This is a genomic window from Nocardia sp. XZ_19_231 (assembly GCF_015355705.1).
GTDB lineage: Bacteria > Actinomycetota > Actinomycetes > Mycobacteriales > Mycobacteriaceae > Nocardia > Nocardia salmonicida.
Window position 1 is genome coordinate 1 of record NZ_JACUZI010000006.1, and the last position, 114,171, is coordinate 114,171.

General features: G+C 66.0%; 107 protein-coding genes, 2 tRNA genes and 1 other RNA gene (1 of these 110 only partly in view). 61 read left to right on the forward strand and 49 right to left on the reverse strand.

Annotated elements, in window-relative coordinates; translation table 11 throughout:
* Positions 1 to 443 precede the first annotated feature (443 nt).
* The 4 genes from IBJ82_RS25125 (at position 444) to IBJ82_RS25140 (ending at position 5,352) form a co-directional block, all read left to right on the forward strand.
* Positions 444 to 1,079, forward strand: coding sequence for a vancomycin high temperature exclusion protein (locus tag IBJ82_RS25125; RefSeq protein WP_228537668.1), 636 nt, complete (start codon positions 444 to 446; stop codon positions 1,077 to 1,079).
* Between the two features lie 328 nt (positions 1,080 to 1,407).
* A complete protein-coding gene (locus IBJ82_RS25130) occupies positions 1,408 to 1,650 on the forward strand; it encodes a hypothetical protein (protein ID WP_194828470.1) in 243 nt (80 codons plus the stop codon).
* Positions 1,651 to 1,786: 136 nt separating this feature from the next.
* The gene (locus IBJ82_RS25135; protein WP_194828471.1) at positions 1,787 to 1,939 is read left to right on the forward strand and encodes a hypothetical protein; all 153 of its coding nucleotides are present in this window, start codon (positions 1,787 to 1,789) and stop codon (positions 1,937 to 1,939) included.
* 122 nt (positions 1,940 to 2,061) lie between these two features.
* The gene (locus tag IBJ82_RS25140) at positions 2,062 to 5,352 is read left to right on the forward strand and encodes a DEAD/DEAH box helicase (protein WP_194828472.1); all 3,291 of its coding nucleotides are present in this window, start codon (positions 2,062 to 2,064) and stop codon (positions 5,350 to 5,352) included.
* Here IBJ82_RS25140 and IBJ82_RS25145 read toward each other — a convergent pair.
* The 3 genes from IBJ82_RS25145 to IBJ82_RS25155 all read right to left on the reverse strand — a co-directional run bounded on the left by IBJ82_RS25145 (position 5,334) and on the right by IBJ82_RS25155 (position 7,571).
* Positions 5,334 to 6,392, reverse strand: a complete 1,059-nt coding sequence (locus IBJ82_RS25145) for a class I SAM-dependent methyltransferase (protein ID WP_370585474.1) — start codon at positions 6,390 to 6,392, stop codon at positions 5,334 to 5,336. The two genes, IBJ82_RS25140 and IBJ82_RS25145, sit on opposite strands and share 19 nt — an antisense overlap.
* Before the next feature lie 496 nt (positions 6,393 to 6,888).
* Entirely contained in the window at positions 6,889 to 7,344 is a 456-nt protein-coding gene (locus IBJ82_RS25150; RefSeq protein ID WP_194828474.1) for a PTS glucose transporter subunit IIA, read from the reverse strand.
* A complete protein-coding gene (locus IBJ82_RS25155) occupies positions 7,341 to 7,571 on the reverse strand; it encodes a glucose PTS transporter subunit EIIB (RefSeq protein WP_056821036.1) in 231 nt (76 codons plus the stop codon). Before IBJ82_RS25155 ends, IBJ82_RS25150 begins: the two co-directional genes overlap by 4 nt.
* A gap of 228 nt (positions 7,572 to 7,799) precedes the next feature.
* Here IBJ82_RS25155 and IBJ82_RS25160 point away from each other — a divergent pair, with 228 nt between their 5' ends.
* From IBJ82_RS25160 to IBJ82_RS25185, 6 genes are all read left to right on the forward strand, one after another.
* The gene (locus tag IBJ82_RS25160) at positions 7,800 to 9,146 is read left to right on the forward strand and encodes a PTS transporter subunit EIIC (protein ID WP_194828475.1); all 1,347 of its coding nucleotides are present in this window, start codon (positions 7,800 to 7,802) and stop codon (positions 9,144 to 9,146) included.
* A gap of 4 nt (positions 9,147 to 9,150) precedes the next feature.
* Entirely contained in the window at positions 9,151 to 9,414 is a 264-nt protein-coding gene (locus IBJ82_RS25165; protein WP_194828476.1) for an HPr family phosphocarrier protein, read from the forward strand.
* Positions 9,414 to 11,078: a phosphoenolpyruvate--protein phosphotransferase gene (gene ptsP / locus IBJ82_RS25170; RefSeq protein ID WP_194828477.1), complete on the forward strand. Its 1,665-nt coding sequence runs from the start codon at positions 9,414 to 9,416 to the stop codon at positions 11,076 to 11,078. The genes IBJ82_RS25165 and ptsP overlap by 1 nt, the downstream gene beginning before the upstream one ends.
* A 181-nt stretch (positions 11,079 to 11,259) precedes the next feature.
* Positions 11,260 to 12,426: an N-acetylglucosamine-6-phosphate deacetylase gene (locus IBJ82_RS25175; RefSeq protein ID WP_194828478.1), complete on the forward strand. Its 1,167-nt coding sequence runs from the start codon at positions 11,260 to 11,262 to the stop codon at positions 12,424 to 12,426.
* Positions 12,426 to 13,205: a glucosamine-6-phosphate deaminase gene (nagB, locus tag IBJ82_RS25180; protein WP_194828479.1), complete on the forward strand. Its 780-nt coding sequence runs from the start codon at positions 12,426 to 12,428 to the stop codon at positions 13,203 to 13,205. The genes IBJ82_RS25175 and nagB overlap by 1 nt, the downstream gene beginning before the upstream one ends.
* A gap of 1 nt (position 13,206) precedes the next feature.
* Positions 13,207 to 13,965 carry a copper homeostasis protein CutC gene (locus tag IBJ82_RS25185; RefSeq protein ID WP_194828480.1) on the forward strand — a complete coding sequence of 253 codons (759 nt, stop codon included), beginning with the start codon at positions 13,207 to 13,209 and terminating at the stop codon, positions 13,963 to 13,965.
* A 132-nt stretch (positions 13,966 to 14,097) separates the two neighbouring features.
* Here IBJ82_RS25185 and IBJ82_RS25190 read toward each other — a convergent pair whose 3' ends face one another.
* Positions 14,098 to 14,739, reverse strand: coding sequence for an HD domain-containing protein (locus IBJ82_RS25190; RefSeq protein ID WP_194828481.1), 642 nt, complete (start codon positions 14,737 to 14,739; stop codon positions 14,098 to 14,100).
* Positions 14,740 to 14,812: 73 nt separating this feature from the next.
* Positions 14,813 to 15,481, reverse strand: a complete 669-nt coding sequence (locus IBJ82_RS25195; RefSeq protein WP_228537669.1) for a class I SAM-dependent methyltransferase — start codon at positions 15,479 to 15,481, stop codon at positions 14,813 to 14,815.
* A gap of 99 nt (positions 15,482 to 15,580) precedes the next feature.
* On the opposite strand from IBJ82_RS25195, the gene IBJ82_RS25200 reads away from it, so the two are divergent.
* Positions 15,581 to 16,159, forward strand: coding sequence for a TetR/AcrR family transcriptional regulator (locus IBJ82_RS25200; RefSeq protein ID WP_194828482.1), 579 nt, complete (start codon positions 15,581 to 15,583; stop codon positions 16,157 to 16,159).
* On the opposite strand, the gene IBJ82_RS25205 is transcribed toward IBJ82_RS25200, so the two are convergent.
* A complete protein-coding gene (locus IBJ82_RS25205; RefSeq protein WP_194828483.1) occupies positions 16,095 to 16,397 on the reverse strand; it encodes a hypothetical protein in 303 nt (100 codons plus the stop codon). The genes IBJ82_RS25200 and IBJ82_RS25205 overlap by 65 nt on opposite strands.
* A 108-nt stretch (positions 16,398 to 16,505) precedes the next feature.
* Between IBJ82_RS25205 and IBJ82_RS25210 the strand changes: the two genes are divergently transcribed.
* From IBJ82_RS25210 to IBJ82_RS25220, 3 genes are all read left to right on the forward strand, one after another.
* Entirely contained in the window at positions 16,506 to 17,456 is a 951-nt protein-coding gene (locus IBJ82_RS25210; protein WP_194828484.1) for a nitronate monooxygenase family protein, read from the forward strand.
* Between the two features lie 79 nt (positions 17,457 to 17,535).
* A complete protein-coding gene (locus tag IBJ82_RS25215) occupies positions 17,536 to 18,090 on the forward strand; it encodes a TetR/AcrR family transcriptional regulator (protein ID WP_194828485.1) in 555 nt (184 codons plus the stop codon).
* A 71-nt stretch (positions 18,091 to 18,161) separates the two neighbouring features.
* On the forward strand, positions 18,162 to 19,898 hold the full coding sequence (locus tag IBJ82_RS25220) for an alpha/beta fold hydrolase (RefSeq protein WP_194828486.1): 1,737 nt from the start codon (positions 18,162 to 18,164) through the stop codon (positions 19,896 to 19,898).
* Between the two features lie 51 nt (positions 19,899 to 19,949).
* On the opposite strand, the gene IBJ82_RS25225 is transcribed toward IBJ82_RS25220, so the two are convergent.
* Positions 19,950 to 21,596 (reverse strand): CocE/NonD family hydrolase, encoded by a 1,647-nt coding sequence (locus IBJ82_RS25225; protein WP_370585475.1) that lies wholly within the window; start codon positions 21,594 to 21,596, stop codon positions 19,950 to 19,952.
* A 7-nt stretch (positions 21,597 to 21,603) separates the two neighbouring features.
* Complete coding sequence (locus IBJ82_RS25230) at positions 21,604 to 22,560, reverse strand: SDR family NAD(P)-dependent oxidoreductase (protein WP_194828487.1); 957 nt, start codon at positions 22,558 to 22,560, stop codon at positions 21,604 to 21,606.
* Between the two features lie 44 nt (positions 22,561 to 22,604).
* Between IBJ82_RS25230 and IBJ82_RS35205 the strand changes: the two genes are divergently transcribed.
* Positions 22,605 to 23,192: a TetR family transcriptional regulator gene (locus IBJ82_RS35205; RefSeq protein WP_194828488.1), complete on the forward strand. Its 588-nt coding sequence runs from the start codon at positions 22,605 to 22,607 to the stop codon at positions 23,190 to 23,192.
* A 303-nt stretch (positions 23,193 to 23,495) separates the two neighbouring features.
* A complete protein-coding gene (locus tag IBJ82_RS25240; protein WP_228537670.1) occupies positions 23,496 to 24,683 on the forward strand; it encodes a lipase family protein in 1,188 nt (395 codons plus the stop codon).
* Positions 24,684 to 24,810: 127 nt separating this feature from the next.
* Here the strand turns inward: IBJ82_RS25240 and glnA (IBJ82_RS25245) are convergent, their stop codons facing one another.
* Positions 24,811 to 26,247, reverse strand: a complete 1,437-nt coding sequence (glnA, locus tag IBJ82_RS25245; RefSeq protein ID WP_056821065.1) for a type I glutamate--ammonia ligase — start codon at positions 26,245 to 26,247, stop codon at positions 24,811 to 24,813.
* Between the two features lie 287 nt (positions 26,248 to 26,534).
* Between glnA (IBJ82_RS25245) and IBJ82_RS25250 the strand changes: the two genes are divergently transcribed.
* Together IBJ82_RS25250 and IBJ82_RS25255 are read left to right on the forward strand one after the other, a co-directional pair.
* A complete protein-coding gene (locus IBJ82_RS25250; protein WP_194828490.1) occupies positions 26,535 to 26,990 on the forward strand; it encodes an RDD family protein in 456 nt (151 codons plus the stop codon).
* A gap of 45 nt (positions 26,991 to 27,035) precedes the next feature.
* Positions 27,036 to 27,419 (forward strand): YrdB family protein, encoded by a 384-nt coding sequence (locus IBJ82_RS25255; RefSeq protein WP_194828491.1) that lies wholly within the window; start codon positions 27,036 to 27,038, stop codon positions 27,417 to 27,419.
* Between the two features lie 55 nt (positions 27,420 to 27,474).
* Here IBJ82_RS25255 and IBJ82_RS25260 read toward each other — a convergent pair whose 3' ends face one another.
* Positions 27,475 to 28,218 carry a DUF4191 domain-containing protein gene (locus IBJ82_RS25260; protein WP_194828492.1) on the reverse strand — a complete coding sequence of 248 codons (744 nt, stop codon included), beginning with the start codon at positions 28,216 to 28,218 and terminating at the stop codon, positions 27,475 to 27,477.
* Positions 28,219 to 28,337: 119 nt separating this feature from the next.
* Between IBJ82_RS25260 and IBJ82_RS25265 the strand changes: the two genes are divergently transcribed.
* The 3 genes from IBJ82_RS25265 to IBJ82_RS25275 are packed head-to-tail and all read left to right on the forward strand — an operon-like array spanning position 28,338 to position 31,084.
* On the forward strand, positions 28,338 to 29,756 hold the full coding sequence (locus tag IBJ82_RS25265; RefSeq protein WP_194828493.1) for a M20/M25/M40 family metallo-hydrolase: 1,419 nt from the start codon (positions 28,338 to 28,340) through the stop codon (positions 29,754 to 29,756).
* Positions 29,753 to 30,589 carry an alpha/beta hydrolase gene (locus IBJ82_RS25270; RefSeq protein WP_194828494.1) on the forward strand — a complete coding sequence of 279 codons (837 nt, stop codon included), beginning with the start codon at positions 29,753 to 29,755 and terminating at the stop codon, positions 30,587 to 30,589. Before IBJ82_RS25265 ends, IBJ82_RS25270 begins: the two co-directional genes overlap by 4 nt.
* Before the next feature lie 33 nt (positions 30,590 to 30,622).
* Positions 30,623 to 31,084, forward strand: a complete 462-nt coding sequence (locus IBJ82_RS25275; RefSeq protein ID WP_194828495.1) for a 6,7-dimethyl-8-ribityllumazine synthase — start codon at positions 30,623 to 30,625, stop codon at positions 31,082 to 31,084.
* Position 31,085: 1 nt separating this feature from the next.
* On the opposite strand, the gene IBJ82_RS25280 is transcribed toward IBJ82_RS25275, so the two are convergent.
* Positions 31,086 to 32,531: a metallopeptidase gene (locus IBJ82_RS25280; RefSeq protein ID WP_194828496.1), complete on the reverse strand. Its 1,446-nt coding sequence runs from the start codon at positions 32,529 to 32,531 to the stop codon at positions 31,086 to 31,088.
* A 74-nt stretch (positions 32,532 to 32,605) separates the two neighbouring features.
* Positions 32,606 to 33,556 carry an endonuclease/exonuclease/phosphatase family protein gene (locus IBJ82_RS25285; RefSeq protein ID WP_194828497.1) on the reverse strand — a complete coding sequence of 317 codons (951 nt, stop codon included), beginning with the start codon at positions 33,554 to 33,556 and terminating at the stop codon, positions 32,606 to 32,608.
* Positions 33,557 to 33,617: 61 nt separating this feature from the next.
* Between IBJ82_RS25285 and IBJ82_RS25290 the strand changes: the two genes are divergently transcribed.
* Positions 33,618 to 33,899, forward strand: coding sequence for a hypothetical protein (locus tag IBJ82_RS25290; protein WP_194828498.1), 282 nt, complete (start codon positions 33,618 to 33,620; stop codon positions 33,897 to 33,899).
* On the opposite strand, the gene IBJ82_RS25295 is transcribed toward IBJ82_RS25290, so the two are convergent.
* Entirely contained in the window at positions 33,896 to 36,406 is a 2,511-nt protein-coding gene (locus IBJ82_RS25295; protein WP_194828499.1) for a DUF262 domain-containing protein, read from the reverse strand. The two genes, IBJ82_RS25290 and IBJ82_RS25295, sit on opposite strands and share 4 nt — an antisense overlap.
* Positions 36,407 to 36,509: 103 nt before the next feature.
* Positions 36,510 to 37,532 carry a hypothetical protein gene (locus IBJ82_RS25300; protein WP_194828500.1) on the reverse strand — a complete coding sequence of 341 codons (1,023 nt, stop codon included), beginning with the start codon at positions 37,530 to 37,532 and terminating at the stop codon, positions 36,510 to 36,512.
* Between the two features lie 221 nt (positions 37,533 to 37,753).
* Between IBJ82_RS25300 and IBJ82_RS25305 the strand changes: the two genes are divergently transcribed.
* Complete coding sequence (locus IBJ82_RS25305) at positions 37,754 to 37,957, forward strand: cold-shock protein (RefSeq protein ID WP_056821080.1); 204 nt, start codon at positions 37,754 to 37,756, stop codon at positions 37,955 to 37,957.
* A 58-nt stretch (positions 37,958 to 38,015) separates the two neighbouring features.
* Here the strand turns inward: IBJ82_RS25305 and IBJ82_RS25310 are convergent, their stop codons facing one another.
* The 3 genes from IBJ82_RS25310 to IBJ82_RS25320 form a co-directional block, all read right to left on the reverse strand.
* Entirely contained in the window at positions 38,016 to 41,027 is a 3,012-nt protein-coding gene (locus IBJ82_RS25310; protein WP_194828501.1) for a bifunctional [glutamine synthetase] adenylyltransferase/[glutamine synthetase]-adenylyl-L-tyrosine phosphorylase, read from the reverse strand.
* A 132-nt stretch (positions 41,028 to 41,159) separates the two neighbouring features.
* On the reverse strand, positions 41,160 to 42,500 hold the full coding sequence (gene glnA, locus IBJ82_RS25315) for a type I glutamate--ammonia ligase (RefSeq protein ID WP_194828502.1): 1,341 nt from the start codon (positions 42,498 to 42,500) through the stop codon (positions 41,160 to 41,162).
* A gap of 121 nt (positions 42,501 to 42,621) precedes the next feature.
* Positions 42,622 to 44,154 (reverse strand): alpha/beta hydrolase, encoded by a 1,533-nt coding sequence (locus IBJ82_RS25320; RefSeq protein ID WP_228537671.1) that lies wholly within the window; start codon positions 44,152 to 44,154, stop codon positions 42,622 to 42,624.
* Between the two features lie 199 nt (positions 44,155 to 44,353).
* Here IBJ82_RS25320 and panB point away from each other — a divergent pair, with 199 nt between their 5' ends.
* The 4 genes from panB (at position 44,354) to IBJ82_RS25340 (ending at position 47,587) form a co-directional block, all read left to right on the forward strand.
* Positions 44,354 to 45,220: a 3-methyl-2-oxobutanoate hydroxymethyltransferase gene (panB, locus tag IBJ82_RS25325; RefSeq protein ID WP_194828504.1), complete on the forward strand. Its 867-nt coding sequence runs from the start codon at positions 44,354 to 44,356 to the stop codon at positions 45,218 to 45,220.
* 142 nt (positions 45,221 to 45,362) lie between these two features.
* Positions 45,363 to 45,764: a hypothetical protein gene (locus IBJ82_RS25330; RefSeq protein WP_370585476.1), complete on the forward strand. Its 402-nt coding sequence runs from the start codon at positions 45,363 to 45,365 to the stop codon at positions 45,762 to 45,764.
* Entirely contained in the window at positions 45,764 to 46,726 is a 963-nt protein-coding gene (gene pip / locus IBJ82_RS25335; RefSeq protein WP_194828506.1) for a prolyl aminopeptidase, read from the forward strand. Before IBJ82_RS25330 ends, pip begins: the two co-directional genes overlap by 1 nt.
* A gap of 3 nt (positions 46,727 to 46,729) precedes the next feature.
* The gene (locus IBJ82_RS25340) at positions 46,730 to 47,587 is read left to right on the forward strand and encodes a CHAD domain-containing protein (protein ID WP_194828507.1); all 858 of its coding nucleotides are present in this window, start codon (positions 46,730 to 46,732) and stop codon (positions 47,585 to 47,587) included.
* 13 nt (positions 47,588 to 47,600) lie between these two features.
* Here the strand turns inward: IBJ82_RS25340 and IBJ82_RS25345 are convergent, their stop codons facing one another.
* Both IBJ82_RS25345 and IBJ82_RS25350 read right to left on the reverse strand, forming a co-directional pair.
* Positions 47,601 to 49,037 carry an RNB domain-containing ribonuclease gene (locus tag IBJ82_RS25345; protein ID WP_194828508.1) on the reverse strand — a complete coding sequence of 479 codons (1,437 nt, stop codon included), beginning with the start codon at positions 49,035 to 49,037 and terminating at the stop codon, positions 47,601 to 47,603.
* Positions 49,038 to 49,105: 68 nt separating this feature from the next.
* On the reverse strand, positions 49,106 to 49,438 hold the full coding sequence (locus IBJ82_RS25350) for a hypothetical protein (protein WP_194828509.1): 333 nt from the start codon (positions 49,436 to 49,438) through the stop codon (positions 49,106 to 49,108).
* A 414-nt stretch (positions 49,439 to 49,852) separates the two neighbouring features.
* On the opposite strand from IBJ82_RS25350, the gene IBJ82_RS25355 reads away from it, so the two are divergent.
* Positions 49,853 to 50,224 (forward strand): hypothetical protein, encoded by a 372-nt coding sequence (locus IBJ82_RS25355; protein ID WP_194828510.1) that lies wholly within the window; start codon positions 49,853 to 49,855, stop codon positions 50,222 to 50,224.
* 63 nt (positions 50,225 to 50,287) lie between these two features.
* On the opposite strand, the gene rnpB is transcribed toward IBJ82_RS25355, so the two are convergent.
* Positions 50,288 to 50,695: RNase P RNA component class A (gene rnpB, locus IBJ82_RS25360), an RNA gene on the reverse strand.
* A gap of 36 nt (positions 50,696 to 50,731) precedes the next feature.
* On the opposite strand from rnpB, the gene IBJ82_RS25365 reads away from it, so the two are divergent.
* Positions 50,732 to 51,619 carry an alpha/beta hydrolase gene (locus tag IBJ82_RS25365; RefSeq protein ID WP_194828511.1) on the forward strand — a complete coding sequence of 296 codons (888 nt, stop codon included), beginning with the start codon at positions 50,732 to 50,734 and terminating at the stop codon, positions 51,617 to 51,619.
* A gap of 41 nt (positions 51,620 to 51,660) precedes the next feature.
* Positions 51,661 to 52,197, forward strand: coding sequence for an NUDIX hydrolase (locus tag IBJ82_RS25370; RefSeq protein ID WP_194828512.1), 537 nt, complete (start codon positions 51,661 to 51,663; stop codon positions 52,195 to 52,197).
* A gap of 74 nt (positions 52,198 to 52,271) precedes the next feature.
* Here the strand turns inward: IBJ82_RS25370 and IBJ82_RS25375 are convergent, their stop codons facing one another.
* The 5 genes from IBJ82_RS25375 to cobC all read right to left on the reverse strand — a co-directional run bounded on the left by IBJ82_RS25375 (position 52,272) and on the right by cobC (position 57,372).
* Positions 52,272 to 52,976 (reverse strand): S1 family peptidase, encoded by a 705-nt coding sequence (locus IBJ82_RS25375; protein WP_228537672.1) that lies wholly within the window; start codon positions 52,974 to 52,976, stop codon positions 52,272 to 52,274.
* Positions 52,977 to 53,101: 125 nt separating this feature from the next.
* A complete protein-coding gene (locus tag IBJ82_RS25380; protein ID WP_194828513.1) occupies positions 53,102 to 54,232 on the reverse strand; it encodes a bifunctional RNase H/acid phosphatase in 1,131 nt (376 codons plus the stop codon).
* 16 nt (positions 54,233 to 54,248) lie between these two features.
* On the reverse strand, positions 54,249 to 54,986 hold the full coding sequence (locus IBJ82_RS25385; RefSeq protein ID WP_062991542.1) for a zinc ribbon domain-containing protein: 738 nt from the start codon (positions 54,984 to 54,986) through the stop codon (positions 54,249 to 54,251).
* 145 nt (positions 54,987 to 55,131) lie between these two features.
* On the reverse strand, positions 55,132 to 56,247 hold the full coding sequence (locus IBJ82_RS25390; RefSeq protein WP_194828514.1) for a Nif3-like dinuclear metal center hexameric protein: 1,116 nt from the start codon (positions 56,245 to 56,247) through the stop codon (positions 55,132 to 55,134).
* Positions 56,248 to 56,292: 45 nt separating this feature from the next.
* A complete protein-coding gene (gene cobC / locus IBJ82_RS25395; RefSeq protein WP_194828515.1) occupies positions 56,293 to 57,372 on the reverse strand; it encodes an Rv2231c family pyridoxal phosphate-dependent protein CobC in 1,080 nt (359 codons plus the stop codon).
* Between the two features lie 44 nt (positions 57,373 to 57,416).
* On the opposite strand from cobC, the gene IBJ82_RS25400 reads away from it, so the two are divergent.
* Complete coding sequence (locus IBJ82_RS25400; RefSeq protein WP_194828516.1) at positions 57,417 to 57,920, forward strand: low molecular weight protein-tyrosine-phosphatase; 504 nt, start codon at positions 57,417 to 57,419, stop codon at positions 57,918 to 57,920.
* Complete coding sequence (locus IBJ82_RS25405) at positions 57,920 to 58,786, forward strand: SURF1 family protein (RefSeq protein WP_194828517.1); 867 nt, start codon at positions 57,920 to 57,922, stop codon at positions 58,784 to 58,786. The genes IBJ82_RS25400 and IBJ82_RS25405 overlap by 1 nt, the downstream gene beginning before the upstream one ends.
* A gap of 540 nt (positions 58,787 to 59,326) precedes the next feature.
* On the opposite strand, the gene IBJ82_RS25410 is transcribed toward IBJ82_RS25405, so the two are convergent.
* Positions 59,327 to 60,268, reverse strand: coding sequence for a cobalamin biosynthesis protein (locus IBJ82_RS25410; protein ID WP_194828518.1), 942 nt, complete (start codon positions 60,266 to 60,268; stop codon positions 59,327 to 59,329).
* A 118-nt stretch (positions 60,269 to 60,386) separates the two neighbouring features.
* Here IBJ82_RS25410 and sigJ point away from each other — a divergent pair, with 118 nt between their 5' ends.
* Positions 60,387 to 61,313, forward strand: coding sequence for an RNA polymerase sigma factor SigJ (sigJ, locus tag IBJ82_RS25415; protein ID WP_194828519.1), 927 nt, complete (start codon positions 60,387 to 60,389; stop codon positions 61,311 to 61,313).
* Positions 61,314 to 61,323: 10 nt separating this feature from the next.
* Here sigJ and ald read toward each other — a convergent pair whose 3' ends face one another.
* A complete protein-coding gene (ald, locus tag IBJ82_RS25420) occupies positions 61,324 to 62,436 on the reverse strand; it encodes an alanine dehydrogenase (protein ID WP_194828520.1) in 1,113 nt (370 codons plus the stop codon).
* A 746-nt stretch (positions 62,437 to 63,182) separates the two neighbouring features.
* Positions 63,183 to 63,953 (reverse strand): MBL fold metallo-hydrolase, encoded by a 771-nt coding sequence (locus tag IBJ82_RS25425; protein WP_194828521.1) that lies wholly within the window; start codon positions 63,951 to 63,953, stop codon positions 63,183 to 63,185.
* A 71-nt stretch (positions 63,954 to 64,024) separates the two neighbouring features.
* Between IBJ82_RS25425 and IBJ82_RS25430 the strand changes: the two genes are divergently transcribed.
* From IBJ82_RS25430 to IBJ82_RS25445, 4 genes are all read left to right on the forward strand, one after another.
* Positions 64,025 to 64,981, forward strand: a complete 957-nt coding sequence (locus tag IBJ82_RS25430; RefSeq protein ID WP_194828522.1) for a GlxA family transcriptional regulator — start codon at positions 64,025 to 64,027, stop codon at positions 64,979 to 64,981.
* 8 nt (positions 64,982 to 64,989) lie between these two features.
* The gene (locus IBJ82_RS25435; RefSeq protein WP_056821791.1) at positions 64,990 to 65,505 is read left to right on the forward strand and encodes a gamma carbonic anhydrase family protein; all 516 of its coding nucleotides are present in this window, start codon (positions 64,990 to 64,992) and stop codon (positions 65,503 to 65,505) included.
* A 117-nt stretch (positions 65,506 to 65,622) separates the two neighbouring features.
* Positions 65,623 to 65,805 carry a hypothetical protein gene (locus IBJ82_RS25440; protein ID WP_194828523.1) on the forward strand — a complete coding sequence of 61 codons (183 nt, stop codon included), beginning with the start codon at positions 65,623 to 65,625 and terminating at the stop codon, positions 65,803 to 65,805.
* 13 nt (positions 65,806 to 65,818) lie between these two features.
* A complete protein-coding gene (locus tag IBJ82_RS25445; RefSeq protein WP_056821144.1) occupies positions 65,819 to 66,430 on the forward strand; it encodes a TetR/AcrR family transcriptional regulator in 612 nt (203 codons plus the stop codon).
* On the opposite strand, the gene IBJ82_RS25450 is transcribed toward IBJ82_RS25445, so the two are convergent.
* Complete coding sequence (locus tag IBJ82_RS25450; protein WP_194828524.1) at positions 66,398 to 68,155, reverse strand: N-6 DNA methylase; 1,758 nt, start codon at positions 68,153 to 68,155, stop codon at positions 66,398 to 66,400. The genes IBJ82_RS25445 and IBJ82_RS25450 overlap by 33 nt on opposite strands.
* Before the next feature lie 194 nt (positions 68,156 to 68,349).
* Between IBJ82_RS25450 and IBJ82_RS25455 the strand changes: the two genes are divergently transcribed.
* Positions 68,350 to 70,185: a VWA domain-containing protein gene (locus IBJ82_RS25455; RefSeq protein ID WP_194828525.1), complete on the forward strand. Its 1,836-nt coding sequence runs from the start codon at positions 68,350 to 68,352 to the stop codon at positions 70,183 to 70,185.
* A gap of 115 nt (positions 70,186 to 70,300) precedes the next feature.
* The gene (locus tag IBJ82_RS25460; RefSeq protein WP_194828526.1) at positions 70,301 to 70,993 is read left to right on the forward strand and encodes a nitroreductase; all 693 of its coding nucleotides are present in this window, start codon (positions 70,301 to 70,303) and stop codon (positions 70,991 to 70,993) included.
* Between the two features lies 1 nt (position 70,994).
* Here IBJ82_RS25460 and IBJ82_RS25465 read toward each other — a convergent pair whose 3' ends face one another.
* The 8 genes from IBJ82_RS25465 to aceE form a co-directional block, all read right to left on the reverse strand.
* Positions 70,995 to 71,459: a helix-turn-helix domain-containing protein gene (locus tag IBJ82_RS25465; RefSeq protein WP_194828527.1), complete on the reverse strand. Its 465-nt coding sequence runs from the start codon at positions 71,457 to 71,459 to the stop codon at positions 70,995 to 70,997.
* Between the two features lie 248 nt (positions 71,460 to 71,707).
* Positions 71,708 to 71,914, reverse strand: a complete 207-nt coding sequence (locus IBJ82_RS25470) for a hypothetical protein (RefSeq protein WP_194828528.1) — start codon at positions 71,912 to 71,914, stop codon at positions 71,708 to 71,710.
* A gap of 124 nt (positions 71,915 to 72,038) precedes the next feature.
* Positions 72,039 to 73,469: an acyl-CoA carboxylase subunit beta gene (locus IBJ82_RS25475; protein WP_194828529.1), complete on the reverse strand. Its 1,431-nt coding sequence runs from the start codon at positions 73,467 to 73,469 to the stop codon at positions 72,039 to 72,041.
* A 118-nt stretch (positions 73,470 to 73,587) separates the two neighbouring features.
* Complete coding sequence (locus IBJ82_RS25480; RefSeq protein WP_062992022.1) at positions 73,588 to 74,844, reverse strand: KasA/KasB family beta-ketoacyl-ACP synthase; 1,257 nt, start codon at positions 74,842 to 74,844, stop codon at positions 73,588 to 73,590.
* 9 nt (positions 74,845 to 74,853) lie between these two features.
* Entirely contained in the window at positions 74,854 to 75,159 is a 306-nt protein-coding gene (gene acpM, locus IBJ82_RS25485; protein WP_062992023.1) for a meromycolate extension acyl carrier protein AcpM, read from the reverse strand.
* Positions 75,160 to 75,240: 81 nt separating this feature from the next.
* The gene (locus IBJ82_RS25490) at positions 75,241 to 76,155 is read right to left on the reverse strand and encodes an ACP S-malonyltransferase (RefSeq protein WP_194828530.1); all 915 of its coding nucleotides are present in this window, start codon (positions 76,153 to 76,155) and stop codon (positions 75,241 to 75,243) included.
* 127 nt (positions 76,156 to 76,282) lie between these two features.
* On the reverse strand, positions 76,283 to 77,584 hold the full coding sequence (locus IBJ82_RS25495) for a helix-turn-helix domain-containing protein (protein WP_194828763.1): 1,302 nt from the start codon (positions 77,582 to 77,584) through the stop codon (positions 76,283 to 76,285).
* Positions 77,585 to 77,628: 44 nt separating this feature from the next.
* On the reverse strand, positions 77,629 to 80,511 hold the full coding sequence (aceE, locus tag IBJ82_RS25500) for a pyruvate dehydrogenase (acetyl-transferring), homodimeric type (protein WP_194828531.1): 2,883 nt from the start codon (positions 80,509 to 80,511) through the stop codon (positions 77,629 to 77,631).
* Positions 80,512 to 80,725: 214 nt separating this feature from the next.
* On the opposite strand from aceE, the gene IBJ82_RS25505 reads away from it, so the two are divergent.
* From IBJ82_RS25505 to IBJ82_RS25525, 5 genes are all read left to right on the forward strand, one after another.
* Positions 80,726 to 81,274 carry a hypothetical protein gene (locus IBJ82_RS25505; RefSeq protein WP_194828532.1) on the forward strand — a complete coding sequence of 183 codons (549 nt, stop codon included), beginning with the start codon at positions 80,726 to 80,728 and terminating at the stop codon, positions 81,272 to 81,274.
* A gap of 127 nt (positions 81,275 to 81,401) precedes the next feature.
* Positions 81,402 to 81,824, forward strand: coding sequence for a DUF3052 domain-containing protein (locus IBJ82_RS25510; RefSeq protein ID WP_056821168.1), 423 nt, complete (start codon positions 81,402 to 81,404; stop codon positions 81,822 to 81,824).
* A gap of 73 nt (positions 81,825 to 81,897) precedes the next feature.
* On the forward strand, positions 81,898 to 82,362 hold the full coding sequence (locus IBJ82_RS25515; RefSeq protein ID WP_056821170.1) for a peroxiredoxin: 465 nt from the start codon (positions 81,898 to 81,900) through the stop codon (positions 82,360 to 82,362).
* 32 nt (positions 82,363 to 82,394) lie between these two features.
* Positions 82,395 to 82,466: transfer RNA gene (locus IBJ82_RS25520), tRNA-Val, on the forward strand.
* 153 nt (positions 82,467 to 82,619) lie between these two features.
* Entirely contained in the window at positions 82,620 to 83,930 is a 1,311-nt protein-coding gene (locus IBJ82_RS25525; protein WP_194828533.1) for a hypothetical protein, read from the forward strand.
* 133 nt (positions 83,931 to 84,063) lie between these two features.
* On the opposite strand, the gene IBJ82_RS25530 is transcribed toward IBJ82_RS25525, so the two are convergent.
* Positions 84,064 to 84,339, reverse strand: coding sequence for a hypothetical protein (locus IBJ82_RS25530; protein ID WP_194828534.1), 276 nt, complete (start codon positions 84,337 to 84,339; stop codon positions 84,064 to 84,066).
* A gap of 423 nt (positions 84,340 to 84,762) precedes the next feature.
* Between IBJ82_RS25530 and IBJ82_RS25535 the strand changes: the two genes are divergently transcribed.
* Complete coding sequence (locus tag IBJ82_RS25535; RefSeq protein ID WP_194828535.1) at positions 84,763 to 85,983, forward strand: hypothetical protein; 1,221 nt, start codon at positions 84,763 to 84,765, stop codon at positions 85,981 to 85,983.
* Positions 85,980 to 86,603, forward strand: coding sequence for a 2'-5' RNA ligase family protein (locus IBJ82_RS25540; protein ID WP_194828536.1), 624 nt, complete (start codon positions 85,980 to 85,982; stop codon positions 86,601 to 86,603). The genes IBJ82_RS25535 and IBJ82_RS25540 overlap by 4 nt, the downstream gene beginning before the upstream one ends.
* Positions 86,604 to 86,694: 91 nt before the next feature.
* Here IBJ82_RS25540 and IBJ82_RS25545 read toward each other — a convergent pair whose 3' ends face one another.
* From IBJ82_RS25545 to IBJ82_RS35110, 5 genes are all read right to left on the reverse strand, one after another.
* Positions 86,695 to 91,593, reverse strand: coding sequence for an ATP-binding protein (locus IBJ82_RS25545; protein ID WP_194828537.1), 4,899 nt, complete (start codon positions 91,591 to 91,593; stop codon positions 86,695 to 86,697).
* Positions 91,594 to 91,658: 65 nt separating this feature from the next.
* The gene (locus tag IBJ82_RS25550; protein WP_194828538.1) at positions 91,659 to 92,384 is read right to left on the reverse strand and encodes a TIGR02391 family protein; all 726 of its coding nucleotides are present in this window, start codon (positions 92,382 to 92,384) and stop codon (positions 91,659 to 91,661) included.
* 577 nt (positions 92,385 to 92,961) lie between these two features.
* The gene (locus IBJ82_RS25555) at positions 92,962 to 93,390 is read right to left on the reverse strand and encodes a hypothetical protein (protein ID WP_194828539.1); all 429 of its coding nucleotides are present in this window, start codon (positions 93,388 to 93,390) and stop codon (positions 92,962 to 92,964) included.
* 257 nt (positions 93,391 to 93,647) lie between these two features.
* Positions 93,648 to 93,878, reverse strand: a complete 231-nt coding sequence (locus IBJ82_RS25560) for a hypothetical protein (protein ID WP_194828540.1) — start codon at positions 93,876 to 93,878, stop codon at positions 93,648 to 93,650.
* The gene (locus IBJ82_RS35110) at positions 93,875 to 94,006 is read right to left on the reverse strand and encodes a hypothetical protein (RefSeq protein WP_255533054.1); all 132 of its coding nucleotides are present in this window, start codon (positions 94,004 to 94,006) and stop codon (positions 93,875 to 93,877) included. Before IBJ82_RS35110 ends, IBJ82_RS25560 begins: the two co-directional genes overlap by 4 nt.
* Before the next feature lie 221 nt (positions 94,007 to 94,227).
* Between IBJ82_RS35110 and IBJ82_RS25565 the strand changes: the two genes are divergently transcribed.
* The 4 genes from IBJ82_RS25565 (at position 94,228) to ligD (ending at position 97,872) form a co-directional block, all read left to right on the forward strand.
* On the forward strand, positions 94,228 to 95,433 hold the full coding sequence (locus IBJ82_RS25565; protein ID WP_194828541.1) for a helix-turn-helix domain-containing protein: 1,206 nt from the start codon (positions 94,228 to 94,230) through the stop codon (positions 95,431 to 95,433).
* 160 nt (positions 95,434 to 95,593) lie between these two features.
* Positions 95,594 to 95,657: transfer RNA gene (locus tag IBJ82_RS25570), tRNA-Ser, on the forward strand.
* Positions 95,658 to 95,919: 262 nt separating this feature from the next.
* Positions 95,920 to 96,825, forward strand: a complete 906-nt coding sequence (locus IBJ82_RS25575; protein WP_194828542.1) for an HAD family phosphatase — start codon at positions 95,920 to 95,922, stop codon at positions 96,823 to 96,825.
* A 63-nt stretch (positions 96,826 to 96,888) separates the two neighbouring features.
* Positions 96,889 to 97,872 (forward strand): non-homologous end-joining DNA ligase, encoded by a 984-nt coding sequence (ligD, locus tag IBJ82_RS25580; protein ID WP_370585477.1) that lies wholly within the window; start codon positions 96,889 to 96,891, stop codon positions 97,870 to 97,872.
* A 184-nt stretch (positions 97,873 to 98,056) separates the two neighbouring features.
* On the opposite strand, the gene IBJ82_RS25585 is transcribed toward ligD, so the two are convergent.
* The gene (locus IBJ82_RS25585) at positions 98,057 to 99,199 is read right to left on the reverse strand and encodes a serine hydrolase (protein ID WP_194828543.1); all 1,143 of its coding nucleotides are present in this window, start codon (positions 99,197 to 99,199) and stop codon (positions 98,057 to 98,059) included.
* Positions 99,200 to 100,035: 836 nt separating this feature from the next.
* Between IBJ82_RS25585 and IBJ82_RS25590 the strand changes: the two genes are divergently transcribed.
* Positions 100,036 to 100,581: a hypothetical protein gene (locus IBJ82_RS25590; protein ID WP_194828544.1), complete on the forward strand. Its 546-nt coding sequence runs from the start codon at positions 100,036 to 100,038 to the stop codon at positions 100,579 to 100,581.
* A gap of 469 nt (positions 100,582 to 101,050) precedes the next feature.
* Here IBJ82_RS25590 and IBJ82_RS25595 read toward each other — a convergent pair whose 3' ends face one another.
* Positions 101,051 to 101,791, reverse strand: a complete 741-nt coding sequence (locus IBJ82_RS25595; RefSeq protein ID WP_194828545.1) for a GTP-binding protein — start codon at positions 101,789 to 101,791, stop codon at positions 101,051 to 101,053.
* Positions 101,792 to 101,910: 119 nt separating this feature from the next.
* Between IBJ82_RS25595 and IBJ82_RS25600 the strand changes: the two genes are divergently transcribed.
* On the forward strand, positions 101,911 to 102,357 hold the full coding sequence (locus IBJ82_RS25600) for a Zn-ribbon domain-containing OB-fold protein (protein ID WP_370585478.1): 447 nt from the start codon (positions 101,911 to 101,913) through the stop codon (positions 102,355 to 102,357).
* Positions 102,350 to 103,552, forward strand: coding sequence for a lipid-transfer protein (locus IBJ82_RS25605; protein WP_194828546.1), 1,203 nt, complete (start codon positions 102,350 to 102,352; stop codon positions 103,550 to 103,552). Before IBJ82_RS25600 ends, IBJ82_RS25605 begins: the two co-directional genes overlap by 8 nt.
* An 89-nt stretch (positions 103,553 to 103,641) precedes the next feature.
* On the opposite strand, the gene IBJ82_RS25610 is transcribed toward IBJ82_RS25605, so the two are convergent.
* Complete coding sequence (locus tag IBJ82_RS25610; protein WP_194828547.1) at positions 103,642 to 104,295, reverse strand: FMN-dependent NADH-azoreductase; 654 nt, start codon at positions 104,293 to 104,295, stop codon at positions 103,642 to 103,644.
* A gap of 134 nt (positions 104,296 to 104,429) precedes the next feature.
* Between IBJ82_RS25610 and IBJ82_RS25615 the strand changes: the two genes are divergently transcribed.
* The 5 genes from IBJ82_RS25615 (at position 104,430) to IBJ82_RS25635 (ending at position 108,640) form a co-directional block, all read left to right on the forward strand.
* Positions 104,430 to 104,771, forward strand: coding sequence for a winged helix-turn-helix transcriptional regulator (locus IBJ82_RS25615; protein WP_370585479.1), 342 nt, complete (start codon positions 104,430 to 104,432; stop codon positions 104,769 to 104,771).
* 146 nt (positions 104,772 to 104,917) lie between these two features.
* Positions 104,918 to 106,765 carry a hypothetical protein gene (locus tag IBJ82_RS25620; protein WP_194828767.1) on the forward strand — a complete coding sequence of 616 codons (1,848 nt, stop codon included), beginning with the start codon at positions 104,918 to 104,920 and terminating at the stop codon, positions 106,763 to 106,765.
* Complete coding sequence (locus IBJ82_RS25625) at positions 106,762 to 106,950, forward strand: hypothetical protein (RefSeq protein WP_228537676.1); 189 nt, start codon at positions 106,762 to 106,764, stop codon at positions 106,948 to 106,950. The genes IBJ82_RS25620 and IBJ82_RS25625 overlap by 4 nt, the downstream gene beginning before the upstream one ends.
* A 2-nt stretch (positions 106,951 to 106,952) precedes the next feature.
* The gene (locus IBJ82_RS25630) at positions 106,953 to 107,315 is read left to right on the forward strand and encodes a hypothetical protein (RefSeq protein WP_194828768.1); all 363 of its coding nucleotides are present in this window, start codon (positions 106,953 to 106,955) and stop codon (positions 107,313 to 107,315) included.
* Positions 107,312 to 108,640 (forward strand): hypothetical protein, encoded by a 1,329-nt coding sequence (locus IBJ82_RS25635; protein ID WP_194828549.1) that lies wholly within the window; start codon positions 107,312 to 107,314, stop codon positions 108,638 to 108,640. The genes IBJ82_RS25630 and IBJ82_RS25635 overlap by 4 nt, the downstream gene beginning before the upstream one ends.
* 57 nt (positions 108,641 to 108,697) lie before the next feature.
* Here IBJ82_RS25635 and IBJ82_RS25640 read toward each other — a convergent pair whose 3' ends face one another.
* A complete protein-coding gene (locus IBJ82_RS25640; protein ID WP_194828550.1) occupies positions 108,698 to 109,912 on the reverse strand; it encodes a CdaR family transcriptional regulator in 1,215 nt (404 codons plus the stop codon).
* A gap of 280 nt (positions 109,913 to 110,192) precedes the next feature.
* Here IBJ82_RS25640 and IBJ82_RS25645 point away from each other — a divergent pair, with 280 nt between their 5' ends.
* The gene (locus IBJ82_RS25645) at positions 110,193 to 111,374 is read left to right on the forward strand and encodes a PHB depolymerase family esterase (RefSeq protein WP_194828551.1); all 1,182 of its coding nucleotides are present in this window, start codon (positions 110,193 to 110,195) and stop codon (positions 111,372 to 111,374) included.
* Between the two features lie 81 nt (positions 111,375 to 111,455).
* Here IBJ82_RS25645 and IBJ82_RS25650 read toward each other — a convergent pair whose 3' ends face one another.
* Positions 111,456 to 112,217 (reverse strand): class I SAM-dependent methyltransferase, encoded by a 762-nt coding sequence (locus tag IBJ82_RS25650; protein ID WP_194828552.1) that lies wholly within the window; start codon positions 112,215 to 112,217, stop codon positions 111,456 to 111,458.
* A gap of 126 nt (positions 112,218 to 112,343) precedes the next feature.
* Between IBJ82_RS25650 and IBJ82_RS25655 the strand changes: the two genes are divergently transcribed.
* Entirely contained in the window at positions 112,344 to 113,234 is an 891-nt protein-coding gene (locus IBJ82_RS25655; RefSeq protein WP_194828553.1) for a ribonuclease Z, read from the forward strand.
* A 37-nt stretch (positions 113,235 to 113,271) separates the two neighbouring features.
* Here the strand turns inward: IBJ82_RS25655 and IBJ82_RS25660 are convergent, their stop codons facing one another.
* Entirely contained in the window at positions 113,272 to 113,925 is a 654-nt protein-coding gene (locus IBJ82_RS25660) for a TetR/AcrR family transcriptional regulator C-terminal domain-containing protein (protein ID WP_194828554.1), read from the reverse strand.
* Between the two features lie 93 nt (positions 113,926 to 114,018).
* On the opposite strand from IBJ82_RS25660, the gene IBJ82_RS25665 reads away from it, so the two are divergent.
* Positions 114,019 to 114,171, forward strand: the beginning of a protein-coding gene (locus IBJ82_RS25665) for a nitroreductase family deazaflavin-dependent oxidoreductase (RefSeq protein ID WP_194828555.1). Its footprint extends 219 nt past the window's final position; only the first 153 of its 372 coding nucleotides appear in the window; it begins with the start codon at positions 114,019 to 114,021; the stop codon falls past the right edge of the window.

A 114,171-nucleotide genomic window follows, 5' to 3' on the forward strand; every position in this document is an offset into this window, starting at 1 on the left:
AGCGAATCAAAATTATCTAACTAGAGTCCGAAAACCTAGCAAATCCGAACACCAGCAAAAAAGATTCGCTGTTGTTCAATGTCCAACCTCCCACGACCGGGGGGTACATGAAAGATTGGAACCAATAAATTATTATTGGCACTGACATTCATCGACACACTATTGAGTTCTCAAAGAACACACGCACACACTTCTACCAACAACATGTCGTCGGGGTTTCGGTGAGGCAAGGGTTCAAACTTAGCTCAACCAACCGGCCGGAAGCAAATCCGATCCGAGTTCTGCTGAACACGCAATCAGTCAGGCGCTCATCGTACTACCTCGTGTCCCGGCCGCTGGGCGGCTGAGTCGGTGTCCGTGTCGCTCTGACTCGAATAAAGTTACGTGCCGACAATTGCAATGTCAAATCCCCTAGTCAGGGGATATTTTCGCAGTGTTCATGTATGAAAGGCCGCATGACGGAGGAACATAGCGTGAAGCGACGGCGGTTGCGTCGCATCGCGAAGACCGGACTTGTCGCGGCGGGTGGGCTGATGTTGGTGACGGCTGGGGCGAACATCGCTATGTGGACTTTGTCGTCCGGCCATAGAAGTGATGTGGCGGCCGCGCCCAGTGCACCTGTCGTGATCGTCCCGGGTGCCAAAGTGGGGCCGGACGGAACTCCGATGGCCTACCTGAGGGGACGTCTCGATGTGGCGATCGAGTTGGTCGAGGCGGGCAAGGCTGAGGAGATTCTGCTGTCCGGGGATGCCGGCGGCACGTCGGGCGACGAGATCGCGTCGATGACGCGCTATCTACTCGACCACGGTATCGATCCGGCCATTGTCCGGTCGGATCGTGCTGGGCTTTCCACACGGGAGACCTGTGAGCGGGCGAGGTCGATGTTCGGCATCGAGCGGGCGATCATCGTGAGCCAGTATCAGCATCTCCCCCGTGCGGTGGCGCTGTGCCGGGCAGCGGGGATCGAGGCCGACGGGGTGGTTGCCTATTGCGAGTGCAGGCAGATCACCGAGGTACGCAACAACGTTCGTGAATGGCTGGCAGCACCGAAGGCCGTGGCGGAGATGATTCTGCGCTGATCGCGCGCCTGGACCGCAGCGAGGCTACGAATCGGCGCCATCTCGGAGGTCGTGCCGGCTGCCGCTCGGGAGGCCGAGGGCTTATGTGCGCGTTCACCAGCGCGTAAGGCGGGCCCGCCAGTAGGTTGCGGCACCCCTGTCGAATCTGCTCTCGGATCGTCGCCGGGTCGACGAACTCCAGGTACTCGGACAGCACCTCGAACTCTCTGGCGAGGTCTTCCAATTCCGGTGCGGGCGGATCCGGGTATCCAGCGAGCTCCAGGAGTTGCACTGTGATCCCACCGAGGTGAGAGGCCAACGCGCCCTCGTCGGCTAGCAGAGCTGTCGCGTGATCTCGGGCCAGCCGGAGCCGGACATCTACTTCCCTCGCCCGCCAGTCGGTCACGACGTCCAGTTCGGCCATGGCGACGCGGAACAGTTCGGCGGCTCCACCACAATCCGTTCGGTGCAGGCACGCGAGCTCGACCAGTGCCGGACTCTCGAGTCCACGCGCGAGTGCCTCGGCAGCGGCCATGGACAGGTCTGCACCGTTGAGCTCACCGAGCACGAACAGGTCTGCGGCGTGGGCTAAGTCGTCCATTATTCCAGCGTGCGCGGCCGAAGGTACACGGGTCAAAGGGTTTTCCGAGCGGGCGGTGGAAGCTTCCGGGCGCTCAGGGCGGTCAACCTTGTTCGTCGGCGTGTACGGCGCTGATCGAGGAGAACGGGTGGGAATCGTCAAGGCAGCTGCGATCACGGTGGCCGTGGTGGCCGGGACGGTTGTTGGGGCGGGTTCTGCTGTGGCGGAATCGGAACCGAAGGAGAACATCTTCATCGACATCACCGTGCTGCGGGCGGCGGGGTGCTTGCCGCGACGGTAGGACCAGCGCCGATGGTCTCGCCACGGCCGACGCGACCGTCGGGGTGGCGTGCCAGAGGAATCCTGATCGCGTACCGTGATCGGGGTTGTCTGCAATGATCGCCGACCGGATTGGGGTGCATCGTGGGCGGTTCCGAGCACGCGGCGCGGCTCGTGCGTTTCTGGCAGACCGTGGAGTTGTTCGGTCCACAGCTTGTACCGGACGTCGAGACCGACGGACTGGTGGTCGATCTCGCGGCGGATGAACGCGCGCCGTGGGAAAATCTTGCCGCGCTGCCCCCGTTGAAGACCGGGCGGGTGTGGCAGTTCGTCGTGTACGGCGGGTTGTTCCAGCTGGGGCGCGCGCGGGAATCGCTGGTGCGAACTTTCGGCGAGGATCAGCTCGAGGCCGACGCTCGACGAGCCGGGACCACAGCGGCTTTCGCGGTGACGCTGACCGACAGCGGAGTGGTTGTCGGGGGCTCGGCGACCTTGTCGGGGTTGGCGTGGGCCGTGAATCGGTTGCGAGCGCCGGGGCCCGACGATGTCGGCTGGGCCGACGGGTTCGACCACGACTCGGCGGCATTCACTGCCGCGCTCGACACGCTCACGCGAGACACGCAGTCCGACAACGAACAGATGGGTCCGGCGCCGCGGTGGCGTGCGCTGGATGTGGCAGGCCGTGGGGTGGCGGCTTCGGTGATGGCGGCGGGGGCGGATGGGGTCATCTCGCCCGGGCTTGCCGGGATGTCGGCGTTGGCCTTCGCCGAACGGTTCGACACCGCCGACGACGAGGATATCGCCGAGGCTCCCCGGTTGACCGGGCGCGACCTCCAAATATTCACCGGCGAACTGTGTGCCGCGTTGGGCATTCGATCGGAATTGCGGGCCGGTGGCGTGCGGGTGGCGTGCGTCCAGGTCGCGGCGCGTGACGCCGACAGCGATGCCGCCGAGGATCGGCTGAACAGCGGGCTGGGTCCCGACCTGGCCGAACTCGCGAAGGCGGTGGAACGCGGCGATATCGGCGCTGCGCTGCGGAGCTACCTCATGGCGGCGGAAGGGCTGGCTGTCGACGACCGGATCGATGTGCGTCGACGACAGGACGCAGTGGTCGAAGGACTGCTTCCCCAACTCGTGCCGGACGGTCGCTGGCCCGGCGACCCGCTGGTGTCGGGTCAGCAGTTCGCGGTCGACCGCGCGCTGTCCGAATTGCGTGATGGTGCCGGGATTTTCGCAGTGCACGGCGCGCCCGGAACCGGGACGACGACGATGCTGCGAGACCTGCTGGCCGGGATTCTGGTCGAGCGGGCCGCGCAGCTGGCGGCATTCGACGATCCGATGGCGGTGTTCGCGGGGATCACCGAGCAGGTCCAGGTGGCGAAGAACTACACGGTGGGCGCGCACCGGTTGGCGAACAGCGTGACCGGGTTCGAAGTGGTGCTCGCGACGGGCAGCGATGCCACCGCGGCCGACGTGGTCGCCGAGGTCCAGCATCGTGGCGCGATCGACGGCGAGCTCAATCACTTCACCGACCTGGCCGAACTCGTCGGCGGTGCACCCGCGTGGGGGTTGATCGCCGCGGCACTGGGCGGAACGCGACGAACATTCGCCGAACAGTTCTGGTTCGGGGATCGGTTCGCCGCCGAGCGGAAGACCGGGGCACCCAACGGTGGGATGCTCGACATCCTCAAACAGGCCGAGGCCGATCCGGATTCGATTCCGGATTGGCCGACCGCGGTGCGCGACTTCACCACTCGTCGCGCCGAAGTGCGCAGGCTCGCGCAAGACCGGCAGAACGTCGCCGATGCGGTTGCCGACCTGCCCACGATGAACGCGGGGTTGCAGTCGACGGCGGTCGAGATCACCAATGCCGATGACGCACACGCACATTGGCGGGAGCGTCATCAGCTGGCGACCGAACATCTGCGGGCCGCCCAGGCCGCGCATCATCGGGCAGGCAAGTTCCTCACCGAGCACGGTGGGCGCAAGCCTGGGTTCGTGGCATCGCTGTCGACAGGGTTTCGGGCGGGGCGGCGGTGGAGTGCGCGCAGCAATGAGTTGCTGCGCGAACGACATATCGCCGAGGCGGACATGCGGCGGCGCCAGACCGAGGTCGAATACACACGCGAACAGTGGGCGGGGGCGGCCGAGAACGGACGCACGCTCATTCGCGAGCACATCGAGTTAACCGAGCGACGGGCGGCGGCGCTCGACATCATCGAGCGTGGGCGCGAGAACTGGTCGCGCACAATCCCGTTCGGCGATGTCGCGGGTGACGACGAGCAGTTCCAGCTGTGCAATCCCTGGGCGGACGAACAGTACGCGAGCGCACGGCGTGAGTTGTTCCTGTCTGCGTTGAAGTTGCATCGCGCGTTCCTGCTCAACGCGGCGCCGCGGATTCGCGACAATCTGATCGTCGCCATCGCGTTGATCCGTGGTGAGCTCGCGGTCGCGCCGAAGCCGGAAACCGTTGCGGCGGCGTGGCAGACGCTGTTCTTCGCGGTGCCGATGATCACGACGACCTTCACCGCGCTGCCTCGACTGTTCGCCGGGCTCGGTCCCGAGGCGCTCGGATGGTTGTTCGTCGACGATGCCGGGCAGGCCGCGCCGCAGTCGGTGGCCGGTGGGTTGTGGCGGGCTCGGCGTGCGGTAATCGTCGGTGATCACCGGCAGTTGGGACCTGTTGGCGTGCTGCCCACTTCGGCGCAGGAAGCATTGGTGCAGCAGTACGGACTCGATGCGGAGTGGATGCCGGATCAGGCGTCGGTGCGCCAGGCAGCTGATCGTGGGGCGCGGTTCGGGACGTGGCTGATGCCCTCGGATTCGGTCGCGCAGGTGTGGGTCGGTACGCCGTTGCGGGTCCATCGGCGCAGTGACAGGCCGATTTTCGAGCTCACACATCACATTGCCTACGACGATGATCTGCTGGTGTTCGCCACCCCGGATCGGCCGGAGTTCCCCGGGCACGATCGGTGGATCGATGTGAGATCCGCACGGGCCGAGGGTAATTGGATTCCCGGTGAAGGTGATGCGCTGGCCGCGCTGCTCGCGCGGTTGACCGAGGACGGGGTGGCCGCGGCCGATATCCGCGTGGTCAGCCCGTTCCGCGATGTCGCCGGGGGCGCGCAGGAGGTCGCGCGTGAGGTGCTCGGTGCGGAGTTCGCGGAGCGGCAGGTGAGCACTGTCCATGCGATGCACGGCAGTTCGGCCGAGGTAGTGGTGCTGATCCTGGGAACATCACCTGCCGCGGGTGGGTCGCGACGGTGGGCGGCGACGAATCCGAATGTGCTCAATACGGCGGTGTCGCGGGCACGGCGGCGGGTCTACGTGATCGGCAACTACCGATTGTGGAGCAGCCAGCGGTATTTCGACGACCTCGCAAGGCGCTGGACGGTCGAGACCGAGCAGTTGGTCGATCAGACCGTGAGCCGGTAGAAGCGCCAGAATCCGAAGTCCTCGATCGGGAGGACGTCGACGGCGGTGAAACCGGCCTTCTCAGCATACTCCCCCAGCTTCGCCGAGCGCATGACCGTGCCGGTGCCGGCTGAGCCGGGATGTGCCATGCCGTCGGGTAGGCAGACCAGCAGGCTGAACCCGTACATCAGGCGGTCGATATCGCTCGCGGGTGCGGTGAATTCCGGGGCGACGGCCTCATCCATGATGATCACCGACCCACCCGGACGCAGGGCTTTGCGCATCGAGGTCAGCACCTCGACGGGGTGCGGCATGTCGTGCAGGCATTCGAAGGCGAACAGCGCGTCGTAGGTGGATCCGGGGAGGTCGGTGGCGGCGTCGGCGTGGTGGAAGCGGACGCGATTGCCGAGCTCGGCGGCGTTGTCGGTGGCCATCCGCACCGAGGGTTGGTCGATGTCGTAGCCGTCTACCGCCAGCTCGGGGTAGGCGCGGGCAAGGGCGATCGCGGACCAACCGCCGCCGGAGCCGATGTCGGCCGCCTTGGCATTCGGGCGTGAAAGCAGCGCGTGGATGTCAGGGACCGCAGACAGATCGGTGGCGAGACGTTGTTCGAACCAGGGCCGGTTCATGTCCGACTGGGATTCGCGCATGTCGGCGCCGTATTCGGACCAGCCGACGCCACCACCGTCGCGGTAAGCGCGCACGAGCGCGGGCATCTGGGCGGCGGCGCCCGCCAGCATACGAGCAAGTGGCGCAAGGTAATTGAGACTGTTCGGGTCGGTGAGAACTTCCGCAGCGCCAGTAGGCAGCGCGAACCGCCCGTCCGCGGTCACCGTCAGAATCTCGGTCGCCGCCTGCTGCTCGAGCCACTCCTGCGCATACCGGCGATCCCCACCCGCCCGCGCTATCAACTCACCCGCATCCGCGGGACCACCCTCGGCCAACGCCCGATACCAGCCGAGCCGATCCCCGAGATGCACCGCGAGAATGTCGATCGCCCCGAGTGCGGCCCCGAACAACCGGTCGGCGAACTGCTCACTGGTCTGATCCGCTCCACTCACCGGTCGTCCTCCTGTTGATGCGACACGAATCGGCATCGACTCGTTGATACGGATTACGCGCCGCCGAGACCAACGGTTCATCCGCCCAACGATTCGATCTCCAGCCTATCCGTTGCGGAGTGTTAGCGAGACAATGGCCGAAGGGCTTCGAATGATCGGACCAGTCATGAGAACAGAGCAATTACTCGGATCAGCAAGTTGCGCTGCCGTAGCTATCGCCATCGCGATGTCGCCGTCAGCCACCGCTGAACCGATCACCGACGTACTTCGCAACAGCGAATCGAGCCAGTTCCGTGCAGCACCGGGTCACGACTGTCACTCGTCCTATGACCCTTGTGTCCCGATCGTCAGCGACGTGGACTGCGAGGGTGTCGGTGATGGGCCGGTCTACACGGGGCCCGTTCGCGTGATCGGGCCCGATGAGTACGGGCTCGACCGCGACGGTAACGGATTGGGGTGTGAACCTCGCTGATTCGCCGGTGTACAGCCACGCACCCTACGGCGAATCGAACAAAAGGGCGCCGGATTCCAAGGTGGTGCCGATGGTGTCGGTGTGGACGGAGTTCTTCGCTGAGTCCATGACTACGACAGGGCAGATGATCGAGTAGCCGGTGGCGGCGGTTTTCGTCGGGTCGAAGGTGACGATGGGGGCGCCTGCTTCTACCGTGTCGCCTTCTGCGGCAAGGAGTTCGAAGCCTTCGCCTTTGAGTTTCACCGTGTCGATACCCAGGTGGACCAGGACGCCGACGCCTTGGCCGAGGATCACGAAGGCGTGGGGGTGGAGTTTGAGGATCTTGCCTGCGATGGGGGCCGTCACCGTCAGTGGGCCGCGGGTGCGGTCGGGGTCCAGGGCGACGCCGGAGCCGACGATTTGTTCGGCGAAGACCTGATCGGGGACCTCGGACAGGGCAACGACCGCGCCGGGGAGCGGGGCGAGGACCGGGATGCTCAAAGGATGTCCTCGATGTCGTCGGCCAAGGTGTCGGCTTCGGGGCCGACGACGACCTGCACGACCGAGCCCGACTTGAGCACACCGTGCGCCCCCGCGGCCTTGAGCGCGGCCTCGTCGACCTTGCTTCCGTCCTTCACCTCGGTGCGCAACCGGGTGATACAGGCCTCGATCTCGACGATGTTGTCGGCGCCGCCGAGGCCCGCAACGATCGCTTCCGCTTTGGACATGTGTTCTCCCTTTCCACGGTGGTTGCCGGTACCAGTATGGGAGTCTCGAATGTGCGCCACGTCATATTCAGCGGTTGACATCCGACCTTCACCTGGTCAAACTGGCAACTGGTTATGACCGGACAGTACCCGTCGGGTACACCGGTTCACAACAGTTAACCCGGATCGGCGGGCAAGCCGGTCCTCCCTCGCCGAGACCGCCGGGAAGCCGGCACGAAGAAGGTCGACATGACTGCCGTAACCGACACACCCAAACAAGAATCGAAGGTGTTCGCGGGATTGCAGCGCCTCGGTCGCAGCCTCATGCTGCCGATCGCTGTGCTCCCCGCGGCGGGCATCCTGCTGCGCATCGGCCAGGACGATCTCCTCGGCCGCTTCTCCGCGCTGGAAAGCGCCGCTTCGGTCATCTCGGCAGCCGGGCAGGCCGTGTTCACCTGGCTGCCGCTGATCTTCGCCGTCGGTATCGCGATCGGCTGGGCCAAGAAGGCCGATGGGTCGACGGCGCTGGCCGCGGTGGTCGGTTACATGGTGATCAACGGCGTCTTCGACGCGATGTCACCGATCGTGCTCGCAGGAAAGACCGACCCCAAGGGCGCGCAGGCGTTGATCAACTACGGCGTCCTCGCCGGCATCGTGATGGGTCTGCTGTCGGCCATCCTGTGGCAGCGGTTCTATCGTACGAAGCTGCCCGATTTCCTCGGCTTCTTCAACGGCAGGCGGCTGGTCCCGATCCTGACCGCGTTCACCGGCCTGATCGTCGGCGTCGGCATGGCGTTTCTGTACCCGGCGTTCAACTCCGCGCTCACCTGGGTGGGTGAGGCCGTCGCGGACAACTCGATCGTCGGTGGCGGCATCTACGGCACGGCCAACCGCCTTCTCATCCCGACCGGTCTGCACCACATCCTGAACTCCACGGTCTGGTTCCTCGTCGGCGATTACAACGATGCCTCCGGCCAGGTCGTGCGCGGCGACCTCAACCGCTTCTTCGCCGGTGATCCGACCGCGGGCACGTTCATGACGGGCTTCTTCCCGATCATGATGTTCGCGCTTCCCGCTGCCGCACTTGCCATTTGGCGCAATGCGCGGCCGTCGCAGAAGAAGCTGGTCGGCGGCATCATGCTGTCGACCGGTCTGACCGCGTTCGTCACCGGCATCACCGAGCCGCTGGAGTTTTCGTTCATGTTCGTGGCGTGGCCACTGTATGTGGTGCACGCGATCTTGACGGGCACGTCGATGGCGCTGGTGAACGCGCTCGGCATCCATGACGGATTCACGTTCTCCGCCGGCGCGATCGACTATCTGCTGAACTTCGGCAAGGCGACCGACGCGTGGCTGCTGATCCCGATCGGGCTCGGCTACGCGGTGATCTACTACGCGCTGTTCAGCTTCGTGATCAAGAAGTGGAACCTGCGGACCCCCGGTCGCGAGGCGGAAACCGACGTCGAGGCCGGCGTGCCCGACACGGCCGCGGTGGAGGCGCAGGCCGCTCTGACCGCCACGGGCGATACTCGAACCGATGCGCCATCGGTCGCCGAAGTCGAAACGAAGTTGAACAAGAAACTGGAAGGTGAGTGAAGCCATGAGCATCCGCACCGTCATCGTCGGATCCGAGGTGGGGCTGCACGCGCGGCCTGCCGCGAAACTCACCAGGGCCGTGCAGGCCGCGGGGGTGCCGGTGCGGATTTCGGTGGGAGGTGGCGAACCGGTCGACGCGGCCAGCGTGCTCGCGGTGATGACACTGGGCGCCGACCACGGGGCCGAGGTGACCCTGCACGCCGAGGGTGCCGACGAGGTCTTGGACCAGTTGGCCGAGCTCATCGCCTCCGACCTGGACGCTGGCTGATGCCGGAACGAGTGATCCGTGGGCTCGGAGTGAGTCCGGGCGTGGTGTGCGCGCCGTGGTTGCGGTTCGGAGCGCAGTTCGAGACCTCGGCGCACGATCCTGTCGGCGGCTCGCCCGCCGAGGAGCTGGCACGGGTCAAGGACGCGCTCGGCGTCGTCTCCGACGAGATGGCCGCGCGGGCGACGCGGGTGACCGGTGTTGCGGCGGAGATCCTTTCGATGTCGGCGACGATGGCCCGTGATCCCGGCATCGTCGCCGCCACGCAGAAGGAACTCGAGGCCGGGATGCCGACGGCACACGCGGTGCACCTGGCGTTCGAGGGATTCTGCGCGAAGCTGGAAGCGCTCGGCGGGTACATGGCGGAGCGGGCGACCGATCTGCGCGATATCGGTGGACGCACTGTCGCGGTGCTGCTCGGGCGGCCGATGCCGGGTATTCCGGAACCGGGGTATCCGTTCGTGCTGGTCGCGCGGGATCTCGCACCTGCCGATACGGCGATGCTGGGTGACAGTGATGTGGTCGGGTTGCTCACCACCGAGGGCGGGCCGACCAGCCATACGGCCATTCTCGCGAAGTCGCTCGCCTTGCCCGCGGTGGTGAGCTGTCCCGACACCGATCGGCTCGTCGATGGTGTACCGGTGCTGCTCGACGGTACGACCGGCGAGGTCGTGATCGATCCCAGTCCTGAGCATCAGCAGGCCGCTGTCGAGCAGGCCGCCGCGGACAAGGCGCGGATCGCGGCGGCCAGCGGGCCGGGCCACACCGCTGACGGGACGCCGGTGCATCTGCTGGTGAATATCGGCACTGTCGACGACGCGGTGAAGGCGGGCCCGGTCGACAGTGAGGGCGTGGGGCTGTTCCGTACCGAGTTCATGTACCTCGGGAAGGCGTCCGCGCCGTCGCTGGACGAGCAGACCGCTTCCTACACTGCGGTTCTCGAACAGTTCGCCGGACGGCGAGTGGTGGTGCGGACTCTCGATGCCGGGTCGGACAAGCCGCTGCCGTTTCTCGATCTCGGCAGCGAGGAGAATCCGGCGCTCGGCGTGCGTGGGTTACGGATCGGCACGGTGTTCCCGGAGACGCTTGCCACGCAGCTCACGGCTCTTGCCCGTGCGGGCGAGGCGACCGGGGCCGATCTGTGGGTGATGGCGCCCATGGTCGCGACCGCGGACGAGGCTGCCGGATTCGCCGCGCTGGCACGGGAATCCGGGTTGACGAAGGTCGGGGCGATGATCGAGATCCCGGCGGCCGCGTTGCGCGCCGCCGATCTGCTCGCGCATCTCGACTTCGTGAGCATCGGGACGAACGACCTGAGCCAGTACACGTGTGCGGTCGATCGGATGGCGGGCGGGCTCGCGCAGCTGCTCGATCCGTGGCAGCCCGCGGTGCTCGATCTGATCGCGATGGTCGGTGCTGCCGGTGCGGCGGCGGGTAAGTCGGTCGGGGTGTGTGGTGAGGCGGCGTCGGATCCGACGTTGGCGCCGGTGTTGGTGGGGCTCGGGGTGACGAGTTTGTCGATGTCGGTGCCCGCTTTGCCCGCCGTGCGGGCGGCGCTGGCCGCGGTGGATATGCAGCGGTGCCAGGACGCGGCGGATGCTGCGTGTGCGGCACGGAATCCGCAGGTGGCGCGTGAGGTTGTCGCGGCGATCATCGGGCGGTCGTGAAAACGGTTGTTGTGTGTGGCTTCCGTCGTCGGTCGTCGAAGACGGTGGGGCACCGGCTGTCGGCCATTGTCGTGCGGACCGAGCGTGCATTTCCGGCGGCCGGATTCGCGGCCACTTCGTCCAGATGCCCGGGAGCTGTCAGCCGCTCAGGTGTCAGGCGTGGCCGGAAGGGTTGGTTGTAATGGGGGTTCTGCGCGGTCGACTCGTAGGGACAGCCGAGGGTGAGATTGCGGACGGGATCGTCGAATTCGATGACCATCGGATCACCTGGGTCGGCGCTGTCGCGAATCATGCTGATTACGAGCGACTTCCAGCACCGAGCAGTGATCTTGTGCTTCCTGGGTTGATCGACCTGCACTGCCACGGTGGCGCCGGGTTCGGTTTTCCGAATGCTGATGCGCGGGGTGCTCGGGTCGCGGCGGCGCATCATCGAGGTCAGGGCACTACCGGGTTGATGGGGAGTTTGGTGTCGGATCAGCCGGACGTGTTGGTCGCGCAGGCGGCGATACTGGCTGATCTCGTCGAGGACGGGGCGTTGCTCGGGGTGCATCTCGAGGGGCCGTTCATCAATGCGAGCCGTTGTGGCGCACAGGATCCCGCGGCGATCATCCCCGGCGACCCTGCGCTGTTCGAACGGATCTACGCGGCGGCGCGCGGCACCGTGCGGTCGATGACATTGGCTCCCGAGACCGCGCATTTCGATGAGCTGCTGGCCGCGATGCGCCGTCATGATGTGCTGCCGAGTCTCGGGCACACCGATGCCGATGCCGCGACCACCGCGGCGCGCATCGCCGATGCTCGTGGCGGGCCGATCACCGCTACCCACCTGTTCAACGGGATGCCCGCACTGCACCACCGCTCCCCCGGACCCGTCGCCGCCTGCCTGGCCGCGGCCGGGCGGGGCGAGATGGTGGTCGAATTGATCGCTGACGGTGTGCATTTGGCACCCGATACGGTGGTGATGGTCTTCGACACCGTCGGGCCGGATCAGGTCGCGCTGGTGTCCGACGCGATGGCGGCGGCGGGCATGAGCGACGGCGACTACCTGCTGGGTGCCCTCGATGTTCAGGTGCACGACGGTGTCGCCCGGCTCGCTACCGACGACGGTTCGCCCGGGGCGATCGCGGGCGGCACGGCACGACTCATCGATGTGCTGCGCTGGACCGTCCTCGATGCGGGCATACCGCTGTCGGACGCGGTCATCTCCGCGACACGTACCCCTGCTCGTGTACTCGGCTTCGAGGGCGAACGCGGCAGTCTCACGGTCGGTGCACGTGCCGACATCCTTGTCACCGACCAGTCATTGCGGCCGCGGCGGGTTTTCGTCGCCGGAACGGAGGGAATCTGATGGAAATCGTGATCCGGGCTGATGAAAACGAGGTGGCGAGCACGGTCGCCGATATCGTCGGCGGCTATGTGACAGGCGGCAACGCGATCCTCGGATTGGCTACCGGGTCGTCGCCGCTGGGGAGCTATCAAGAGCTCGCACGCCGCTATCGCGAGGGTGAGCTGGACTTCTCGACCGCGAGCGCCTTCCTGCTCGACGAGTACGTGGGGCTGCCGAAAGAGCATCCGCAGTCGTACTTCTCGGTGATCCGATCGGAGTTCGTCGACCACGTGAACCTCGACCCCGCCCGGGTGCTGAGCCCGAACGGAGAGGCAGGCGACGTCGCGGGGGAAGGCCGGCGGTATGACGCGGCCATCGCAGCGGCGGGTGGGGTCGACGTACAGCTGCTCGGCATCGGCACCGACGGACATATCGGGTTCAACGAACCCGGGTCGGCGTTGACCTCGCGCACGCGGGTGAAGACGCTCACCGAGCAGACCCGCCAGGACAACGCGCGCTTTTTCGACGGACCGGAGGATGTGCCGCATCACGTGCTCACCCAGGGTCTCGGCACCATCAACGAGGCCGGACATCTGGTGATGATCGCGCTCGGCGCGGGCAAGGCCGATGCGATCGCCGCCGCCGCCGAGGGGCCGCTGTCGGCGTTCTGCCCGGCCTCGGTCATGCAGTGGCATCGCCACGTCACGGTGGTGATCGACGAAGCCGCGGCGAGCAAATTGAAGTTGGCGGACTACTACAAGTACGCGCTGGCGAACAAGCCTGCCTGGCAGTCGTTCTGACGTGACCGCGCTCGAGTTCGCGGTGCAGGATGTAGCGGGCGCGCTCGGCGCTCGCCGTGTCGGGGCGGATCGGGTGGAATTATGTGCGGCGCTGGGCGGTACGGGTGGGCTGACGCCGAGTATCGGGACGATCGAGGCTGTGGTGGGAACCGGGATCCCCGTCCACGTGTTGATCCGGTGCCGGGCCGGCGGTTTCGTGTATTCCGACGCTGCTGAGCTCGCGGTGATGAATGCTGATGCGCGCGCGGCAGTTTCGGCCGGCGCATCCGGTCTGGTGATCGGTGCGCTCACCCCCGCCCACCAGGTCGATGACGAAGGTCTGCGCCGTGTTCTCGATGGTGTCGATGTCGACGACATAGAGCTGACCTTTCATCGTGGGATAGATCAGATCCGCGACCGCGAGGCCGCGCTGGACACGCTGATCGCCGAAGGCATGACCAGGGTGCTCACCTCCGCTGGGGCAGCAACCTGCGCCGAGGGTCTCGACGGACTCGCCGCCCTGGTCGATCACGCGGCAGGGCGGATCCAGGTCATGGCGGGTGGCGGAATCACCGTCGGCGACATCCCGGCATTGCTCCGGACCGGCGTCGACGGGATCCACCTGTCAGCCCGACGTGTCATCGCTGACGACGGCGGACCCGGCGGGGGCGGCAAAGCCGGCCACGAACAACTGGACGAAGAGCTCGCAGTCGCCGCTGCCCGTCAGCTGCTCGCTGTAGACCGGCCGACTCCCCCGGACCCCCGGCCTTATTCAGGCTGATGAACCACCCCGCACGCGACGACGAAATTCAGACGCGATGGCCAGTAGGAGTTCGGCTTTGGCGGGCCACGATCGCGGTCGACACCCGCTCGGACCGCTGCGGCGCCCGCCCACCGCCGTCAGCGACGCGTTTCAGGCGCGCTCGGCGAGGATCAACTCCGCTTCGCCGGGATTGCAGTCGAAGGCTGCTTGAACTGCCGCGACGGCCTTTTCGTGTTCGCCGGCCGCGACGAGCTGGTCGATATCGACCCACTGATCGGTGGGCGGGGCCACGGAGGGGTCGAGGCGACGGTCGAGGCGTTCCCACATACGGGCCACGGTGGGGTCGTCGGCGAGTAGTCCGCCGAGGTGTGCCTTGAAGGTGGGGTGCTCGGTGCGGTACATGCCCATCCAGCTGCTGGCGAGCGGACTGGCCTCGGCATTGGCGGTGCGGTCGGCGAGTTTGAGGATTACGGCCCTCGGGTGTGCAGTGATCTTGTTGTAGGCGTTCTGGTTTCGCGCCTTGCGGTCGGGGCCGATGCCGGTGACCGCCCAGACCAGGTCGAGCACCTCACGGCCGAAGCGAGATTCGACGTCCTCGGCCGTGACCGGGGTGTCTTCGACGACGTCGTGGAGCCAGGCCGCGAGGCCGAGTTCACCGCCGTAGCCGAAGTCGTCGAGGACACCACGAACGGCCGCGAGATGGGTGATGTAGGGATGCTCGCCATAGCGCTGATCACCATGTGCCGCGATGGCGAACTCCCGTGCTTCGATTTCGCGCTGATCGAACTCCATGCCGCACCCCCGTGCTCGATTGGTGATCGTGTCGACATCGACCCTAACCGAGGGCACCGACAAGGTGCCGAGATCAGTCGTCGGCGACCGGTTTCAGCGCGGTCAGGATGCCCGTCTGGTCGCGGCTCTGGGTGTAGGCGAGATCGGTGAAGCCGACCGCCTCGACCTGACCGGTGTAGTGGCGGATATCGGCGTCGGCGAACGGATCGCCGCCGCGGCCGAGGAACAGCGAGAGCACTTTCCGCATGCGGGGTGACGGTGACGCGTCGGCGAGCAGGAGTCGTCCGCCCGGTCGCAACACCCGCCACATCTCGGCGATCGCGGCGTCGCGCTGCGACTCGGGGATATGGTGCATGACGAAAGTACAGGTGACTACGTCGAATTCGGCATCGGGCAGGGGCAGAGCCTGCGCCGGGCCGACCACGTACCGATGGTGCGTGGCGCGATCCCTGCCGCTGTTGTCCGAGACCGCAGTGGCCGAGGGGTCGACGCCGACGGCAGCTCCGCTCGGTCCGACCGCATCGCCGAGCGCTCGGACGAGTTTGCCGGGACCGCAACCGATATCGAGTGCACGGGCATCTGGGTGCGCACCGGAGCGCGTGACGAATTCGGCGAGCAGACGACGGTGTCTGCCGAGGAAGAACACCGAGGTGAACAGGTTGTAGCGACGCAGGCCTGCGATGACGAGGCCCGTGTCGGCGTCGTCGACGAACATGGGGGTGAGAAGCTGATTTCGGGACATGAGTTCATGGTCGGACGCCGCCGCGCGCGTCACCAGGAGCAGAATCGCCCGAGGTGTCCGTTATCGAACAGATCCGGGGAAACCGTGCAGGAGGAAGCGATGGCCGAGCACCCTGATCGCCGGGTTCGACGCACCAGGGACACGCTGCACAAGGCGTTGATCGAGCTGATGATCGAGCGCGGCTACGACAAGGTGACCGTGAGCGACATCATCGCTCGCGCCGACGTCGGGCGGTCCACGTTCTACGCGCACTACCGCGACAAGGACGACCTGCTGCTGGTGAGCTGCACCGAATTCCTGCGCCGCGAGATCGTCCGTACCACCACGCCAGGATCCCCGCTCGTGCCGCTGCGCGTGATGTTCCATCTCGCCGCACAGTATCCCGAGGTGTACGGCCCGCTGATCGGGCCGAAAGCGACCGCCACCGTCGTGCGCGCCTACCAGCAGTGTGTCGCCGAACTGGTCGGTGAGCTTCTCGGCGAGCAGCCCGCGGGCACGATCGCGTTTGTGTCGTGCGGGTTGCTCGGCGTGCTCGGCACGGTGATCGAGCCGAGCGCGCCGACCCCACCCGCGCAGGCGTGGCAGCGATTCGAGACGCTCGCGCTGTACGGGCTCAGTGGGTCCGGCGACCCAGATCCGGCCACGGCGGGCGGCGCAGAATCGCCAGTGCCGCAATGACTGCGGTGATCAGGCCGATCCATTCGCCCAATTGAGCGATGCGATTGGCGTCCATCGCGGGCGTCCAGTGCGCACGTCCCTCGTGGACGACGAACACGCCGACCGGACGGGCATGGCGCAGGACACCACTACCGCGCGAGACGGTGATGATGGTCGTGCCGTCGGCCGTGTCGATCGGCTCGCCGAACACCATCGGCGGCTCGACCACCATCTGTTCGAGGCGATCCCTGATCGTCATCGCGTCCCCGTCTCGTCGTTCGGTAGTGCCGTCGAAGATACGCGCCTCGAGGACCCTCTGTCGGCTGCCATGATGGTGAGTGTCACAGCCATGGCGAAAGGTGCACCGATGCCAGAGCAGTCATTGTCGACACCGTGGTCTCGATCGTTGGGTCTGCGCGTGCCGGTCGTGAACGCGCCGATGGGTGGCGCCGCGGGGGGACGGCTCGCGGCGGCGGTCAGCGCGGCGGGTGGGCTCGGGATGATCGGGATGGGCAGTGCGGGGTCGGTCGCGGCGTTGCGGCGCGAGTTGGCTGTCGCGGGTACACCGGACGGGATCGGGCTCGTGGATTGGGTGCGCGCCCGCGAAACCGGCCTGCTCGAAGCCGCGATCGCCGCACGTCCACGGCTGATCTCGATCAGTTTCGGCACGGATTTCTCCTGGGTGCCGAAGGTGCAGGATGCGGGCATCCTTGCCGTCACCCAGGTGTACGACGCGCCCGGTGCTCACCGGGCTCAGGATGCGGGTATCGACGTTCTCGTGGCGCGCGGTAGCGAAGGCGGCGGTCACGGCGCCGACCGGCTGGGCCTGCTGCCGCTGCTCGACGCAGTTCTCGAGATCGCCACCGTGCCGGTCCTGGCCGCCGGGGGTATCGGCTCCGGGCGCACTCTCGCTGCCGTGCTCGCAGCGGGAGCGGCGGGAGCGTGGCTCGGGACCTGCCTGGCCGCCGCCGAGGAATCGCTGCTGCCCGAATCCGCCCGCCTGGCGATGCTCGCCGCGGACTCCAGCAGCACCACGGTCACCACCGCTTTCGACGAGGCACTCGATCTGCCATGGCCGCCGATCTATCCGGCGCGCGTCTTGCGCAACGAGTTCACCGACCCGTGGGCTCGGCCCGACGCCGATGAACTACCCGACGCCGAACGCCTCCGCGCGGCGATCGCGGTCGACGATCCCAAGCTCGCGCCCGTGGACGCGGGCCAGGGCGTCGGCTTGGTGACCCATATCGAACCTGCCGCCACTGTCATCGACCGCCTGTGCGGGGACGCGGCCGAGCTTCTGGCATCACGCCACGCGTAGTCGAGTCTGTGGTTGTGACAACCAGCCGGCCGGGTTAGCCACGATTGCAGAAATATGTAGATCGGTCTAGATTGAATGGGTGGGAAAAAAGGGAGCCGAAACGCGGTGCAAGTTGATCAGGGCGACGCGGTCACTGATCGAATCGCACGGGTACTTCGGCGCCGGGCTCAATCAGATCGTGCAGGAGAGCGGGGCGCCGCGGGGGTCGCTGTACTTCCACTTCCCCGGCGGCAAGGACGAATTGGTGGCTGCGGCGCTTGCCGAGAGTGGTAGCGATATCGCGGGGATCATCCGCACGATCGAGGCGACGGACGCACGAGATTTCGCGCGAAAGATGATGAACCTGCTGGGCGATCAGCTGGAAGCGTCGGACTGGACCATCGGTTGCCCGGTGGCGGCGGTCGCCCTGGATACCGCGTCTACCAATGACGCCGTGCAGCAGGCTTGTTCAGCGACGTATCGACTCTGGGAAGAGGCGATCCGGGAACGGTTGATCGGATTCGGTCATCCCGAACCCGAACGGATCACCACGGTCGCGCTCGCCCTGATCGAAGGCGGACTTGTGCTGGCTCGCACCCACCGCTCACGCCAACCGCTGCAGCACCTCGCCGACACCATCGACATTCTGGTCTGAACTCCTCCAGCCTCCACTCCGGCCCCTATGTCTCCAAAATATGTAAATCGGTCTACTGAAAGTAGGACACCATGGCACACACTGACTCGGTCGTCTTCGGCGCCGCCGGATTCATCGGCCGCTCGTTGGTCGCCGAACTGCTGCGAACCGGGCACACCGTCACCGCCGCGCTGCGTGCGGGCAGTCAGGATCGGCTGCGGACCTGGCTCGACACACAGAGCGTCGACACGGCCGGGTTGACCATCACCACCACCGATATCGCCGAACCGGATCTCGCGCTGGGCGACCCCATCAACGGGGTGCGCGATGTGTACAACGCGGCCGCGTTGATGCAGTTCGGGCTGGATGCGGAGGTGGCGCGTCGGGTCAATCTCGACGGGGCGGTGCACGTACTGGAATGGGCCGCAAGGCAACCGGATCTGCGGCGCGTCGTGCACATCACCGGCTATCGCGCCGCCGAGGACGGCGGCGAGCAGGACTACGGCAACGGCGCGTACGAGGCGTCGAAAGTCGAGGCCGATCTGCTGTTGCGGCGCATCGCGGCCGACCGCGACATCCCGCTGACCATGGCGAATCCCTCCGGGGTGCTCGGACCCGGCCAGTATTTCGGGCTCTCCGACATCATCGACAATCTCTGGCAGGGTCGTCTGCCCGCACTGCCGGGCTCCGCCGATACCTTCGTCCCGGTCGTCGATCTCGACTACGTGGCCAGGTTCATGGTCGGGCTGCCCACACAACCCGATACGGTCGGCAAGTCCTATCCGCTGCTGGATGCCGCGACTCCCGCACTGCCCGAACTGATTCGGCTCGTCGCCGATCATCTGCACGTCGCCGCGCCGCGCTTCACGTTGCCGACCGCGCTGGTCCGTCGACTGCCACGGGCGGTGACCCATGCCGATCCCGAAGCGCTGTCCTTCATCAGCAGCGACCGCTACGACACCGGCGACAGCGATATCGTCGCGCGACGGCTCGGCGTCGCTCATCCGCCGGTCGGCGAACTGCTGCGCACCTACGCCGACGGGATCGTCGCCAGCCGCAACGGCACCGTGACACCCGCGCCCGAATCCGGATTCCGCGACGGTACCTGGGTGGTCGGCGAGCAGGCCGAGCCGGAATATGTGCTACTGCACGGCATTCCGGTCGACAGTGATTCGTGGGCCGAGGTGGTGCGCGAATTGGATGGACCGGTACTGGCGGCCGATCTCCCCGGGCTGGGACGTTCGGCGGCTAGTACGCAGTCGACCGGTGACTGGATGGTGGAACTGATGACGCCGGTGCGGACTCGACCGGTCATCGTGGGTCATTCGTTCGGTGCCTGGCCTGCCATCGAATTCGCGCTTCGCTATCCCGATCGGGTGTCACGACTCGTGCTCATCGCCCCCGCGTTCCTGCAGCAGACGGCCTCCTGGCTCACGGGTTCACCCATCGCCGCCGAGGTCGTCAAGCGGATGTCCCCTGCGGCATTGGCTGCGCGACTTGGCATTTCGGAAGGACCCGCCGTCGCCTCCGCCGTGGCGAATCTGCGGCGGCCCGGCGTCGCCCAGCGCACCTTCGCGGCCTTGCGCGCCGCGGGTTCCTCGCGAGACGATCTCGCCGCCAAGCTTGCCCGGGTCACGGTTCCGGTCGACATCATCGTGGGTGCGGACGATCCGCTGATCGAACCGACCGATCGGCCTGTCACCACGATCGCCGACACCGGGCACTACCCGCAGTTGACCCATCCCGATCTGGTTGCGCGTGTCGTGCGAGGCGAAGGGGTCAGCGCTGCAACGCGATACGTGGAGAACAACCCGACGATGAGCCACTAGCCAGACCGACCGCATCCGTGGAGACTCGGCCGTGCCGCCGGCGAATCACACTCACTCGGCGGCGAGATCGATGCGAAGTGCGGGGTCGTTCAACATTTCCGGCTGGAGTGCGATGGTCTCCTCTGTTCGCCACCGTGCGTGCCAGATTGGGACGCCGCCGGGCAGGTCCAGTTCCCGCGAGGTGGTGAGCAAGGGCAGTTCCAGGCGGGCGGAGGCAACCGTGACGGGTGCGTTCGTCGGCGTGTGCGACCACACGTCGTCGACCGCGTTGGTGATCCGGACGCCGAGGCGGTGGCCGGCGGCCAGGCGTGCGTCCTGCCAGAGCAACCGGATCTCGGACTCGGGGCGAACCGGGGCGATGCCACGAGTGAAAACCGTGGCACGGCCGTCGGGTGCGATGTCGTAAAGCTCCAGTGCGACAGTCGCTTCGGACGGGCCGGAGAGGGTCAGCGCCGCGGTGGCCCGGCCCGCCAGGTGAACGGGCTCGGTGACCGGCGCCGAGATCGACCAGATTTCCCGGTCCGCGCCAGGCAGCAGACCGCGATCGTTGTAGGTACCGGTGCGCAAGGCGACCGACGCGCGCCGGGAATCCGTAGGCGGCCACACGGTTTCACCCCGCCAACCGCCGTCGAACTGGCCGACGGTCACCGGAGGACCCGGCACCTCGACATCGGCGCCCGCCACGTGTTTGTCCAGGAACGCGTAGAGCTCCGAGCCGAATTGGGGTGTGCCGCACTTTTCCCGGCAGTCCGAGTGGCCCCATTGGCCGAACCAGGCGCGATGTTCGCCGGGGCCTCTGGCTTCCCATGCGTCGATGATGCGGTCGGCTCGGGTGTTGGAGTCGAGGAAGCTCTGGCCGAGGAACATCGGGGTGGTGTTGCCACGGACTGCGTCGACCATGTCGCGCTCGCGCCAGTCCGGGTTGGCGGCGTTGTGGTCGGTGGTGAGGGCGAGGTAGCGGGCGGCGCAGTCCTGGGTCATCTGGATCGCATTGGCTTTGTACTCGTCGCCGTCGTCGGGGTGGCCCGGGGTCGAAGCGATAGCCAGGTGTTCCGCGCCCGCGGTATCGGCGGGGCGAATCCCGTCCTCGGTCAACGGTTTTCCACCGAATTTCCACGCCGTGCCCTGCATGTAGAGGTAGGAGTACGGATCGACAACCGGCTCGAACGCCGCCACCGCCGCCAGCCCCTTAGGCTTCGCGGCCAGCGCCATCATCCCGGTCCACCCCTCATAGGACGTGCCGACCACGCCGACCCGACCCGTCGACCACGGCCTACTCGCCGCCCACTCCACCGCCGCCGCCACGTCCGACCGCTCCCCCGGCCCGCCGAAATCCGGGCATCCGTTGGACCCACCGAACCCGCGCAGATCGACGATCACATACGTATATCCGGCCCGTAGCGCCCACTCGACCGGCAGGTTGTCGGTCGACGGCCCACCACCGGGCCGAGGCTGGGACAGGTACGCCAGATGGGCCCGGTACGGACTAGCCGTCAACAACACCGGAGTCCGTGCGTCAGCCGCCACACCCGGCGGCCGAAGGACATCAGCGTGCAGCCGAGTCCCGTCCGGCGCGGTGAAATACTCCTGCGTCCACGTGAACGCCACATTCACCGGCTCGGCCGCGACCGGCGCCGCCATCCCGAGCACCAACGCCACACCGGCCACCGCCCGCGCCACCACAACACCCAATCGCACCCCCGGACTATTGCCGGTCGCCGCCTCGCCGTCCAGCCCCGATTATCCGGGGCGTGTCGCCCGGGCCGCCCGCATCCAACTCGGTGAGCAACTCCAGGCTGTCTCGATACAGCGCCCGCTGCTCCGGTTCGTCGTAGGACGCCGCGGAGGATCGGACCGGGGTGCGCCGCACCAGATATTGGCCGGTGATCCCCTCGCGGGCCGGCGCCGCGGCCAGCCATGCGAGGTCCGCGCCGGATCCTTGCGGCGTGCGGACACCGGGGAGTACGACGAGGGCGCGGGCGATCGTCTTCCAGGCCAGCCGCTGGAAAGCGCTTGCGTCCCTGGCCAATCCGGTTCCAGGCATCAGACCTGGGTCGAACGCGTTCACCGTGATGTCACGCGGGACCAACTCGCGGGCGAGGTGGTAGGCGATTCGCAGGTTCGCCAGCTTCGAGGTGGTGTAGCGGCGGCGGGCGTCGCGCTGTGCGGATTCGGTCGGCGGCAGCGGGTAGGCCAGATCGCGGGCGGTGGCGTGCAGTGGGTGCGGCATCCCGGTGAACTGGTCGGGGTCATGGGTTCCCGAGGACACCAGGAGGATTCGCGCCGGTGCGGTGAAGTGGTCGAGCAGATCGAGGATGAGGCCGAGATGGCCGAGGTGATTGGTGGCGAAGGTCGCTTCCATGCCGTCTGCGGTGAGGGTCCGACGAGTGAACTGCACGCCCGCGTTGCACACCAGTCCGGCCAGCGGTGGCAGGTCGGCGGCGCCGAGTTCGGCGACGAACGCGCCGACCGACGATCGCGAGGACAGGTCGAGCGCCATGCCGTGCGCACCGATCGTCGCGGCCAGCTCCCGAGTCCGAGTCGCGTCGCGGCCGGTGATCACCACCGTGTTGCGTGGGTCGAGCGCGAGGGTCTTGGCGCATTCGTAACCGAGCCCGCTCGTGCCGCCGGTGACGACGAACGTTCTGTCACTTGATGTCATATGGCACAGTCTGCCATATTTTGCTGTCGTGCGACACTGTCTCGATGTCGCTGCGGGAACTCAAACGGGAACGGACCAGGCAGTCCATCGTCGACACCGCGTTCCGCCTGTTCGCCGAACGAGGCTTCGACGGCGTCACCGTCGCCGAGATCGCGGCGGCCGCGGAAGTCGGCACCCGCACCCTGCACCGCTACTTCACCAGCAAAGAAGAGCTGGTCTTCCCCGAAGACGATGACCTGCGCGCCGACCTGACCCGACTTCTCGCCGAACGCCCCGAGGGCGAGCACCCCGAAACCACCCTCGCCGTCGTCATCACCCCACTGATCAGCAGATTCGGCGGCGAACAACTCGTACAGGCACGCACCCGCGACGCCCTGATCACCAGCACGCCGGCGCTACAGGCCCGCGACCTGGCCAAACAGGCCGCCGTGGAAAAGCTCATCGAACACCACCTGGCCCGCCAGCTCGGTGTCGCTGTCGACAGCGACGTGCGGCCGGCCCTGTGGGCGAAAATCGGGATGGCGTGCTTCTTCTCCGCGTACCGGGTCTGGCTCCACGAAGGCGGCGACCTCGCCCAACACCTGATCGATGCCCGTACGGCGTTGACAGAATCCGTTCCCCGACGCACGTGATGCGCCTCGCGGTCGAGTAGATATACGAAACGCCCGCGCCACCAGCTCGGCCAGATCGCTCGCTGCGGGCGAACTGATCGAGGGACCAACTTCGTCGTCAGTTCGGGTATTCATCCGGATCAGGGGATGTAATCTGGCTGCCTTCAGGGGGATTCGCGGGAGCGGTCCCCTCCAGGGAGGGAAGTCCGAATGGTAGACAGTGTCGTATCAGCCTGTGGTGCAACGCGTTCAGTGGTCAAGCGCGGTCAGCTGCGCTCGGTTCTGATCGCGGTTTCGGCCGTGTTGTGCTTGACCGGTACTCCCATGGCGGTCGGTAATGCGGACCCGCTGACCACTCCGCAGAACGACCCGTTCTACACCCCGCCGTCGGGCTGGGACTCGCAGGCACCGGGCTCCATCCTGAATTCGCGACCCGTCGAGGTGGCCTCGCTGACGCCACAGGCGCAGGACGCCGACGCCTGGCAGTTGCTGTATCGAACGACAGATACCGACGGCCGACCCATGGCAACCGTGACGACGGTGCTGCGCCCGCGAACCGGGCAGGTCAAAGGATTGATCACCTATCAGGCTGCCACGGATGCCTCGGCCCCACAGTGCGCACCCTCCTACGTGCTCCGGCAAGGAGCGCCCGACCAGTACGACTCCTCGCTGGATCTCATTCAGATCGACCAGATGTTGTCGTCCGGTCATGCGATTTCCGTACCCGACTGGGAGGGGCCGAAGGGGACGCTGTTCACCCCGAGACAGCCGGGTTACGCCGCGCTCGACGGAGTGCGCGCGGCCCAGGGATTCGCGCCGCTCGGCCTGTCCGGCACCGATACTCCGGTTGCCGCGATGGGCTACTCCGGCGGAGCGTTCGGCACCAGCTGGGCCGCGCACGTGCAGCCGACCTACGCTCCCGAAATACGACTGGTCGGCGTAGCCATGGGTGGAGGGACAGCGCCCATCGGCAGCTACATGGGGACGCTCGATGCCGGTCCGTTCTCCGGTTTCATCCCGTCGCTCCTGCCGGGCATGATGCGCGCCGATCCACGTCTGGCGGCGGCCTTCGACAAATATCTGACACCCGCCGGGCAAGCGCTGATGGCCGCGGGGGACAGCAAATGCGTGACGCCGAACGTGGCTCAGCATGCGTTCCTGCGCATGGACGACTACCTGACGATCCCTTTTTCGCAACTTATCGAGCAGATACAAGAGTCGTTGGCCGAGCTGGACTTCAGCCCCGCGTCGCAGACCGCGCCGCTGTTCTTCTATAACGCCGTGCACGACGAGATCGTCACCATCGCGGGACCCGACAAGGCGGTGGCACAGTGGTGCGCATCGGGGGCACGAATCACTTATACGCGGGACCAATTGAGCGAGCACGTCAGTCTCGCGATCAGCGCGACTCCCGCGGTCCTGCGTTGGATCGATGAGCGTCTGGCAGGGCAGCCTGCGCCGGACGGTTGCTCGACGCGCACGGTGACGTCCATGTCGCTCGGTGGTTCATAGCGTAGAGACGAGTCCACCCGCCGAGTGATCGCGTCTGTGATCACTGAGCGGGTGGACTCGAAACTGTTTACCTGCGTACCTACTGCGTACGGAACGGGCCGATCAGGCCCGTTCCCGCAGGTCAGGATCACACGTCGTAGTAGAGCTCGAACTCGTACGGGTGCGGGCGCAGGTTGACCGGGGCGATCTCGTGCTCGCGCTTGATGTTGATCCACGTCTCGATGAGGTCAGGCGTGAAGACGTTGCCCTCGGTGAGGTAGTCATGGTCCGCCTCGAGGCGATCGATGACCGTGGCCAGGCTGGTGGGGGCCTGGGGGATGTTCTTGGCCTCCTCCGGCGGGAGCTCGTAGAGGTCCTTGTCGACCGGCGCCATCGGCTCGATCTTGTTCTTGATGCCGTCCAGGCCGGCCATCATCATGGCGGCGAAGGCCAGGTACGGGTTGCCCGAGGAGTCAGGCGCGCGGAACTCGATGCGCTTGGCCTTCGGGTTGTTGCCCGTCACCGGGATACGCACGGCAGCCGAGCGGTTGCGCTGCGAGTACACCAGGTTGATGGGGGCCTCGTAGCCCGGCACCAGACGGTGGTACGAGTTCACGGTCGGGTTGGTGAACGCCAGCAGCGACGGGGCGTGGTGCAGGATGCCGCCGATGTAGTGACGCGCCAGATCCGAGAGGCCACCGTAGCCGGCCTCGTCGTGGAACAGCGGCTTGCCGTCCTTCCACAGCGACTGGTGCACGTGCATGCCCGAGCCGTTGTCACCGAAGAGGGGCTTCGGCATGAAGGTGACCGACTTGCCGGCCTTCCACGCGGTGTTCTTCACGATGTACTTGAACAGCTGCAGGTCGTCAGCCGCCGAGAGCAGCGTGCCGAACTTGTAGTTGATCTCGGCCTGACCGGCGGTGCCGACCTCGTGGTGGCCGCGCTCGAGCTCGAAGCCCGCGTTCTGCAGGTTGGTCGAGATCTCGTCGCGCAGGTCGACGTAGTGGTCGTACGGTGCGACGGGGAAGTAGCCACCCTTGTTGCGGACCTTGTAGCCGAGGTTGCGGCTGCCGTCCGGGTTGAACTCCTTGCCGGTGTTCCACGAGCCCGAGACGGACTCGATCTCGTAGAACGAGCTGTTCATCTGCGAGCCGTAACGGATGCCGTCGAAGATGTAGAACTCGGCCTCGGCACCGAAGTACGCGGTGTCGGCGATACCGGTCGAACGCAGGTACTCCTCCGCCTTACGCGCGATGTTGCGCGGGTCGCGGGAGTACGCCTCACGGGTGAACGGGTCATGCACGAAGAAGTTCAGGTTGAGCGTCTTCGCGGCACGGAACGGGTCGATCCGGGCGGTGCTGAAGTCGGGGAGCAGGAGCATGTCCGACTCGTCGATCGACTGGAAGCCACGCACCGAGGAGCCGTCGAACGCCAGACCCTCTTCCGCCAGGTCGGCGGTGAACGCCTTGGCCGGGATCGAGAAGTGCTGCTGGACGCCGGGCAGGTCGGAGAAGCGGATATCGACGTATTCGATGTCCTCTTCCTTGATGTACTGGATGACCTCTTCGGCCGTGCTGAACGTCACTTGCTCTCCTTACGAATCGGTTCCCAGCCAGTCGCGATGCTGGCCCTTTCGAACGACCTGCGCGCAGTCGCTACGAAGGGGTTCGTCGCGACCTGACGCTAAGGACGCGGTGTTTCCCAACAGTCAAGGCTGTGTTTCGCCAGTGTTACGCGGGCCGGATGACTGGTGATGTCCACCATCCGGACGCGACCTTCAGGCTAATCCTGCCATCCACGCGATCACGCGCTCACGTGACCTCCATTAATGCGGTCGTGGGCGACCGATCGCGCGCCTCTATCCTGGGAGCCATGGCGCGTATTACCGGCACATGGCTCTCCGGGTCCCCGGGCGAACCCGGCGACTCGGATATCTCCGGCTACCCCGGTGAGCTGTACGGGTTGCCGCGCGAAGGAGCGGGGTCACTCGCCCCCACCTGGCGCCGAGTCGTCGCGCTGTTCATCGACTGGTTCATCGCGGTCGGGATCGCGGCGGTGATCACCCGCAGTTTCGTGTCGTCGTCGGTGCCGCTGCTGGTGTGGTTCGTGGTCGGCGTGGCCGCGGTGACGCTGTTCGGGTTCACCCCTGGCCAGTACTTCATGAAGCTGCGCGTGCTGCGCATCGACGCACCGGTGGCGGTCGGGTTCGTGCGCGCCCTGGCCAGGCAGGTGCTGCTGGTGTTCATCGTGCCCGCGCTGTTCACCGATGCCGACGGCCGCGGCATGCACGACCGGGCCACCGGGACGGCGCTGGTCAACGCCCGCTGAGCCGTTGGGCCCGCTGATGGCGACACACGGCCATACGATCGGGCCGTGTCACTGAATCCGGCCTTGCTGGCCGTCCGTTTCCTGCTCGAATTGATCGCCATCGCCTCGTTCGGGGTGTTCGGCTGGCGTGCTTTCGACTCCCCATGGCGATATCTGCTCGTCGTTGTGCTGCCGGTCGCCGCGGCGGTGCTGTGGGGAACGTTCGCGGTACCCGATGATCCGAGTCGCAGCGGCGGCGCACCGGTGCCGGTCTCGGGTCCGGTGCGGCTGGGCGTGGAGTTCGCGGTGCTGTTCGGCGGGGCCGCGGCGCTGTGGGGCGCGGCTCTACCGCGGTTGGCGCTGATCTCGGCGGCGGTACTGGTCGGGTATCACCTGCTGGCCTACGACCGGGTTCTGTGGCTGGTGACCGGACGCTCACCCGAGGCCTGAGAACGCCGCGAGCCCGTCACCTTCGCTAGGTGACGGGCTCGTGATCGGAAGTAGGTCAGCGGCGACGGATCGCGCGCTGCATGCCCTTCATTTTCGCGCCGGGGGGCATCGGGCCCTTCGGCATCGCGGGACCACTGCGCGAACTCAGGGCCGAGAGCCTGCCCTCGATCTGGTCGATCCGCTTGACGTCGATGTTGCGCGGCAGCTTGGTGAGGTATTTCTGCAGCTCCTTGAGGGGAGTCTGGCCTTCCTCGTTGCCGACGATCACTTCGTAGATGGGGGTGTCACCGACCAGGCGGGCGGTGCGCTTCTTCTCCTGCTGAATGAGCGATTTGACCCGCTGCGGCGAACCCTCGGCGACGAAGATCACTCCGGGCAGGCCGATGACGCGGTGCACGGCGTCGAGCTGGGTGGTCGCGGCGACGCCGTTGGCGACCCGCCACTTGCCCTGCAAGTTCTCCAGTACCCACGCCGCGGCGCCCGCCTGACCCTCGGCCTTGCGGTACACGTTCTTCTGCACGCGGCGCCCGAACAGGATGAATGCCAGCAGCACACCCAGCAGCAGACCCAGCGGCAGCAGGAACCACTGCATGTCGAAGATCAGGCCGATTCCGAAGAAGACGACCGTGGTGCCGACGAGTGCGCCGATCATCAGCGGCAGCAGCGCCTTGTCTTCCTTGCGCTGCATGTTGAACGCCTGCCACAACTGCTGGCGTCGCTCACGTGATGCCTGCTTACGGGCCGCTTTAGCCGCGGCCCTGGCTTCCTTCGACGGCTTGCCGCCCTTGCCTCCTGCCATGGTGCCAGCTTAGATGGCGCGTCGCCGGACCGTCTGACCGCATCACGCCGCGCCACCATCCCGGCGGTTCGGACGCCTTTGCTGGGCGAAGGGCCTCGCCACGGGCCACAATGACTGAGATGCGCCCGATCACCGAGAACACCGCCATGTCCCCTGTCACCGAGGGCGTCGACGACGAGGTCGCGCAGCGGCTGGCCGTCGCGTTGCAGTGCGCGACGGTGTCGACCGAGGATCCCGCACACACCGCCGACGCGGAGTTCGTCCGCCTGGCCGCCCACCTGGAGACCTCGTTCCCCCGCGTGCACGCCGAGCTGGCTTTGACGAGCTTCGGCCACAGCAGGCTCTACCGCTGGGACGGCGCCGAGCCGGGTGCGGTGTCGGCCATTCTGCTCGCCCACCAGGACGTAGTGCCCGCCGACGACGCGCAACGCTGGACCCATCCCCCGTTCGCCGGTGTCGTCGACGACGAATTCATCTGGGGCCGTGGCGCGATCGACGACAAGAGCCGCGTGCTCGCCGTCCTGGAGGCGGTCGAAGGGGCATTGGCGGCCGGAATTCGCCCGCGCCACACCATGTTCCTCGCCTTCGGTCACGACGAAGAGGTCTTCGGCGACGGCGGCGCGGTCCGGATGGCCGAGCACCTGCGCGAGCAGAACGTGCGCGCGGAGTTGCTGCTCGACGAGGGCGGGGTGATCACCGACGGCGTCGCCGACGGGGTCGACCGGCCGGTGGCCAGCATCATGCTCGGCGAGAAAGGCTATGCGACGGTCCGGCTTTCGGTCACCGAGACCGGCGGTCACTCCTCGATGCCGGGCAAGCAGACCGCGGTGGGACGGCTGGCACGTGCGGTCGCGCGCGTCCAGGATCATCCGATGCCGCTACGGCTGACGCCGGTGATCAGCGACATGCTCGCCCGCATGCGCGAAGCACTGCCCGAACCACGACGCAGACTGCTCGAACTCACCGACACGCGCGGACTGGCCAAACTGACCGGACCGCTCGTCGCCAGGATCATGGCGGCGGGCCCGACCACCGAGGCTCTCGTCCGCACCACCACCGCGCCCACGGTGATCAGCGGCGGCGTGAAGGCCAATGTGCTCCCGCAGAGCGCCGAGGCGCTGGTGAATTTCCGTATCCTGCCCGGTGATTCGGTGGCGGCGGTGCTGGCGCACTGCACCCGGGTGATCCGCGATATCGGCGTGGCGATCGACCTCGTCGGACCGGCGTCGGAGCCCTCCCGGTTCAACGAGCCTGGCCCGGCTTACGACCTGGTCGCCGAACTGGCCTCGAGCGTGGTGCCCGGAATCGTGACCACCACCGGAATCGTGCCCGGCGCCACCGATTCACGCCACTACGACGGCTTGGCCGCGACCCGCTGCAACTTCGCGCCGATCGTCGTGAACGCGGCGGATCTGGAACGGATCCACGGAACCGACGAGCGGATCTCGCGGCTCAACTACGCTCGGCTGATCGAGTTCAACCGGCGTCTCATCGAGCGGCTCGCCGCGGCGCCCGAAGCAGGAGGAGCGCCACGATGACGACCGACACCGGCGAGTTCGCGGGGCACGGCGGCAAGATCGCCTGGCGCGCATGGCAACCCGAGACGGCACCGCGCGCGGTGGTGGTGCTGGTACACGGCGTCGCCGAACACTCGGGCCGCTACGAATACGTCAGCACCACGCTGGCCGACGCGGGTTTCGCGGTCTACGCGCTCGACCACATCGGGCACGGCCTGTCCGAGGGTTCGGCGGCCAATATCGGTTCGATGCAGGGCGCCGCCGACAATGTCGCGACTCTGCTCGGTCTCGCGGGCGCCGCCCATCCCGGTATCCCCCGGTTCCTGCTGGGGCATTCGATGGGCAGCCTGGTAGTGCTGCACCTGGCGACTCGCGGGCCGCTCGACGTGGCGGGCGTCATCGTGTCCGCGCCGCCCCTGGATATCCCGCTCGGCAATCCGATCCAGCGCCTGGCCGCTCCGCTGCTCACCCGGCTCGCGCCGAATCTCGGTGTGCTGACCCTGGATTCGTCCACGATCAGCCGCGATCCCGCAGTGGTTCGCGCCTACGACGACGACCCGCTGGTCTTCCGCGGCAAGCTGCCCGCGCGCACCGCGGTGGAGATCCTGCAACACACCGCGCTGGTGAAACAGCGCCTCGGCGCGCTCACCGCGCCGCTGCTGGTGCTGCACGGCACCGCCGACGCGATCGCGTCACCGTCGAGCGCCGATCTCCTCGAACGTGACGCGGGCTCGACCGACATGACAGTGCTGCGCTACCCCGGGCTCTACCACGAGGTGTTCAACGAACCCGAGCGTGAACAGGTGCTCGGCGATGTCACCGACTGGCTGTCAACTCATGTTACCGGTCAGTAAGTTTCCGCGCGGGTGACCTAGTAGACTCTGCTCATGACCACGTCTTCCGGCGCCGTTGCCTTCATCCGCGCGAGCTGGCACAGCTCCATCGTCAACAAGGCGCACGAGGGCTTCCTCGCCGAATACACAGGCTTCGGGTTCGATCCCGAGGTCGTCGAGGTGTTCGACGTCCCCGGAGCCTTCGAGATCCCCCTGCATGCCCAGCGCCTGGCCCGCACCGGCCGCTACGACGCGATCGTCGCCGCGGCCCTGGTCGTCGACGGTGGCATCTACCGCCACGACTTCGTCGCCTCCGCGGTGATCGACGGCCTGATGCGCGTGCAGCTCGACACCGATGTGCCGGTGTTCTCGGTGGTGCTCACCCCGCACCACTTCCACGAGCACAGCGAGCACGTGGACTACTACACCAATCACTTCGTCACAAAGGGAGCCGAGGCTGCCCGCGCGGTGGCGAACACCCTCAGCTCCCTGCGTTCACTGCCCGCTTCGCGCTGAGCTACTTGAACTGGTTGAAGCAGGCCTGTTCGCCGCTGAGGACGCCGGTGCGGAACGCCTCCAGGCGCTGATATCCGCTCGGCACCACCTTGCCGTTGACGTCGGAGGCCGCGAGGCCGTCGGCGAGCAGGCCCGAGACCGCCTCGTCGAGGTCACCGGCCGACAGGCGCGGATCACTGCTCGGCTCACTGAGTTTCGTGGTCAGCACGCCCGTCAGGCACGCGGTGCGCAGGCCCGCGGAATCGGCACCCGACAGTGACAGCTTGCGATCCTGCTGCACCGCGAGGGCATAGCGGGACACGAACACCGCCGCCGCGTTGTAGTCGCCGGTGACGACCGCCGACAGCGGCTCTTCCTTGGTGCTGGAGCCCTCTCCCGCACGCTTGGCCATGGCCGGAATGTCGGTGCCGATGGTGTTCGAACCCGGGCAGTAGGAGACCGGCTCGGTGGTGGTCGTCGAGGAGCAGTTGCGGGTGACGCCGGCGTAGTCGAACTTCGGCGCGTTCTTCACCGGCATCGACTTGCCCAGCTGGGCGGCCAAGGTGGTCAACGTCTCCTTGTTCACCGGAAGCTGCTCGTCGCGTTCATCGCCTTCGAAGGTGACGGGCAGACCGGCGCGACGCTTCTCGATCTCGTCCTCGTTGATGTCTTTGCAGGACTTGGCGCCCTGGGTGTAACCCATTTGCACCGCGGTGACCCGCTCGAATGCCGAACCGTGGACGGCGTCGGGGTCATTGGGGTCGCGGTCGCGCACGGCGACGGTGGCGCCGAGCACGCCATTGAGGCCGTCGGTGGTGTTGAGCGTGAAATGCTTCGAATTGCCTTCTGCCACATGGCGAAGGAACACACCGGCCAGGCAGTCGGCCTGCTGCTCCTTGACCAGCGCGTCGGTGAGGAACCCGCGCAGCAGGTCGGCCTGGGACTGGATGGCGTGCCCGTATTCGTGGGCGAGCACCATCACCACCGACATCTCCTTGTACTTGTCGACCAGCAGTGGCAGCAGGACGGTGCGGTCCCAGCCGATGGTGTGGTCGAGCGGGCAGTAGGCGGCGTTGACCAGCTTGTAGGTGCTGCTCTTGCAGAACTGCACCGACTCCGACTCCGGCGCTTTCGCCGACCACGAGATGTACTTCGAGGCGGGCTTGAAGTTGCCCCGGAAAGTCTTGGAATACTCGGTCTGCCAGTACTCTTCGATGTCGGCGACGGCGTTGAGAGCGAGCTTGTCGATCTTGCCGTTGTCGCCGTTGTCGGCCTTCTTGTCCGTGTCGGGCACACCGGGACGCGACCCGCTGGGGCCGGTGGACGACGCCGCACCCGCCACCTCCCACGGGTTGTCCATGATCGGCTGCGCCTGGTCGCTCGCGACTGTTGTCGCGCCGCAACCGGATACGAGCATGCCGATGCTCACCAAAGCTGCCATGGTCGCGCCGAACCGATGTCTTCTCATGCGCTGTCCTCCCCGGAAAAGACGCGGACGCCTTGCGGTCCGCGATCGAGCGATCACATGCTAAACGACCACTGTCACAAGTCCATTCGGATCGTCGCCAGCACCGCGCGATGGTCGGAGCCGGGGATGGTGAGCGTGCGGATCTGTTCTGCCACCCCACCTGCGACGAGGATGTGATCGATCCCGATCACCGGACCCCAGCGGCGATCCGCCGGGTAGGTGAGCAGGACGCCGTCGCCGGTCTGGTCGGCGGCCGAGGCGAACGCGCCGTCGAGCAGCGCTCGGTAGGCCGAATGATCTTGTGTCGCATTGAAATCCGCGCCGACGATCGCGGGCGCGCTGGTCGCCGCGAGGATTTCGTCGACCTTGCGCATCTCCGCCGACCAGGCGCCGAAGTCGATGTTCGGCGGGATCGGATGGAAGGCGAACACGGGCATCGGGCCACGCTGCGGGTGTTCCATGATCGCGGAGATATTGCTCATGATGAAACCGTCGTATTTCTTGGTGTCGCGCAACGGGTATCGGCTGTAGATACCGGTACCGCCACCGCCCGACTGAGCCGGTTCCAGGTAGAAGTAGGGCAGCCGCTCTTCGAGTCCGGCCCCGCGCAGACCCGTGATCGAGTCGATGGTCAATTCCTCGACGGTGAGTACGTCGACGTTGTTGTCACGCACCGCACCGACCACGGCGTCCGGGTCGGCCTTGCCGAAGAGGATATTCGACTGCATCACCACCAGCTCCGGCCCTTGCGCCGCCCTGGCCTCCGGAATGTAGGACGGCACCACCAACCACGCTGCGCCGGCGAGCACCAGGACCGCGGCCCCCGAGCTGCGCCATCCCCGCGCGAGAAGCATCAGCACCAGCCCCACGACCGCACCGAGCATCAACCACATCGCCCCCGACGCCAACAACACCATCGACTTCTGACGCCAGTCCACGACGTGCAACACGATCCCGACCACCGCCGCGACCACCGCGCCCCACCCCAGGACGAGCAACGCTCGTTCCACCCATTTACGCATCATGGCGCCACCCTAAGCGGGCCCACTTGTCACTCCCTTGTGAGCGTCTTGAAGAGTGGAGGTCGTGTACATCGAAGAATTCGCCGCCGCGGGACCGCTCACCGAGCAGGCGGTCGAGGCGCTGATGACCGTCGCGAACAGATACACCTCGGCGATCACCCTGACCGTCGGCGAGCGCACCGTACAGCTACCGGTGCTGCCGGTGTGCTGGGACGAGCTGCCCGTGCGCGCGGGCACCTCGATCACCGTCGAAGCCGATCGCGGTTACCGGCCCGCCGACCTCGAAGATCGCACCGCGCTGACCGACTTCGTCTCGACCTTCCAGCGCGCGACCGGGCAACCCTAGAGCGGCAGTCCTGCCTCGATCCAGTTGTAGGCCTGGATCTTTCGGGACTCGGGGTCGTTGACCACCTGGTTGATCAGGTCGTTGATCTGGTCGTTGGACAGGGGGTAGCCGTAGTGTTCGGCCGCGCCCGCCGACGCCCACAGGGACGCGAAGAGTCCGGGACCGCCGAGGATATGGGCCAGGGCGGTGGCGACCTCCTCGACGGTCTCGATGACGCCGTGCACGAGGGCGATCGCGATGTCTTCGTCGCCGGGCGGCATGCCGGGGGCCAGCGCACCGGATTCGACGGCTCGCTGGGCCAGCCAGGCGCGCGGGACCAGGGGGCTCGGGCCGATGGCGTCGCCGAGGTAGTAGCGCCATTCGCCCGGGTTGCCCTGGTCGAAGGCGTGGATGTAGAAGGTGCGGGTGAGCGCCCACAGCGCGATGTAGCGCAGGGCGAGCTGTTCGGTGCCGAGCAGCGAATCGGGGCTGTCGGCGCGGTCGTGCTCCAGCTGATTCCAGGCGAAACGGAACCAGACCTGTTCGGAGTTGCCGACCCAGGTGGCGGGCAGACGGTCTGCCAGTACGGCCAGGTCGCCTACCGGGCCGTCGACGGAGGTATCACCGGAGGCCTCCACGCGCAGGTTGTCGACGTACCCGCGCAGGGCGTCGACGGAGGTGAACACCGCGTATCCCAGCTGCGCGAAGCGGGTGAGGTCGGCATTGGACGGTTCGAGCACGAGCACCACCGGCATGCCGACACCCGGCTGCAGACCCTCGGGCCAAAAGGCTTCGGCGACAGCGAGTTCGCGCCCGGTGACCGGGTCGGAGACCTCGCTGTCGAGCAGCGGGAAGCCGAAGCCGTCGGCGATGAGGTCGTCGACGAGCGCGTTGACCTGGTCCACCGCGGGATCGCCGACGGTCACCCCGGCGACACCCACCGTCAGCAGGGTCGGGCGGTGTAGCTTGCCGGTGCGCAGCTTTTCGAGGAAGGCATCGGCCGAGGAGGAGAGCAGTTTGCGGCGTGCGCGCAGGAACTCGCGATAGTTCTCCACCCGCCACAGCGACGGGTCGGTCGGAATCCACTGCGAGGCGAGCGCACCCGGGTTGCGGCGCTCCACCTCGGCGAAGTAGTCGGCGGGCTCGCGCTCGCCGAACTCGGCCTCGGACCCGGGGCTGAGAAAGCAGAAGTTGGCGATCGCGTTGATCTCGTTGCGTTCGTAACCGGCATCGCGCAGCAGCGTTTTCGGAAACAGGTAGTGCACCTGCACGGGCGTGCGACCGAACTGCTCGATGCCGAGTTCCGAACCGCTGCCGAGATCGCGCGAACCGTCGACGCGGGTCAGCATGTACAGCAGCGGATAGAACCGGGAACCGCGGGTGGCGCCGGCGAAATCGTCGGCGCACAGGTCGAGCGAGCCGCCGCGCAGCCGTTCCAGCGAGCCGATCAGCGCGTCGATGCCGCCGCGCTCGAGCGTGTCGTAGTCCTGCTGCAGGAAGGTCTCGGTGGAGCCGCTGAACCGGCCCCACAGCGCCGAGTGCACGTACCAGTACAGCACCCGGTCGCGGTGCAGATCGTTGTCGAAACGGCCGCCGTTGAGAAACAGCAGCCGGGTGATCACCGGAATCGCGTAGCGCCCCATCAGGACTCGGTCGTGATCGAGTCCGAGCCTGCCCGCCACGGTGTCGAGGAAGGTGTCGACCTGCTCGGTGGTGTCCACCAGCGCCTGTTCGAATTCCGCGGGCGCGAGATCACCGAGCGCGTCGAAGTGCGCGCGCCCGTTGCCGACCGCGATCACATTGCGCAGCAACCAGTCCAGGGTGAAGGTGTAGCCGTCTTTGTCCCAGCGGATCAGGTGGTCGCGCAGGTTGCCCCTGGCCTGCGGCCACTGCGCGCACAGCGTGGCCAGCGCCAGGTCGCCCTTGGACAGCTTGGTGCCGCCGGAGTTGACCCGGTTGAAGATGTCGACCACCTCGTCGACCGTGCGATCCGATCCGGTGATGGTCTCGACATTGAACTCGCGGTTGGCGACCTCGCGAACCTTGTTCAGCCGATCGAGATAGAGGGCAAGGGTTTCCGGCGACTCGTCAGGGAACCTGGACAGGTAGTGCATCGGACCCTGGGCGAACAGTTCGGTGATGTCGATCCAGGCCGGCGCGGTATCGCGACCGGGCACCTGGAATTCGAACAGCTCACGCTCGACATCGAAATGCAGACCGGTGAACGCGATCTCGTCGCCTTCGAAGAACGACGGCGCTGTCCCGCGCATGATCCCGTAGAGGGTGGTGATGCGCTGCTGTCCGTCGAGTAGCAACTGGCGCAGCCCCGAGCCGGTCGTCGACCCGCGCACCGCGATCTCGTCGGACCCGGTCTCCCACACCAGCAAACCACCGACCGGATACCCCAGGTACAGCGACCGCATGAGTCCACGCACCTGGTCGCGGTTCCACACGTAGCCACGCTGGAATTCGGGCAGCAGCACAGCACCGGAGTCGATCTGGTCGAGCAGGGAGGACAGACGTGTCACGGCAGCCTTTCGATCGAGATCCGGTGGCAGACAAGCGCCCCATCGTTGCACGAATCGTACCGACACATCCCGACATGCCAGCGGCCGAACGGAAGTGGTGCGGTCACTCCATCCCGGACACAGCGGCCCGGAAGGCGTCGGAGGCGTAGAACGGAGCCAGCCTGCGGCGCAGCACGGTGTCGAGATAGCCACGCTCGTCGAGTGTTTCCAGGACCGGCGGGCCGAAACGCAGCGCCTCTTCGAGCATCTCCGCGCGTCCTACGCCCAGCTCAGCCAGCAATTCGGCAAGGGGGGTGTCGCCGTATTTGTCGAAGACGTGGTCGACGCCCTCGTCGAGCAGGGCGCGGAAGTAGTCGGTATCGCGGAACGTGCGCCAGAATTCGAAGACGAGCACGACGATGTCTTCGACATCGGTGGCCGAGACCAGATCACGGAACGAACCGACCGCGTCGCCGGTGTGTTTGCGCCAGGTCTCGCGGGCGCTGTCGAGCAGCACCTCGTCGACGTCACTGCTGTTGCCGCGCAACACGAATCGCGCGCCGGTGCGGGTGAGCCTGCCGACGCCGCTCTCGATCGCGGGCATCGCGGGTTCGGCCAACCGCGACAGCGCGCCGCGCAACGATCGGACCAGCCCTCCCCCTTCGGGGTGCAAACCGTCGTCGACCGCGGTGACCACCGCGCGCTGGACCGCCTCGACACACGCGTCGACGGTCACCGGACTGTCGAGCACCAGCCGCACCAGGCGGTGGGTGAGGTCCAGGTCGGCGACGGCGTCGACCAGCTCGTCGAAGCGGCGGTTGTCGACGAGCTCGCCGACTTCGATCTCGTCGTTGGCGCGATGGTTGTACAAGCGCGTCGCGATCTCGCCGACGAGTTCGGGAATCGCCCCCTCCACCGGAACCTGCACGGCGAACTTGTGCGCGACCGCCTTGATCTGCTCGCGGGTGACCGCCTCGGCCAGCGTCAGCTCCGAGGCCTCGTCGAGCGCACCGTCGATCTCCTCGGTGACGAACTCGAGGAACCCGGCGGGCTCACGCAGCTGCTGCTTGGTGAACGCCACCTGCGCGTCGAGGACTCGCATGGCCAGGTCGACATGGCCACCGCGCCCCTCGTTCGTCTCACCCATACCGCCCAGATTGGCACAGTCCGCGACGCGATGGGAAAAGGGCACTCACATTGGTTGCCGACCTGCGCGACACGCCGGTTTTTCACCGCAAACTCCGCCCAAATTGCGTTGCGAGAAAGTGCTATGCGCGGTTTGCTGGCGAGTATGGCATACTGGGTTGCTGAGACTGGGCTGATCGCAAGTGATCGCCATGGCTCACCTACGGAAAAGACTTTTAAAACATGACTCAAGGCACCGTCAAGTGGTTCAACGGCGAAAAGGGCTTCGGCTTCATCGCCCAAGACGGAGGCGGCCCCGACGTCTTCGTTCACTACTCGGCTATCGGCGGCTCGGGCTTCAAGTCCCTCGAAGAGGGACAGCGCGTAGAGTTCGAGGTCGGCCAGGGCCAGAAGGGCCCGCAGGCCCAGGACGTCCGCGCCATCTGATTTCGGCGTGAACTGAAAAAGCCCCGCACCACTGGTGCGGGGCTTTTTCATGTCCGGACTATCCCCCGAACACGCGCTCGACGACCGCCTTCGCGCGCCGGGTGATGCGCATGTAGGTGTCGAGGAATTCGCTGCCGTCGTCGTTGGGCCAGCCCGCTACCCGGGCGACCGCCGAGAGCAGTTTGCCGGGACCGGGCAGCTGGTCGGTCGGTTTGCCCTTGACCAGGACCAGGGCGTTGCGAGCGGCGGTCGCGGTGATCCAGGATTCACGCAGCAACGCGACGTCCTCGGAATCGAGGATGCCTTCGGCCTCGATCACGTCGAGCGACTGCAGGGTCGAGGTGTTGTGCAGCGCGGGGACCTCGTGCGCGTGGCGCAGCTGTAGCAGCTGGACGGTCCATTCGATGTCGGCCAGACCGCCGCGACCCAGTTTGGTGTGGGTGGACGGATTGGCGCCGCGCGGAAGGCGTTCGGCGTCGACGCGGGCCTTGATGCGGCGGATCTCGCGCGCCGATTCCTCCGACACCCCACCGATCGGGTAGCGGATCGGGTCGATCACGTGCAGGAAGCGCACGCCCAGATCCTGATCGCCCGCCACCTGGTGGGCGCGCAGCAGCGCCTGTACCTCCCACGGCTGAGCCCATTGCGCGTAGTAGGCCTGATAAGCGGCCAGCGTGCGAACCAGGGGCCCGTTGCGGCCCTCGGGGCGCAAGCCCGCGTCCACCTGCAACGGCGGGTCGACACTCGGTGCGCCGAGCAGCCGCTGGACCTGCTCGGCGATCCCGTTGGCCCACTTCACGGCGGTGGCCTCGTCCTCGCCGGGGCGCGGATCACAAACGAACAGCACATCGGCGTCGGAGCCGTAGCCCAGTTCCATGCCGCCGAGCCTGCCCATGCCGATCACCGCGAAGTCGGCGGGCGCGGGCCCACCACGTTCGGCCTCCGAGGCGCGAATGACCGCGCTCAGCGCTGCCTCGAGGACCGCGACCCAGACCGACGACAGCGCCGCGCACACCTGCGGGACGTCGAGCATGCCGAGTACGTCGGCCGAGGCGACCCGGGCGAGTTCGTGGCGACGCAGTGAACGTGCTGCCGCGACAGCGCGTTTCGGGTCGTCATAGCGAGCGGCCGCGGTCTGCATGCCGCGCGCGACGTCTTCGGGGTTGGTGCTGAGCAGCTGCGAACCACCGGGCCCGTCGGCGTACATGCGGATGGTGTCGGGCGCGTTGATCAGCAGGTCGGGCAGGTACTCCGAGGAGCCGAGCACGATCATCAGGCGCTGGGCGACGGCGCCTTCGTCACGCAGTTCGCGCAGGAACCAGATCTGGTCGTCGAGACCCTCGGAGACCCTGCGGTACGCGAGCAAGCCCGCGTCGGGATTCGGTGTGTCACCGAGCCATTCGAGCAGGGTCGGCAGCAGCAGTGCTTGGATACGACCTTTGCGCGAGACGCCGCCGGTGAGGGCTTTGAGGTGGCCGAGCGCGTTGGCCGGTGCACCGTAGCCGAGGGCGGCGAGCTGGCGGACGGCGGCATCGGGGCTCAGGCGCAGGGCGTCGGAGTCCATCCGGGCGACCGCGTCCAGCAGCGGGCGGTAGAACAGTTTGGCGTGCAGGCGGCGCACCCGAACGGCATTGCGGCGGATCTCGGTGTCGAGCACACCGACCGCGTCCAGGCGGCCGTCGGGGCGGATGTGGGCGGCGCGGGCGAGCCAGCGCATGCCCTCCTCGTCGTCGGCGGCGGGCAGGGTGTGGGTGCGCTTGAGCCGCTGCAGTTGCAGGCGGTGTTCGAGCAGACGCAGGAATTCGTACGAGGCCGTGAGGTTGGCGGCGTCCTCGCGGCCGACGTAGCCGCGCGCGGCGAGAGCGGCCAGCGCCTCGACGGTGTTGGTGACATGCAAAGCGTCGTCGACCCGGCCGTGCACCAATTGCAGTAGCTGCACGGCGAATTCGACATCGCGCAGGCTGCCCGCACCGAGCTTGAGCTCGCGCTCGCGCATGTCGGCGGGGACCAGGTCCTCCACGCGGCGACGCATCGCCTGGACGTCGGCGACGAAGTCGGGGCGTTCGGAGGCGGTCCACACCATCGGCATCAGGGTGTCGCGGTACTGGTGGCCGAGTTCCATGTCGCCGGTCATCGGCCGGTTCTTCAGCAGCGCCTGGAACTCCCAGGTGCGCGCCCACCGCTTGTAGTAGGCGAGGTGGGAATCGAGGGTGCGCACCAGGGCGCCCGCTTTGCCCTCGGGACGCAGGGCGGCGTCGACCTCGAAAAAGGCCGAGCCGGCCACGCTCATCATCTCGGCGGCGAGCCGGGTCGCGGTGGCGTCGGCCGGTTCGGCGACGAACACCACGTCGACATCGCTGACGTAATTCAGTTCTCGCGCACCGCATTTGCCCATCGCGATCACCGCGAGCCGGACCGACAGCTCGCCGTTCTTACACACCCGCGCGACCGCGACGGACAGGGCGGCGGTGAGTGCGGCGTCGGCCAGATCCGACAGGTGCTTGCCGACCACCAGGTACGGCGGGACCGGCTCGTTCTCGACGGTGGAGGCGAGGTCGACGGCGGCCAGCAGCATCAGCTGATCGCGATACCTGCTGCGCAACAACGCCACCGCCTCGGGACCGGCGATGCCGGCGCGGAACAGCATCGGTCCCGCGTTCGGTCCGGTCTCCGGGGTCGCGTCGACAGCATCGAGCAGATCGGCGATCAGCTCGTCCCGAGTGGGAAGCTCGTTCTCGCGCAGCACTTTCCACGCGGCCGGGACAGCGACCAGGTGGTCGCCGAACGCCGTCGACGACCCGAGCAAACCGAACAGCCTGCCGCGCAACGTGGTATCGGAACGGATCGCCGAATCCAGTTCGGGCCATTCATCTTCGAGAGATTCGCGAAGACGCACGAGCGTGCACAGAGCCAGATCGGCATCGGGCGAACGCGACAGTGCCCAGAGCACGGACACCCCGTCGATGTTGTCCCAGCCGAGCTGGCGCAGTGAAGCCGCCGCCGTCGGTTCGAGTAAACCGAGCCGGCCGACGCCGGGTACAGCGGAGCGGGCAGTCGGTGGCCGGACCATAGCTGTAACTCTAGCGGCTGGCGCCGCCGGGTTTTCGGCCTGGGAACCTTGATCTTCCCTCCCTACGGGCACTCCTTCGTCGCACCCTTCGGTCAGTCCAGATCAAGGCGGCCGAAAACCACCATGGACCGCTTAGAGACTCAGGTATTCCTTCAGCTCCCAGGGGGTGACCTGCGAGCGGTAGGCGGCCCATTCGCGGCGCTTGTTGCGCAGGAAGAAGTCGAAGACGTGTTCGCCGAGAGTCTCGGCGACCAGTTCCGAGCGCTCCATCGCCTGCAGCGCCTCGTCGAGGGTGCCGGGCAGGGTGCGGAAGCCCATCGCGCGACGCTCCGCGTCGGTCAGCGACCAGACGTCGTCTTCGGCCTCGGGGGGCAGGGTGTAGCCCTTTTCGATGCCGCGCAGACCGGCGGCCAGCAGCACCGCGAAGGTCAGGTACGGGTTGCAGGCCGAATCCGGGCTACGGATCTCGACGCGACGCGAGGACGACTTGTTCGGGGTGTACATCGGCACACGCACCAGCGCCGACCGGTTGGACCGGCCCCAGGAAGCCGCGGTGGGTGCTTCACCGCCGTGGATCAGGCGCTTGTAGGAGTTGACCCACTGGTTGGTGATCGCGCTGATCTCGGGGGCGTGCTCGAGGATGCCCGCGATGAACGAGCGCGCGGTGCCCGAGAGGTTGTTCGGGTCGTCGGGATCGGCGAAGGCGTTGTTCTCGCCCTCGAACAAGCTCATGTGGGTGTGCATGGCCGAGCCGGGGTACTGGGAGAACGGCTTGGGCATGAACGTCGCGCGCACACCCTCGTCGATCGCCACCTCTTTGATCAGGTAGCGGAAGGTCATCACGTTGTCGGCCATCGAGAGCGCGTCGGCGTAGCGAAGGTCGATCTCCTGCTGACCGGGAGCGCCCTCGTGGTGGCTGAACTCGACCGAGATGCCCATCGATTCCAGCGAGTCGATGGCGTGGCGGCGGAAGTTCGGCGCCGCATCGTGCACGGCCTGGTCGAAGAAGCCGCCGTTGTCGGCCGGGGTCGGCTCGTAGCCGTCCTTGAGCTGGTCCTTCAGCAGGAAGAACTCGATTTCGGGGTGCACGTAGCAGCTGAAGCCCGCGTCGGCGGCCTTGTTCAGCTGACGGCGCAGCACGTGGCGCGGGTCGGCCCAGGACGGCGAACCGTCGGGCATGGCGATGTCGCAGAACATCCGGGCCGAGTGCTGGTGGCCCTTGGAACTGGCCCATGGCAGCACCTGGAAGGTCGACGGATCGGGCCGCGCGACCATGTCCGCCTCGGACACGCGCGCGAAGCCTTCGATGGCCGAGCCGTCGAAGCCGATGCCCTCCTCGAAGGCGCCTTCGAGCTCGGCGGGGGCGATGGCGACGGACTTGAGGTAGCCCAGCACATCGGTGAACCAGAGACGGACGAAGCGGATATCCCGCTCTTCGAGCGTCCGCAGCACGAATTCCTTCTGGCGATCCATACCGGCGAGCGTAAGCACCCGGCGTTAAATCCGTGTTACATACGCAGACGGGTTTGCGATCGCGTCACATCATTCGCACATCTCACCGGTCACGACGGGGCGCGGTGAGCAAATCTGGCTCTCAGCATGTGAGACCCGGAGCGGGCGTGGCGAGATCGACGAGGTAGTTGATCACCGCGTCGTCGAGGCACCGATCACCCGCGACGAGAGCCGCGGTGTGTCGATTGCCACGGAAGGTGATCAGGTCGGCGCCCAGCTGTGCGGCCAGGTCGACACCGGCTTGATACGGGGTGGCCGGGTCGTCGGTGGTGGACACCACGACGGTGGGCGGCAGTCCGGGGGCCGAGACCCGATGCGGGGTGCTGGTGTTGGGCACCGGCCAGGCGGCGCACAGTTCCAGCGGGGCGGCGCCGGTGCCTCTGCCGTCGTCGAGGAACGGGGCGGCATTGCGGTATTCGGAGTCCTGACGGCCGGTCACCGCGGGATCGGTGATGCGGGGATCGTCGACGCAGCGGATCGCGTTGAACGCGTCCTGGGTGTTGGCGTAGGTGCCGTCTTGGCGGCGTCCGTCGTACATGTCGGCCAGTTGCAACAGGGTGTCGCCGTTTCCGCCGCGCAGTTCGGACAGCCCCTGGGTGAGGATCTCCCACAGTTCGTCGCTGTAGAGGGCCTGTTGGACGCCGGTGATCGCGTCGTTGTAGCTGAGGCCGCGCGGGTCGGTGGTCGACGCCGGGGTCTGTTCGAGTGGGCCGACCAGCTCGCGGAAGCGGGCCACCGCCTGGGCGGGGTCGGTGCCGAGGGGGCAGTCGGCGTTCTTCGCGCAGTCGGTGGCGTAGGCGGTGAACACGCCTTGGAAGCCCGCCGCTTGGCGCAGCGATTCCTGGACCGGGTCCTGTGAGGAGTCGACGGCGCCGTCCAGGACGAGGGCGCGCACGTTCTGTGGGAACTTCTCCGCGTAGGCGGAGCCGAGGCGGGTGCCGTAGGAGTAGCCGAGATAGCTCAGCTTCGCGTCACCGAGGACCGCCCGCATCACATCCATGTCCTGGATCACCTCGCGGGTGCCGACATGACCGAGCAGGTCGACACCCGAGCGCTGGGCGCACCGGTCGGCGTATTCGCGGTTGTCGGCCTCGGCGTCGGCGATGCCCGCCGGGGTGTTGTCGGTGGGCCGCTCGGCGCGTTCGGCATCGGCCTGCTGCGGGGTCAGGCAGACGATCGCGGGCAGCGACGAGCCGACACCGCGCGGATCGAACCCGACCCGATCGAACTTCTCCGCCAGTTCGGTGCGGTTGCCGACGCCGACCATCGAGAGACCGGAGACGCCGGGACCGCCCGGGTTCATCAGCAGCGAGCCGACCTTCTTGCCGGTGGCCGGGATCCGCGAGAGCGCGATCTGGGCGGTAGGACCGTCCGGGCGCGCGTAATCGATCGGCACGGTGATCCGCGCGCACTCGGTTTTGGGCGGCAGCCGGTCCTCCGGGCTGCCGTAGTCCTCACACGAGCCCCAGCCGATCTGCTGGTCGTAGAAGGTGTTCAGACCCGATGGTGGCGGCGGCAGCTCAGCGCGCGGTGTGCTGTCCTCGCCGGTGCCGCATCCGGTGACGATCAACGCAGAGACAGCGCCGAGGAGCACGACGAGCCGAACTGACTGCAAGGTGGGCCCACCTTTCCGCGCCCTGCGGCGCACACGATGCGCCCGGATGGGCTTGCTTCACGGTAGCCGAATCGTCGATGTGACCGATCACACCGGCGCCGGGCCTTAAACCTGTGCGGGCGCAGGTGGCACACTGGGATTGTCAGAAAAGCCCGGGGACCCGGTATGGGCCTCGAGGAACCAGACGAAAGGGACGATGATGTCCGTATCCGATGAGCAGAGTCCTGCCTACGGTGCCACTCCCGCCGAAGCTGTCCCCACCAAGCAACCACGCCGCAAGACCCGCGTGCAGCACCTCCAGCAGATGAAGGCCGAGGGCGAGCGCTGGTCGATGCTGACGGCCTACGACTACTCGTCCGCGCGGCTGTTCGAGGAGGCCGGTATCCCCGTACTCCTGGTCGGCGATTCCGCCGCCAATGTCGTCTACGGCTACGACACCACGGTTCCGATCACCATCGACGAGCTCATCCCGCTCGTGCGCGGCGTCGTGCGCGGCGCACCGCACGCGCTGGTGATCGCCGATCTGCCGTTCGGGACCTACGAGTCCTCGCCGCAGCAGGCCCTCGCGACCGCCATCCGCTTCATGAAGGAGGGCGGTGCGCACGCGGTGAAGCTCGAGGGCGGCGAACGTGTCGCCGAACAGATCGCGCTGATCACCTCCGCGGGCATCCCCGTGATGGCCCACATCGGGTTCACGCCGCAGAGCGTGAACACCCTGGGCGGGTTCCGGGTCCAGGGGCGTGGCGACGGCGCCGAGCAGCTGGTGGCCGACGCGATCGCCGTGCAGGAAGCCGGGGCGTTCTCGGTGGTGATGGAAATGGTCCCCGCCGACATCGCGGGCCAGGTCACCCGCAAGCTGACCATCCCCACCGTCGGCATCGGCGCCGGCGCCGACTGCGACGCCCAGGTACTGGTCTGGCAGGACATGGCCGGCTACACCAGCGGCAAGACCGCTAAATTCGTCAAGCGCTTCGGCAACGTGGGCGACGAGCTCCGCACCGCCGCAGCCGCTTACGCCGCAGAAGTCCGCCAGGGCACCTTCCCCGGCCCTGAACACAGCTTCTGAGTTCGACCCGTGCGGCCGCTCTTGAGAGGGGGCGGCCGTCGCGTGTGAAAGGTACTTGTCCGCGGCTGATGGCAGACTCGATGGCGACACTGTTCGACTAGCAGAGGTACCGATGCCGCGACGTCCTTGGAATTCTCGTTCTGTGCTGTTGATCGCGGGTGCGCTCGCCGCCGCGACCCTGACCGCGTGCGGAGGGGTGCCACCGGCTTCCACCGGTAGTGCGGGCACCACCTCCTCTGCCGCGGCGGCGACCACTGCCGCACCGGCTGGGACGCTGACGATCAGCCCGTCGTCGGCCGCGCAACTGTGCGACATGATCAGGCCGGAGCTGTCGAACTTCCGGGTGCAGGGGCCGACGCTCGGCAGGATCTCGCTCAACGCCATGGTGCACGACTGGGGGCTGCGCAACGGCGGCATCAACGGGCACGTCCTCGCCGACAAGGCGATGATCGACCGGGTGACCACCGAGAGCTGCCCCGAGGTGCGAACGGAGGCACTCACCGCTCTCGAATTGACCTCCCTCGCCGCGGGATTGGCGTTCTGATGCGCAGCCTCTACCCCGAGATCGAGCCCGTCGAGCAGGGACTCCTCGATACCGGCGACGGCCAGTCGGTGTACTGGGAGGTCAGCGGCAACCCCGACGGCAAGCCGGTGGTGTTCGTGCACGGCGGACCGGGCGGGGGCACCGGGCCACTGCAACGGCGTTTCTTCGACCCGGCGGTGTACAAGATCGTGCTGTTCGATCAGCGCGGCTGCGGAAAGTCCATGCCGCACATCGCCGATGGGGCTTCCCTCGACGCCAACACCACGCCGAATCTGATCGCCGACATGGAGTTGCTGCGCGGACATCTGGGGATCGAGCGCTGGCAGGTTTTCGGCGGTTCGTGGGGCTCGACCCTCGGCCTGGCCTATGCGCAAGCGCACCCGGAGCGGGTGACCGAATTGGTGCTGCGTGGCATCTTCTTGTTGCGGCGCAAGGAGATCGACTGGTACTACAACGGCGCCGCGGGCAACGTCTACCCAGCCGAGTGGGCGAAATTCCTGGCGCCCGCGCCTGTCGAGCACCGCGATGACGACCTCGTCGAGGTGTATCACCGGCTGCTGCACTCCCCCGATCCGCAGGTCGCACTCGATGCCGCGATCGCGTGGTCGACTTGGGAAGGCGCGACGAGTTCGCTGCTCCCGCAACCGGATCGGGTCGCCGAAACCGCCGAAGCGCGCTTCGCCCTCGCCTTCGCCCGGATCGAAAACCACTATTTTCGCCACGGCGGATTCCTCGAAGAGGGACAGTTGCTGCGAGACATAGATCGGATCGCCGACATCCCCGGCGTGATCGTGCAGGGCCGCCACGACATCGTGTGCCCCGCGGTGAGCGCATGGGATCTGCACACTGCGTGGCCGGCCTCGACCCTGCACATCGTCGAGGACGCCGGGCACACCGCGCACGAGCCCGGCATCACCCACCACCTGGTGGAGGCGACCGACGCGTTCGGGAAGCGAGGCTGACACATGGCGACCAAGGCCGGAAAAGCCGTTGTCGCGGCACTACGCGAGGACATCGACCGGCTCTTCGACGCCGAGCCCGACGTCCGCGCCGACGCCGACGATTCGGTCCACCAGATGCGGGTGGCCACGCGCAGGCTGCGCAGCGTCCTGCGCTCCTACCGCAAGTTGTTCGACGCCGACGACGCCGCCGCCACCGAAGCGGAGCTGAAGTGGCTGGCCGACCTGCTCGGCGTGGCCCGCGACGCCGAGGTCCGCGCCGAGCGGTTCACCGATCTGCTGTCGGACTACGACGAAGCCCCCACCGAGATCACCGATTCCCTGGTCGGCGCGTCCCGCAAGGCCTACACCGATGCCCACGCAGAGGTATTGAGCGCACTGGATGCCAAGCGCTACCGTCGCCTGCGCAAGGTGTTGAAAACCTGGCGCACCGATCCCCCGCTCGCCCCGGAACTCGCCCGCGACAAGGCCACCGACGTCTTCGACCAGGTCCTGCGCCGCGACCGCAAACTCCTGCGCAAGTTGGTCTTCGCCGAACCCACCGCCACCCCCGCCGACCGGGTGGAACTGCTCCACGACATCCGCAAGGGCGCCAAGCGGTTACGTTATTCCTGCGAAGCGGCGACCACCGTCCTCGGCTCCGACGCCGACGATCTCGGCACCCGCGCCAAACGCCTGCAATCGGTGCTCGGCGACCACCGTGACGCCGTCGAATCCCGCGAAGCGATCCTGGCAGTGGCCGCGCACGCGCACGGCCCCGCGGCCACGGTCTACGAACTTCTGGCCGATACCGAAGAAGCGGCCGCGGGCCGAGCCATCTCCCACTACCCCGCGGCCGCGGCCTTCATCTCCGTGCGGAACTGACAGTCCCCGACGATCAACGAGCCCCGTCGTATTCGAACCCGATCGTCCGAGTTCCCGGATCGGCGACAGCCAACCGCACAGCGACCGTCTGCCCTTCCGGCGGCCGCCCCTCACAGCGCGCGAGGATCGGCGGTTCGCTGACGAAGATCTCGGCGGGGCGAGACCCGTTGGCATCACGCAGAACCACGGCGGAGAACTCGGTGCCGATCCGAGGCGCGAGAACGGTGGCCTCGGTCAGATCGACGCAAGCGCGATCCACCTTGTTGGCCACCCCGTCGGTGCGTCGCATCGTCTCGGCGGCGCCCTTCAACCCGTCCACCACCCACTGCGGCACCTCGACCCCGGCTGAGTGAGCCAGACAGATCTCGGTGGTGAACCGATCGGCCAGCCGGCGCAGCGGCGCCGTCACATGTGCGTACGGAGCCCCGATCGCACTGTGCGTCAACTGCTCCGGGGTCGGGTCGTCGAGTTCGGCGAGCAGCGTGTAGCTGGCCCCGCGCAACAGGCCGGTAGCTTCCGACATCAACACCAGCGCCGCGGGCGTGTTCGCGTCGAGACCGGCGAGCATCCGCCCCACCGGCATTTCAGCGGGCCACCGCACGCCCAACGCCGCCGCCGTACGCCGCATCGATGCGATCGCGCTCTCCGGCGGCGGCGGCATCGTGCGCAGCAAGCCGATCCCCTTGTGCTCCAACATGATTCGCGCGGCGCACATTCCGGTGAGCAGCGAGATCTGCTCGTTCCAGTCGTCGGCGGCGGTCCGCGGCTCCAGCTGCAGGCGCCAGCCGTCACCGTCGGGAACCACTTCCTGCGCGGGCAACCGCAGCGAGATGGCGCCTTGTTCGAATCCCGCCTCGATCCGCAGCCGCCCGAATTCGGGCAGCGCGAGCAACGACGGATGCAACGTCGCCGCGTCGGCAGCGGCCTGAACCTGCGCGTAATCGAACCGCTCCCGAGAGCGCACCAGCGCACGCGTCACCGAAACGCTCAGCGGCACAGCGTCATTGTCGAGTTCGATGGTCCACAACGCGGCAGGCCGGTCGACGCCCGGCAGCAGACTCGCTGTGCCCTCGGACAGCACCGTCGGATGTAGCGGGACTGTGCCGTCGGGCAGATAGAAAGTTTGCCCGCGCCTTTCGGCTTCGGCGGCCAGGGCACTGCCAGGCACGATCACCGCACCGAGATCGGCGATCGCGTAGTGCAGGGTGAAGCCGGTGGGAGTGCGTTCGATATGCAGCGCCTGGTCCAGATCCAGCGCGCTGGGCGGGTCGATGGTCACGAACTCGATATCGGTCCGATCGACCCGAGTGCCCGCGAACGCGTCGACCGCGTCGCGGGCTTCGGAGACTGCCTCGGCCGGATACTCCGAGGCCAGTCCGAATTCGGAACGGATGGCGCCGAAGTCGACCGGCGCCGAGACGATCCGCTGATGGAGTCGGAAACCAGCCATCCGACCCCGATCCTGCGAACTACTCGTCGTGTGTGATCCGAAGTCCATAGCTCGCAGACTAGCGAGTTCTACTTCAGGGCGAGCATGGTGCCGTTGAGCTGATCGAGCGGGCCGTACACCGTGAACGTGACCCGGCCGTTGGGGACGGCGGAGGACACGGTCGCGGCCGCGTCGAGCGCCTGACCGAACGAGGCCGCCGACGGGTGCGGCAGACCGGCGACAGTCAGGCCGAATCGAGACTGGTGGACCCAGGCGGTATCCGCCGGGCTGAGGTCGACCTGGACTCCGCCTGCGAGCGGGGTCACCGCGACCGCACTCGCCGAACCGGCACCAAGCGTTGCGAAAACCGCAGTGGCTCCGGCGATCAGTGCACCGGCGACAATGGAACGAACTACCCGCATGTAAATGTGACCTGCTTCCGCGATCGAATGTAATGGGCCCGAGGAAGTGGCAGCGAGCCCTGCCGACGGCGATCACTCTATGACCTCGCTCACGTTCCCGGCGAGTTCCAGCGCATTTTCACTGTCCGGACACACGAACGCCACGACTTCGCGGGCAATTGTTACTGTGGCGGCGGCGCACTCGGCAGCTGCCGGGTTGTGCGGCACTCACGTCGATAAATGGGAGTTTGCGAACGTATGTCGTGGCTGATTTTCGATTACCTGTCGCCGATCCTCGGACCGGACGCGGCCAGCTATTGGGCGCATCTGCTGGCGATTAACCCGGGATAGCTCACCGCTTCGATCCAGAACATGTCGCTTCCCGTTAACCACAGGGGAAGCGGCGTGTTTCCTGGGCCGCTAGCATCCCGCTGCGTGAGTAGAACTACCGCCGCCATCGCGGCCAGCGCCACCGTCTTCGCCCTGCTTCTGGCCGGCTGCAGCGACGACTCTTCCTCCGCCGGCTCCCCCACCGCTACCACCACGGCCGCGCCGACCTTCCAGGTCGAAGCGAGCAAGGCGGGCATGTTCGTGGTGAGTTACCGCAACGCCTTCCCGAAGCTGGCACAGGGGCGTGACGACGCCGCCGTGGCCGCGGTGCTGAACCATTCCTGCTCCGAGATCAAGGCCGGTAAGTCCGAGGCCGATACCGTCGCCACGATCATCAAGGCGGCCGAGAACGGCGACACCGCCGCGACCACCGAAGAGGCCACGGCCGTCTACCAGATGTCCAAGCTGATGTGCTGAGCCGTTAGCGGCGAAGCGAGGCGGCGGCTCCCGGTGGGAACCGCCGCCTTCTCGTTTCGTGGGCGGGCGAGCCGGCCTGTAAGCCGGATCCTGTCCCCGATTCGCATCGGGGGGCGACCATCCATCTGGACACACCGTTGCCGGGTGCCTCGAGCGGTCCACCCGCAGGCTCGGGCGAGCAGCCCTCGAACACCTGCGCAGCCGCACCGTTGCCGATGCGACCTTTGACCTTGCTCCGGGCGGGGTTTACCTAGCCGCCCCGGTCACCCGGGGCGCTGGTGCGCTCTTACCGCACCGTTTCACCCTTACCGCACTCGCGTGCGGCGGTCTGTTCTCTGTGGCACTGTCCCGCGGGTCACCCCGGGTTGCCGTTAACAACCGCCCTGCTCTGTGGAGTCCGGACTTTCCTCGGTCCCGGGCAGCGGCACTGTTGGTGCCCGTTCCCGTTACCGCGGTCGCCCGGCCGACTCGCCCGCCGGTACAGAGTACTCGCTACGGTATTGACTCATGGAACGTGTCGACGTCAGTTTCCCTTCGGGTGACCAGCAGTGCGCCGCGTGGCTCTACCGGCCCGACGGCGCGCCTCGTCCGCGCCCGTTGGTGATCATGGGACACGGGCTCGGGGCCACCCGCGAGATGGGGTTGGATCGGTATGCGCGACGGTTCGTCGCCGCGGGAATGGGGGTACTGGCGTTCGACTACCGAAATTTCGGTGCCAGTGAGGGTACGCCTCGCCAGGTACTCAACATCGCCCGTCAGCGACAGGACTGGAAGGCCGCAATCGCCTACGCGCGCAGCATCCGGGGCTTCGATGCCACGCGGATCGCGTTGTGGGGCACCTCGTTCGGTGGTGGGCATGTGCTCGCGGTGGCGCCCGACGACGATTACCTCGCCGCGGTGGTGGCCCAGGTGCCGTTCACCAGCGGGTGGGCGTCGGGGATGGCGAAGGGCCCGATCAGCCTGACCAAGGTCGCCACCATCGCCGCCACCGACTTGATCTTCGGCCCGATCCGCCGCAAACCCATCCGCATCCGCTTGGCCGGGCGGAAACGCTCCGCGGCGTTGATGAGCGCCACCGACGTGCCGGAGGGCTACGGCCGACTGGCCGAGGAGAGCGACACCTACGACCCCAAAGTCGGTGCCCGCGTCGCCTTCTCGACCCTCTTCGACTCCCCCGGCCGCCGCGCCAAGTCGTTGAAGGTCCCCGTCTTCTACGCGATCGCCGAAAACGACTCGATCGCCCCCGCGGGCCCGACCCGCAAGGCCGCCGAACGCACCAAACACGCAGTGGTCAAGCAGTATCCGGTCGGCCACTTCGACGTGTACTTCGATGATGTCTTCGAACAGGTAGTGCGCGACCAGACCGAATTCCTGGTGTCTGTCCTTCGCCCCTAGAACTGCCCGAATACGCCGCGGCGGTGGGGCACCATGGGGTGATGGAACAGATCAGCTCGCGCACGTTGTACACCAACCCGTGGATGCGGTTGCGGGAGGACACTGTTCGGCGGGAGGACGGCTCGGTGGGGATCTACGGCGTCCTCGACAAGGTCGACTGGGCACTGGTGATCCCCTTCGACGGCACGGGATTCCACCTCGTCGAACAGTTCCGTTATCCGCTGGGCATGCGGTGCTGGGAGTTCCCCGCGGGCACACCGGCACACGGCACCACTGCGACGCCGGTCGAGTTGGCGCACAACGAATTGCGTGAGGAGACCGGGCTGCGCGCCGAACACCTGACCCGACTCGGCGCCTTGGCCGCGGCACCCGCACTGACCGACCAGCGCGGCCACTGTTTCCTGGCCACCGGCCTCACACCAGGCGAGCCGGACCGCGAACACGAGGAGCAGGACATGCGCACGGCCTGGTTCTCCCGTTCACAGCTCGAGGCGATGATCCTGCGCGGCGAGATCATCGACGCCCACACGGTAGCCGCCTACGGATTGCTGCTCATGCACGAACGCGGTCTCGGCTGACCGCAGCGACTACCTCTACGACAAGGGGCGCAGCACCTGTTCGGTGCTGCGCCCCTTGTGGTTTCGCGGGTCGATCAGATGGGCTGGAAGCCCGCGCCCACGCCGCCTGCGCGGTTGAGCACATCCAGGATCACCTGGATGGGCTGGAAGTAGGCGGGCGAGTGGACCGGGTTTGCGCCGCCGGTGCAGGGCACGTCGAAGTCGACGGGGCCGAGGCCGGTGAGGCGGCCCTGGTTCATGCCGACGAGGCGGTCGCCGACCACGACGGGTCCGCCGGAGTCGCCTGGCTGCGAGCAGTATTGGTTGATGGAGGTGCCTTCGAGCTCACCCCACACCACGCCACAGCTACGACCGCTGGTGCGGCCGTCCGAGCACACCGTGGTACCGGGGCCGGGCGAGGCGCCGATACCCGCGACGGTGGTCTGGCCGATGGTCCGCACCGGCAGCACCTTCGACGCATCCAGTTGCAGCACAGCGAAATCCAGGTAGTCGCCGTCATCGGAGTACGCGACCGTGCCGATCACACCCGCCTTGAGCGCCTGCTCGGCGCCGACGCGCGAACCGGTCGGCGCGCAGTGCCCCGCGGTGAGACCGACGAGGCGGCCCGCGCCGTCGTGGCCGATGGCCGTGAGCGAACAACCGGAGTTGTTGTCGAAGACAATGCCCGAGGCCGCGCCGAGCACCACGCTCGGGTCGGCCGTCACGCTACCCGCACCCGCGGACGCGGTGAGCACCCCCGCGATGGCCGCCGCAAACGCCGCCATCCGTAGAAACCTCATCGAGTACCTTTCCTTGTGGCCGCGGCATTCCGCATGCCCGAGAATCTTTCGGGAAATGCGGCGTCGTCGTTACGCCGACCGTGCGCCGGGGCGACCGTACCGTGCCCGGGTGACAAGCGGCTAGCTCACAGGTAAGAGGTGTCGTTGACCAGGCGCACCGAGGCGCCACCGTCGGGATAGAACTCGGCGACGCACAGCGACGCGAGGTCGAGGTGCAGGCGGTACAGCAGCGACGGGCCGACGCCGAGGGCCAACTGCAACAGGGTCTTGATCGGGGTCACGTGGCTGACCACCACCACGTTCTGGCCCGGGTAGAGCGCGACCAGGTCGCGGCGCACCCCTTCGACGCGTTCGCGCACCTGATCGAAACTCTCGCCGCCGGGCGCGGGGATCGACGGGTCGCCGAGCCAGTCGCTGTGCAGCAGCGGATCGCGCTGGGCGGCTTCGGCGAAGGTGAGACCCTCCCAGTCACCGAAGTCGGTCTCGGTGAGGCCGTCGAGGATGCGCAGCGGCACGTCGAGGGCGGTCGCGGCGGCTTCGGCGGTGGAGCGGGCCCGCTGCAGCGGAGAGCTCACCACGGCAGCGATATCGCCTTTGGCGGCAAGCATTTTCGCGGCGCGTTCGACTTGTTCGCGACCGAGATCGGTCAGTGGCGGGTTGCCTCGGCCGGAGTAGCGGCGCTCCACCGATAGGGCTGTCTGGCCGTGACGCAGCAACAGCAGGCGGGTCGGCTTGCCGACGGCGCCGGTCCAACCGGGCGAAACCTTGTTCGCATCAACCGATTTCGGCACCGCGACTTCGTCACCGGCGGCATGTCCGGCCGCGACGGCCTCGCGCACGGTTCCGGTGAGTTCACCGTCGTCCATCGCCTCGTTCGCGAGCCGGTCGGCGTGTGAGTTCTCCGCGCGCGGAATCCAGGTGAAGCTCACCCGATCGAATCCGGCGACCAGTGCCCGCGCCTGCTCGGCGAGCGGAATCATCGAGGCGTGCTTGATCTTCCAGCGTCCCGACATCTGTTCGACGACGAGCTTGGAGTCCATGCGCACCGTGACAACGCGCGCGCCCAACTCGGCCGACGCCGCCAAACCCGCGATGAGACCACGGTATTCGGCCACATTGTTGGTGGCGACGCCGATGAACTCCTTGCGTTCGGCGAGCACCCGCACGTGATCGGCGGCGAACACCACGGCGCCGTAACCGGCCGGGCCGGGATTGCCGCGCGAGCCGCCGTCGGCTTCGACGATCACCTCGGTCATCGACGCGCCGATCCGGTCACAGCCCCGATTCCTTGGTACGCACCATGATCGCGCTGCACTCCGGGCAGCGCAGGACCGCGTCGGGCGCGGCCTTGGCGATGCGCTGCATCTCGCCGCGGTCGATCTCGATCCGGCAGGCGCCGCAGCGACGGGCCTGCAGCAGGGCAGCGCCGACACCGTGCGCCGCGCGCTGCTTGTCGTAGACGGCGATCAGCTCGCCGGGGAACAGGCCGATCAACTCGGAGCGATCCTTCTCGCAACGCTGCTGCGCCACTTCGAGATCGGCCATCGCCTCGTCGCGCAGACGTTCGGCGTCTTCGAGGTCGTGGTCGGCCTTGCTGAGCCGCGCACCCGCGTGATCGTGGTCGGCGAGCATCGCCTCGCGCTGCTCCATCACGGTCAGCAGCTCGTCCTCGAGCACCGAGCGGCGACGCTCCAGGCTGCCCAGTTCGTGCTGGAGCTCGGAGAGCTGCTTGGCGGCGACGGTGCCCGCGGTGAGCATGCCGCGATCGCGGTCCTCACGCTTGCGGACGGCTTCGACCTCACCCTCGAGCTTGCGGATGTCGCGGTCCAGATCGTCGATGCCGATCTCCACCGCCACGGCCGCATCCTTGTAGCCGTTGCGCTCGGCCGCCAGACGTGCCACTTCCTGCTGCTCCGGCAGGGCGGAACGGCGATGGGCGATGCGCGTCAACTCGGCATCGACTCCTGCGAGCTGCAACAGCTTGGTCTGGACCGACGGTTCGACATTCAACGCGCACGAACTCCTGAACACAGTGGACGGAAGGATCGATCAACCGTACCGCGCCGCAGGGTGTGATCACGCCATGACCCGAAGACACAGGAACCGAATGTGCTCGGTGTGCGTCGATCTACCTCGGGATACCGGCGGCGAGGGACTAGCCGCTGACCGTCCACGGGTCGGTGCGCAGGGTGCTGACGCGGGTCTGCACCGCGGGGAGGGCGATCTTGACGAACTGTTCGGCCTGACCGCACCAGGGGAACTCGGTGGCCCAATGAGCGGCGTCGATGAGGGCGGGGCCGCCGCGCCGCAGATGTTCGTCGACGGGGTGGTGACGCAGGTCGGAGGTGAGGTAGGCGTCGACGTCGGCGCGGATGGCCTTGTCGAGATAGGAGTCGCCCGCGCCGCCACACACGGCTACGCGTTCGATGACGCGTTCGGGATCGCCGGCGGCGCGCACGCCCCAGACGGTGCGGGGCAGGCCGACGCCGACGCGTGCGGTGAATTCGCGCAGGGTTTCGGGCTGCGGCAGTTCGCCGATGCGGCCGATGCCGAGCGACGAGGGCAGGGGTGCGCGTTCGGTGACGTGGTAGGCCGGTTCCTCGTAGGGGTGGGCGGCGCGCAGGGCGGCGAGTACGGCGAGGCGGGAAGTCGGGGGCGCGACCACCTCGACGGCGTCCTCGGTGACGGTTTCGACGGTGCCGATCGCCCCGATCGCCGGGTTGGCGCCTGCGATCGGCAGGAATTGGCCGGTGCCCGCGGTGTACCAAGCGGCTTCGCGGTAGTCGCCGATCGCGCCCGCGCCCGCGGTGAACAACGCCGACATCAAGGAAGCCGTATGGGTCTGGGGCACCTGGATGACCCACTTGTCCACGGAGGCAAGCGGTTTGGGATCCAGCGGGCCGGTGACAGTGAGCCCGACGGCGGTGGCAAGCGCGTCGGAGACGCCCGGATCGGCGGAGTCGGCATTGGTGTGGGCGGAGAACAGGGCACAGCCGGACCGGATCAACCGGTGCAGCAGCGCGCCTTTCGGCGTATCGGCGGCGACGGTGTCGACCCCGCGCAACAGCAGCGGATGATGCACGACCAAAGCCTGTGCGCCCCAACCGATTGCCTCGTCGACAACAGCGGCGGTCGCGTCGACGGCGAACACCACCTTGGTGACCTCCTGCGCGGGGTCACCACAGACGAGCCCCACCGAATCCCACGATTCGGCCAGTCTCGGCGGGTATGCCGCGTCGAGTACCCCGATCAGTTCGGCCAGGTCGGTCACCGCTGCCTCCTTCTTTCCGTCGGAACTCTCATCACTGTGGCCGAGTCACCACAGTGCCGCGCTCAGCGCGTCGATCAACTGGTCGACTTCGGCGGCGCCACGAACCGCGACGCGGAGGTGGTCGGGACCGAGCCCGGGGAAGGTGTCGGCGCGGCGGACCGCGATGCCGAGGTCGGCGAGGTGTTTGCGCAGCAGGGCGCCGTCGGGGACGCGCAGCAGGAGGAAGGGGCCGGTGGCCGGGGTGTGGACGTCGAGGCCGAGCGCGGTGAGTCGGTGGATCATGGCGGTGCGATCCGCGGCGATGCGGTGTGCGCGCTGCCGGGATTCGGCGACGGCGACGGGGTCGGCGGTGGCGATGATCGCCTCGAGTTGGAGGGTGCCGAGAGGCCAGTGCGGGCGGCCATGGGTGAGCCGTGCCAGGACGTCGGGAGCGCCGAGGGCGTAGCCGCAACGCAAACCGGCCAGTGCCCACGTCTTGGTGAGGCTGCGGAAAACGAGGACATCGGGAGCGGAGAGACCGGCCAACGACTCCGGTTCCTCGGACGATCGCACATCGCCTGGGCCATCGGCGCCGTCCCGACCGGCGACCGCATCGGCGAAGGCTTCGTCGATCACGATGATCCGGCCTGGTCGGCGCAGCGCCTGAATCGTCTCAGCGGGATGCAGGATCGAGGTGGGGTTGGTGGGATTGCCGACGACCACGAGGTCGGCCTCGTCGGGGACCAGGGTGGGGTCGAGGGTGTACGGGCGTTCGAGGATCACCCTGGCGACCGGGACATCAGCCTCACGTAAGGCGAGTTCCGGCTCGGTGAAGGACGGGTGGATGACGGCGGCGAGGCGGGGGGCCAAGCGCGGCAGCATCGCGAAACCCTCGGCGGCACCCGCCAGCAGCAGCACCTCGTCCGGCGAGCGGCCGTGGCGGGCGGCGACGGCCACGCGGGCGGCGCGTTCGTCGTCGGAACTCGGGTAGCGGCCGAGGTCGCCGAGCCGGGCCGCGAGGCGTTCGCGCAGCCAGTCCGGCGGGGCGACGCCCTGGACGTTCACCGCGAAATCGAGCATGCCCGGGCGCGCCTCCACGTCGCCGTGGTGGCGCAACATCGCGGGGTCGACAGAGTCCTCGAGCACAACTGAACACCCTACGTGGCGGCCAATCGGCAGCACGGGCGACAATGGCTCCCGTGGGTCCCTTACATGTCTCGTTCATTTGCACAGGCAATATCTGCCGGTCACCGATGGCCGCGAAGATGTTCGAGGCGCACCTCTACCGAGCCGGCCTCGCGAACCGGGTGCGAGTGAGCAGCGCGGGCACCGGTTCGTGGCATGTCGGCGATGCGGCCGACCCGCGCACCGAGGCAACCCTGCGCCGGGCCGGCTACCCGACCGAGCACACCGCGGCGACCTTCGGTCCCGAGCACAGTGACGCCGACCTGATCATTGCCTTGGACACCGGGCACGACCGCGAGCTCGCGCACCGCGGCGTCCCCACCGACCAGCGCAGGTTGCTGCGCAGCTTCGATCCCGCCGCCGACGGCCCCGACGTGCCGGACCCGTACTACGGCGACCAGTCCGACTTCGACCTGGTTCGCGACCAGATCGAGGCCGCCATCCCCGGCCTGCTCGACTGGGTCCACGCCGAACTGGACGCCCGCAACCCCGCCGACGTGCCGCTCTGATGCGCAAAATCGCCTTCCTGCTGCGCCCCAGCTGGCTGATCCTCGCGGTGATCGTCGCCGCGTTCGCCTACCTGTGCTTCACCGTCCTGGCGCCATGGCAGCTCGGCAAGAACGACAGCACCGAGCACCGCAACCAATTGATCGCCGACTCCGTGCAGGCCGACCCCGTGGCCGTGACCGAGGTCCTCGACGGCGACACCGGCACCCACACCGAATGGCGAAAGGTGACTGCGACCGGCACCTTCGTCCCCGAGTCGACCGTCCTGGTCCGGCTACGCCACCTCGACGGCGCCCCCGGTTACGCGGTCCTGGCAGCCTTCCGCCTCGACGACGGCCGCACCCTGCTGGTCGACCGCGGCCTTGTCGCTTCCGTGGACGGCACCCGCCCACCCGCGATCGCCGACCCCCCCGCGGGCCCACAAAGCATCGAGGCCCGAGTCCGAGCCTCCGAGGGCGTAGTCCCCGACAAGACTCCCAGCACCCAAGACGGCTTCCGCCAGGTGTACACCGTCGACACCACCCAGGAATCCACCGTCCTCGGCACCCCCCTCACCCCCATCCCGACCGGCACCGACAAGGGCGGCTACCTCCAACTGGCCGCCGACCAACCAGGCGCCTTCACCCCCACCCCCCTCCCCCAACTCGACGCAGGCCCCTACCTCTCCTACGGCCTCCAATGGCTGGCCTTCGGCCTGATGGCCCCCCTCGGACTCGGCTATTTCGTAGTAGCCGAACTCAAAGCCCGCCGCCGAGACCGCGCCCACCCGCCGGCACCGGCAAACCCCACACCCACACCGACCGCAGACACCCCCACCCAACCCACCACCGAAGCCCGCCTAGCAGACCGCTACGGCCGCAACCGCTGACAGCTGTCCCACCTCTCGGCGATGGCAGCACGTCATCCGGTAGCTCGACTGACTCTCGGCCCCCGCGTGGGTGCGCCGCAGCTGGGAGGAGATCGGCGAGCCACCCAGCCTGGTAATCAAGGCAGGCGCCCACCGCAACAAACGCCGGCACCCACAACCACACCGTGCACCCAGCCACACCACGCACTCCCCTGAAATCCGCAGCCCTAACGCACTCCCCGCCACCCAGCACACCCCAAGTCCGCCATGACCGCACTCCCAGCCACACCCTGCACCTCAGTCCGCCATGACCGCACTCCCAGCCACACCCTGCACCTCAGGTCCGCCATGACCGCCCTCCCAACCCCGCACCCGCGACCCCTAGGGAGCGGCGGCCACGAAGTGGCCGGTCCGCGGCCGGGTCGCCGGTCAGGCGCCGGTGCGTAGGCGACGAAGGAGCAAGCACCGGTGCCTGACCGGCGGCCCCTCAGGGCCGCGGACACGCGCGCGCCAGCGCGCCAAAAACACAGCGTCAAACCGTCCTGGACTACCGAACCCAGGTCATCTCTCTAACCGACCCAGCAACAAACTGACCCCCACAGCCACCACAACCGCCCCAACCTGCACTCCCGCCGACATCCGCACCGCCCGCCGCAAATCCCCAGCCGTAGGCGAAGGCCCATCCCCAAGAGTCGGCCGAAGCTCAACCCCATACCGATACTGCGTACGCCCCCCGAGCCCGATCCCGAGCGCCCCCGCCATAGACGCTTCGACAACCCCAGCATTGGGACTCGGATGACCACCCGCATCACGCCGCCACGCCCGCAACGCCCCCGAAGAACTCCCGCCGACAAGCGGCGCAAGGCCAGCAGTAAGCAACCCGGTAACGCGAGCAGGAACGAGATTGGCGACATCGTCGGTCCGAGCAGCAGCCCAACCGAACCGTTCATACCGCTCGCTCCGGTAACCGATCATCGCGTCGAGAGTGTTGACCGCGCGATAACCGAGCACCCCCGGCACCCCCGCGACAGCACCCCACAGCAGCGGAGCGACCGTCGCATCCGAGGTGTTCTCAGCAATGGATTCGAGAGCGGCGCGCACGAGTCCATCGGCATCGAGTACCGACGGGTCGCGCCCACACAGCGACGGCAACAGTTCGCGGGCGCCGACGAGATCGTCGGCCTCGAGGCGGTCGGCCATGGCAAGCCCGGCGCGCACAAGGCTACGACCACCCAGCGCGGTCCACGTCGCCAACGCGGTCACCAGCACACCGCCGCGCCCCCGACCACCGGTGACGAGCAGACCGATTCCGACGACCGAGCCGACCGCGATCACCTCGTGCACCACCCCGGCGCGACGATCGTCGACATAGGTCTCGGCTTCCAATGCCGCTGCCGCCGAACCGAATCCGGCCACGGGATGCCACCGCCGCGGATCGGCGAATACCCGATCGAGCACGAACCCCAGCACCAGCCCGACCGCCGTCGATGTCGCTTTCCGCACCGGCCGAGGGTAGCGGGCGGCGGGGATGTCACACCGGCGACCACTGTTTCGTCATCACTGTGACGGCACCTTCTAGACTCGCCGGGACCGAGCAAGATCAACCGAACGGGCGCACACCATGACCTCATCGCAGCCTCTCGATCAGGCCGAACTGGCCCGCCGCTTCGAGGAACATCGCCCCTACCTGCGTCGACTCGCCTACAGCACGCTCGGCAGCCTCACCGATGCCGAGGATGTGGTGCAGGACGCGTGGCTGCGCCTGCAACGACAGTTCGAAGCGGGCAAGGCCGACGAGATCGACAACCTGCGCGCCTGGCTCACCACCGTCATCGGCCGCCTCGCCCTGGACCAGCTCGGGTCCGCGCGCGCTCGCCGCGAACAGTACGTCGGCGAGTGGCTGCCGGAACCGGAAGTCACTTCCTGGGACGATCCCGCCGACCGCATCTCCCAGGACGAACGTGTCACCACCGCGCTGCTGGTGGTCCTCGAATCGCTCTCGCCCGCCGAACGCACCGCGTTCGTGCTGCAGGATGTGTTCGGCATGACCGGCCCCGAGGTCGCCGAGGTAGTCGGGCGCACGCCCGCCGCGGTCCGCCAGCTCGCCTCTCGCGCCCGCAAGCATGTCGAGAACGGCACGCCACGTTTTCCCGCATCCCCGGTCGAACAGGAGAAGGTCGTCTCGGCGTTCGCGCTGGCCTGGCGTTCGGGTGATCTGAGTTCGCTGCTCGGCGTGCTCGACCAGAACGTGGTCCTCACCGCCGACGGCGGCGGCAAGGTGCCCGCCATCCGTCAGCCGGTGCGTGGCGCGGAGCTCATCGCCAAGATGCTGCTCGGCTGGTACAACACCGCGAACGGCTGGGGTCGGGCGGTGCTGGTCAACGGCATGCCCGGCCTGGTCGTCTTCGACGGCACCAATGTCGGCGTCTTCTCGTTCGTCGTCGATGCGGGCCGCGTCGTGGCGATCAACGTCGTCCGTAATCCCGACAAGCTCCGCGACCTCCCCACCGAGGGCGACCCGGACTGGTACCTCGGCGGCGGCGAGTAGACCGCTCCGGTTATGCGCCGAGCGAATACCCGTGCGCGGCCGCGACTTCGGCGGACAGCAGCTTGCCGTCGACAGCCGTGAGACCCGCGGCCAGACCCGGGTCCGCGGCGCATGCTCCGCGCCATCCCGTGTCCGCGATCACCAGCGCGAACGGCAGGGTGGCGTTGGTGAGTGCCACGGTGGAGGTATGCGGCACCGCGCCCGGCATATTCGCCACGCAGTAGAACAGCGAATCGGCCACGGGAAAGGTCGGATTCGCGTGCGTGGTCGGCCTGGTCGAGGCGAAGCAACCGCCCTGATCGACGGCGATGTCGACGAGTACCGAGCCGGGCCGCATCCGCGCGACGAGTTCGTCGGAGACCAATTTCGGCGCTTTGGCTCCCGGCACCAGGACCGACCCGATCACCAGATCTGCCGCGACCACGGCCTTTTCGATTTCCAATGCGTGCGAGGCGAGGGTGCCCACCCGGCCGGCGAAGCGTGCGTCGAGCACACGCAACCGCGCCGGATTCGTATCGAGCACATTCACCCTGGCTCCCATGCCGACCGCGATACTCGCCGCGTTCGTCCCGGCGACGCCGCCGCCGAGTACCACCACGTCGGCCGGTCGCACCCCGGGCACGCCACCGAGCAGCACGCCACCGCCACCCATCGGCGCCATCAGGTGGTAGGCCCCGACCTGCGCGCTCAGCTTGCCCGCCACCTCGCTCATCGGCGCGAGCAACGGCAGTGATCCGTCGGCCCCGCGCACGGTCTCGTAGGCGATGGCGACGATCCCCGAGGACAGGATCGCGTCGGTGCATTCCCTCGACGCCGCCAGATGCAGAAAGGTGAACAGCACCTGATCGCGGCGCATCAGCGGATATTCCTGCTCGACAGGTTCTTTCACCTTCACCACCAGGTCCGATCGAACCCAGACCTGATCGGCGTCGGCCGCGATCCGCGCACCCGTGGCGCGATAGTCGTCGTCGGCGAATCCCGACCCGACCCCGGCACCGGCCTGCACGAGCACCTCGTGCCCGTGCGCGACCAGTTCAGCGGCGCCCGCCGGAGTGAGCGCCACCCGGAACTCCTGCGGCTTGACCTCCGTCGGCACCCCGACGACTACGCCCGTTCGCGTCATCCGGCAAGCCTAGGACCTGCACCGGAGCTCACCCGCCGCCTCGATCGCGTGTCGCGACCGCCCGACTACGCCGGGGCCGGAGCCGCCGGGCTCGAAGTGGTTTCCGGGGCGGTCGCCGGAGCCGTGGTGGCGGACGGCGATGTTGTTTGCTCTGTTGTCGTCACCGGGGGCGAGGTGGTGGTAGGCGGGACCACGGTTGTCGTGACCGGCGGGGCCGTCTCGCCGCACTCGTTGTGACCACAGGTGTCTGTTCCACACTCCGGGCCCGGCACGCAGGTGTACCCGGGCGGGAGTCCACATTCGTTGTGACCGCAGGAGTCCGTTCCACACTCCGGGCCGGGCACGCAGGTGTGCCCGGGCGGAATTTCGCCCTGCGAGGGCGCGCCCGGCGCAGCCTGGGTGGGCGAGTGATAGTACGACGACTCCGGCGTCGATCCACCGCCCGAACCGCCCGGATCAGTCGGGGCCGCAGGCGAACTCGTCGGCGTCACCGACGTCGTCGCGGTCGCCGAAGTCTTCGACACCGAACTCGATCCCGACCCACCGGAGTCGCCGCCGTCCGACGAACACGCACCGACAGCGAACACGACCAAGGCCAGCAACAGACCGAGAACCACGCGAGACAGATTGCCCCTCAGTAACTTCCGTGACACGTCTTCTCCTCAGCACAGGGACCCGCACCTGCCAGGAGCAGGCGCGGGTCGACGAAAGATGTTAGATAGCCGAACTATTCACTGAATCGCCACTCACACCGAAAACATTTCACCCCGCACCGGAACGATCAGCTGGTGCGCGCGATCGGCGTAGGCGAAGGTGCGCTCGAGGTAATCCAGCGACTCGCTGAAGTGACCCCAACCCTCCGCGTGCACGGCGACGATCACCGCGTCCCCGAGTACCTGGGCGGCCGCGACGGCGGTGCGGGCATTCAACGTGACATCGCTGTCGCCGAACCGCCCCACATTGGCCCCGCCGATGTTCAACACCGCGGCATCGATGCGTCCGATCCGCTCGACGATCTGCTCCACCAACTCCACCGACGCGTTGTCACCGGAGACGTACACCGTGGGCTCCCCCGGCGCACGCAACACGAATCCCGTGACCACACCGCTGAACGGCTCGCACCCCTGCGGCCCGTGCAGCGCGGGCACCGCGGTGATCTCCACCGCGCCGACGGTCACCGTCTCCCACGGCACCAGACCGCGCACACCCTCGATCCGGTCCGCGGCGTCGGGGGTCGACAGGACCGTGCCGACTTCGGCGAGCAGCGCGCGACCCGCGTTGTCGAGGTTGTCGGCGTGCTGGTCGTGCGAGAGGAGCACGACATCGATCGTCCCGATCTCCTCGACCGGCACAGCGGGACCGCTGAGCTTGTGCAGGGTGATCGGCCCCGGATAGTCGCCGGGCTCGTCGAAGGTGGGATCGGTGAGCCAGGTCAGCCCGCCGTAGCGGAAACGCAGGGTCGGACCGCCGATATGCAGGGCGGCTGCCAGAGCGGGGCGGGTGATCATCTCGGTCATGTCGACAACTTTCGCCGAGCGCGCCCCGCCCCGAAAGTGGCCTGTAGGCCGTACACCGATAAGATCGGGCCATGACTTCGGTGGCCGTGATCGCGTTCGACGGAATCAGCCCGTTCCACCTGTCGGTGCCGACCCTGGTGTTCGGCAGATCCGGCATCGGCGTCGACAGCGCGTCACCCTATGACGTACGGGTATGCGCCGAGGAGCCCGGAACACTGTCCACGGCAGCTGGTTTCGACATCACGGTCCGACACGGCCTCGACATCGTGAGCACCGCCGATCTGGTGGTCTTTCCCGGATGGCTACGCGACCAAGGAATTTCGACCGCGCTGAACGAGGCGGTCCATACCGCCCACGCGAACGGCGCCCGGCTGATCGGGCTGTGCCTCGGCTCCTGGGCGATCGCGGCGACCGGCCTCGCCGACGGCCGCGACGTCACCACGCATTGGGCCGCCGCCGACGCCCTCGCCCTGGCCTACCCCGCGATCAACGTGCGCGCCGACACCCTGTGGAGCGACCTGGGCGACGTGATCACCTCCGCAGGCGTCGCCGCGGCACTCGACTGCTGCCTGCACATCGTCCGCACCGACCTCGGCGCACGCGCTGCCACCGAACTGGCGCGATCGTTGGTCACCGCCCCGCACCGCAACGGTTCGCAGGCGCAGTACATCCCGATCGCGGTACCCGACGAAGACCCCGACGACCCGATCGAATGCGCGATGGCCTGGGCCCGCGGCCGCCTCGACACCGCCATCGACCTCGACAACTGGTCCCGCGAGTCGCTGATGTCGCGACGCACCTTCACCCGCCGCTTCCGCGATCGCACCGGCACCAGCCCCCAGCAGTGGCTACTGCAGCAGCGCATCGACCATGCCCGACTGCTGCTGGAGTCGACCGACGACACCGTCGACCGAGTCGCTCGCGACACCGGTTTCGGCAGCACGGTGAGCCTGCGCCACCACTTCCACCGCATGCTCGGCACGTCGCCCGCGGCCCACCGCGCACAGTTCCGCGGCGCGGCGCAATAATGACGTTCATGATCATCAAGGTGAGCGGGTTCACTCCCGAGATCGACGACACGGCCTGGATCGCGCCGAACGCGACCGTGATCGGCCGGGTGCGCCTCGGCGCCGAGGTCGGCGTCTGGTACTCGGCGGTACTGCGCGGCGACCTCGAACAGATCAGCATCGGCGCACGCACCAATATCCAGGACGGCTGCGTGCTGCACGCCGACCCCGGTTTCGCCCTCACCGTCGGTACCGGCGTTTCGGTGGGGCACAACGCGATTCTGCACGGCTGCACCATCGGCGACGATGTTCTCGTCGGCATGGGCGCGACGGTGCTCAACGGCGCGGTGATCGGTGCGGGCAGCCTGATCGCGGCCAATGCTCTGATTCCCGAGGGTGCGCAGATTCCGCCCGGCTCGCTCGTGGCGGGCGTGCCCGGCAAGGTGCGTCGCGAGCTCACCCAGGCCCAGCAGGATGGCATCAAGCTCAACGCGGCGGTGTATCTGCACAATCTGACCAACCACCGTGCCGCCGAGGTGTTGTGAGTAGTCACACTGAGCAAGTGTCCAGTAGGTTTGCCTGATAGCATTTGTCCTGCGTATCGCGTCCCGATCATGAGAGTGGCGATCGGCAACCGGATACGCGAGGCAGGAGGTATCACGGTGGCATACGTGCATTCCGGTGTGCACCGAGCGGCGGGTCGGCTCAGCGTGGCCGATATCGCCGCCCAGCCCGGCGGAGTCGAGGCACTTCAATCCCGCGTTCACGAACTCCGTTCTCGCGGAGTTCATTTCGCGGCCAATGCGATCGAGCAGGAGATGGCCGCGTTGGATCTTTCCCCATAGGGATAATGGGGTAATGCCTACTGTTTCGTCGATCCTCGCGCGGATACTCGAGAAACCCGTCACCGACGGGGAAAAGCTGCTCGACAGTGCGCTGTCGGCGTTTCTGGACTACGGGATCAAACGCACGAGCATGGGCGAGATAGCGCGGCGGGCCGGCATCAGCCCGGCCACCCTCTACCGGCGCTACGAATCCAAGAACGACCTGGTCGAAGCGGTCGGTGTGCGCGAAGCACAGCGCTATGTGACCGATATCGACGAGCGGGTACGCGCGGTCACCGCACCCGACGAACAGCTCGTCGAGATCTTCGTCGCCTTCGTCACCACCATCGCGGGCAACGAACTGCTGCGACGATTGCTCAGCACCGAACCGGAGATCATCCTGCCCCGCCTCACCACCGAGGCCGGACCGATTCTCGCTGTCGGGCGCGCGTATCTGGCCGAGAAGCTACGCGAACTGCCGGTCCCCGAATTCGACCCCGATCTGGTCGCCGAGATCATGGCGCGGCTGGCCCTGTCGCTGGCGCTGACCCCGGACGGGCTCATTCCGCTCGACGACGCGGAAGCCGGGCGGGAGTTCGCGCGGCGCACACTGCTACCGATGGTCGGTATCCGCGACCTCCCCTGACACCCCGAACGCCGCCGCCACCACCTCATCGATGCCCGAATCAGCAACCGGCACACCATCTTCCAGCAGCGCGCGCACCCTTCGCACGACCTCGCCCGCCGCCGCGCAGGCCGGATCGGGCAGCGGCAGTCGCGCTACGTATTGGGTGATCCAGCGGCGTCGGCCCGAGTACAGCCGGTTACCGCAGACAGCATCGTAGAACCGCAGCCCCAGTGCCGAATTCGCCACGCCCATCAGCAGATACGCCAGGTCGGTGGCTGATCGACCACTGCCGAGGTCGGTGAGCGAGATCCAGTAGCAGTCACCGTTGACGACCGCGCCCGACCGATCGAGCGCGAAGCGTGGACGTTCGCTGATGTCGGGGAACACCAATTTCGGGGCGCCCCAGAGGTGCGGGCGCTGTGGCACCCAGATCTCGAACCACTTCCGGCCACCGTCGAGGACATAACGTCGGCCCGACAGCACCTGTTCGTGAGATCGCAAATAGGCAGCCGCACCAGGGAACTCGGCGAGATCGATCGGGGTACGCCGTGGCTCGCACAGATCGTAGGGATAGAGCACCTTCGTGCCACGCGCCATCGCGACTCGCCACGGTTGCAGATCGTGGTGGGTGATCAACTCCCGTAGCAGCTCGGGCTCCGGCGTCGGATCCATCTGGTCCCAATGGTCCGAGATGAACACCCGATCCGCCGTGGTCTTGATCCCCACCCTGATGCGTGCCGCCTCCCCGAACGAATGCCAGGTGCGATCGGCGATGCGGCCGAGCCAGTGATCGACCGAGGGGCGCGACATACGCCAAGCGGTGTCGCCGTGACGATCGGAACGACCACTGTCGACCGGGTCCACCACCGCAGGGCCGGGTAACAGGCTTTTCGGGAGCGTTGCGATGCTCGCCGATTCGCCGGTCGCCAGCACGCCGACCTCCACCGCGAACACCCGCCCTCCCGCGCGGACGAGACAGGCGTCCTCGCCAGCCAGCGCGTCGAAAAGCTCGGTAGCGCAATCGGGTTCGACTCCCAGCTCCTCATAGACCGACACGTAGCGGCAGTCGGGTGGGCCGGTGGCGCGCAGAGCCACGGTGATCGCGGGCAGCACCGCGGCGGCGAAGAGTTTGGTGTCACCGAGGTCGTAGAGCTCCACCGGTGTCAGTTCGCCGGTGAGGATCCGGCGCAGGTTCGCCCCGGCCCGAGTGGTGAGAAACCGGTTGGCACAGAGCAATCCGAGCACTCCCCCGGCAGCCAACAGCCTCGGCGCGATAGCCACGAAGGGATGGGTGAGGTCGATCCGGCCGCGTAGGCCGAACTGCTTGCTCAGCAGTTGGGCAGTCGCCCCGCCCAATTGCTGAGTCCGGACATACGGCGGATTGCTGATGATCAGATCGAACGAGCCGTCGGCCAGATGAGCGGATGCCGCGAGGAAATCGCCCGCACGGCAGTCTATTTCGACGCCGAGCGCGGCAGCCCGCCCAGCGGTTTCGTCGACAGCCTGTCGATCCAGGTCATATCCCGTGAGATGAAGCGTGACATCAGGTGCGCTCGAAGCGATTTCCCGATGCACCGCCAGTAACAGCTCGCCGTCCCCGCAGGCCGGGTCGAGCACACGCAGCACTCCGGCGCGTGGGGTGTAGCGCAGCGCCCGTCGCACCAGGAACCGCGCGAGCTCCGGTGGCGTGTAGTGCCTGCCGTGCCGTTTGCGCTCCTGCGCGTCGCGGGCCTGCAAAGCCATGCGGTCGATTGTGCCCCGGAACCGGCCCGATGCGGCGCAGGCGCGAGCCGGGCCGCACCGCAACATTCTCACCTGCGTAAACGCTATCGAGTGTTTCAAACAGTGGTTTGCACCACTTCGTCAGGGGTAGAGCGAAAAGTGGTCGATAGGTAACGTCTGTCCGGTTTCACCCCGCTGCACCGAAGCCGAGGACGATGTCGAGACTCAGCACGCTGACCGCCGCACTCACCGCCGTAGCCCTCACCGCGCTGCCCGCGTCACTCCCCGTCCTCGCGCACGCCGACCCCGGACAATACGCGCCGACCATGTTGATCCTCGACGCCTCCGGCTCGATGGAGCGCCCCGACCAGGGCGGCACCATGATGGATTCCGCCAAGCGGGCGGTCCGCAGCTTCGTCGCCTCGGCACCTGTCGAATCCTCGGTCGGTCTCACCACTTACGGCACCGGCACCAGCAATTCCGAGGCGGACAAGGCGGCAGGCTGCCGCGACGTGCAGGTGCTGCAGCAGCCGAACACCATCGACAAGCCCGCCCTCACCGCCGCCGTCGACGGTATCCAGGCGCGTGGCTGGACTCCGATGGGCACCGCGCTGCGCCAGGCCGCCGACGCGCTGCCCGATTCCGGGCCGCGTTCGATCGTGCTCGTCTCCGACGGTGACGACACCTGTTCGCCGCCGGACCCGTGCGAGGTCGCCAAGGAGTTGAAGCAGCAGGGCCTCGATCTGATCGTGCACTCGATCGGGTTCGCCGTCGACGACAAGGCACGCGCCCAGCTCACGTGCATGGCGCAGGCCACCGGCGGCACCTATAGCGATGCCGCCGATGGCGCGGCGCTGGAACGCATTCTGCCGCGGGTCAGTTCGGCCGCCCTGCGCAATTACCAGGCGTCCGGCACACCCATCACCGGCACCGACGAATACCGGACCGCCCCGGTCGCGAAGCCCGGCCAGTACCTCGACACCATCGGCCAGCAGCAGAAGCGGTTCTACGCGGTCGACGTGCCCGCGGGCGCCACCGCCTACTTCACCGGGATCGTCTCGTTCCCCCGGGCGAAGGGCGTTTCCACGACCGAGGACATGAACGCGCTGGAACTGCGGGTCTACGGCCGCGACGGAGTGGACTGCAATATCCGCGAGCGTGAACTCGAGACCAGAGCCAGCGACGGTGTGGCGCTCACCGTCGCAACAGCTTTCGAGGGAGCGACCGAGGAACCCACCAGCGCTGATTCCGCGAAGTGCAAGGGTGCGGGTCGCTACTACTTCGAGCTGAACTGGGATCTGGTGGCCAAGGGCTCGCCCGCGCGACTGCCCTTGGAAGTACTCGTCGGCGTCGAACCCGGGGTCACCGATCCCGGACCGGCCGCGGTGAGTACCCCGGTCACCTTCACCGACCCGGCAGGGCCCGCGCAACCGGTGAGCGGTGCGGGCTCGTTCACGGCCGCCGCCACCTTGCCCGGCAGCGGCAACTTCACCGACACGCTGCAGTCGGGTGAGTACGTCTTCTACCGCGTGCGGCTCGACTGGGGACAGGGACTGGCCTACCGCGTGCGGTTCGCCGAGACCGGCGGCGCGAACAGTACCGCCGCGTCGAATGTGGAAACCACCCTGTATTCGCCGCTCGGTCGCGAAATCGACTCCGACACCGCCGCGTACACCGGCAGGTCGAGCGCCGAACTCGGGCTGGCTTCGGTGCCGGTGCGATACGCCAATCGGGAAGAGTCCGACTCGCAGGTCCAGCGGGAGTCGGTGGCCGGCTGGCACTACATCGCCGTCAAACTCGGCATCCCCATGGGCGCCGACGCGATGCCGCCGACTCCGGTGCAGCTCGACGTCACCGTGTCGGGCACGGCCGAACCCGGGCCGACCTACCTCGGTGCCAGCGCGCAGCCGGCGGAAGAACAGCCTGTCGCCGTGAGCACTCCGGCCACCGTCGCCCGGCCGTGGGCCATGTACGTCCTGATCGGGGCGGGAGTGGCGCTGGTCGTCGGCATCGGTGTCGCGATCTTGGTCGTCGCCCGTCGACGCGACTGATTCCGGCTCCGCCGACACCCGAATTTCGCGGTGTCGGCGGGTTTCGCCGCGCTGACCCACCTGCTAAATTAGTCTCAAAATGAGACTAGTTCTTCATAGCCAAGGGAGCCGCGCGATGGCGCAGACCGACCACGACAGCGATTTCGCCACCCTGCAGCGGTTGGCCGACGAACGCTGGACCTGCCGCCAGTTCGCCCCCGAACAGGTCGACCGCGCGACCATCGAACAGCTGCTGACCCTCGCGCAGCGCACCCCTTCGTGGTGCAACACCCAGCCGTGGCAGGTCGTGGTCACCACCGGCGACGGCACCGACCGGTTCCGCAAGGAACTCCTCGACCACATCCAAACCGTCGGCACCACACCCGATTTCGAATTCCCCGCTGCCTACGAGGGCATCTACCGCGACCGTCGCCGCACCTGTGGTTTCCAGCTCTACGACAGCGTCGGCATCGTCAAGGGCGACCACGAGAAGACCATGCGACAGATGGTGCGCAACTTCGAATTCTTCGACGCCCCGCACGTCGCCATCGTCACCTCCGAAGCCGACCTCGGCATCTACGGCGCCATCGACTGCGGCCTCTGGCTCGAGAACTTCCTCCTCGGCGCCCAGGCCCTCGGCCTCGGTGCCGCCCCCCAGGCGGCCCTGGCCTCCTACGCCCCCTTCATCCGCGAGTACTTCGCCATCCCCGATACCCGCAAGGTCGTTTTCGGCATCTCCTTCGGCCACCCCGACCGCACCCACCCCATCAACACCTTCCGCACCGCCCGCGCGCCCCTGGAGGACCAGATCACCTGGCATACGTCCTGAGTCAGGCGGGACGTGCGGCCGAGGTCATTCCGGGACCGGCTTCCAACTCGATATCGCGAGCAGTGACCTCCAGGGCGCACTTGTCGCACGTCAGATGCGCGTGCGCTTCACCCGCGCAGTCGCGATGCCGGTATTCCACCGGCGGCCCATCTGGCGCCATGTAGGTGTCGCCCCAGTCGCGGATCGCCATCAGGATGGGGTAGATCGCGTGCCCCTTTTCGGTGAGGCGATATTCCTCGTAGGCACCGTCATCGGCGGGGCGTTTCACCAAGATCTCGTGCTCGACCAGACGATCGAGGCGATCGTGCAGCCGACTTCGCGAAATACCGAGCGCGCTCTGGAACGCGTTGAAACGGCGCACTCCGGCGAAGCTGTACTTCAGGATCAGCAAGGTCCAGCGATCACCGAAGATCACCAGCGGCCGCGTGATCGAGCACGGGACATCTGCGAGTTCTTCATAGCGCACCCTGCCATTATGCGCGTGGGCGCTCGGAAAGCGGGCGGACACCGACCCAGCTGGTGGTCCTGGCGTACGGTGGCGGTCCCCGTTCCATGGCACCTCGCTATCTCGACACGCCACCTTGTCCCGCCCTGCGGCCATCGCGGCTCGATGCTCGCGGCGCCGCAGCTTGTAAGCCACCATCACACGCAGCGGCGTATCCGGCCTCTTCCGCCAGTACGCCGTCTGCCACTTCGATCGCACCCCGAGTAGGTCTACCTCGCACTTTTCGGCGGCCTCGAGGTCGACAGGACCAGTAGCTTCGACCAGACGCTGTCGCGGCGCCGGTCGACGCGGTTCCGGATGCGCTTGTTGCGCGGAATGTTCTTGCGTGAGCTCTTGTCGTTCTCGCCGTAGCCATTACGCCGATCCTTGGCGTAGCTGAGCGACTTCTTCTCCTGCGGACTTCGTCGACGCACCATCTCGCCCCCTCTGATCAGGCGCAAGATTACGGACCGACTGCTTCAGACGCACGCGAATAAACGGCCGCCGCCACTTCCTGAGTCAGGAAGTGGCGGCGGCCGTCGAACTGTTGCCGCGGTCAGATCAGAGCGGGATGTTCTTGTGGTGGCTCTTGCGTGCCGGTGCCGATGCGAGGGCCGCGGCGATGATGCTGCGGGTCTTGGCGGGGTCGATGACCTCGTCGACTACGCCGATGGCTACGGCGCGTTCGACGCCGCCTGCGAGCTGCTCGTGTTCGGCGGTGAGGCGCTCGTGGAGGGCTTCGCGCTCGGACTCGGGGGCGGCGGCGAGTGCCTTCTTGTGGAGGATGCCGACGGCGGCCTTGGCGCCCATGACGGCCACTTCGGAGCCGGGCCAGGCGTAGACGGCGGTTGCGCCGAGGGAACGGGCATTCATGGCGATGTATGCGCCGCCGTAGATCTTGCGGGTCACCAGGGTGACGCGGGGAACGCGGGCTTCGGCGAAGGCGTGCAACAGCTTCGCGCCGCGGCGGACCACGCCCTCGAGTTCCTGGCCGACGCCGGGCAGATAGCCGGGGACGTCGGTGACCACGACCAGCGGGATACCGAAGGCGTCGCACAGGCGCACGAAACGTGAAGCCTTCTCGGCACTTTCGGAGTTGAGGCAGCCGCCCAGGCGCAGCGGGTTGTTGGCGAGGACGCCGACGGTGCGACCGCCGAGACGGCCGAGGCCGGTGACCATGCTGCGGGCGTAACCACCCTGGAGTTCCTCGAAGGAGGATTCGCCGTCGACGTTGTCGAGCAGCTCGTGCACGATCGGCTTCACGTCGTAGGCACGCTTGGCCGACTCCGGCAGCATCGCCTTGAGGTCGACGTCGCCGTGCTCGGCCGCGATCAGGTCGAATTCACCCTGCTCGGCGAACATCGACACCAGCCGACGCGCGCGGTGCATGGCATCGGCCTCGTCGTCGGCGGCGATATGGCAGACGCCGGACTTCTTGAAGTGTGTGGTGGGACCACCGAGGGTCTCCATGTCGACGTTCTCGCCGGTCACCGAGCGCACCACGTCGGGTCCGGTGACGAACACACGGCCCTCGGGCGCCATGATGACCACGTCGGTCAGCGCGGGACCGTAGGCGGCGCCACCGGCGGCGAAGCCGAGCACCACCGAAATCTGGGGCACGAGACCGGACGCGCGAACCATGGCCTCGAAGACCAGGCCTACCGCGTGCAGTGCCTCGACACCCTCGGCCAGGCGAGCGCCACCGGAGTGCCACAGCCCGACGACGGGAATGCCGGATTCGATCGCGGTGTCGATCGCGTCGACGATGTGCTTGCAGCCCTCCACACCCATCGCGCCGCCCATGACGGTCGCGTCGGAGCAGTAGGCCACGGTGCGGACCCCGTCGACCTCGCCGATCGCGGCGAGCACGCCGGAGCGGTCGCGCGGATGCAGCGGCAGGACGGTGCCGGGGTCGAAGAAACGTTGGAGCCGACCCAGTGGGTCGCGCGGATCGGTGGTGGTGTCTTGAAACGCGGGAGCAATGATGGTCATCGCGCTCACTCCTTCGAAAGAGATTGCCGCTGCGGCGGCTGCTGTGGCGAACCGCCGGTGGGGGTCGAACCATTCAGTTGGCACGACCCCCACCGGGGATCGGAATGCAGTCGGCGGCTTATGCCCGACCGAAGGCGAGCGCGACGTTGTGCCCACCGAAACCGAAGGAATTGTTGATCGCGTACTCGATTTCCTGGCGACGGGCTTCCCCGTGCACCACATCGAGATCGATCTCCGGATCCTGGTTGTCCAGGTTCAGTGTCGGCGGAACAATGCCGTCCCGGATAGCGAGCACCGTGAGGATCGACTCGAGGGCGCCGACGGCACCGATCGAGTGACCGAGTGCCGACTTCGGCGCGTACACCGAAGCGTGCTTGCCGATCGCCTTGTAGATCGCGTTCGCTTCGGCGGAGTCGCCGATGGGCGTCGCGGTCGCGTGGGCGTTGATGTGGGTGATGTCGCTCTTGGTCAGACCAGCGGTCTGCATCGCACGCGTCATCGCCCTGGCCGCACCGGTGCCCTCGGGATCGGGAGCGACCAGGTGGAAACCGTCGGAGGTGATACCGGCACCCAGCAGACGAGCGTGGATGGTGGCACCGCGAGCCTTGGCGTGCTCTTCGGTCTCGATGACCATGAGCGCGCCGGCCTCACCGAAGACGAAACCGTCGCGATCCTTGTCGAAGGGACGCGAAGCACCCTTGGGATCGTCGTTGCGGGTACTCATCGCACGCATCATGGAGAACGCCGCGATCGGCACCGAGTCGATGAAGCCCTCGACACCACCGGTGACGACGATGTCGGCGTCACCCATCACGATCATCCGCCACGCGTTGGCGATGGCCTCCGAACCCGACGAGCACGCCGAGACCGGAGTGACCACTCCCGCCCTGGCCTTCAGCTCGAGACCGACGACTGCCGACGGACCGTTCGGCATGACCATCTGAACAGCCAGCGGCGAGATCTTGCGATAGCCGCCGTTCTTCAGCTTGTCGACCGAGTCGATCAGGGCGTCGCCGCCGCCGAGTCCGGTGCCGATCGCGACGCCGAGACGGTCGTTGTCGACCTCAGGGCTGCCCGCGTTCTTCCACACCTCACGACCGAGGACGGTCGCCAGGCGCTCGACATACGCCATGCGGCGGATCTCGACCCGGGTCAGCAGGGTGTCGGGGCTGACCTTCAGGTGACCGCCGATTCGCACCGGCAGGTCGTATTCCTCGATGAAGGAATCCTCGAGAACGTCGATTCCGCTCTCACCGTTGAGGAGTCCCTTCCACGTCGCATCGACATCACCAGCGATCGACGTGGTCGCCGCCATCGACGTGACGACGACGTTGGGGAAGTTCCCGTTCAAAGTACTGGGAGCAGGAGTGGTCAAAGTTCGGCCCTACTCGCCGGCGCTGTCGAACTTGGCCTTGAGCTCGGCGGCGACGTCGGAGTTCTCGGCCTCGAGCTTCTGGACGTAAGCGACGGAGTCGCCGACGGTCTTCAGGCTGGCCAGATCCTCATCGGGGATCTTGACGCCGTACTTGTCTTCCATCTGCACAGCGATCTCGACCATGGACAGCGAGTCGATGTCCAGGTCGTCGACGAAGGACTTCTCGAGGGTCACCTCGGAGGGTTCGATACCCGTAACCTCTTCGATGATCTTGCCGAGTTCTTCGACGATCTGTTCCTGGGTCAGAGCGGCCACTTTGGTGGCTCCCTTCTTGTTGCTTTTTGTAGGGTTCGTGAACGGCGTGCACTTCGCTGTGCATGACCGCCGGGGGGAAAGCTAGCCCGAGGTGGTCAGTTCGACCAACGCGGGGAGGTCTTCTGGGGTCTTGAGGGCCAGATTGGGCGTGCCCTTCAGTTCCCGCTTGGCGATGCCGACCAACGTGCCCGCTGGCGGCAACTCGACCACGGCCGAGACGGCCGCGGCGCGAATGGTCTCGTTGCACAGGTCCCAGCGCACGGGGCGAGTGACCTGAGCGGCGAGCTTTTCGATCGCGTCGGCGCCCGAGGTGACCGGTTGTCCGTCGAAGTTCGACAGCAGCGTCCGGATCGGGTCGCTAGGCGAGATCTGAGCGATGGCATCGGCGACAGCTTCCTGTGCCGGGGCCATGAAGACGGTGTGGAACGCACCGGCGACGGGCAACGCGCGGACCCGTGCCTTCTCCGGCGGGTTCGCGGCGAGCTCCGCCAGAGCTTCCAGGCGGCCCGCTGCCACGATCTGGCCTACCGCGTTGCGGTTGGCCGGGACGAGATCGAGTTCGGCGAGCCGTGCGAGCACGGTGGCTTCGTCGCCACCGAGCACCGCGGACATGCCGGTCGGCTCCAGCGCACAGGCCTTGGCCATCTCCCGGCCGCGGATGGCGGCGAGGGCGACTGCCTCGTCGGCGGTGATGACACCGGCGACAGCGGCTGCGGCGAATTCGCCGACCGAGTGTCCGGCGACGACTGTATCCGCCGGAATCGACCCGGGGGCGATTTCGGCGAACGCGAGCAGTGCGGCGGCGACCACGAGCGGCTGCGTCACCGCGGTGTCGACGATCTCCTCTGCCGTCGCGGTGGTGCCGAGACGGACCAGGTCGAGGCCTGCGGCCTTCGACCAGAGCTCGAGGCGATCAGTCGCACCGGGAAGTGCGAGCCACGGCGTGAGCATGCCGGGTGTCTGGGACCCCTGTCCAGGGGTAAGCAACGCGATCACCCCCTAAGACAACACTGTGACCCCCACCGCATGAGATGTCGGCGCGAATGAAGCTTTCCGATCGCTTTTGTAGGGGTCCCACAAAATCCGAGGTGGGGTGTCGGGATCGACCGTTTCCCCGATCCCGTTACAGGGGGTCCTTGGCCATTGGGATGGGTGGGGTTTCTGTGACGGAGGTTGACGATTCGTTATGCGTTCGTGTCAAACGACCCACTGTTGCTGCAATTCGGAGCACATACGCGTCGCGAGGATTCATCGGATCACGGCCGGTGACTTCGCCGATTCGCTTGAGTCGGTACCGCACGGTATTTGGATGGACGTACAGCTGCCGAGCGCAAGTTTCTACTGCTCCGCCACAATCCAGGTACGCGTCGAGTGTGTCGGATAACGAAGATCCGGCAGCTGCCAACGGGAGCACAAGATACTCGTTCAACGCCTCTATCGCAGCTCTATCGCCCAGCAACGCGCGCTCGGGCAACAACTCCGTGGCGTGAACGGGCCTTGGCGCCCCGCGCCAGCCGACAACGGCCTCCATCCCCGCCAATGCCTCGATCGCCGACGCGTGCGCGGCGCCGAGGGTGCGCATCGTGGGACCGATCACCACCGGACCGTCGGAGAACACCTCGGCCAGCAGATCGGTGAGGAACGGCGAGCCGATGCCCGACTCCCCCAGGTGCCCGCTGACCACCATCACCAGTCGCGCACCCTGCACCACCGCCAGCGCGGCCCTGCCGTGTTTGGTCGCGATCGTGTGCACGGCGCCGACCGTCGACACGCCCTGGTCCAGCGGCGGTGTGCCGACCAGCACCGTGGCGGGCGCCGTGGCGTCCCAGTTCAACGTGGCGGCCCGCGAAAGCATGTCCGGACCTGTGTCGCCCCGGACCACCGCGTCGACCACCAGGGCCTCCAGGCGGGTATCCCACGCGCCACGCGACTCGGCGGCGCTGGCATACACCGAGGCGGCCGCGAAGCCGAGCTCACGCCCGTATCGCAGCACCGCCTCGGTGAGCGCCACCAGCTGACGATCGTTGCGCGCCAGCGCGGGCAGCCACTGTTCGAAGAAGTCCATGGCCACCCGCACCATGTCCACGGTCTGGCGCAGCGTGAGCCGCCGCGCCAGATCCTGCGGAATCACCTGGAACGCGTCCAGGCTGAAGCGGATATCGGAATCGGGATCCTGCAACCACTCCAGGAAGTTCACGACCGCCGTCTGCACCAGCATCTGCACGCCCGCTCGCTGCGCGGCGTCCAGATCGGCGAAGAACGGCAGCCGATCCTGCATCGACCCCACCGCCTCGGTGGACAGCCGGCCCGAGAACTGCTTGACCCGCTTGAGCAGCGTGTCGGGCAGCGGATCACGGGTCTGCCGGTTCGGGGACAGAGCCCCCGTCGGCAGATAGACCTCGTGTTCGCTGGTGCCCTCGGTGATCCGACGGGGCCGCGGCGGTTTGCGCTCCACAGTCCAATAGTCCGCTACGCGAGTTCCTCTGCCGCGTCCGCACTCGGCTTCGGCGCGGCGGCCACGCTGTCGATGCCGTATTTCGCGGCCGCTTCCACCGCCTTGGCCTTGTCGAACGTGCCGTCCTTGACGAGACCCTCCAGCACCGCGACCACGATCGACTGCGCGTCGACGTTGAACACCCGGCGCGCGGCCGTGCGGGTGTCGGAGAAACCGAACCCGTCGGTGCCGAGGGTGATGTAGTCGCCGGGCACCCATTGCCGGATCTGATCGGGCACCGCACGCATCCAGTCCGTCGCGGCGACCACCGGTCCACGCGCGGCCGAGAGCGCCTGGGTGACGTAGGGCGAACCCGGATCGGAATCGGGGTGCTTGAGCGCCGCGATCTCCTTGTCGAGTGCTTCCCTGCGCAGCTCGCCGAACGAGGTCACCGACCACACATCCGCGGCCACACCCCACTCCTGCGCCAGCATCTCCTGTGCGCGCAGCCCGTCGGGCACGGTCACGCCGGAGACGAGGATCTGGGCACGAACCTCGCCCTCACCACCACCCTGGTACAGATACAGACCCTTGAGCAGGCCCGCCACGTCGAGATCGTCGGGCTCGGTCGGCTGCTGGTAGGGCTCGTTGTACAGGGTGATGTAGTAGAAGATGTTCTCCCCGCCGAAGGTGCCGACCGCGGACACCTCGGTACCGGGCAGCTCACTGGCCGGGGCTTCGCCGCCGCCGTACATCCGGCGCAGACCGTCGCGCATGATGTGCGCGATCTCGAACGAGAACGCCGGATCGTAGGTCACCACAGCGGGATTAGACGATGCCAGCAGCAGCGACTGCCCGTCGTTGTGTTGCAGGCCCTCACCGGTGAGGGTGGTGCGGCCCGCGGTGGCGCCGAGGACGAATCCGCGCGCGAGCTGGTCGGCCGCGGCCCAGAAGCTGTCGCCGGTGCGCTGGAACCCGAACATCGAATAGAAGATGTAGAGCGGGATCATCGGCTCGCCGTGGGTGGCGTAGGACGTGGCCACCGCGGTGAACGAGGCGGTGGAACCGGCTTCGTTGATGCCCTCGTGCAGGATCTGGCCGACCGCGCTCTCCTTGTAGGCGAGCATCAGTTCCGCGTCGACCGAGGTGTAGAGCTGGCCGTTGCGGTTGTAGATCTTCAGCGTCGGGAACCACGAGTCCATGCCGAAGGTGCGAGCCTCGTCGGGGATGATCGGCACGATGCGCTTGCCGATCTCCTTGTCGCGCAACAGCTCCTTGACCAGGCGCACCAAGGCCATGGTGGTGGCGACCTTCTGCTTGCCCGAACCCTTGCGCACCGAGCGGTAGGCCTCGTCGCCCGGTAGCTTCAGCGGCTCGGCGGGCGAGCGTCGCTCCGGCACGAAACCGCCGAGCGACTTGCGCCGGGCCAGCATGTACTCGATGGCCGGATCGTTCATGCCGGGGTGGTAGTACGGCGGCAGGTACGGGTCCTTCTCCAGCTCGGCATCGCTGATCGGGATGCGCTGCAGATCGCGGAAGTCCTTGAGGTCCTGTAGCGCCAGCTTCTTCATCTGATGGGTGGCGTTGCGGCCCTCGAAGTGCTTGCCGAGGGTGTAGCCCTTGATCGTCTTGGCCAGGATCACCGTCGGCTGACCCTTGTGCGCCATCGCCGCCGAATACGCCGCGTAGACCTTGCGGTAGTCGTGGCCGCCACGCTTGAGATTCCAGATCTCGCTGTCGGACATGTTCTGCACCAGCGCTTTCGTGCGCGGGTCGCGGCCGAAGAAGTGGTCGCGCACGTACGCGCCGTCGTTGGCCTTGTAGGTCTGGTAATCGCCGTCGGGGGTGGAGTTCATCAGGTTCACCAGCGCGCCGTCGCGATCGGCGCCGAGCAGCGCGTCCCACTCGCGACCCCAGACCACCTTGATCACGTTCCAGCCCGCGCCGCGGAAGAACGACTCCAGTTCCTGGATGATCTTGCCGTTGCCGCGCACCGGGCCGTCGAGCCGCTGCAGGTTGCAGTTGATCACGAAGGTGAGGTTGTCGAGCGCCTCGTTGGCAGCCACCTGGATCAGGCCGCGCGACTCGGGTTCGTCCATCTCGCCGTCGCCCAGGAATGCCCAGACGTGCTGATCGGAGGTGTCCTTGATGCCGCGATCGGTGAGGTAGTGGTTGAACCTGGCCTGGTAGATCGCGTTCATCGGGCCGAGGCCCATCGACACCGTCGGGAATTCCCAGAAGTCCGGCATCAGCCGCGGATGCGGGTAGGACGGCAGGCCCTTGCCCAGGCCGCCGTGGCTGTATTCCTGACGGAATCCGTCGAGCCGGTCCGTGCTGAGGCGGCCCTCGAGGAAACCGCGCGCGTAGATGCCGGGCGAGGCGTGGCCCTGGATGTAGACGTGGTCGCCGCCGCCGGGGTGATCCTTGCCGCGGAAGAAGTGGTTGAAACCCACCTCGTAGAGCGCCGCCGAGGACGCGTAGGTCGAAATATGGCCGCCGACACCGATGCCGGGGCGCTGCGCGCGATGCACCATGATCGCGGCGTTCCACCGGATCCAGGCGCGGAAGCGGCGCTCGACTTCCTCGTCACCGGGGAACCAGGGCTCGTTCTCGGTGGGAATCGTATTGACGTAATCGGTGGAGGTGAGCGCCGGAATCGAGACACGGCGTTCGCCGGCGCGCTCGAGCAAGCGCAGCATCAGGTACCGGGCGCGGCCAGGGCCTTCGCGGTCGAGCATGTCATCGAAGGATTCCAGCCATTCGCTGGTCTCCTCGGGATCGATATCCGGTAGATACGACGCCACTCCTTCGCGGATGACCCGTACCCGTTCACCGGTGGGTTTGGTGGTGGATTCACCGCCCGCGGCGGAGGTCGCTACTGGATCGTTGGAAGCTGCAGAGTGGATCAGGTCGGTCAAATCTGCTCCTCGTGATGGGGGCTGAACTGCTTGGTCGGCGTCGCTGTCCCCGGGCCTGCCCGCTTGGTGTGCGGACCACCCGGTACGAAAGGTTCGGGTGCACCCCCATCCTTACCGAAACGGCTGCCCAGGTCATCACCTCAACGGGAATACCATTAGGTAGGTTCTGCGGGGAAGACGAGTCGCGCAGGTGAGTGAGAGGGAACGCCGAACGATGAGGGTGCTGCATGCGCGTCGGCTGGGGCTGATCTGCGCCTTTGTCGCCGTGACCGCGGGTTCGGTGATAGCCGGTTGTGCCGAGCAGATCCCCGGCACACCGACGACCGACGCGGCCGAGGTGGCCGCCTACAAAACCGCGGCCGCCGCGTCTTCCTCGGCCGCCGCGTCCTCGCGCGCCGCGGCGGCGCGAGACCGGGCGATCACCGACAACTGCGGGCAGTTCGCCACCACCACCGGCGCCGGTGTCACCGCCTTCAACGACTTCGTCTCCGCGCACGACACCAACGCCCCCGACTACGCCGCCAAGCGTGAGTCCGCGGCTACCACCCTCGACAACGCGGCGACCAAGGTCGAGTCGGGCATCGTCACCGCGGCGGGGGCGTTGCCGACCGAATTGGCCGACAAGTTCACCGCCTATGTCGTCGCGGCGCGCGAGCTGGCCGTGCAGACCAGAAAGATGACCTACAACTCACCTGTCGGCAAGCTCAACGAGGCCAGTCGCGCCATCAACCAGGCACGAACCGCAGTCCACGACGCCTGTTGAGACGGCCGATTTTGCCCTGCCGACACGCGGCATACGGTCCCAATTCATCCGATCAGCTTGCGCTGCGGCCGATAACCATGTTCGCTTGCACCTATCTTACTGTCGGAAGTTTAGGGAGGACACCACCGTGGTCGCCGCGGCGGACGCGCAGAACTACGCTCAGAAGCTTGGCATTTCTCACGGCTTGGTTGTTCAGGAATTGGGCTGGGACGAGGACACCGACGACGCATTGCGCGCCGAGATCGAGGAGGTCAGCGGCGGCGAAATGGTCGACGAAGACTCCGATGAGGTCGTCGACGCCGTCCTGCTGTGGTGGCGAGAAGGTGACGGCGATCTGGCCGACGAGCTGATGGATGCCATCAGCCCGCTGGCAGATGAAGGCTTCATCTGGGTCCTCACCCCCAAAACCGGTCAACAAGGCCATGTCGATCCGAGCGAGATCGCCGAAGCCGCACCCACGGCCGGCCTGACCCAGACATCCACCATCAGCCTCGGCAGTTGGACGGCCTCACGGCTCGTTCAGCCGAAGGCACCGTCCAAACAGCGCTGAATCCGCCGTTCGCTAGGGTCTCAGTTGGGCTCGCGAGCCCGGCTGGGACCCGACACGACGGAGGATTCGTAGTATGCCGCTAGAGGTTGGCACTCTCGCGCCGGATTTCACGCTCAAGGACCAGAACAACCAGCCCGTCACCCTGTCGGACTATCGCGGCAAGAAGAACGTGCTGCTGGTGTTCTATCCACTCGCCTTCACCGGCATCTGCCAGGGCGAGCTGTGCAAGGTCCGGGACGAGCTGCCCAAGTTCCAGAACGACGACGCCGAGATCATCGCGATCTCCGTCGGCCCTCCACCCACCCACAAGATCTGGGCCGCGGAACAGGGCTACCTGTTCCCCCTGCTGTCAGACTTCTGGCCGCACGGCGCCGTCACCCAGTCCTACGACGTCTTCAACGAGAAATCCGGCTACCCCAACCGCGGAACCTTCGTTGTCGACAAGTCCGGCTACATCACTTTCGCGGAGATGAACGGCCCCGGACAAGCCCGTGACCAGGCGGCTTGGGAGAAAGCCCTCGCCGCGCTAGATTCATAACCCGACACCGCCGGTACTCCCCGGCGGTGCCAGGGCGTATAGCTCAGCGGTAGAGCACTGGTTTTACACACCAGCGGTCGGGGGTTCGATCCCCTCTGCGCCCACAGAATATATGCAGGTAGAGGACTTTTCGAGTTGGCGAAAATTTGCCCCACGCGTGCGACATGGGGCAAACATGGGGCACGACTCGAAAACCGCTAGCTGTTGCGGTCCAGGTGCGGCGCCTCCCGTGGGGCAACGTGCTACGCCCGAGCGCGGTGAAAGGACACGAGTTGAATGTGTTCGGGGCACACACGCCACCGTGCGTCATCATCGATGTCGCCACGGATCATGTCGACGCCGTCAAGGCCACAGTGTCGAGATACGCGGAGGCCATCCTTGATGGAATCGTTCCGGAACCGCGCTGGCAGAGCTGGGACGCGCTAGTAGCGGTTGGGACTGATACCCCACCCGTCGCTGACGGGCTTCGGATGATTCAGGTCGGCGGCGAGGCAGCGGGGAATTTCGTCAAAGAGTGGCCGGGCGGCCGGACGGCCTACTACCGCCCCATACGTTTCCAAACGCCGGGGCACGAGCTGGTCATTCCCTCAACACTGAGCGAGGCTCGGCAGGAGTTCGTCAAGCGGTACTTGATCCCTGCCCTACCCCAACACCCGCCTGGTCGCAAGGTCTTCGAAATTCCCCACGGGGCCAGCGACGAAACCTGGACTCCACTCCTCACGAACGTCGACGGGGAGGCGGTTGCGATGGTCTACCGTCCATACGAAGGCCCGCTTGAGGTGTGGTACCTACCCGAGGAAGCTATCGACTTCCTGGACGCCGCGCTTCATCTTGCGTTCGAGGAGTGGCACGATCAGGCGCCCGATCGGTTTCCGTCGTCACCGGACTGGGACTCTGGCCCTCGTTGGATGTCAGCGCGGCAGGAGCAACAGCTCAACGTCGTCAACGCGAACATCGACGAAGCTCGAATTCAGATCGTTAACCTGACCGCGAACATCGAAGCTGGCGAGGTTGAGCGAGAAGCGTTGATACGGGCCGCGAGTCAGTCGTATCAACGACGACTGCTTACCGAGCACGGCGATGCGCTTGTCGCTGCAGTGACGCAAGCGTTGACCGAGCTCGGCTTCCACGTTGTGGATCTGGACGAACAGTTGGCTGTCGGCGAACCACGTCTGGGAGATCTGGCGGTCTCCGATGAGACCTGGACAGCGGTCACCGAGGTGAAGGGGTACACCAAGGGTGCGAAGTCCAACGATTTGATGGCAGTTGCAAAGCATCGCCGTATATACGAGAAGACGCACGGTGAAGTGCAACGTATGTGGTACATCGCCAACACGTTCCGGCTCAACAGTCCCGATAGTCGGCCACCGATCCTGGACGGTGCAGACGACCACGTAGAGGACTTTGGAGGGGACGAGGGTCTGGCGATCGATTCCCGCGGCTTGTTCGATCTCCTTAAGCAAGTCGAACTGGACCTGCTCTCTCCGGAGGCGGCAAGGGAATCCTTGAAGAACGCTACGGGTCGGTTCGAGATACCTACTTTGCCAGAGCCTTCAGGCGGCGGTTAGGACCTCAGCGGACCACGTCCGAGGCTCCCGACACGATCCGTCAGCTTGGTCACGGTTTCGCTACCCAACGCAAACCAGGTCGGCTACTTCGGTTCGCGATGTTTTCGCGGCGAATTGGCGACCACGACGCGCGCTACAGATCAAGGTCCAGCACCGCGTCGCGGCAACCGCAGATCTTGCGAGTACCAGTCTTCCCATCGGACTCCGTCGGGAACACAATCCAGCCGTCGGACAGTGTCGTTCCTTCGGCGAGAATGACCTCGATCTCCTTCGGTCCCGCAGCCTCGACGTCGACGCCGTCGGTCACCCAAAACGTTCCATTCCGTATGAAATACCGCACCTCGCAGCGGTGTTGACCGGTCCAGTAGCCAGGTGGCAGGGCCGGTGCTCCGACGGCGTTGTGATCCATACCTTCGACCGTAGGGCCAAAAATCCGCGTTTGACCAAGAATCCCACAGCCGGTGTGACTCCTTCTCGGACAAGGAGCAAGCGAAATTGACGGAGGTACCCGGCACCGGGGGCGTTTCGCCACCGGCCTGCCACACCGCAGGGCGGCCGGTGCGCCGGACGGGGGGTTCCAGGCGTCAGCCCGGTACCGGGTACCGCTTTCAGCCTGGCTCACAAGAGGTTTGGCCCGGACTCGCCCGGCGTTGGGGTACCGTTGGTGTTTGGTACGGGTTTGCCCAGTTCAGGACCACAAACGGTAGGTAGAGGCGATGGTACGAGGGCGGGAATGGACCGGATTTGAAGCAGCCGCATTGCAGGAGGCCATGAGGAAGTCGGTTCGTGACTTCGCGGCGCTGCTCGGTGTGGATACGACCACGATCGCCAATTGGCGCAGCGCCTGAGTGCTGTTGTCCCGCGTTCCAACACCCAGGCGATCCTCGATACGACCTACCAGCAGCGGGCCTCCGCCGACGATCGAGCCAGGTTCGAGCAAATCGTGGCGGAAGGTGAAGCGGCGTGGCGGGATCGACATCCGGCGCTGGGTGTCGATCGTTCGGCATCGCTCGCGCCTGCCATTGTTCCACTACTGGACATCACTACTACCGACGCCGAAGCGGCAGCACTTCTCGATCAGGGCATCTCCGACGAACTGCTCACCGTGCTCAACCGAATTCAAAAGCTCAGTCGGACTGTCAATCTCGACGTGGTCGATCAGCTGCATGTCAGCACGTACCGGAGTATCGCCCAGTACGAAACGCTCGATCCGGCTGCGCTGGTCGCGCCTCTCAAGAAACAGCACGCCTGGCTGGACGAACTCATCGACGGGTGCAGCCACCCGGCGCAGCGGCGCCGACTGTACGAGATCGCCAGCATGACCTCCGGCCTGCTCGGCTACATCGCGGTCGGCTGTGCTCACTTCTCGCTCGCCCGTGCCTACTGCCAGGAGTCCTTCCAGCTCGGCGACTTCGCCCAGGACGACAATCTGGCAGCGTGGGCGCGGGGTATACAGAGTTTCTGCGAATACTATGCGGGCCGATTCGACGAGGCGCTGCACTACGCGGAGGAGGGTCTGACGCGCACGGCGAGCGGGCCGCAAGGTGTGCGCCTGGCGATCAACGGCGTGGCTCGCGCCAGCGGCAAGCTCGGCGATGTGGACAGCGTGCACCGTGCGGTCGAGGCGGCATACGAACTGCTGCCAGGAACCGGCACTCCGGTCGGGGTGCCGTCCAGCATTTCGCTGGAGAGCTACAGCCCGGCGCAGATCGCGGGAAATGCCGCCACGGCCTATCTGTCGTTGGCGAGGCCGGAACGGGTTGAGCACTTCGCTGGACTGGCCCTGTCGGAGATGAGCGATGCGAATTCTCCGTGGGGCCGTTCGCGGGTGATGATCGACGTGGCGCGGTCACATGTCCTCAGCGACGATGCCGACCTCGATGCCGCGGTGGCGGTCATGCACGAAGCGCTGACGCCGACGCGCGGTAGGCTCATGCTGCAAGTTCAGCGGCGGGGTTCGGAGTTCGTGCGAGATGCTGCTGCGCGATGGGGAACAACGCCGGAAATGCGGTCGGTGGAGGACACCTTGGCAAGCAGGCGTGAGGAGCGATGACGAGCACGACGGACAGCTCACGCTTGCAACCCCGTGACGGGCACACCGGCCCGCTCGGTCACTACTGGTTCCTGACCTTCGAGCACGCGCCGGAACTTCATGCGCTGACGAAGACCTGCCAGCAGACGATCGACCCTGCCTACTTCGATGCGACGCCGGTCGACGGCCTTCATCTCACGCTGGACCGGATCGCCTATGACGGGGGAAGCACGCCGGAGCAGCGTGCATCCATCACGGAGGCGGCCCGCCTGGTCTGTGGTGATCAGGCACCGGTCATGCTCACGTTCGAGCAGGTGACCAACCTACGCGGGGCGGTTGGATTTGTCGTCTCGCCTGCTGAATCTGTTCGTGCCCTTCGCGATTCGCTCCGGGTGGCAACACTGTCTGTTCTGCCGGAAGCGCGGGTGAAGGACTCGTCGTCCCCGCCTCATGTCACGATCGCTTATCCGATCTTCGAGGGGCTATCTGCGCGAGCAGCGGCAACCGCGGAGGCGATGAACGCGATGATCGAGGGGGTCGACGTGGTGGTATCGGAGGTCGTGATGGTGGCGCTGGAACAACGCGGAAATCTGTACGTGTGGCAGGTGGTGGAGCGGGTTCCGCTCGGCATCACCAATTAGACTCGCCACGTTCGCACCGATCTTGGTTCAACGTAGCGTGATGGTCACCAGCCACTCCAGCGGGATGTGCCTCTCTCTATTCGCAATAAAGTCACTCGCCGAACACTTCATTCAAGTCCTGAGTGAGGCCGATAACCTCCGGCCAACCTACCTTCGAGAATCCGTCGAGTATCCTTACAAGTCGATTCTGACTTTCCGTCGTACTCAAATGTGCAAGATTTGACCTAATAAAGCTCCGAACGAAATCCACCACCGTGTCTACGAATAAAGATTCACGGGTACCGCCGGAAGGTTCGGACGCTACGACTGCCCTTTCGACAAGTTGCAGCACCCACAGCGGATCGATGTCCTGATATCGCTGCGCCAATGCAACGACTTCGTTCGCTGCGTGAGCATCTCCGGTGTCTGAAATCTTCTCCAGTAGTAAGCGAACCTCCTTCAGGAATGTAACTTTAGCATTCCTGCTCAAACCTTTCTTACCGCTGTTCTCTTCATATGTCCCAGAGGCGAAGTATACCTGTGAAGCTGTTTCTCGCACCGCCCTATGCAGATTCTTTAATCTCTCCAAATCTGGATCAGAAACGCGATCCATACCACTGACATCATAAAGCTCATTCAAGGAGGCCAGCCGTGTCTCCGTGCTCGCCAAAATTGCCATAAACAGCCCGATGGTGCGAGCGCGAACGGCAGCCTTTGCCGCTGCGCCTTCTTCTATGCCGGCCACGAGACTACCGCGTAGTTCAGTAACTACCTTCCACACCCCATGCGGATTGTCTTGTGCTGTATCCACTATCCGCAAGGTGGAGTCATATGCGTCTGCGCTACCGTGAAAAACATAGGCCCATGCAAGGTGGGCAGCGGCAATCTCGATAATATTCTCCGGAACTTCATCCCTGAAGCGAAGAACTATTCGTTCGATAGCTTTCACGGTTCGCGCAGTATCGATACTTGAGAACTGCCCAATCGAATTACACATACACGCCGCGACGTGCGCACTATCGTCTTGGCCTAGGCGATCGGTCAGCTCCCACATCAGACCCGTAGCACCCGCGCGCCCCACGAGATAAAGATGCCTTGCAACCGCAGAACGCACGAGCGCGGTCGAGTCACTCGCCAACTTACGGATCAGCTGCTCGGAAACGGAATCAACTCCCCCTTCTTTCGCCACCGTAAGCATCAGCGCGGTTGCCGCGAACTGCCGCGTCGACCCGGTATATTGAACTGTACCGTCCTCGAATTGCCTGTCGGCTCGCGCACTAGGCTCAGGGTCTTGCGCGTTGCAATATCTGACAACCTCACCACGAAGATCTGCCCATCGGGCATCCTCAGGTGTCATGGTTCCTGAATTGACCGCATTCAAGCAAGCGCGTGCACTCAGTTCTTCCGCGCGTGATCGTATGATACGCGGGGTCCCTTCTTCGCCGACGGATTCAAGTGAAGCGATAGTCGAGAATAAGTCATCGATATCAGATGACGTCGCCGACTGCCCGTCAAATTTGTTCAACTGATCAGTTACTTGCGCCATCAACACGTCATAAGGACTGACTTCATCTTCATTCTCGCGCGCCCTAAAATCTACATCTCCGACCTGACCTGCATCAAGGTTATTATCCGCACGAAGGGATACTTGACGATCCCTGATGGCTTCCGACAGGATCGCTTCTTCGTCAAGTACGCGGATGTACCTATCCCGTATGCGCTCCAACCGTTCGGATGAGGTGGTCTGCTCTAGCGGAGCGATAGAAAGAACAGTGCCTTCGATCGCAGACCTACTATCTGCGCTCAAATGAGAGAAAACCACCGACAGAAAATCGCCGCACTGATGGACTACGCCGGACGTAATCAGCAACCCTTTGCACAGCAAGAGTGGTGCCAATACGATTCCCAGAGTCGTAGGGTTACGTTCACCGGCCTGAAGTATCCTCAGCCAAAACGAAGTTGAATGTGCTATCGGAACCACCGATGTCAAAGCTTCCACAAACTTGTCCGGGCCATCGGCGGTGGACACCAGTTCGTCCACAAAGGAACTGAAACCGCGGAACGTCTGCCCCCGATCTTCCCCGAACCTGTCATCGTCGGAATGCCAGATCACACCGGAACTATCGTCGTAGACGCCGACCTCTTCGCCATTATATTTCAACACGAAATCCGGATCACCGCTGCTTTGCACAGAAACGTATTCACCATGTGCGGACACGGTTTGGAGAATACGAAGCCCCAACGTCAGATTTACGTCGATAACCTGTCGGTAGTTATCGCCTAATGTATACAGAACCATGCCATAGTCTTGTTTGCGGTTCGAGCTCAACCCTAGTATTTGACTTGCCGAAAGCGAAGTCTGACTTGTATCAACCTCACGATAGGAGAACGCAACGTCGTAGACATTCCCAACAAGATCAGGATCTATCGCGGCCAGACTACCGACCGCGTACGCGACATGCCGAAGCTCTATGTACCCGAAGCGCCTTACCCTGTTCTGCTCAAGCAATCGCTCTAGCAGCGAACGTGACGCTACCGAATCAGTCCGGTACGTACGGACAGTAAGGTCAATCAGACTCCGGCTCAGCCATTCGTTTGGTTGCTCAAGGTTAATCTCGCTTTCGAATAGCCGCCGCACAGTACAGCCGCACGCCTTTTGCTGGCTCATGCTTAGCTCAGTCCAGGAATTTGTTATCAATAGGAGTATTGATACCTCAGCGACGCGAATAACGTGACCACGGGAGTAGCGACTACTCGCATCTACGATACCTATCCAGGGGATGGCATCGACCACTATCTTGTGACGAGAATTGAAGTCCATTACGTTAGAGCAGCGCCGCATAACCTCGCGTGCCGCTTCGCTCTGCTGCTGATCTGGCGCGTTTATCGAGTCCAGCAGAGGGGCGACGTCGATAGCATCCCCTACTCGGCTGACGGCAAACTCCGCAACCATCGCCCGCGCGAGGTTCGACACACCATCGCTATTCTCAAGTCGAATAGCTTCGCTCCAAAATTCCCGATGGCTGGCCGTTCGAGACCACGCTCGTTCAAGGTACATTTGAATACTTGGCCTTATCGAGAAGACGAGGGCGTTATCTTCTCTCAGGGCTCGCTCAAGTGCACCGTCGTCATCTCGCAGAACCAGCTTGTAGACACCGAAGTCGTAGAGAATATGATGCTCAACTCGGAGGCGATGATTATCATCCTCCACAAGTATTCCTTCGCTGAGCAAGGCATGCAGCTGCTCTGTTGGAGGCACCGCGAAAGAAGCCATTATTTCGCTTCGAGATACCGTCATTGTTCTTGACTCGACCATATGCCTAAGCGCTCTATCCATTACCTGTAGACGCGCATCACTGTCATAGTTATCATCAAAATGCGCAGACCAGTAGCGCTCAAGCAGTTCGTACCCGCGCGAGTTTGCAAGCACATCGACTGACGTTCCTCTGCCTATTAGCTCCGCTGCAATATTCAGGTAGAAGGGAATTCTCAACAGAGCCAAAATGTCCGCGTTCGATGATTCTATCAGTGTCGACAGCTTCGACGATTTATCGCCAAATTTCTGTAGTTCATTGTCAGCGAGTACTGGCACGTGAACATGCGCGATGGCGACTGATTCGTCAGAAAAAGCGCTAGGCCGTTCAGTCGGAAAAATGCGTTGAATCTTACTGTCGTTCGTAAGATCGAACTTTCTTATAGAGGTCACGATGGACCAACGAATCTCGTCATGGGAGATAATCTCGTCCATGAGGTCTAAGAATGTGGATCTGTTCTGGGCGTTTCGAGCAGCGTCCAAAGCATCGATCAAGACTACGCCCCCTTTTGCCGGACGCCAGTTTCGTAGTACGTCGACAAATTCATGATCAAGCTGCATTTCTTCGCGCAGTCCGCCAGCACTCTTAGCGTCGATACAATCGACTCGAACAACTAAGACTGCATACCCCTCTGCCGACAACATGGCGGCTGCATCACACAGTGTCGCAGTCTTTCCTGCACCAGGAAGTCCGACTACGACAAATGAGCATTGAGACGCGGCTACCCTGCAAAGCTCTGTCGCAATTGCGCGGTGGATTCGAATTTCTTTTCCGCCGATGCGTGTGATCGATCTTCTGTTTAAAGACTCTAGATCACGATCACTCCGCTGCCGCAGCTTTTCGATGTCATTCTCATAGTCTACGGATGACTTCAGTTTTAAGCCTGCTGATGAGAGTTCACCTTCGAGCGAGGAATAGTCAAAGCTTCCTCTCTGCCTCCCCTTTGTCAACCCTTTGGCGAGCAAAGTGTTCCACGCCAGCACATCTTGGCTGTAGTCGTGTAGTATTACAGTTCTTAAGAGGGTTTTTGCGTACCGCTCATCGGTACCATCGTCCAGGACATCAATTGTGAGTATGTATATTATCGAGAGTAGCCCAGACAGGACTTCTTCGGATATTGGCGTGCCAAACTCTTCGGACCAGATACGCTCTATATGCGCAGTGAAGTATGTTAGGGCGGTGTTCTCATCTACGCTTAGTGACTGTTGGTCGGCACCCTCGCGGAGCCTGTTGAGCGCAGAGGCGGCATGAGTCCGAATTGTCGTTGAAGCCCCACTGCTCACTGCTAGAATAAGTCTCGATTTCGACTGATTGCGCTCATCCTCCGCAGGCTCTACAGGTTGGCGCTGAGCCACAAACTGTGCCACTACTTTAGCCAATTCGGAGTCGTTGTTCTTGCTTACGGCGAGCGATCGTTTTGCTTGAATGTATACGTTGTAGCCGCGCGAGGCATCGGCCTTGAACTCCTTCACCGGCACACTGATCTCAGCATCTGCGCGAATATCATCAACTGCATCGCCAGTTTCAACCGATACGCGAAGTAGTTGCACGTTGCTCGGTAGTCCGAACGGCAAGCTCGCTCCTGCTCCTGCGAGTATATGTGTCGCCAGCCATACGGCGATCGCATTCTGATACTCGACCCCCGCAAAAGTGGCTGCGCCAGCACCTGTCCGCGACCGCTTGCTCTTCGCATTCATGTAGCTATTATATTCCGTTCTGTCGCCTAATGATTAATTGCATACCATGATGTTCGACGCAGACCCTACTTTTTGGTCTGAGTTCGACGCTCCGCGCGACGCACAATCCGAAGGAGCAAGTCGGCCAACTGCAATATTTCAGCGGCTTCAAAGGGGTCATCAAATCGTACCGTCCGGTGGCTCGCGGGGTTCTTGAACGCGCCAATGGCACCTGCGAAAAGATCTGCGGTGGCTTGCTGCTCTCCGCCTTCGGCAGCAGGGTCCCGGAGGAGTCCGTCCTTTGGGCTGAATGCTTTTCGCATCAGGTTGACTCCCAGCAGTTCATTTGGCAGCTCCGCTACTCGGCGTACTTCGACTTCCACGGCCTTCATGGCCGCGAAACTGGCGGTCTCGTAGTCGCCCATAGCGAAGTTGGAACGCGCTGAATCGAGCAGAGGCGAGAGCGGACCGGCCAGTCGATCGTCTGCCCAGACCTTGGCGATCGCTTTTGGGTCATCTACAAGTTCTCGACCACGCTCGGTCACACGCTGCCAGTTGCCCTGAACTTGGTACTGCACAGGATGCTTTGCCAGCAAGGCATGTGCTTCGAGCCATGCCCACGCATCGGCGATCCGCGCCATCAGCTCGTTTCCGTCGCGCTGTGGCGCGTCGCGCAGAGCAGCCTCCAAACCCCGTAGCGTGCTGTGCAGGTTGGGGGCACTGTTGTTCGTCTGCGCCACAAGCAGTTTTATTGCTAGATCGGGCAGGGGGAGGTGGCGAATGTCCTCCCACGCGATGATCGGCTGATACATGCGCACGAGGATATATAGCGGCAAAGAATCAGGGCAGCGGTTCGACCATCGAGCCGCGGCAAGTGATCGGCTACGACGTTCGCCTCCGTCGGCCGCCGCCGGAGCCGCCCGCGGGCCGCATCGTAACGCCGCGAGTCTTGAGGGCGTTGTGGACTGTCGTGGGGCGCTGCCGATGGTGCGGGCGATCGTGACCAGCGAGTCACCAGCTGCGTACAGTCCGACTGCCCGGTCAATCTGGTCCTCGGTAAGAGGCTGATGACGCATAGCGACGTTGTGGTCTGCGAGGAGCTTGAGGACCGCACTCTTCGAGATCGCGTATCGCCTGCACAGCTCAGGTGTGGAGGTGCCCTGCCGATAAGCGCCGACAAGTTCGGCGATGACGTGAGGCGACAGCCTACGGTCTACACGGAAGTGCGGTGTGGGCTCGGACTTCGCGGGCTTGCGCTTGGGCGCGGTAGCGACCTGGTCAATCACCTGTTGTAGGCGGCTCGCGTCGTATCGATTCGAAAGCCTTCTCACAAGGCACACTCACAGACAGCAGATCAATTTGATCTGAGCTGCACATCCGGTGGCCGGGTCACTCCTCACGCAGGTCGCTACGGACGGCGGCTTGGAACTTACGATTCACCGGCAGCAACGAGTCATAGAAGCGTCCGTTCGTCCAAGGTTCCGAACTCCAGAACATCACGTTGAGCTGATCTGCAAGTTCGGTGGTCGCGACCTGCAACTCGTCGCCCGCTACGTAGGCGAGCTTGTTGTGAGCGAACCACATCCGGCGAATCAGGGTTCGGTCGCGCTCCCCACCCGAAGCAAGATGCTCCTCGAGCTCTTTGTAGATCTCGTTGAAGGCGTGGGCGGCTTCACGACGCTCTTTGCGTAACTCAGCCTGCCGAGCCCGAATATCCTTCCGCTCAGCGGCCTTGGTCGTTGCTCGCGATGTGAGAATCGTGCTCACCACGCCGAGCAGCGTGCCGAGCAGCGCTGCAATTGCTGGGTCTATCGCCACCGCGTCAGTTTCCCAGATCCCAAGTGCGCGTGTGGCATTGTTGCCCGGCGCAAGGACCTACCCGACCCGACTAGGGATCTACCAAGGTGACCGGGCCGCGCCCCGGCGGCCTTTTTGGTGCTTGGCCTCGCGCTCGACGGGCTGCCGGATGGCGTCGACCGTGTGATGCTTCGGGTGCCTTGGGCGAGGGCCAGAAGATCGCGGCGACCAGAGCACCGGCCGGAATGCCGACCACGGCGACCCACAAACCCAGGTAATCATCCGTCTGCCCTCGAGCCTGCGGTGTTGAGTGTCTGAGGTTTGCGGTCGCTCTGTTCAGCGGCGGTCAGCCACGCAACGAGGTTGTCCAGCGAGCCGTGGCAGACCACCCGAAATGGGTTGCTCAGCTCCCACCCGTAGGGCGGCTCAGGTGCGCGGCGGATGCTCATCGAACGGAGCGCGGCACGCTCGATCAGGGCGTCTATCTGAGGTTTGATTGCGTCGCTCACGAGGCCCTCCCCTGCGGTTCCCACGCGTCCAGCGCGGCGAGCAGGCGGCGGATGATCGCGGGTGGCGGTGGTACTGCCTGCTCGTGGTCGGCCGGTCTGGGCTTCGGGATGCGCTGCGGCAGTGCCATGGGGTCCCCCTGCGGTGGCTGGGTTGTCTAGGTGTGCACCCACCGCCGGAGAGCTTTCGCCATCGTCTGCGCAGCTCACTACGTCCGAAGTGCCGAGCATCGTTGCCCGGCATACCCCGGCGGTGGGGCTGAGACCCAGCTTTCCGCCGACCGGTGCCAGGTAAAACCGTTCTTCGGCTACAGCACGTCTACAACACCATCGCGCGGCTACCGTGTGTTGTATGGAATCCGGCCCACCCCCCGCCGTTGTCGGGGCACAGCTCCGCGCGGCTCGCGAGGCAGCGGGATTCAGCCTGACCGAACTAGCCGATCGGGTGGCCTACAGCCGGGCCGCTCTGGGCCACTACGAGACCGGGCGGCGCGTACCCACCGCCGATGTTCTGGCGGAGTACCGACGCGCGTGCGGCCCGCTGGACGCGGTGACGACGGCCGAAGCACTGGGCCGCGCAGACCTGGACCGGCGGGGGTTTCTCCGCTCCGCTGCCTACAGCGCATCACTCGCTGCCACCGCCCTGCTGCCGATACCCGAGCACGCACGCCTGTCAGCAATCGGTGACGGCACCGGGACCGGTGCGGCAGACGTGGCGGCGGTGCGCGGCGTGACCGATGCTCTGCTCCGGTTCGATGAAGTACGCGGCGGCGGGTCCGGGCGTCTCGCGATGACGGCGTTTCTGTCGACCGCCGTTTCTGCCCTGCTGCGGTCCCGATTCACCGACGCGCATGTTCGTGCCGAAGCCTTCAGCGCGGCATCGGAACTGGCCTACGCGATCGGGTTCAGCTCGCATGATGTCGGCGCGGACGGGGCAGCGCTGCGGTACTTCCTGGCCGCGCTGCGCTTGGCCGAGGAATCCGGCGTGCCCGGTCAGGATGGTTTCGTGCTGCGGATCATCGCCTTGCATGCGGGCGATGTGGGCATGCCGCAGCACAGCATCGAACTGGCCGAGCGCGCGGTATCGCGGGCACGTGGTCACGTCGACGGGGATGCGATGGCGGTGTTCGATGTCGCGCTCGCTCGGATGTACGCCGAAGGCGGAGACCAGCGCGCCGCGCGGGACACGCTGCGCAGAGCCGAACCGTGGCTCACCTCCACCACAACCACCGAACTCCCGCGCTGGCTGTCGCTGTTCTGCCCGAACAAGGCATCGACCGGCCGACAGGCGTCGAAGGCGTTCGCCGCGCTCGGTGATCTGAATGAGTCCGAACGGCACTTACACATGAGCGCGGCGGCCTGGAACCCGGAAACGCACACCCGGATTCGCGCGCTGAGTGAGATCGAGACCGGGCTACTGCGTTGGAAGCTGGGACGGCACGAAGACGCAGCCCAGTTGTGGCGGGCAGCGCTGCCGGTGGTGGCCGGTGTGGACTCAGACCGGACCCGCAAGGCGGTTGCGAAGGTCACGGCCGTTGCTCCAGAGGTCGCCATGTGAGGTCCGCGCTCGCCTGACTCACAAGACAACGACAGCCCCGGAATCGGTATGTCTCGGGGGCTGTTCTGTGTCGGCAGACGTGCCAAGCGGGCCAGATCGCGCGGTCTGGCCTGGACCGGATACCGGCCGTGAACTGGGGCGCTGAGCCAGAGAGGGAACCGGGCGGATGGGCTGCGCGGTTTTACACACCACCGGCGGGGGTTCGATCCCCTCTGCGCCCACCAGATCGTCGCAGGTAGAACGCTTTTGAAGCGAGTTCGTTTGCCTCACGCCAGTCACGTGGGGCAAACGTTGGGCTCAGAGTTCGGAGGTGACCCACGTCGCGCCCGACGCGTTGAGCCCCGGGAATTCCTCCGCCTTGCTGCCCGGCACCGTGGCTGCATACGACCGTCCCGCCCGCCATGAAGTGGGTGTCGACTCGGCGGTTGCCCTATTTCGCTGGCTAGGGTGAGCGCAGCTGCTTCTTCGGTGTGAGAGGACAACCCTATGACTGGGACTGTGCTTCCGAGCTGGCACGACGGAGATGCCAAGAGTGCGGTCTTGGACTTCGTGCACCGCGTGACCAGCGAAGGGCCTGATTATGTGCCCCTCGCCGATCGGGTGGCCGCATTCGACAACGACGGCACGCTCTGGGTCGAGCAGCCTCTGCCACCGCAGTTCGACTTCGTGTTCCGCAAGTGGGCAGAGGAGGTCGAGGCGGACCCCTCGATGGCGAGCAGGCAGCCGTACAAGGCGATCATCGAGAAGGACCCGGCATTCCTCGCCGGAGTCGCGACGCAGGACCCATCTGTCATCCAGGTACTACTGGAAGCGTTCGCGCGGTCGTGGGCTGGAGCAACGCCGGCCGAGTTCGATGCGCAGGTCCGAGACTGGCTCGCAACCGTGAAGCAGCCGAAACTTGGTGTGCTCTACAAGGATTTGGTCTACAAGCCGATGCTCGAGCTGTTCGATCTGCTCGAGGAGAACGGGTTTCGAGTGTTCGTCTGTTCGGGCGGCGGGCGTGACTTCATGCGGGTCTTCGCCGAGGAGACCTGGGGCATCGGCAAGGAGAATGTGATCGGCACGGCTGCGGAGTACAACTATGTGGACGGCACCATGGTGCGCGCCGATCACATCCTGGGACGTCTCGACCTCGGGCCCGGCAAGCCCGAGCACATCTTCGCTCAGACCGGACGACTCCCGGTCTTCGCCGGAGGAAACGCGGACGTCGACATCGAGATGCTGGAATCAGCCCGCTTCGCGCTGCTGATCAACCACGACGACGCGGAGCGCGAGTTCGCCTACACCGCCGCGGCCGAAGCGTCGCTGGCGAAGGCCGAAGAGCTGGGTTGGACAGTCGTGAGCATGAAGGACGACTGGAACACCATCTACGGAACGCCCGCCGATACCTGACCGCTGACATCGCCGTGCCGAGCATGACCGCCTGATCGGCCGGGACCGGCCTAAACTGATCTTGTGGGTCTCTCGGTGCCGGCACCGATGCTGGCCAAGGCCGGACGGCCACCACAGCCGCCAGGTGGCTGGTGCGCGGAAATGAAATGGGACGGCGTCCGCGCGATCGCCCACTGCACCTCGACCGGGATCAGCCTGTGGAGCCGCAACTTACGCGAGATCACCGGCTCCTATCCCGAGATCGTCGACGCGCTGACCGAGATCACCGACGGACGCACCATGCTGCTCGACGGCGAGCTCGTCGCCCCCGACGACCACGGCGCACCCTCCTTCTCCCGGTTACAGCGACGCATGCACGTCCGACGCCCCTCAGCCCTGCTGATCGACCAGGTGCGAGTCGACTACATCGTGTTCGACCTACTCGGTGTCGACGACCAGACCCTGCTCGACGACCCCTACCGCACACGCCGCGCGGAACTGGCTGACCTCACCCTCGACGACGGTGAGCACGTACGGGTTCCACCGATGTGGTCATTGGCCGAAACCAGCGCCGAGGAACTGCTGCGGGTAGCGGCCGACTCCGGGCTGGAAGGGATCGTCTGCAAACACGGCGACTCAATCTACGAACCCGGCCGCCGTTCGTCGGCCTGGACGAAAGTGGTCTTGAGGCTCACGACCGAGGCCGTGATCGTCGGCGCGGTCCCCGGCAACGGCGCCAACGCCACCACCTTCGGCGGCCTGGTCCTGGCCGGGCACACCCCCGACGGACGCCTGCGCTGCATCGGCGGAGTCGGGACCGGTTTCACCGCGGCATCGCGACGCAGCCTCCGAACCGCGTTGGACAAGGTCCGCCGCGAAACCAGCCCGCTCGACAACCCGCCGCCGGCGCCCATCGCACACGCCGCGTGGTGGGTCGACCCAGTCTTCGTCGCCGACATCGAGTACCGCGAGATCAGCGGCGACGGCCTACTGCGACATCCCAGTTTCCGGGGAATCCGAACCGACAAAACTCCGCAGGAGATCGCCCTTCCCAACACGGACGGATAGCGATAATCCCCAAAGGCTCCAAAGTGCCCACACAGTCCGGCTCGACCGCAGCCCTCCCGTTTTCGGCGGGGTGATCGTCCAGAGAACCGAGGCGCCGCGTGATCGGCACCTGCCGTCGTTTCGCGGTGATCAGCTACGCACTGCTGCGCGACGACGGGCCCCCGGTGAGACTTCGACACCTGCCCTAGGGTGCCGAGCAGGCGGCAGCGTCCAAAGCCCGGGAGCCTTCGTGGTAGCGGTCGTCCATCAGGTCTTGGTTGAGGGCGATGGTCACGGCGCGGCCTGTGGTGGGGACTACGCCGTCGTAGGTCACTGTGCCCGAGAGGCCACCGGTGTGACCCCAGAGTTCGTTGCCACACGACATGGTGATCCGTGCCAGGCCGAGTCCGTATGCCCATGTGCTGTCCACTCCGGTCGGCCGGACATTCTTCATTTCCGCCAATTGCGCTGGTGGGAGCAGCTTTCCGTCCAGCAGGGCGAGGAAGAAGTGGTTCAGATCTGCGCCGGAAGCGACCATTGCGCCTGCTGCGCCCGCCCACGACACGTTCTGGCTGGTGTAGTCGACTCGCACGCCACCGATATCGGTGTAGCCCTTGGGGTGTGGGCCGCGGATGTCGACCTCGTCGGGACTCGGGTAGTAAGTGTCGCGCAAGCCGAGCGGCTCGATGATGCGGTGGGTGATCTCGGTGCCTATCGGATTTCCGGTGATCTTCTCGATCACCAGCCCGGCCACGGCGTAGTTCGTGTTGGAGTACGCCCATTGCGCATCGGGCGCGAAATCGGCGGGCGCGGTCAGCACGTTGCGGACCGCTTCGGCGATATCCGTTGTCCCCCATCGGACTTCCTCGGTGAGGCCGGCGATCTGGCCCGGCTTGGGTGGCGTCCCGAACTCGGCCGCATATTCGGGGAGTCCACTGGTGTGCTGCAACAGGTTTCGGATGGTAATCCGATTGCCGTCGATGCCCGGCCCGTGCACCACACCCGGAAGGTACCGTTCCACCGGCGCATCCAGCTCGACCTTGCCCTCGGCCACCAATTGCAGCATCACGGTGGCGACGAATGGCTTGGTGTTGCTGGCTATCCGGAGCCGAGCATCGTCGGGGAACGGCTTGCCGGTATTCAGGTCCGCTACCCCTGCGGTGACCGTCCAGGTGTGGCCGTTGTCGGTGATCACCGCCTGAGCTCCCGGATAGCCTTGGCGCACCGCACTGTTCAGCGCGTCGGTGATCTGCGCCCGGCCCGCTTCCGTGGCATCGGGCGAATTGTCCACGCCGCACGATGTGGCCATCAAGACCGTCATCCCCAGCATCGCAAGTCTCATCCGCATCCCATGAAACTAGGGCGAACGACCTGCCATGAGGAGCCTGCCGCCACCCCGATACCCGGTGGTGCTGGCACCACTACCGACCAGCCACCACTGGCTACCTGCCCGCCGGACGAGAGGGCCGAACTCGTCGCGGCACGCTCTGGAACTCAGTTGGGGGATCGACTATTACGTACAACAACTCACGCTACAAACGTCGCTGGTCCTCCACTGACATTAAGCGGAAGAAAGCCATGTATTGCTGTGAACCGTCACTGATTTGCTCGGCGATGGCAAGAAATCGAGGAGATCGGCAATTCATGAGCCCCTGGCCCCATCGATAGGAGCTATCGAAGAGCATTTCAACGAGGCCGACGTGCTGCCTATCGCTGGCCTTGCTGTCACCGAGCGGAAACAGTCACCCCGACAAGGGATCTGGAGCCCCTGCACCCGCTCTGTGGGACGGATTCCACGCTCAGCGGCGGCGCGGTGGGCGACCTTCCAGCTCGGCCGCCGGGCCGGTGCGGACAGTCGCCGTAGCTGTCCCGAAAGTAAAACAGTTCCGCTACACTTCCATTCTCGATGATGCCAGTTTCGGATAATCACTGCGCGCCGTGGACATTTCGTTTGCGCGGTGCGCGGCGTAGTGGTTGCTTTGCAGCCGTCTTCGGTCTTTCCGACCGGGCTCAGTCGGATCGCCACCTGAATGGGAGATCGCAACCATGCGTAAGGTTCGAATGGAACTAGCGTCGGCTCTGACCGGCGTCGCAATGCTGGGGACAATGGTGAGCGTTACCGGATCCGCTTCGGCAGCTCCGGTAGCACAGATCAATTGGGATACCCGCGTCGAAGGGGCGACTGTGGTCGCCGAAGTCAGTTCCGGGAGTTTTCGGCACGCTGGAAAGGCTGTCGAGCTCACCGACGCAGCCGGGACGGTAGTCCTACGGGTGCCGTTGACGTTCGAGCTTGCCGGTCGGTCGATCCCGTTTGCCGCCGACATCAGCGACAGCACACTGCGATTGACGGCCGATCAGGCAAAATCGGCCGCGCTCGACCTTGCACCCGTGTCGCCGGTACCCGCCGAAACGCCGGTGGCCGCAGGCGTGACCGCAATCGACGGCCCGTCGACCGAGGGTCGTCAGCGCGACATTCCCGGCGCCATCGAGTTGGGGCGAGTCATCGGTGCCGCGGTGGGTGGTGCGATCGGCTTCGCCGCCGGCTGCTTGCTCGGCGGGCTCGGAACCGGTGCCGCAGTAGGTGCCCCGACCGCTGGGATCTTGGCCATTGCCGGTGCGATCGTCGGCTGCGTCACGGCGGGAGTCACCTTCGTGCAGGTCGGATCCGTAGCAGGCAGCGCAATCGGCGGTGGGCTCGGCGCCGTAGTCGGTACCGTATTGCCCGCGTGATCGCCTAACAGATTCGGCCGACCCGCAACGACGTGCATGCCCCATGCGGCCGGAGGCTCCGAAATGCACACCGCTGCCCCAGGATTAGGGGGCGATCGGAATCAGCAGATCGCCTGCCCGCTGTCCGGCGGGCGGAGGATTTCGACCGGCGCAGACCTAGTGCTCGCAATCGGTGTGAATCGGCGGACAGTAGATGGTCGTGGAGCAGGCGAGACAGGTGTGCGTTCGGTGATGTCCGCCGATCCGGAGGCAGGGCATCACGCTGACGAGTGACCGCCCCGCCCCGAGTCGGTGCCCGTTCGGGCAGAAGCGCGGCGCCGGTTCCGTCCAGCGTCCATTGCGCAGATAGAGCCGAATCGAGTCGCACATACGTTCGATTATGCACTTCGCCGGGTGGGTACTGCGACTGGGCACACCGACGCCGCAGCGGGCAAGGCACGCCTGTCCGCTCATGCCCCGAAAGCGGCAGTCAGTAGTCGAGCGCGTGTTCCGGCTGGCAGACGTACAGGGGTGATGGCAGGTAGCGGACGATGGCGTCCAGGAGTGGGGCGATGTCGTCACTCGCGAGGGGTGTGCCGCAGAGGATGGGCACGACGTCACCGTTGCGAGTACGGCGACGGATGCGGTTGTGCAGGTCCCCGAGGGTGCGAGAATCCGCAGGTTCTTGGTCGGTCAGGGCCTCGACGAGCTTGCGATACCACCGCTCGACGGATTCCCCATGACTTCCTACGGTTCCGGGCAGGACCATCGGGACGAGGTCGATGACGTCGTCGAAGCAGGCACCAGTGCCTGCGGGGACCTGCAATACCAACGGCGCTGCCCCGCGAGTCTCGGCGATCGTGCGGACACAGCGGTCGAAGTCGGCGCCGAGGTGATCGAGCCCGGTGACCAGGCACAGGCGGGCGACCTGGTGGTCGTCGGCGACTCGCAGCATGGTTTCGAGCCGCGGGGTGCTGTGCGCGGCAGCGTTCACAACCACGATCAGCCCGTCGGCTACGCGGATCGAGCGTTCCAGGTCGGCGATGAGTGCGTCGCTCGCCAACTCGGCGACGCGAATCGTGTGCTCGATGTGATCCGTCGACCAGTGGACCGCGTTCTCCGTGTCGCCGAAACATCGGCGCAGACGATGGACCACCCGCTCCGTCTCGTCGGCATCGCCGATGATCGTGACGTTGCGAATTGACTGCGGGTCAATAGCTTTGGTGCCCATCGCGCGGTACTCCAGATCGATGTCATCGCATCCTCGATCCGCTCACCGTACCCGCGCCCGAGCAGCGCTGGAACGGAATTCCGCCCCAAAGTAGAACGTGTTCCTATACCGTCGGCCACGTGCAGAAAGAACAACGCCCCGCCGTGGCTGACTGGTTCACTGCGGACGACGGCCAGGTACGCCTCGTGGGAACTCGCTGCAATGATTGCGGCACGCCGTACTTCCCGAAGAACACCCTTGCCTGTCGCAATCCGCAATGCTCAGGTACCCATGACGGCTCCGAGCTCGTCGAGTACCTGTTCTCCACGCGTGGCCGAATCTGGTCGTACGCGGACGCTCGATACAAGCCGCCCGCGCCCTATGTCTCGGCCGATCCCTTCGTGCCCTATGTCGTCGCGGCAGTGGAGCTCGAGGTCGAACAGATGGTGATTCTCGGGCAGGTCGTACGCGGTCTCACGGTGGACGACCTGGCCGTTGGCATGCCGGTCGAATTGACCGTCGGCACGCTGTACGAGGACGACGACGCAGAGCACACGGTGTGGATGTGGAGGCCGGTCAATGACTGATACGAACGATCGCGACATCGCCGTCCTCGGTGCGGGCATGCACCCGTGGGGCAAGTGGGGGCGCAATTTCGTCGAATACGGTCTGGTGGCGGCACGCGCGGCCCTGGCCGATGCCGGGTTGGACCACCGCGACGTCGGCTACATCGCCGGCGCGGACACCATCCGCAACGGCTACCCCGGATTCGTCTCGGGCGCGACGTTCGCGCAGGCGCTGGGTTGGTCGGGTGCGCAGATCTCCAGTAGCTACGCCGCCTGCGCCTCCGGCGCACAGGCCATCGCCAACGCGCGCGCCCAGATTCTGGCCGGGCTGTGCGAGGTGGCGCTGGTGGTCGGCGCGGATACCACCCCGAAGGGCTTCTTCCAGCCGGTCGGTGGCGAGCGCCGCGACGACCCCGACTGGTTGCGCTTCCATCTGCTCGGCGCCACCAACCCCATCTATTTCGCGCTCTACGCCCGCCGCCGCATGGCACTGCACGGCGCCACCCTCGACGACTTCGCCGCGGTCAAGGTGAAGAACTCCCGGCACGGCCTGAACAACCCGAATGCGCGCTACCGCAAGGAAGTCTCGGTCGAGGAGATCTCCGCCTCGGCGATCGTGTCGGACCCGTTGCGGCTGCTCGACATCTGCGCGACCAGCGACGGCGGAGCCGCCTTGGTGCTGACGTCGATGGATTACGCCCGCCGCCACGGCATCGCGGATCCGGTGCGCATCTCGGCGCTGTCGACGATCACGCCGACGTTCCCGAAAACCGTGCTCGATCTGCCGGACTTCTCGACGGATTCCGCCGTCGCCGTCGAGCCCCCGTCACGTACTTTCCGGTCGGCCATCGCGCACGCCGCCTACGAAGAGGCCGGAATCGGTCCCGCCGACCTGTCCTTCGCCGAAGTCTACGATCTCTCCACGGCTCTGGAACTGGACTGGTACGAGGACATCGGGCTCTGCGAGACGGGCGAAGCGGAGGCTCTGCTGCGCAGTGGCGCAACGACATTGGGCGGACGAGTACCGGTGAACCCCAGCGGCGGCTTGGCCTGCTTCGGCGAGGCCATCCCCGCCCAGGCCATCTCCCAGGTCTGCGAACTCACCTGGCAGTTGCGCGGCCAGGCCGACGGCCGCCAAGTGGATAACGCCCGCGCGGGCATCGCGGTGAACCAAGGCCTCTTCGGTCATGGATCGGCGATCATTGCCACTCGCTGACCCTGGAGAATATCCAGGTCGACTTACCGAAACCCCGGGCTCTGTCCGGGGTTTCGGCATTGCCGCGCACCGACTCCGGCCAAGCGCCTTCAGCCCGATATATCGGCTGGTTCGCGCTCAGCGGTCAGGTCGACTACCCGGTTTCGAGCATGTTCGAGGGACCGCAGTAGGCGCTCACCGCCGAATTCATCGTTGCCCGTGTAGACGAACTCGACATCATCGATGCCGATGAAACCCAGAGCCGTGCGCAGATACGGCTCTACGTGATTCATGCTCGCCAGCGGACCGCCCACCTCGTAGCCGGCGTCGCCGGTGCCGACGATGACGAAGGCGCGCTTGCCCGAGGTGAGTGGCGTGTACGGTGCCGCGGCGTCGGGGTCGAAGGAGAAGGTGCGACCGACCCGGACGATCTGGTCGAGATAGGCCTTCAGCATCGCCGGTACCCCGAAGTTGTACATGGGGACTCCGAGCACCAGCACGTCGGAGGCGAACAGCTCGTCCACCAGTTGGTCGCTATAGGCCAGAACCTCGCGCATCTGCGGGGTGCGCTGCACCGGTGTGGTGAAGGCGGCGGCGATCCAGTCCTCGGTGAGGTGCGGGGGCGGTTGGTGGCCGAGGTCGCGGCGGATCACCGTGTCACCGGGTCGGCCCTCGCTCCAGCGCGCGACGAACTCCCCGGTCAGCGTGCGGGTGTGGGAGCGCGAACGGCGCGGGCTCGCGTCGAGCTGAAGTAGCTGGGCCATCTCTGATGCTCCTGTCGGGACTGGGTCGGCTTACGGGATCGAGCCTGCCCGACAGGGAATATCCGCGTAAGAACGCACATTTCTGTTACCCAGTACCCTTTTCCATACCTTTGCCGGTGAGACGAGGACGTGGCGTGACGAAACGTAAGCAGGATCTCGATTTCGACTGCCCCGTCGAGGTCACCCTCGACGTGATCGGCGGCAAATGGAAGGGCATGATCGTCTTCCATCTGAGTGAGGGAACGGCGCGGTTCAACGAGATGCGCCGTGCCATGCCGCACGTGACCCAGCGAATGCTGACCGCGCAGCTGCGCGAACTCGAGCGCGACAGCGTCCTCACCCGCACCGTGTATCCGGAAGTCCCGCCCCGTGTCGAGTACGAGCTGACCGACTTCGGCCGCGGTCTCGTCCCGATCATCCTGTTGATGGAGACCTGGGGCGAGCAATACCGCAAGCAACTCCCCCAGGCCGGGTAGTCAGTCGACGCACGTATCTCGACCGCTGGATCCGAACCCGGACCTGTGCGCGCGGGGTATCGGTGCCGCGCGGAATTCGAGATACTGTTCGTTACCCCGCAGACCGGGCGCTTCGACACATCGGAGGAACTGCTGTGGCCACAGCGATGACCGATCCGTCCACCATCATGGTCGCGCAGGGCACCGAAGGCGGTGGCGCTGCCCTCGATCAGGTCGCGCTGATGACCGGCGCGTCCGCGGTGGTCGGTGCGGTTCTGCTGTGGGTGGCCTACCTGCATCGGACGCGGCGCATCACCTGGCTGCAGCGGCTGGCCGACTTCAGCGGTCGCATCATGAACCGTCCCGGCTGGGTGGCGCTGCCGATCGCGATGTTCCTCGCGACCATCCTGACCGCGTTTCTCGGCTTCATCTGGGATGTGAGCCTGCACGTGGGCAAGGGCCGCGATGCCGGACCGCTGGCCAATCCGGCGCACTACTTCATCCTGGTCGGCCTGTTCTTCCTCTTCATGGCAGGCATGCTCGCGGTGATCCTCCCGCTCGACGAGAAGCCGGGTAGGGCCGCGGTGAAGATCACCCGCGACTGGTACGCCCCCGTCGGCGGCATCTTGATCGCCGGTGCCGGTTTGTACGCGCTGATCGGCTTCCCGCTCGACGACATCTGGCACCGACTGTTCGGCCAGGACGTCACCCTCTGGGGACCCACCCATCTCATGCTCATCGGCGGCGCGGGTCTGTCGCTGATCGGTGTGCTGCTGCTCGAACTCGAGGGCCGATACAACCGGCCAGATCCCGAGCGGATCGATGGGCGGTTCCTCTGGGCGATTCAGGGCTTCGCCTTCGGCGGCCTGGTAATCGGACTGTCGGTGTTCCAGGTCGAGTTCGACTTCGGCGTCGAGCAGTTCCGGTTGGTGCTGCAACCGATGTTGATCGTCTTCGCCGCCACGATCGCCCTGATCTCGGCGCGGTTGACGCTGGGCCCACTCAGCACGTTGCTGCTCGTGGCCTTCGCCTTCTGTGTGCGATACATCGTCGCGGTCCTCGTCGGCACCGGATTCGAGGCGCCGCGCAACGTGTTTCCGCTCTACCTCGGTGCCGCGATCGTGGTCGAACTGCTCGCCGTCCTGCCGCTGATCCGCCGACCGCTCTGGTGGGGCGCGCTCACCGGGCTCGGTGTGGCGACGGTGGGCATCTGGCTCGAATCGCTGTGGATCGAGCGGATGTTCGTCAATCCCTGGGTCGGCGGAATGTGGCGGGAACTGCTCGCGATGGCGGTGCCGGTGGGCGTGGCAGGCGGTCTGATCGGCGCGATGCTCGGCACCGTCTTGCGCGGCGAGGCACTGCCGAAGCCAGCGGTGCGGCGTGGGATCGTGGTCGCCGCTGTGGTGATCGCGGCCGCGGCGACCGCGAACGGGCTGATCATCCGGGTGCCGGAGAACGCCTCGGCGACCGTCGCGCTCACCGACGCCGATCCCGAACAGGGCGGGCGGATGGTCACCGCCGACATCCGGCTCTCCCCCGGAGATCTCATCGGTCCCGATCCGGAATGGGTGGAGATCCTGGCCTGGCAAGGCGGTACCGGCGACGACAGTCCCGGCCACGGCCTCGTCGTGGACAAGCTGCGTCGCGTCGGCGACGACCACTTCGTGTCCACCCGGCCCGTGCCCGTGCACGGCACCTGGAAAACGGTGCTGCGCTTGCAGGACGGTCGCATGCAATCCGCGCTTCCGATCTTCATGCCGCTCGATCCCGGGATCGGCGCCGCGGAGGTGCCCGCGCCCGCGAGCTTCACGCGGCCGTTCGTCGAGGAGATCTCGGTTCTGCAGCGGGAGCGGTCCTTCGACCATCCATCCTGGCTGATCGGCCTCGCGGGCCTGGTGGTGCTGGCGTGCAGCCTGGCCTTGATCGCGGCGATGGCGTGGGGCGCGGCCCGGGTCAACGACCGCTACCTGGCGGCGGGCAGCACACCGGACCAGAAGGCAACGGTCGAACCTTGATCCGCCAGGAGAACGTCGACCTTCTCGCTGATCATTCCATCCTGCTGGCGATTCCGGCCTTCCTGCCCGCGGTCGCTCTCGTCGGGGTGGTGCTGTTCATCGCGATGCGCGACCGGCGCGCGGAGAAACGCGAAAAGGAAGGCACAGAATCCGCGCAGCCCGACCGCACCGAGGAGATTCCGTGACCATTCGTCGGCTCCGGTTCGGCCTACTCACGGCCGCCGCGGGTGCACTGCTGGTGGGCTGCTCGTCCAGCGAACCGACTACCGAGACCGTGACAACAGCCCGCACCATCGACATCCGGATCGCGAACGGCGCGGTGTCCCCGGCCAATACGCGCACCGAAGCCCAGGTCGGGCAACGCATCGTGTTGCGGGTCGACAGTGACGCCACCGACGAACTGCATGTCCACTCCGCCCCCGCGCACACCTTTCCCGTCGCCGCGGCTTCCGGTCAGGAGTTCGACTTCACGGTGACGGTGCCGGGCCAGGTGGAGATCGAACTGCACCAGATCGGACGGACGGTGACGACGCTGCTGGTCCGGCAGTGAGTCCCCTCGCCCACGGCCTCAACGGCGCCACGGACCTGCCGATTCCGCTCACCTACGCGTTGATCGGCGCGGCGTGGGCGCTGACCTTCTCGTTCGCGCTGCTGTTCTTCGCCTGGCGTCAGCCCCGATTGGATCCCGACTCGTCGGGATTCGTCCTGCCCGCGCCGGTACGGCGGATCATCGACGCTCGCGCGACGCGGATGGTCATCGCCACGGCGAGCGTGATGGTCACTGCCTGCGTGATCGTCATCGCGATGTTCGGTTCCTCGGATCCGGCTCTGAATCCCGTGCCAGGAGTGCTGTACATCGGCGTCTGGGTCGGGGTGATGGTGGCGTCCCTGCTGATCGGACCGGTCTGGAAGATCCTCTCCCCCGTCAGGGCGCTCCATCGATTCGGTTGCCTGCTGCTACGACGCCCGCCGGAGCACGGACTTCTCCGCTATCGCGAGGAATGGGGTCATCTCCCAGCCGCTTTCGGCCTGTTCTCCTTCGTGTGGCTGGAATTGGCTTGGCGCACACCAGGGTCGGTCGGCTCGGTGCTGACCTGGCTGCTCGGCTATCTGGTCGTGACCTCGATCGGGCTCGCGCTGTTCGGCACCGTCTGGGCAGAGCGGGCCGATCCACTCGAGGTGTACAGCACGCTGCTGGCGCACCTGAGCCCTTACGGCCGTGACCGCGGGGGCCAGCCGGTGTTGCGGATGCCGCTGAACAATCTCGCGGGGACTCCCGGTCTCGTGGGATCTGTCGCGGTCGCGGCGACGCTGCTCGGATCCACCGCCTTCGACAGCTTCTCCACCTTCCCGTGGTGGCGCGAACTGGTCGACGACCTGGCTCCGGTCGTCGACGCGACACTCGTGCGCACGGCCGGACTCCTGGTCTTCATCGGGGTCGTGGGCGGGCTGTTCTCCGTCGCCGCGCGTGCCACCGGTGGTGTCTCCCCCGCCGATCGCGCGCTGCTACCCCGGCGGCTGGCGCTCAGCCTCACCCCGATCGTGGCGGGCTATCTGATCGCCCATTACCTCACGTTTCTCGTCGAGAAAGGGCAGGCGACGGTACTGCTGTTCGCGGACCCGCTCGACCGAGGATGGAACCTCGCGGGCCTGGCCGATCGAGAGGTGGCCTATGTGCTGTCGAGTCATCCGACTGTGCTCGCCACCTGCAAAGTGCTCGCGGTCCTGATCGGCCACATCCTCGGTGTCGCCGCCGCCCACGACCGCTGCCTGCTACTTCTCCCGCCTCGTCACCGACTGACCGGCCAGCTCGCATTGATGCTGACCATGGTCGGCTTCACGTTCACCGGGCTGTATCTGCTGTTCGGGGGTTAGCTGTGCTTGCCCAGCGCCACTGCGAGATTCGCCTCCGTGAAAAAGGGGTCGCGATCGCTATATGCGCGCGTTCTGGGTCACGCTGTCGTCGGTTTCCACAGTGTCTACGCGCGAGCTCGCGGGTCCCGACGGGTAAGCGCGGGCGACGAGCGCGGCGCGCAGTCCCCACTGACCATCGGCGCGGGCGGGATCGAGTCCGGTGATCCCCGCTATGCGCTTGAGTCGATGGTCGACGGTGTTCGGGTGGATGAACAATCGGCGTGCTGCTCGCTGGCGGTTCTGATCGCTGAGCAGGTAGACGGTGAGTGTTCGCAGCAGCAGGGGGTTGGCCACCAAGGGGTCCAGTCGGCGTGCCATGGACTCCCTCACCGCCCCCGGCCGGGTGAGCTGATATTCGGCGGCCAGCTCGTCGAAGTCGTAGAGGCGAGTCTCGGGTTCGGCCGATAGTACGCGGGCCAGCCGATTGGCGACGTCGACCATGTCGTGCAGAGTCGGTGATATCTGCGGAATCGCGTCGACGGCCACTTCGCGGTGGACGGCGGTGACGACGGCGTCGGCTGCCTCAGCGACTGCCCGGACGAGTGGTTCCAGCTGATCAGCGGGCAGCGCAGAACTCGGGATCAGGATCGTTCCGCCGCTGTTGCTCAGCAAGGACAAGACCTCCTTGCCGCCCCTTTCGGCAAGATCGGCCCGGATTCGCCGAAGTACGCGCCCGGAAGCTACCCGGCGATCGACGCCGTCCTCGAACGTAGGGGGAGGAGGCAGGATGGACAGCGCCAGCAGGTGGTAGTGATCGGCGATCGACAAACCGCATTCGCGCGCCAACGCCGTCGTCACTCGGCCGTTGAGCAGTGCGCTGGTGAAAGTGTTTACCGCACTTCGGTGTTCGTGTGCGGTGCCGCGATATTCGCGCAGGTAGGTCATGGTCACCGTGGTGGTCATCAGGTCGAGCAGTTCGACGGTGCGTGCTCCGATGTCCACGCATTCGGCGACCGAGTCGATCGCCGACCTGCTCGCCACCAGTTCATGGGCCATTTTCGACCCCTCGTGCAGGGCGTGCAGGATCACATCGATGGGCACACCGCCTCTGGCCCACTGCGCGGCCGCCGATTCCAGTTGTGCCACTTCGTGTTCGGTAGGAGCGCCGCGCCCGTCGAGAATCGTGGTGGCGATCCGCAAGCAGTTGACGGTCACCGCGGTGATATCGCCACGGAGCGCTTCGTCGGGCAGGGTCAGGCATCTGGCGACGGTCAGTCTGAAATGCCGGACCATCTCCTCAGCAAGAGATCTGGTGTCGCGCAACGATATCGCGGCAGGCCCGAGAGATCCCGCAGTTCCGGAACCAGACGATACCTCTGCCGGCGGCGCCGATTTTCCCACCGGCGACGGAGCGATCAGTAGACCTCGACTGTGCCCGTGCGTCCTGTCTCGGTTGCGCTCGTCCATCGGCAACTCCTCTTCGAGTCGTGTGGTCTCGCCGGCCACACCATAACCGGACATCAGAATCCGGTTACTGACTGGTAGTGTGGCCGACATCACCTAATCAGTCAAGATGCGACCTCTGCCGCGGCTACTGACCCACCCCGCAGCCGCCTGTGATCGCTACAAACAGGACTGCAGGTCGGCGGTCAGAATTTCCGACAGGTGTCGCGAACCCGGAAAAATCGGGCCACAACCTGAGAGTCTTCCTCTCATGTTCAAGAATAATATTTTGCAGGTCGGGGTTGGGGCTTCCCGACGCCGTCGAAGCGTCCGGTCCGGATTGCGGGCTGTGACCACGGGGGCACTGAGAGCGATGTGTGTCGCTGCGTTGCTCGCCGCTGCCGGTGGCGTAGCGCACGCCGACGATCCGGGGCCCGCACCCTCACCTTCTGCGGGGTGTGGCCAGCCGGTTCCTGCTCGAGGCGAAACGACCGTGCAATTCCGGGGCACCGAAAAAACGGGCCAGTATCGGCAGCATGTCCCCGCCGGAGCCGATCGCCCGCTGCCGGTCGTTATCGCCCTGCACGGTCTCCTGGAAAATATCGACATCGCCGATGCCGGTAGCGGCTTCGGCGAATACGGATACCAAAAAGGGTTTATCACGATCACCCCCCAGCTCGATCGGCTCGGCTTCGCACAGTGGGGGTACGGTCTCGGTTCCGCCGACATGACCTGGGTCTCGGAAGTGCTGACCGATGTGGAGTCCAACCTCTGCGTCGACAAACGCCGCATTTTCATCGCTGGACTGTCGATGGGTGCCTTCGCCTCCAGTTCCCTCGGCTGCCAGTTCGCCGACCGCGTCGCCGCCATCGCCCCGGTGTCGGGGCTACGAGATTTCAGCTGGTGTCGTCCCACACGGCCGGTGCCGGTGATCGCCTTCCACGGCACCGATGACGCGATCGTTCCGTATGCGGGGCAATCGAATTCCGGTTCGGCATCCGGGCCGTCCGGTGGCGAGGACAGCGGCGTAGGCCGGCACCCGGTGACCGACAGTGCGGCAGCCTGGGCGCGCCGCGGTGGGTGCACCGGCGCTCCGGTGCGTGCCACGATCGCCGCTGACGTCGTGTTGGATCGATACTCGTGCCCGTCCGGTATCGACGTTCAGCTGTACACGATCACCGGGGGCGGCCACATCTGGCCCGGGACCAGTTCCCCGCTCTACCCGGAGCTCATCGTCGGCAAGAATACGAACTCGATCAACGCCACCGCCCTGATCTGGGACTTCTTCCGCACTCATCCGATGAACACCTGAGCCCCCCACGGACACGAACACACGCAACACCGGTTCCATCCCGCCACTCGCTGTCCGGCGGGATGGAACCTGATCCACTACTCAAGGACGGCGAGCGGTGATGAGCCAAGCGCGGGAGTCGAAGTACACGCCGCTGTCGGTCTGATGGTCGGCCAGGATCTCGTGGAGCCGCGTGCGGGCTTGTTCGGCTTCGGTGGGCTCGAGGTCGGTGAGGAAGGCTTTGAATCCCGTCAGGCGGAGCAGGTTGTCGTAGGCGGCGATACTGTCGGGGCCGTAGTACACGGGCTCATCGATCTCGGTGAAGTCGATGTCGATGAAACCTGCTGTCGCCAAAGCAGATTCGGTGACAGCAGGGTCGGCGAGTGAAAACGGGCCGCGACCTGGTGTGGGGATTGTGGCGGCGAGAACGTCACTGAACACAGACGCCCATTCATTGCGGTCGCGGCCTTGCCAGACCAGCCACGCGAGACGACCCCCGGGACGCAATGCGCGCGCGATATTGGTGAACGCCGCGACCGGATCGGCGAAGAACATCACACCGAACCTGCTGATACAGAGGTCGAAAGATGTTGGCGGGAAAGGATTCACCTGTGTGTCCGCCAGCTCGAAACTGATATTCGACGGGCCCTCGTCGTCGCTGATCCGACGGGCCTGTTCGAGCATCACCTCCGAGATGTCGACTCCGACCGCGCTTCCGTCAACGGCCGCACGGGCGGCCTCGCGCGTGGTCTGCCCTGTGCCACAGCCGATGTCGAGCACGCGATCACCGGCGCCGACCTTCGCGGCAGCGAAGAAGTGCGCATTGTGCAGACGCAGTTCGGCGTCGTAGTCGAACAGATCCATTGTCGTCCTCCGGAAGCTGTGTGATCGGTGCGAGCTTCGGCCAAGGCCCGCACTCGGTCCATCTCACCATCGCGACAGCATTCATTTCTACGTGACACCGACGCGGCGACCCGCCAGGATGGGTCGATGTCGACACGAGAACTCGTCGTCCTCGGCACAGCCGGGGCTGTGCCCACCCGCCGCCGCAACCACAACGGCTACCTCCTGCGCTGGGACGGGCAGGGCGTGCTGTTCGATCCCGGCGAGGGCACCCAGCGCCAGATGGCGCATGCGGGCGCTTCGGCGACCGAACTGCATTGGCTGTGCATCACCCATTTCCACGGTGACCACTCGCTGGGCGTCCCCGGCATCGTGCAGCGACTCGGCCGCGACGGGGTACCCCACGACGTGCACGCCGTCTACCCCGCCGAGGGTGCCGAGTATTGGGAACGACTGAGATACGCGACGAGCTATTACGGCTCGCCCAACCTCGTCGAACACCCGGTGAGCGGCCCCGGCGAAACATTGCAGGGCAACGGTTTCACCCTCACCGCACTCCCGCTGGCCCACAGCATCCCCACCTACGGCTACCGCCTCGCCGAACCGGACAGCCGAACATTTCTGCCCGAGAAGCTGCGCGAGCACGGCATCTCCGGCGCCGCGATCCGTGAGCTGTCGGGGCCGCTGCTCGAGGAATGCTCGGCACCGAGGCCGGGCCAGAAGGTGGCTTTCATCATGGATACTCGCCTGTGCGACAACGTTTTCGAGCTCGCCGATGGTGTCGACATGTTGATCATCGAGTCCACCTTCCTCGACTCCGAGACAGATCAGGCGCACGAACGCGGCCATCTCACGGCGCGTCAGGCGGGCGAGGTGGCGCGCTCGTGCGGGGTGAACACCCTTGTTCTGACCCACTTTTCGGAGCGCTACACCCCGAGCGAGGATCACCTGTTCATCGAACAGGCAGCCTTTCCCGGCGCCGTTCTCGCCCACGATCTCGACCGCGTCGCCCTTCCGGCACGCCGCACGAGCAGCTGAACGCGACTGCGGCGGATGCGGCGAGGGAGGTCGGCGCTCAGCGCTTACCTCGGCGCGCTTCGAGCGCGTCCAGGATCAGATCCAGCCCGAATCCGAACTCGCCCGAGTAGTCGTACCCCGGTTGCAGGGCGTGGTCGACGATCATCTCCGTGAGATACGGCAGCTCGTCTGCCGGCAGGTTCGCGAGAATGCCGCCCGCTACTGCCTCGACGTCCGCCGATACGGACACGGGCAGGTTCGCCTCTTGCAGGACGAAACCGCCCACATAGCTGTCGATCAGCGAGACCGCGTGCGCGGCCATCGGCAGCGAGAACCCGGTCTCCCGAAGAACTCCCAGGACCGCGTCGTGATGGCGCAGGGTCGCCGACCCCGGATTCCGACGCGAGTCCATCAACCCGAGCGCCCAACTATGTTGCGCCAGCACCGAACGCGCCGAGCGAGCCCGCGCCCGGATCGCATCGCGCCAATCGTCACATCCGGACTCCGGCAACTCGATCGCCGCGAACACCGCGTCGACAACGCCGTCGAGTATCGCGTCCTTGTTCGGCACATGGTTGTAGAGCGACATCGCCTCCACCCCCAACTCCTGCGCCACCCGCCGCATCGTGATGGCCTCCACTCCCCCACGGTCAGCGACCCGAATCGCGGCATCCAGCACACGATCGCGACTCAGCGGTTGCCGTGCGGGCATGAGACCTCCTCGGTGGCGAAGCGTTGACAAGCTTACAGATGTAAGTCAGCCTTACAGGTGTAAGCCACGCTGACCCGAACAAGGGAGCACCCCATGCCTATGCCGATCTGGTGGGGCCACATCAACAAACGCGTCTTCAATCCCCGCGCCGTCGCAGGCGGAAAATGGCCGGTCCTCACCCACACCGGCCGCACCTCGGGAAAGACCTACCGCACCCCACTCGACGCCCACCCCGTCGACGGCGGC

What these genes read in the sequence shown, in the direction of transcription:
- IBJ82_RS25125 (WP_228537668.1), top strand. Translation starts at nt 444, where the DNA reads ATGAAAGGCCGCATGACGGAGGAACATAGCGTGAAGCGACGGCGGTTG.
- IBJ82_RS25155 (WP_056821036.1), bottom strand. Translation starts at nt 7,571, where the DNA reads ATGTCCAAAGCGGAAGCGATCGTTGCGGGCCTCGGCGGCGCCGACAAC.
- IBJ82_RS25160 (WP_194828475.1), top strand. Translation starts at nt 7,800, where the DNA reads ATGACTGCCGTAACCGACACACCCAAACAAGAATCGAAGGTGTTCGCG.
- IBJ82_RS25165 (WP_194828476.1), top strand. Translation starts at nt 9,151, where the DNA reads ATGAGCATCCGCACCGTCATCGTCGGATCCGAGGTGGGGCTGCACGCG.
- ptsP (WP_194828477.1), top strand. Translation starts at nt 9,414, where the DNA reads ATGCCGGAACGAGTGATCCGTGGGCTCGGAGTGAGTCCGGGCGTGGTG.
- IBJ82_RS25175 (WP_194828478.1), top strand. Translation starts at nt 11,260, where the DNA reads ATGGGGGTTCTGCGCGGTCGACTCGTAGGGACAGCCGAGGGTGAGATT.
- nagB (WP_194828479.1), top strand. Translation starts at nt 12,426, where the DNA reads ATGGAAATCGTGATCCGGGCTGATGAAAACGAGGTGGCGAGCACGGTC.
- IBJ82_RS25190 (WP_194828481.1), bottom strand. Translation starts at nt 14,739, where the DNA reads ATGGAGTTCGATCAGCGCGAAATCGAAGCACGGGAGTTCGCCATCGCG.
- IBJ82_RS25195 (WP_228537669.1), bottom strand. Translation starts at nt 15,481, where the DNA reads ATGTCCCGAAATCAGCTTCTCACCCCCATGTTCGTCGACGACGCCGAC.
- IBJ82_RS25200 (WP_194828482.1), top strand. Translation starts at nt 15,581, where the DNA reads ATGGCCGAGCACCCTGATCGCCGGGTTCGACGCACCAGGGACACGCTG.
- IBJ82_RS25205 (WP_194828483.1), bottom strand. Translation starts at nt 16,397, where the DNA reads ATGACGATCAGGGATCGCCTCGAACAGATGGTGGTCGAGCCGCCGATG.
- IBJ82_RS25210 (WP_194828484.1), top strand. Translation starts at nt 16,506, where the DNA reads ATGCCAGAGCAGTCATTGTCGACACCGTGGTCTCGATCGTTGGGTCTG.
- IBJ82_RS25220 (WP_194828486.1), top strand. Translation starts at nt 18,162, where the DNA reads ATGGCACACACTGACTCGGTCGTCTTCGGCGCCGCCGGATTCATCGGC.
- IBJ82_RS25230 (WP_194828487.1), bottom strand. Translation starts at nt 22,560, where the DNA reads ATGACATCAAGTGACAGAACGTTCGTCGTCACCGGCGGCACGAGCGGG.
- IBJ82_RS35205 (WP_194828488.1), top strand. Translation starts at nt 22,605, where the DNA reads ATGTCGCTGCGGGAACTCAAACGGGAACGGACCAGGCAGTCCATCGTC.
- IBJ82_RS25240 (WP_228537670.1), top strand. Translation starts at nt 23,496, where the DNA reads ATGGCGGTCGGTAATGCGGACCCGCTGACCACTCCGCAGAACGACCCG.
- IBJ82_RS25250 (WP_194828490.1), top strand. Translation starts at nt 26,535, where the DNA reads ATGGCGCGTATTACCGGCACATGGCTCTCCGGGTCCCCGGGCGAACCC.
- IBJ82_RS25260 (WP_194828492.1), bottom strand. Translation starts at nt 28,218, where the DNA reads ATGGCAGGAGGCAAGGGCGGCAAGCCGTCGAAGGAAGCCAGGGCCGCG.
- IBJ82_RS25265 (WP_194828493.1), top strand. Translation starts at nt 28,338, where the DNA reads ATGCGCCCGATCACCGAGAACACCGCCATGTCCCCTGTCACCGAGGGC.
- IBJ82_RS25270 (WP_194828494.1), top strand. Translation starts at nt 29,753, where the DNA reads ATGACGACCGACACCGGCGAGTTCGCGGGGCACGGCGGCAAGATCGCC.
- IBJ82_RS25275 (WP_194828495.1), top strand. Translation starts at nt 30,623, where the DNA reads ATGACCACGTCTTCCGGCGCCGTTGCCTTCATCCGCGCGAGCTGGCAC.
- IBJ82_RS25280 (WP_194828496.1), bottom strand. Translation starts at nt 32,531, where the DNA reads ATGAGAAGACATCGGTTCGGCGCGACCATGGCAGCTTTGGTGAGCATC.
- IBJ82_RS25285 (WP_194828497.1), bottom strand. Translation starts at nt 33,556, where the DNA reads ATGATGCGTAAATGGGTGGAACGAGCGTTGCTCGTCCTGGGGTGGGGC.
- IBJ82_RS25300 (WP_194828500.1), bottom strand. Translation starts at nt 37,532, where the DNA reads ATGGGTGAGACGAACGAGGGGCGCGGTGGCCATGTCGACCTGGCCATG.
- IBJ82_RS25305 (WP_056821080.1), top strand. Translation starts at nt 37,754, where the DNA reads ATGACTCAAGGCACCGTCAAGTGGTTCAACGGCGAAAAGGGCTTCGGC.
- IBJ82_RS25310 (WP_194828501.1), bottom strand. Translation starts at nt 41,027, where the DNA reads ATGGTCCGGCCACCGACTGCCCGCTCCGCTGTACCCGGCGTCGGCCGG.
- glnA (WP_194828502.1), bottom strand. Translation starts at nt 42,500, where the DNA reads ATGGATCGCCAGAAGGAATTCGTGCTGCGGACGCTCGAAGAGCGGGAT.
- panB (WP_194828504.1), top strand. Translation starts at nt 44,354, where the DNA reads ATGTCCGTATCCGATGAGCAGAGTCCTGCCTACGGTGCCACTCCCGCC.
- pip (WP_194828506.1), top strand. Translation starts at nt 45,764, where the DNA reads ATGCGCAGCCTCTACCCCGAGATCGAGCCCGTCGAGCAGGGACTCCTC.
- IBJ82_RS25340 (WP_194828507.1), top strand. Translation starts at nt 46,730, where the DNA reads ATGGCGACCAAGGCCGGAAAAGCCGTTGTCGCGGCACTACGCGAGGAC.
- IBJ82_RS25345 (WP_194828508.1), bottom strand. Translation starts at nt 49,037, where the DNA reads ATGGCTGGTTTCCGACTCCATCAGCGGATCGTCTCGGCGCCGGTCGAC.
- IBJ82_RS25350 (WP_194828509.1), bottom strand. Translation starts at nt 49,438, where the DNA reads ATGCGGGTAGTTCGTTCCATTGTCGCCGGTGCACTGATCGCCGGAGCC.
- IBJ82_RS25365 (WP_194828511.1), top strand. Translation starts at nt 50,732, where the DNA reads ATGGAACGTGTCGACGTCAGTTTCCCTTCGGGTGACCAGCAGTGCGCC.
- IBJ82_RS25370 (WP_194828512.1), top strand. Translation starts at nt 51,661, where the DNA reads ATGGAACAGATCAGCTCGCGCACGTTGTACACCAACCCGTGGATGCGG.
- IBJ82_RS25375 (WP_228537672.1), bottom strand. Translation starts at nt 52,976, where the DNA reads ATGAGGTTTCTACGGATGGCGGCGTTTGCGGCGGCCATCGCGGGGGTG.
- IBJ82_RS25380 (WP_194828513.1), bottom strand. Translation starts at nt 54,232, where the DNA reads ATGACCGAGGTGATCGTCGAAGCCGACGGCGGCTCGCGCGGCAATCCC.
- IBJ82_RS25400 (WP_194828516.1), top strand. Translation starts at nt 57,417, where the DNA reads ATGGCTCCCGTGGGTCCCTTACATGTCTCGTTCATTTGCACAGGCAAT.
- IBJ82_RS25405 (WP_194828517.1), top strand. Translation starts at nt 57,920, where the DNA reads ATGCGCAAAATCGCCTTCCTGCTGCGCCCCAGCTGGCTGATCCTCGCG.
- sigJ (WP_194828519.1), top strand. Translation starts at nt 60,387, where the DNA reads ATGACCTCATCGCAGCCTCTCGATCAGGCCGAACTGGCCCGCCGCTTC.
- ald (WP_194828520.1), bottom strand. Translation starts at nt 62,436, where the DNA reads ATGACGCGAACGGGCGTAGTCGTCGGGGTGCCGACGGAGGTCAAGCCG.
- IBJ82_RS25425 (WP_194828521.1), bottom strand. Translation starts at nt 63,953, where the DNA reads ATGACCGAGATGATCACCCGCCCCGCTCTGGCAGCCGCCCTGCATATC.
- IBJ82_RS25430 (WP_194828522.1), top strand. Translation starts at nt 64,025, where the DNA reads ATGACTTCGGTGGCCGTGATCGCGTTCGACGGAATCAGCCCGTTCCAC.
- IBJ82_RS25435 (WP_056821791.1), top strand. Translation starts at nt 64,990, where the DNA reads ATGATCATCAAGGTGAGCGGGTTCACTCCCGAGATCGACGACACGGCC.
- IBJ82_RS25445 (WP_056821144.1), top strand. Translation starts at nt 65,819, where the DNA reads ATGCCTACTGTTTCGTCGATCCTCGCGCGGATACTCGAGAAACCCGTC.
- IBJ82_RS25450 (WP_194828524.1), bottom strand. Translation starts at nt 68,155, where the DNA reads ATGGCTTTGCAGGCCCGCGACGCGCAGGAGCGCAAACGGCACGGCAGG.
- IBJ82_RS25455 (WP_194828525.1), top strand. Translation starts at nt 68,350, where the DNA reads ATGTCGAGACTCAGCACGCTGACCGCCGCACTCACCGCCGTAGCCCTC.
- IBJ82_RS25460 (WP_194828526.1), top strand. Translation starts at nt 70,301, where the DNA reads ATGGCGCAGACCGACCACGACAGCGATTTCGCCACCCTGCAGCGGTTG.
- IBJ82_RS25470 (WP_194828528.1), bottom strand. Translation starts at nt 71,914, where the DNA reads ATGGTGCGTCGACGAAGTCCGCAGGAGAAGAAGTCGCTCAGCTACGCC.
- IBJ82_RS25475 (WP_194828529.1), bottom strand. Translation starts at nt 73,469, where the DNA reads ATGACCATCATTGCTCCCGCGTTTCAAGACACCACCACCGATCCGCGC.
- IBJ82_RS25505 (WP_194828532.1), top strand. Translation starts at nt 80,726, where the DNA reads ATGAGGGTGCTGCATGCGCGTCGGCTGGGGCTGATCTGCGCCTTTGTC.
- IBJ82_RS25515 (WP_056821170.1), top strand. Translation starts at nt 81,898, where the DNA reads ATGCCGCTAGAGGTTGGCACTCTCGCGCCGGATTTCACGCTCAAGGAC.
- IBJ82_RS25530 (WP_194828534.1), bottom strand. Translation starts at nt 84,339, where the DNA reads ATGGATCACAACGCCGTCGGAGCACCGGCCCTGCCACCTGGCTACTGG.
- IBJ82_RS25540 (WP_194828536.1), top strand. Translation starts at nt 85,980, where the DNA reads ATGACGAGCACGACGGACAGCTCACGCTTGCAACCCCGTGACGGGCAC.
- IBJ82_RS25545 (WP_194828537.1), bottom strand. Translation starts at nt 91,593, where the DNA reads ATGAATGCGAAGAGCAAGCGGTCGCGGACAGGTGCTGGCGCAGCCACT.
- IBJ82_RS25550 (WP_194828538.1), bottom strand. Translation starts at nt 92,384, where the DNA reads ATGTATCAGCCGATCATCGCGTGGGAGGACATTCGCCACCTCCCCCTG.
- IBJ82_RS35110 (WP_255533054.1), bottom strand. Translation starts at nt 94,006, where the DNA reads ATGGCACTGCCGCAGCGCATCCCGAAGCCCAGACCGGCCGACCACGAG.
- IBJ82_RS25565 (WP_194828541.1), top strand. Translation starts at nt 94,228, where the DNA reads ATGGAATCCGGCCCACCCCCCGCCGTTGTCGGGGCACAGCTCCGCGCG.
- IBJ82_RS25575 (WP_194828542.1), top strand. Translation starts at nt 95,920, where the DNA reads ATGACTGGGACTGTGCTTCCGAGCTGGCACGACGGAGATGCCAAGAGT.
- IBJ82_RS25585 (WP_194828543.1), bottom strand. Translation starts at nt 99,199, where the DNA reads ATGCGGATGAGACTTGCGATGCTGGGGATGACGGTCTTGATGGCCACA.
- IBJ82_RS25595 (WP_194828545.1), bottom strand. Translation starts at nt 101,791, where the DNA reads ATGGGCACCAAAGCTATTGACCCGCAGTCAATTCGCAACGTCACGATC.
- IBJ82_RS25605 (WP_194828546.1), top strand. Translation starts at nt 102,350, where the DNA reads ATGACTGATACGAACGATCGCGACATCGCCGTCCTCGGTGCGGGCATG.
- IBJ82_RS25610 (WP_194828547.1), bottom strand. Translation starts at nt 104,295, where the DNA reads ATGGCCCAGCTACTTCAGCTCGACGCGAGCCCGCGCCGTTCGCGCTCC.
- IBJ82_RS25620 (WP_194828767.1), top strand. Translation starts at nt 104,918, where the DNA reads ATGACCGATCCGTCCACCATCATGGTCGCGCAGGGCACCGAAGGCGGT.
- IBJ82_RS25640 (WP_194828550.1), bottom strand. Translation starts at nt 109,912, where the DNA reads ATGGTCCGGCATTTCAGACTGACCGTCGCCAGATGCCTGACCCTGCCC.
- IBJ82_RS25645 (WP_194828551.1), top strand. Translation starts at nt 110,193, where the DNA reads ATGCGACCTCTGCCGCGGCTACTGACCCACCCCGCAGCCGCCTGTGAT.
- IBJ82_RS25650 (WP_194828552.1), bottom strand. Translation starts at nt 112,217, where the DNA reads ATGGATCTGTTCGACTACGACGCCGAACTGCGTCTGCACAATGCGCAC.
- IBJ82_RS25655 (WP_194828553.1), top strand. Translation starts at nt 112,344, where the DNA reads ATGTCGACACGAGAACTCGTCGTCCTCGGCACAGCCGGGGCTGTGCCC.
- IBJ82_RS25660 (WP_194828554.1), bottom strand. Translation starts at nt 113,925, where the DNA reads ATGCCCGCACGGCAACCGCTGAGTCGCGATCGTGTGCTGGATGCCGCG.